Origin of the sequence: Dactylosporangium sp. CS-047395, from assembly GCF_050942185.1 — a bacterium.
GTDB lineage: Bacteria > Actinomycetota > Actinomycetes > Mycobacteriales > Micromonosporaceae > Dactylosporangium.
Genome location: NZ_CP192015.1, coordinates 1,084,965 through 1,198,516, shown reverse-complemented (window position 1 = coordinate 1,198,516; position 113,552 = coordinate 1,084,965). Strand labels below are relative to the sequence as shown.

The window sequence follows — 113,552 nt, the reverse complement described above, 5'->3', positions numbered from 1 at the left end:
CCTTGTCCTCGGTGCCGTCGCGGGCGGTCAGGAAGACGACCGGAAGCCGGACGCCGCCCTCGCGCAGGCGCCGGATCACCTCGAAGCCGTCGAGGTCGGGGAGCATCACGTCGAGCACGACGAGATCGGGCTTGGAGTCGCGGGCCGCCGTGACCGCCTCGCTGCCGGTGGTCACGGCGTCAACCGCAAAGCCGGCGAAACGCAGGCTGGCGGAGAGGAGCTCGCGGATATTCGGGTCGTCCTCGACCACGAGCAGTCTCGCCTCAGCCTGCGCCACGCCTGGCGACGATGCACCCCCGGATTGTGCGACGCCGCCTCGTACCCCCATGCGCATATCTTTCCGCCCTCCGCTGAAGTAGGGCTGGTGGTTGCCTGGGAAGTTCCTGGGCACCGCTCCCACCTACCGCAGCAAGCGTCTCACCTGGTCGATCGCGCCGTCCAACACCACGAGGGTGGCCCGCATGGTCTCCTGGCTGGCCCGCCCGGCCCGGGCCAGCCGGCGCACCTCGGCCAGCAGCAGCGCGGCCTTGTCCTCCAGCTCGGCCACCACGTCGGACGGCGGCGGGGCGGCCGGGCGGGTGCTCGCCGAGCCCGGCCGCGGCGGGTACCCCCACCCGAACGAGGTCGGCCCGCCCGGCGCGTTGCGCACCTGCCGGCTGGCCTCCTTGAGCTCGCGCTTGAGGTCGCGGACCGAGCCGCGCACGCCCTGCTCGACCTCGTCGGCCAGGGTCGAGAGGTCCGCGAGCGAGGCGTTGATGTCGGCCTCCAGCGACTCGATCTCGGCGGCCCGGCGCTCCAGCTCGTCCCGGCCGGCCCCGGTGATCTCGTAGACCTTCCGCCCGCCCTCGGCCGTGTGCGTGATGAGGCCGTCCGCCTCCATCCGCTGCAGGCGGGGGTAGATGGTGCCGGCCGACGGGGCGTAGAGGCCGTGGAAGCGGTTCTCGAGGAGGCGGATCAGCTCGTAGCCGTGCCGCGGGCCCTCGCTGAGCAGCTTCAGCAGGTACAACCGGAGCCTGCCGTGGCTGAACACCGCGCTCATGCCGTCGTCTCTTCCTCGTCGTACTGATCGGTCTCGTCGTCGACCGGCCGCCGCAACAACGAGATGCTGCCAGACGCCGCGCTGGCGGCCAGATGGCCGCCCGTGCCGGTGCCGAGCCGCCCGGTCACGCTGTTGCGGCCGTGCTGGTCGAGCTCGGGGAAGGCGTTGAGGACGTGCCCGGAGGCGGCGTGCAGGCTGACCCGCAGGTCGCTGTCCTCCCGCACCCGGACCGTGATCTCGCCCGACACGGTGTCCAGGCGGACCTCGGTGCCGTCCGGCGGGTTGTCCAGGTCGCAGGTGACGGAGCCGGAGACGGTCTGGGCGCTGACCTTGGCCGCGGTCGAGTCGGCCACCACGATCTCGCCGGACACGGTCTCCAGCGCGACCTCGCCGCCGAGCGTCAGGCCCTCGATGGAGCCGGTGACGATCCGGCCCGTGACCGGCCCGTCGACGCCGAGCAGCGTGATCCGCCCGCTGGTCACGTCGACCTGGGCGCCGTTGCGCAGCGAGGACGCGATGACCGTGCCCGCGGCGACGTTCAGCTTGACGGTGGCCCTGGTCGGCACGACGACGGAGACGTCGACCTTGAACCGGGAGCTGAACAGCCACCACAGGAACCCCGGCCAGCCCTTGGGGAAGTCCTGGGAGACGTCGAGGCGCCCGCCCGCGACCGAGACGTGCACGGCCCGGTCGGCGATCTCGGCCACCTCGACCCGGGCCGGGCCCTCGTCGGACCCGACGACGTTGAGCCGCCCCGCGACGAGCGACACGTTGAGGTTCACGACCTCTTCGTCGAGCGCGAGTCGCTCCGGCTCGCTGATCTTCCACTCGGTCATGGGATTCAGCGTAGCGCCAAACGCGATACATCGCGACTGTGTGACACGACATAAAAAAGCCGGCCCGGTCGCGACCGGGCCGGCCTTCTCAGAAACTCAAGCGGGGCCGACCACCGAGGCGGCCGCCTTGGCCAGCACCCGGCGGGGGTGGGTGTCCCGCTCGCACGGGGCCGGATGGATCTTCGGGTGCGCCCGCAGGGCGATCGTCAGGTCGCGGGCCGCGATCACCCGCTTCAGCGAGGCGGCCAGCGACTCGTCGCCGATGAACGCGGCAACGGTCGAGACCACGCCGTTCTGGGCGAAGGTGAGGCGGACCGGGACCACTGGCACGCCGGCGTCGACCGCGGACTGGAACATGGCCGGGCGGAAGGTGCCGCCCATCCGCCCGCACCAGGTCGTGCCCTCGGGGAAGACCGCCACCACGCCACCCGCGGCGAGGTTGCGGCTCACCTCGGCGACGGTGGCCGGCAGGCTCTTCGGGCGGGACCGGTCCACGAACACGGTGCCGAGCGTGGCGGCGAGCCGGCCGATCAGCGGCCAGTAGCGGACCTCGCGCTTGGCCAGCAGGCGGGCCGGCGCGTGGGCGAGGATCACGATCACGTCGAGCCAGCTCACGTGGTTGGCCACCAGCAGCGCGCTCGACTGCGGGATCTTCCCGGTCGAGGAGTGCCGGATGCCCAGGCCGCCGAGCACGGCCCGAGCCAGCCGGCGCTGGGCCTTGATCAGCTGGCGCTGGGGCAGCAGGGCCAGCACCGGCACGCAGAGCGCGGCGAAGAGCAGCACCGACCCGGTGACCACCGCCCGCTTGGCCATGACCAGGTGGGACACGTGCCGGGACGGGGTGTCGGCGAGGCAGTCCGCGCCGCACGTCGAACGGGGCAGCCAGAGGCTGTCCATGACAGCCATGGTCGTCACTCCTGTCCGAGGAAGTGGCGCATGTACCGCGGGTTGATCCGGTCCAGCGACAGCAGCACGTAGAAGTCGGCGCAGTCGAAGTCCGGGTCGTGGGCCGGCGCTCCGGCGATCCAGGCGCCCAGCCGCAGGTAGCCCTTGAGCAGCGGCGGCACCGCGACCTTGGCCGGCGTCTCGGCGGTCGTGGTCCACGGGTTGCGCGGGCGCACCCGCCAGGCGCTGGGCACCATGTGCTTGCGCTGGGCGAGGTCCCAGACGCCCGCCGCCGTCTCGCCGCCGTCGGCCAGCGGGACCGACGCGCAGCCGCCGAGCCAGCGGTGGCCGTGCAGGTGCATGTACCGCGCGATGCCGGCCCACATCAGGTTGATCACGGCGCCGCTGCGGTGGTCGGGGTGCACGCAGGACCGGCCGGTCTCGACCAGGTCGCCACGCAGCGGGGCGAGGCCGGTCAGGTCGAACTCGGTGTCGGCGTAGAGGCCGCCGGCGGCCGCCGCCTTGTCGGGCGGGAGCATCCGGTAGGTGCCGACGACCTGACCCGTGAGCTCCTCGCGGATGATCAGGTGGTCGCAGTGCTCGTCGAAGGGGTCGACGTCGAGGCCGGACTCGGTGCTGTGCAGGGTGGCGCCCAGCTCACCGGCGAAGACCTCGTGGCGGAGCCGTTGTGCGGCCCGGACCTGGGCGCCGTCCGTGGCCACCAGCAGGGTGTAACGCTGCAAGTCGCCCAGCTCTTGCGGGCCGGTGGCGACGGCGAGAATCGTCATGCGTTCGGTGTAAGCGTCGACCCCTGCGGATGGCTGACCTTCACAGGTTTCCCTGATGGCGGGCGGGTGAACTGTCGTTACCGTGATCAGCCATGGCGGGATATTCAGGCACACCATTGCCCAAGAAGCTGGGCGTCCATGCGGGGCATCGCGTTCTGCTCGATGGCGCCCCGCCCGACTTCACGCTCGATGACCTGCCCGCGGATGTCGTACTCCACCGCCGCCCCGCCCCCGGCCTGTACGACGTGATCGTGGTCTTCTGTCCGGACCTGGCCCGATTACGCCGCCGGTGGCGGGTCCTGCACCGGCTCACCCCGCCCGCCGGTGCGCTCTGGGTGGCCTGGCCGAAGCGCGCCTCGGGCCTGTCGACAAATCTCGACGAGAACGTCGTGCGCGAATATGCGCTGGCCAACGGCCGAGTGGACGTTAAGGTGTGCGCGATCGACCAAACCTGGTCGGGCCTCAAGCATGTCGTCCGCGTGTCAGAGCGGCCCTAAGGCCTGTTTGGTAACTGAGGCAGGGCCGCGGCGGGCCCAGATTCCGCCTGCGCACACATCGCGAAGGCCCGGTTACAACACCGGTAGCCGGGCCTCCGCGCTGCGCACGCAGACGAAATCTGGACTCCGCCGCAGCACCTACCCCAGTTACCAAACAGGCCTTAGCTTGATCTTTAACCTAGGGCCGTCTGGCATCGACCCCGGCTGATCATGGGTGCAGCCCTTGATCGATCATTCCTCTTGTCTAGGGAAGAAGATCGCATCAAAGGCTGCGGAGGATCAGTGTGCCTGATAGCGGGTGTGGTGGGGCGGGCGGGGATCTGGGCTGGTTCCGTGGGGAGTTCTACCGCTGTCTGACGGCTCGCGGGGATGCGTTGTTCGAGTTGGCGGATGCGGTGTTGTGCGCGGATGGGCCGGTGCGGTCGTTGCCGGCCTTGTCGCTGGTCGCGGAGCACCGTCGGGGGCACGGCGCGTTGTATGACGCCCTGGGTGCTGGGCGGGTCGACGTGGATCGGCTGCGGACCGCGGTGGCGTCGGTGCCGTTGCCACGCGCGGCTGACGGCCGGATCGTCCTCGCGGTGGACGTCACCTGCTGGCTGCGGCCGGAGGCGAACACCGTGCCGGAGCGGATCCTGTGTCACACCTACGGACGGGCCAAGGATCAGCACATCGGGGTGCCGGGCTGGCCCTACTCGTTCGTGGTCGCGTTGGAGAGCGGCCGCACCTCGTGGACCGCGCCGTTGGACGCGGTGCGCCTGGCGCCGGGCGCGGACCTGGCCGCGGTCACCGCCGGACAGGTTCGGGACGTCCTCACGCGGCTGATCGCCGCAGGGCACTGGCGGGCCGGTGACCCGCCGATGTGGGTCGTGATGGACGCCGGCTACGACGCTGCCCGCCTGGCCTGGCTGCTGCGGGACCTGCCGGTGCGGGTCCTGGCCCGCCTGCGGTCGGACCGGGTACTGCGCCGGCCCACCCCACCGCGGCAGCCCGGCATGCTGGGCCGGCCCCGCCGGCACGGCGGCGAGTTCATCTTCGGCGACCCGGCCAGCTGGAACGACCCCGACGTCACCACCATGACCGAGACCCGCCGCTACGGCACCGCCACCGCCCGCGCCTGGCATCGGCTGCACCCCAGGTTGACCCGCCGAGCTGCTTGGGCCGACTGCCCGGACCTGCCGATCCTGGAAGGCACCCTGATCCGCCTCGAGGTGGCTCGCTTGCCCTCCGGTGCCACCGCGAAACCGGTCTGGCTGTGGTGCTCCACCAGCATCGGCAACGACCCCACACCCGACGCGGCGATGGTGAACCTGTTATGGCAGGCGTTCCTGCGCCGGTTCGACATCGAGCACACGTTCCGGCTGTTCAAACAGACCCTCGGCTGGACCGTGCCGAAACTGCGCGACCCGGCCGCCGCCGACCGGTGGACCTGGCTGATCATCGCCGCGCACACCCAGCTCCGCCTGGCCCGCCCGATCGCCGCGGACCTACGCCGCCCATGGGAACGGCCAGCACCACCCGAACGACTCACCCCGGCCCGCGTCCGACGCGACTTCCGGCACCTCCGCGCGACGAGCACCTGTCCCGCGAACGCGCCGAAACCCACCCGGGCAGGACCCGGACGGCCCCCCGGCCAACCGAACCGGCATCCCACCCGCCGCCACGACGTCCACACCGTCACCAGCAACGAAGCCAGCAAACCGAGGCCCAGAAAGAAGAAATCGACGAATCCCCGACCACGCCGCACAGGTTAAAGACCAAGTTAGATCGCGCGGACTTGTCCGGACATGCCATATTGACGCCTTCACCTGTTCTCACGGAGGGAGCGGCGCCTTGTCCGACGGGCAGATCGTCGTCTCCGGCCTGACGAAGCAGTACCGCAACGTCAGAGCCGTCGACAATTTGTCGTTCGTGGTCGAGCCGGGGCGCGTGACCGGGTTCCTCGGCCCGAACGGCGCCGGCAAGACCACAACGCTGCGCATGATGCTCAACCTCGTCTCACCGACCGCCGGAACGGCGACGATCAGCGGGCACCGCTACGCCGACGTCGCCGAGCCGCTGCAGCTGGTCGGCGCGATCCTGGAGGCCTCGGCCGCACACAAGGGCCGCACCGCGCGCAACCACCTGCGCTGCGTGGCCGCGGCCGGCGGCTTCCCGGCCGCCCGGGTCGACGAGGTGCTGGAACTGGTCGGGCTCACCACCGCGGCCAAGCGCAAGTTCCGCGGCTACTCGCTGGGCATGAAGCAGCGCCTCGGCATCGCCCAGGCCCTGCTGGGCGACCCGAAGGTGCTGATCCTCGACGAGCCGGCCAACGGCCTGGACCCCGAGGGCATCCGCTGGATGCGCGGGCTGCTGCAGGGCCTGGCCCAGCAGGGGCGCACCGTGCTCGTCTCCAGCCACCTGCTGTCGGAGATGGAGATCCTCGCCGACGACGTGGTCATCATCGCCGCCGGCAAGCTGGTCACCCAGGGCCCGGTCGACAAGATCATCGGCCAGGGTACGACCCAGGGCGCTGTCCGCGTGCGCACGCCCAACATCCAGGAGCTGGTCGCCGCGGTCCGCGAGGCGGGCGGCGCGATCAACCCCAACGGCAACGGCGCGCACCTCGTCACCGGGCTCGACGCCCCGGCGGTCGGCAAGCTCGCCCTGCGGGCCGGCGTCGAGCTGCACGAGCTCATGGCCGAGCGCCCCGACCTGGAGCACGTGTTCCTCGAACTCACGCAGGGAAGGGCGGCCATCCGATGATCCGGCTCATCCGCAGCGAGCTGATCAAGCTGCGTACCACGAACATGTGGTGGATCTTCCTGATCTGCTCGCTGGCCTTCGTCGGGCTCGCGCTGCTGATCAACAGCGCCCAGGCCGACTCGCAGCTCTCGACGCCGGACTACCTCAACCAGGACCCGCCGCCCGGCCTGACGGAGGAGCAGAGGGCCGACTTCCTGGCCCAGAACCAGATCGAGAAGGACAAGATCGCGGCCGCGCACACCGGGGCCGGCCTGGCCCGCATCGCGGCCAACATCTACACGTCGGGCCAGTTCTTCGGCCTGATGATGGTCATGCTGCTGGCGATCCTGCTGATCACGAACGAGTTCTACCACCAGACCGCGACGGCGACGTTCCTGGCGACGCCGAAGCGGACCAAGGTGATCGTGGCCAAGCTGATCACCGGCGCCGCCATGGCGTTCGCCTTCTGGCTGCTGGCCACCGTGATCAACGTGATCGTCGGCTCGATCTTCTTCTCCAGCGAGGGCGTCGGCAACAGCCTCGGGCACTGGGACGCGCAACAGGCGGTGCTGCTCAACCTGCTCGTGTACATGCTGTGGGCGGTCTTCGGCATCGGTATCGGCGTGCTCCTGCGCAGCCAGATCGGCGCGACGATCACCGCAGCGGTCGTCTACACCATCGGCACCTACGCCGCGCTGATCGTGCTGGCCCTGGTCCGCGAGTACCTGATCAAGGAGGACTGGGTCCTGCAGGCGGCGGTGTACATCCCGCCGCTCGCCTCCGAGCACGTGGTGGGCTCGCTGCAGGACCAGATGGGCGACACCCACCTGCCCGGCCGCTGGGTCGGCGTGGTGGTGCTCGTCGGCTGGGCCGTCGTGCTCGGCACCATCGGCACCTTGATCACGCGCAAGCGCGACATCGCGTAACCGGACGGTCACCGGATTCGCTCAAGAGTTCGGCAAGTTCACAACTGCAAGATCTTGGACAACTGTGGCCGCCTCCGGGCGGCCACAGTTGTAAGGGTGAGGAGCCGGACCGGTCGTCTACATGGTCACTCCGGCGGCGTCGGCGACGAACGAGCGTTAGGCAGCGCGTAGCCTAAAGGACCGGACATCCGTAACCACTGGCAACTCGCGTTTGGAAGAGGCGATCAAGAGCCGTGTCGACCCAAGCGACCAACTCGCAGGAGAATCCGCTGGCGGGATTTGGCCCGAACGAGTGGATCGTCGAGGACATGTACCAGCGCTACCTCGCCGACCCGGCCAGCGTGGACTCCGCGTGGCACGACTTCTTCGCGGACTACAAGCCGGCCCCCGACGAGGCCGCCACCCCGGCTGCGACCCCGGCCGCCGCGACCACCCCGGCCGCCGCCGCGCCCGCGAAGGCCGCGCCCGCCAAGCCCGCCGAGAAGCCCGCTGAGAAGCCGGCTGAGAAGCCCGCTGAGAAGCCCGCCGCGAAGCCGGTCGAGAAGGTCGAGAAGAAGGCCGTCCCCGCCAGCAAGCCCGCGCCGACCAAGGACACCCCGGCCCCCGCCGGCGGCGCCAAGCACGTCACGCTGCGTGGTGTCGCCGCCCGCATCGTGCAGAACATGGACGCCTCGCTGGAGGTGCCGACCGCCACGAGCGTGCGCGCCGTGCCGGCCAAGCTGCTCTCCGACAACCGGATCGTGATCAACAACCATCTCGCCCGCGGCCGCGGCGGGAAGGTGTCGTTCACCCACCTGATCGGATACGCGCTGGTCCGGGCGCTGGCCGTGCACCCGGAGATGAACAACAGCTTCGCCGAGGTCGAGAACAAGCCGACCCTGGTCGAGCCCGAGCACGTCAACCTCGGCATCGCGATCGACCTGGCCAAGCCGGACGGGTCCCGCTCGCTGGTGGTGCCCAGCATCAAGGGCGCCGAGGCGATGGACTTCCGGCAGTTCTGGTCCGCCTACGAGGACATCGTCCGCCGCGCCCGGCGCAACGAGCTGACCATGGACGACTACTCCGGCACGACGGTCTCGCTGACCAACCCGGGCGGCATCGGCACCGTGCACTCGATGCCGCGGCTGATGACCGGCCAGGGCGCGATCATCGGCGTCGGCGCGATGGAATACCCGGCGCCGTATGCCGGCATGTCCGACGAGACCCTCGCCGAGCTGGGCATCAGCAAGATCATCACGCTGACCAGCACCTACGACCACCGGATCATCCAGGGCGCCCAGTCCGGCGAGTTCCTCAAGGTCATGCACGAGCTGCTGCTCGGCGAGCACGGCTTCTACGACCAGATCTTCACCGCGCTGCGCATCCCCTACGAGCCGGTGCGCTGGGTCCGCGACGTGGCCCGCACCTCCGAGGGCCAGATCGACAAGGCGGCCCGGGTCGTCGAGCTCATCCACGCGTACCGGGTGCGCGGCCACCTCATGGCCGACACCGACCCGCTGGAGTTCCGCATCCGCCGCCACCCGGACCTCGACGTCCTCGAGCACGGGCTGACCCTGTGGGACCTCGACCGCGTCTTCCCGGTCGGCGGCTTCTCCGGCAAGCAGAAGATGAAGCTGCGGGCCGTGCTCGGCGTGCTGCGCGACTCGTACTGCCGCCGGGTCGGCGTGGAGTACATGCACATCATGGACCCGGAGGAGCGGCGCTGGATCGCCGAGCGGGTCGAGAAGCCGTACGAGAAGCCGGGCACCGAGGAGCAGAAGCACATCCTCAACCGGCTCAACGCGGCCGAGGCGTTCGAGACCTTCCTGCAGACCAAGTACGTCGGCCAGCGCCGGTTCTCGCTGGAGGGCGGCGAGTCGCTGATCCCGCTGCTCGACGAGATCCTGCAGAACTCCGCCGAGGGCGAGCTCGACGAGGTCGTCATCGGCATGGCCCACCGCGGCCGGCTCAACGTGCTGGCCAACATCGTCGGCAAGCCGTACGAGAAGATCTTCTCCGAGTTCGAGGGCCACCTGGACCTCAAGTCGGCGCACGGCTCGGGCGACGTGAAGTACCACCTGGGCATGACCGGCAAGTACACGCACCCGGACGGCGAGCACGCGACCACCGTCTCGGTGGTGGCCAACCCGTCGCACCTGGAGGCCGTGAACCCGGTCCTCGAGGGCATCGTGCGGGCCAAGCAGGACAAGATCGACCTCAAGCTCGAGGGCTACACGGTCCTGCCGCTGCTCATCCACGGCGACGCGGCCTTCGCGGGCCAGGGCGTGGTGGCCGAGACGCTGAACCTCTCGCAGCTGCGCGGCTACCGCACCGGCGGCACGGTCCACGTCGTGGTCAACAACCAGGTCGGCTTCACCACCGCCCCGGAGTACTCGCGCTCCTCGCTCTACTCGACCGACGTGGCGCGCATGATCCAGGCGCCGATCTTCCACGTGAACGGCGACGACCCCGAGGCCGTCGTGCGGGTGGCGCGGCTCGCGTTCGAGTACCGCCAGGCGTTCAACAAGGACGTCGTGATCGACCTGGTCTGCTACCGCCGGCGCGGGCACAACGAGGGCGACGACCCCTCGATGACCAACCCGCTGATGTACGCGATCATCGACCAGAAGCGCTCGGTCCGGAAGATCTACACCGAGGAGCTCATCGGCCGCGGCGACATCCCGATCACCGAGGCCGAGGCGCTGCTCAAGGACTACCACGAGCAGCTCGAGACGGTGTTCAAGGCGACCCGGGACGCCTCCTCCTCCCCCGCCGCACGGCTGACCCGGCTGCGCGAGCCGGAGGCGGAGCCCGTGGTCGAGACCAAGATCGACGAGTCGGTCCTGCACGCGATCGGCGAGGCGCACGTGAAGCTGCCCGACGGCTTCACCCCGCACAAGCGGGTCCAGCAGCTGCTCGACCGGCGGGCCAAGATGGCCGTCGAGGGCGACATCGACTGGGGCTTCAGCGAGATCATCGCGTTCGGCTCGCTGGTCCACGACGGCGTCACGGTCCGCCTCTCCGGCCAGGACTCGCGGCGCGGCACGTTCGTGCAGCGCCACGCGGCGATCGTCGACGCCGAGACCGGCACCGACTACCTGCCGGTGTCCTCGCTGATGAAGGACAACGCGAAGCTCTTCGTCTACGACTCGCTGCTGTCGGAGTTCGCGGCGATGGGCTTCGAATACGGGTACTCCGTGGAGAACCCCGACGCGCTGGTCATGTGGGAGGCGCAGTTCGGCGACTTCGTCAACGGCGCCCAGTCGATCGTCGACGAGTTCATCTCCTCCGGCGAGGTCAAGTGGGGCCAGCTGGCCTCGGTCACGCTGCTCCTGCCGCACTCGCACGAGGGCCAGGGTCCGGACCACACCTCCGGGCGCCTCGAGCGTTACCTGCAGCTGTGCGCCGAGGACAACATGCGCGTGGCGGTGCCGACCACCCCGGCGAACCACTTCCACCTGCTGCGCCGCCAGGCCCTCTCGCCGAAGAAGAAGCCGCTCGTGGTCTTCACGCCCAAGTCGCTGCTGCGGCACCGGCTGTGCGTGTCGGGCGTCGAGGACTTCACCACCGGCACCTTCCAGACCGTCCTGGGCGACCCGGGCGTGAAGGGCACCGCGCTCGACCCGGCCGGCATCAAGCGGGTCCTGCTCTGCTCGGGCAAGGTCTTCTACGACCTGCTGCAGGCGCGCGCCGACCGCGGCATCACCGACACCGCGATCATCCGCGTCGAGCAGCTCTACCCGATGCCGATCGAGGAGCTCACGGCGGCGCTGGAGCAGTACCCGAACGCCGAGGACTTCGCCTGGGTCCAGGAGGAGCCGGCCAACCAGGGCGCCTGGTCGTTCATCGCGCTCAACCTGCTGGAGCAGCTCCAGGGCGTCGGCCTCCGGCGGATCTCCCGCCCGGCCGCCGCGGCACCGGCCGTCGGCTCGACCAAGCTCCACGACGCCGAGCAGCAGGCGCTGATCGAGGCGGCCCTGCCGAAGCGCTGACATCGGTCGTACTTCCGGGGGCACGACGGTTCGCCGCCGTGCCCCCGTTCTTTCTTTCTGGAGGCTTGTCCCATGTACTTCACCGATCGCGGCATCGAGGAGCTGGCCCAGCGCCGCGGCGAGGACGAGGTCACGCTCGAATGGCTGGCCGAGCGCCTGCGCGACTTCGTCGACATGAACCCGGAGTTCGAGACCCCGATCGAGCGACTGGCGGTCTACCTGGCCCGGCTCGATGATGAAGGTGACGACTAGGCGCGGCCGATGGTCTTACGGGCGGCGGGGCTGGACCCTTGGATGTCCTGAAGAACAGTGGGGGAGCTCCGCTCCACCCACGCCCCCTCAAGAGCGCACCGTGTCCGACGGGTAGCAATGCGTGGGCCGGTGCGGATCCCAATTTGGACTATCTGCGCATTTCGCTTCACCTATGCGAGGGGGAGGGTAGCGATGTCGTTCAAATGGGTCATCCAATGACATCCTGGTGTAGTCCGGCAAGCCAATCGAATGTCCCCAGTCGGGCGATATGGGGGTACCACACTTCGCCCTTACATTTCTCACGTGCCCCCGCGTCGCACCCGAACCGCAACCGTGTCGCTCCTGACCGCCGCCCTGCTGATCCTGGGCGGCGCTTTTGCCGCGTCCGGCAGTGACGACAGCGGGACGCCCTTCACCACTCCGGCCGGCGCCGCCGCCGTCGACACCAGCGCCAAGCTGCCGCATGCCGTCGGCGTCCGGCACTTCACGTTCGCCCGCGGCAAGAACCGGCCGCTGCCGACGACGGTGTGGTATCCGGTGCGCGGCTCGGCCCGCCAGACCCGCGGCCGCGTGCAGGTCGACGCGACGCCGCTGCCCGGGGAGTTTCCGCTGATCCTGTGGAGCCACGGCTTCTACAGCAACCCGGAGATGCAGGAGGGCATGACGAAGTTCCTGGCCGAGTCCGGATACATCGTCGCCGCCCCGGCGTACCCGTTCACCAAGAAGGACGGGCCGAAGTTCGACAAGACCGACGTGCCCAACCAGGCCGTCGACGCCTCGTACGTGATCACCGAGCTGATGAAGGCGGGCAACCCGCTGGCCGGCAGCATCGACCCGGACCGGCTCGGCGCGATCGGGCACTCGGGCGGCGGTACCACCACGAACTGGCTCTTCACCGGCAAGCGCGACCCGCGCCTCAAGGTCGGCGTCATCTTCGCGGGCCGCCCGACCGCGGCCTACAAGGGCTCCCCGGTGCCGATGCTGTTCGTGCACGGGGACAAGGACCCGGTGGTCGCCTACAGCCAGGGCCGCGAGTCGTACGGCAAGGACCCGTGGCCCAAGGCCTTCCTGACCATCGAGGGCGGCGAGCACGGCGCCGGCACCAACGACCCCGAGCGCGGCCACGTGCAGGTGCTGGCCACGCTGCTGGACTTCCTGGACTTCGCCCTCAACGGCGACGACGTGTCCCGGACGCGCCTGACGAGCGACGCCACGCTGGCCGGCTTCACGCACTTCGAGTCCTCGGGGATCTACCCCGAGGCTCAGCCGAGCGCGACGAACAGCACCACGACGACGACCACGGCGACCGCCACGCCGACCCCGACCCAGAGCGGGGTCCTGGACCTGGCGGGCTCGGGCGCGCGCTGATTGTTGTTGTCCACCCAGGCCTGGAACGCCTGCGTGTTCTGACTGGGGTCGATGCGCTCATCGGGCATGGCGGACACATTACCGACGCGGCCCTGACCAGCAGCCCCCGTCCAGTGTCGGATCGTGGGCACTCTCCCCCGGTCGGGCTAAGCCGTCCCGTCAATCGCTACAGGTGCGAGTCGAGCTCCGTAGTAGGTGCCAGCGAGGACCGGGCCTTGGCGTCGCCGTACAGCTCCAGGCGCAGGAACTGCACGGTGCTCTTGGCGACCGTCTGGAACGAGGCGCTGGACGGCCGCAGGTAGGGGTCGTTGTGGTTGCCGCCGGGGATGGTCAGCATCGCCTTGGCCCACGGGACCAGGTCGTAGGTGGCCTTGCCGCTCTCGTAGGTGACCAGCGGGTCGGCGTCGCCGTGGACGAAGAACAGGGCGGCCGGGGTGCCCTGGAAGTCGGTACCGACGCCGAGGCCGCTGCCGGCCAGGACCACCCCGGCGCGCAGGCGCGGGTCGCGGGCGGCCGTGAACAGCCCGACCGTGGTGATGGCGCCGGCCGAGTGGCCCGCCGCGGCCAGCCGGGTCGAGTCGATGCGCTTGCCCAGCGGGCCGGCCAGCACCTGGCCGAGCACGTACTTGGCGTCGAGGGGCTGGTTCAGCACGTCGTACACGTCGAAGCTGGGCGCGCCCTTGGTGGTGTTCGGGTACGCCGGGGCGATCACCACGAACCCGGCCGCCGCCCAGGTCTGCAGCAGCGGCGCGAAGGACTCCGGGGTGCCGTTGAGGCCGTGGCTGAACACGACCGCGGGGTAGCGACCGGCGCGATCCGGGGACCAGACGACCGTCCGGAGCGTTCGTCCTTCGCGGGTGTACGTCATCTGCTGCGACGACACCGCCAGCCCCGTGGGCGGAAGCGCCAGGGGCGGCGGCAGCTGGACCGCGGCCAGCGCACCCTGCATCGTCGGCGCCGCCGAGGGGGAGGCGGCGACACGGCGGGCCGGGGCCTGGTCCGTCGAGCAGCCGGACACGACGGCACCGGCGAGCACGGCGGCGAGCGTGGCGGCGGCGAGCTTGCGCGGGCGCATGGCACCAACGGTACGAGCGGGGTTGCCGAACGACCGCTTCCACCGGGGGCGAATTCCGGCTACCTTCCGCGCATGACAGTCGTGTTCCGGGCGCTGACCGCCGTGTGCGCCGTGGGCGGGATCGTGGCGCTGCTCATCTGGAACGACGGCGACCCCTCGTCCTTCGTGTACTTCACCGTGCAGAGCGCGGTCATCATCGCCGCGGTCTCGGCGGTGGCGGTGTTCCGGCCGGTCCCGGCGTGGATCCGGGGGGCCGCGACGCTCTACAGCTGCATCACCGGGATCGTGTACCACACGCTGCTGGCCAACCCGTCCAGCCCGTTCTACCAGAAGGACGACGGCGCGCACACGGTGCACAACCTGCTGCTGCACTCGGCCGTGCCGATCCTGGCCGCGGTCACCTGGCTGCTGGTCGAGCGGGAGCGGGTGCGCTGGTGGTACGCGGCCGCGTGGCTCGGGTACCCGCTGGCCTACCTGGTCTTCGCGATGATCCGCGGGGCCTTCGTGCACGAGTACACGTACCCGTTCATCGACGTGAACAAGCTGGGCGCGCTCGGCGTCACCGAGACCTCGCTCGGCTTCACAGTGGCGTTCTTCCTGCTCGGCCTGGTGCTCATCGGCCTCGGGGTGGCGCTGCGCCGGCTGCTGACCCGCCGTGCCACACCCGAGACCACCCCGGCCGTGCCGGACACGGCCGGGGTCTGAGCCGCTCAGGCGGTGTGGTCGAGCACGACCTTGCCGAAGACGTCGCCGGAGTGCAGCAGCTCGAAGGCCTTGCGCGCGTCCGAGAACGGCACCACCGAGTCGATCAGCGGGCGGATGCCGGTGCGGGTGAGCAGCGCCATCAGGTCGGCCAGCTCCTCCGGCGTGCCCATGCTGGTGCCCAGGATCTCCAGCTGCAGCGCGAACACCCGGCGCAGGTTCACCTGCGGAAGGTGGCCGCTGGTGGCGCCGGAGACGACGATCCGGCCGCCCATCTTGGCCGACTTCATCGAGTGGTCGAAGGTCGCCTCGCCGACCGTCTCGATGACCACGTCCACGCGCTCGGGCAGCCGGGCGCCGGGCTCGAACGCCTTCGCACCCAGCGCCTCGATCCGCTCGCGCTTGGCGGCGTCGCGGCTCGTGGCGTACACCCGGGCGCCCAGGGCGTTGCCGAGCAGCACGGCCGCCGTGGCCACGCCGCCGCCCGCGCCCTGGATCAGCACCGCGCCGCCGGGCTCCAGCCGGCCCTTGGTGGTGAGCATGCGGTAGGCGGTCAGCCAGGCCGTGGGCAGGCAGGCCGCCTCGGCGAAGGTGAGCTCGGCGGGCTTCGGGACCAGGTTGTACGCCGGGACCGTGACCCGCTCCGCGACCGTGCCCGGGAAGTACTCGGACAGGATCGTGAAGTCGCCCTTGTCGGTGTAGACCACCGGGTAGACGACGACCTCGGCGCCGTCCGGGCCGATGCCGGCGGCGTCGCAGCCGAGGATCATCGGCAGCTGCTCCTCGCGGAGGCCGACGCCGCGCAGCGACCAGAGGTCGTGGTGGTTGAGGGCGCTCGCGCGCACCTCCACCACGGCCCAGTCGTCCTTGGGCGCCGGCTCCGGAGCATCGCCGATCTCGAGCACGGAGAGCGGGTCGGCATCGTTGAACGCAGTTGCGAATGCGGCACGCATATCCGTGACCTTAATCCTCGTTAACGGATGACGCCGTCGCGGCGGGCGGCGTCGGCGACCGCGGCCGCCACGGCCGGGGCCACGCGCGGGTCGAGGGCGCTCGGCACGATGGTGTCGGGCGCGAGCTCGCCGGGGCTGAGCACGGCCGCGATCGCCTCGGCCGCCGCCACCTTCATGCCGTCGCTGATCCGGGTCGCGCCGGAGTCCAGCGCGCCGCGGAAGATGCCGGGGAAGGCCAGCACGTTGTTGATCTGGTTCGGGAAGTCGCTGCGGCCGGTGGCGACCACGCCGGCGTAGCGCGCGGCGATCTCCGGGTGCACCTCGGGCGTCGGGTTGGCCAGGGCGAAGATGGCGCCGTCGGGAGCCATCCCGGCCAGCGCGGCCTCGCCGATGGTGCCGCCGGAGACGCCGATGAGCACGTCGGCGCCGCGCAGGGCGGAGGCGATGTCGCCCGTCACCCCGCCGGCGTTGGTCTCCGCGGCCAGGGCGGCCTTGGCCGGGTTGAGGTCGCCGCGCCCGCCGTGCAGGCAGCCGCGCGAGTCCAGCACCACGATCTCGCCCGCGTCCGCGCCGCCGCGGATCAGCATGCGGGTCACCGCGACGCCCGCCGCGCCCGCGCCGCTGACCACGATCCGCAGGTCGCCCAGGCCGCGGCCGAGCACCTTGCAGGCGTTGCGCAGGGCGGCCAGCACCACGATCGCGGTGCCGTGCTGGTCGTCGTGGAAGACCGGGATCGGCAGCGTCTCCTCCAGCCGCCGCTCGATGTCGAAGCAGCGCGGCGCCGAGATGTCCTCGAGGTTGATCCCCCCGAAGGACGGCGCCAGCGCGGTCACGATCCGCACGATCTCGTCCGGGTCCTGGGTGTCCAGGCAGATCGGCACCGCGTCCACGCCGCCGAACTGCTTGAACAGCACCGCCTTGCCCTCCATCACCGGCATCGCCGCGCGCGGGCCGATGTTGCCCAGGCCGAGCACCGCGGAGCCGTCGGTCACGACGGCCACGGCCTTGCCGACCCAGGTGAGGGAGTGCACGAGCGACTCGTCCGCGGCGATCGCCTCGCAGACGCGGGCCACGCCGGGGGTGTAGGCCAGGGAGAGGTCCTCGCGAGTGGCCAGCGGGACCGTCGACTGCACCGCGAGCTTGCCGCCGGTATGCAGCTCGAAGACGGGATCTGAGACGGAATTGGACACGGATGTAAGCACGGGGGCTCCTTTGCCACGGCTTTGATACAGGAAGGACGCGCGGCGCGGGTGAAAGCGCGAAAGAATGTGCGGCTGTGCGGCCGGGGGTCGCCCGTATCCGCCTCACCTTAGCGTGGGACGCGCTTCAGGCGCACCGGTTGTGGCCACCAGCGAAATGTCACACGGCCGACGATGTCGGCGCGGCCGTAGCGCGCGGAATCGTCGCTGCCGAACGGGTTGTCGCCGACCACCCACCAGCCGTCGCCGTCGGCCCGTTCGACCCGCTTGACCACGAGCAGGCCGGGCCGGCTGCGAAATGCCGCGACCACCACGTCGCCGGGGCGCGCGGATCCCGTGCGCCGCACCAGAATCCGGTCCCCGGAGCGCAGCGTCGGCACCATCGAGGGGCCGGATACGAGTGCCGCAAACCACGGCAGGCGCATGAAATCCCCGAACGTGGATAGGAGTAGGGTCAGCTACTGAGGATCATCGCAAATCACCCTGGAGGGTTCGATGCGACTGTCGCGGCTTTTCACCCCGCGCACTGTGGTGAGCGCCCACTGCGACCTGCCGTGTGGTGTCTACGACCCGGCGCAGGCCCGAATCGAGGCCGAGTCCGTCAAGGCAATCTCCGAGAAGTACCAGGCCAACGAGGACCCGGAGTTCCGCACCCGGGCCCTCATCATCAAGGAGCAGCGGGCCGAGCTCGTCAAGCACCACCTGTGGGTGCTGTGGACCGACTACTTCAAGCCGAACCACTTCGAGAAGTACCCGCAGCTGCACGGCCTGTTCAACGAGGCCACGAAGCTCGCGGGCGCGTCCGGGGCCAAGGGCAAGACCGACCCGGCCGTCGCCGAGCAGCTGCTCGCGAAGATCGACGAGATCGCGAAGATCTTCTGGGAGACCAAGCAGGCCTGAGCGCAACCATCGGCCCTCCCCCATCCCGCGCCCGCGGGGTGGGGGTCGTGCTTTCAAGGAGACGAATGATCCGCCCCGCCGAACCGGACGACGTCCCGGCGCTCGTGGAGATGGTCTACGAGCTCGCCGACTTCGAGCGTGCGCGCGACCTATGCCACCTCAGCGAGGTACAACTGCGGGCCGCGCTCTTCGGTCCTTCACCCGCGGTGTTCTGTCACGTCGCGGTGGTCGACGGCGCACCGGCGGGGATGGCGCTGTGGTTCCTCACGTACTCCACCTGGGAGGGCGTGCACGGCGTGTATCTCGAGGACCTCTACGTGCGGCCGGCCGCGCGGGGCCGCGGGACGGGCAAGGCCCTGCTGGCCGCCCTGGCCGCGGTCTGCGTCGCGCACGGGTACCGCCGCCTGGAGTGGGGCGTGCTGGACTGGAACCCGGCCCGGCAGTTCTACGAGCACCTCGGGGCCGAGCCGAAGAGCGAATGGGTGCCGTACCGTCTGTCCGGCGCACCGCTGGAAGCACTCGCCGCGTCGGCGGGTGCGCCGACGTCGTAGAGTCGCGGGCGAGGGGGTCACAGCGTGACGCAGGTCGTTCGAAAAAGGTCCGGCGCCGACGGCGACGACGTGGTGCTGCTGGCCGTGCCGGCATCGCCCGCATATCTCGGCGTGCTGCGCACGGCGACGGCCGGTCTGGCCGCGCGCCTGCAGTTCACCCTGGACGAGATCGAGGACCTGCGCATCGCGGTCGACGAGGCCTGCGCGATGCTGCTCGCGGTGGCCGCGGACACCCCCCAACTGGGCGACACGGTCGAGCTGTCCTGCCGCTTCACCGTCACGAGTGACGCGCTCACGGTCTACACGACCGTGCCGCTGGGCTCCCCCGACGAACATCTGCCCGGCGGCGAGTCCTTCGCGTGGCAGGTGCTCAGCGCCCTGGCCGACGAGGTCTCGGCCACGGTCGACGCCCACCAGGCGGGCATCCGCCTGACGAAGCGCCGCCCCACCTAGGCCCTGCCTGCCCTGCCCTGCCGAGGCCTTCTAGAGCGCGATCACCTCGGCCAGCTGTTCGGCCGGGCGGATGTTGTCGATGTGGGCCCGGGCCAGCTCCATCGCGCGGGCGACGTCCTGGGCGCGGATCGCCTCCAGCAGCTCGCGGTGATCGCGGTCGACCGCGCGCCAGAACGGCGGCGGCGACACCCGTTCGACCGCCTCGCGGTTGGCCAGGCTGTACAACGGCCGCACGACCAGGCCGAGCAGCGAGTTTCCGGTGGCCGCGGCGACGGCCAGGTGGAAGGCGGCGTGCGCCTCGATGCGCCGGGCCAGGTCGTCCTGCTCCGGGTCGAACATCGCCCGTTCGAGCTCGGCCAGGTGGTGCGGCTCGCGCCGGGCGGCGGCCAGGCCGGCCGCCGGCACCTCGAGCATCCGGCGTACCTCGAGGAAGTCCTCGCCGGTCACGGCCCCGCTGGCCAGCAGCAGGCCGACCCCGTCGGAGAGGGTCTCGCCCAGGGCGGACGCGTCGGGCTCGGCCACGAAGCTGCCGCCGTTGACCCCGCGCATGGTCACGATCAGGTGCTGGCTGCTCAGCAGGCGCAGGGCCTCGCGCACCGTCGAGCGCGACAGGCCGGACTGCTCGCACAGTTGCGGCTCGGTGGGCAGGCGCTCACCGGGGCGCAGCTGCCCGGACATGATGTCGTCGCGGATGCGCTCGGCAAGGACCTGATAGGCGGGAGCGACCGTCACGACAACCGAGCGTAGAGCACTGAAACCGTTTGCGGATCGGTCACTCTGAGATATCGGACCACCTGTGCGATACAAATTTCTGTCCACCAGACGAATCAGGCGTCCGGAGAACGAGCGTTTGCCCTATCGCAACCGATCTAACGAACACCGAGAGCGATGCGGGTGGCGGGCGCGAACAGCAGCACGGCGCCGGTCAGCCCGAGCACGAACAGGGGCACGCCGAGATACGGCAACCCGCTCTGCGCCATCGTCAGCCCGAGCGGCATCTGCAGCATCGTGACCACGATCCCGGGGCCGCGGGCCCAGCGCCGCCGGCGGTGCAGGGCGTAGCCGAAGCCGAGGAAGCACACGGTCATCAGCGCGAGGTACACGGTCACCGCGACCGCGCCGGGGGCCGAGGCGGCGTCGGCGGTCAGGTCGAGGTACACCAGCCAGAGCGTCACGAGCGCCAGGCCGGCCCCCTCGACGAGCAGGAGCCGCACGGCCCAGCGCAACGTCGCCGGGGTTCGATCGGGAACAGTCTCCGCCCCGCTCACCTGCGTGTCCCTCCTGCTCACGACATCCTCACGGGCCCAACCTTATCGTGCACGGAAGCGGGTACAGTGCGACCCGTGCGAGCCCTCCTGGTGGTCAACCCGAACGCGACGACCACCACCCAGCGCGGCCGGGACATCCTGGTGCGGGCCCTGCGCAGCCAGGTCGACCTCGATGTGGCCTACACGGCCCGGCGCGGGCACGCCGCCGATCTCGCCCGCGACGCGGCCCGGGACGGGATGGACCTCGTCGTCACGCTCGGCGGTGACGGCACCGTCAACGAGGCCGTCAACGGCCTGATGACCTTCGACGGCGGCGCCGCCGCGAACCGCGCCCAGGACCGCCCGGCGCTCGCGGTCGTGCCCGGCGGCTCCACCAACGTCTTCGCCCGCGCGCTCGGGCTGCCCAGTGACTGGGCCGAGGGCACCGGCGCGATCCTGGAGGCGCTGCGCGACCGGCGCGAGCGGCTGATCGGGCTGGGCCGGGCCGACGACCGGTATTTCACGTTCTGCGCCGGGCTCGGCATCGACGCCGAGGTCGTGCGCCGCGTCGACCAGGCCCGGCACAAGGGCTCGACGTCCACGCCGCTGCTGTATTTCCGCGCGTTCATGGCGCAATTCGTGGCCACGAATCGCCGCGTGCCGCTCCTCACGATGCAGTTACCCGGCGAACCGGCCACAAGCGGGCTAACGTGGATGCTGGTGCAGAACACGGCACCGTGGACGTTCATCGGCGAGCGGCGGGTCAGTCCCAATCCGCGCGCCTCGTTCGACACCGGGCTGGACGTGCTGGGCCTGCGGGAGCTGCAGGTCGCCAGCACCGCGCGCACCGTCGCGCAGCTGGTGTCGGAGAACCGGGTGCCGAAAGGCAAGCAGGTGCTCCGGCTGCACGATTTGCCGGGCTTCAGCCTGACCGCCGCCAAACCGATCGCCTATCAGGTGGACGGGGAGTACCTCGGCGAGGTCGACAAGTTGGATTTCGCGTCGGTGCCGGGGGCCTTGCGCGTAGTGTGTTGAGTCACCCCCGGCGATCGACCACCGAAGGGGGAGAAAGTTGCAGAGAGTCGCGACAGAGACACCGCGGCCGCATCTCCGAAAGCCCTCCGGTCGTTGACCGAACCGTACTACATTGGTCACTGACTGTTGCGATCCAGGGTCACCAGTCGCCATAAAATCGGACAAACAGTGCGTGAGCTTGCTCACCGACTTGGATTTTTTTGGTTTGGACCCCTTGACATCGCGGTAGTTCGTGAAAGCATTCACAAGCGAAACGACCACTGAGCGTTGCCCGCACACATGCAACGGATCTTCAGGCTCCGCCTAGCCGAACCGTTACATGAGATGCATAACGGGAATCACCAACAACGATCCGCGAAAAAACAAGGAGTGTTGCCGCCATGTCGGACTGGCGCCACCATGCCCTCTGCCGCGACGAGGACCCGGAGCTGTTCTTCCCCATTGGGACTTCCGGTCCGGCGCTGCTGCAGGTTGAGCAGGCGAAGGCGGTCTGCCAGCGCTGCTCCGTGACCTCCGAGTGCCTCCAGTGGGCCCTCGACTCCGGTCAGGACGCAGGTGTCTGGGGCGGAATGAGCGAAGACGAGCGTCGCCTGATGAAGCGTCGCGGTGGCCTGCGGGTCCGCGCTCACTCTGCCTGAGCCTCAATTCCAATACGCACCTAGACAGCGAACGCCCCGGCCGATTCGGCCGGGGCGTTGTTGTATGCATTCGGCGACCGTCAGTCGAACAACTCTCCGAAGAAACTCTCACGGTGGTGCCGGCGGTGCTTCTTGTGGTGGCCGTAATGCCCGTATCCACCGCCGTATGCGCCATGCGTCTGCGGGTACGGCTGCTGATAGGGCTGCTGCGGATAGCCACCGTGGGACGGCTGCTGTTGCTGGTGGCGGCCCTGCCAGGCCTGCTCCGCATCGACCAGCCGCTCCAGCTCACCGCGGTCCAGGAAGATCCCCCGGCACTCCAGGCATTGGTCGACGGTGACACCACTGCGCTCGAACTGGCGCATCTCGCCACGGCACTTGGGGCATGTCATCATCCGTCAACGGTAACCGCAACGCGCCACTGGACGGTCTAGGCGGCCCGTAGCAGCGCGAAATCCCCGATCCGGGACACCACCAGACGGGCGACGTCGACGTGCGCGCACAGCGGCGGTGCGACCGGCTCCAGCGCGCCGGCCCCGACCGCCGAGGCGATCACGAGGTCGTGCAGCTTGCCGGGGGCGAGGAAGTACGAGGAGACGGCGATCCGCTCGCAGCCCCGGGCGCGCAGGGTCGCCACCGCGGCGGCGCCGGTGATCGGCGAGGCCGAGGCGTAGGCGGGCGTGCACGGCACACCCAGCGCGGCGCCCAGGGCCGCGGCCGCCTGGTCGACGGAGTGGCGGGCCAGGTCGTCGCGGGTGCCGGCGGCGGCGAGCAGGACGCCGTCGAAGGGCACCGGGGGCAGCAGCCGGCGCAGGGCCGAGAGCAGCAGCGCGGGCGTCCCGGCGCCGAGCACGTCGGTCGTGGTCACGTCGAGGTCCAGGCCCGCGGCCCGGGCCCGGTCCAGCACGGCGGGCAGGTCGAAGCGGCCGTGGAAGGCGTTGGTGAGCAGCAGCGGCACGACGACGGCGGCCCGATGGCCCAGCGCCGCGAACGCCGCCAGCTGCTCGCCGGGGCGCGGACCGGCGTGGTCCAGGAACGCGCAGCGCACGTCCAGGCCGGGCCGTTGGGCCGCGACCGCCCGCGCCAGGGCGCGAGTGGCCGCGGCCGCCCGTGGGTCCGCGGACCCGTGGGCCACGAGCAGGACAGCGGTCATCCGGAGGTGTGCAGCCCGCACTCGGTCTTGTCGAACGCGGCCCAGCGCCCGCTGCGCGGGTCGCCGCCCGGAGGCGTGCGGCGCGTGCACGGCCAGCAGCCGACCGAGGCGTACCCCTGCCGCATGAGCGCGTTCACGGGCACGTTGTAGCGGGAGATGTACTGGTCCACGTCGGCCTGCGTCCACAGCGCCAGCGGGGCGACCTTGAACTTGCCGCGGGCCCGCTCGAAGCTCACGATCGGCGTGTTGGCGCGGCTCGGCGACTCGTCCCGGCGCAGGCCCGCGGCCCACGCGTCGTAGTCCTCCAGGGCCCGCTCCAGCGGCTCGACCTTGCGCAGGAAGCAGCACTCGTCGGGGTCGCGGGCGTAGAGCCGCGGCCCGAACTCGGCGTCCTGCTCGGCGACGGTCTGGCGGGGCCGGATCGAGCGCACGGTCACCGGCAGGGTGCGCTGGACGACCTCGCGTACCCGCAGCGTCTCGGCGAAGTGCAGGCCGGTGTCGAGGAAGACGACCGGCACGCCGGGCACCACCTTCGACACCACGTGCGCGAGCACGGCGTCGGCGAACGAGCTGGTCACACAGAACCGCTCGCCGAACTGGCCGGCCGCCCACTCGACGATCTTCTCGGCGGTCTGGCCCTCCAGGCGCGCCGACGCGCCGGTCGCCAGCTCGATGGACTCCTGCGCGGTGCGGGCCACGGTCGTGCTGCTCATCGCTTCGCCTCCAAAGCGTTCGCCGCCAGTCCCAGGAACTTCAGTGAGAAGACGCGCGCGCAGCTGCGGCACTCCCATGCGCCATGCGCGTCCTCGTGTGGACGGAGGTCCTCTTCTCCGCAGTACGGGCAGTACAGCGGGGCCATTCGCTCGCTCATCGCAGCTCCTCTTCCGGAGCGCGCATGACCCAGCGGGCGAAGGACTCGCCGGACTCGCGCCCGGCCAGGTAGTGGTTGGCGACCCGCTCGACGTACTCGGGCAGGGCGGCGGCGGTGGTCTTGAGGCCGCGCAGCTTCCGGCCGAAGCCGGCCGTCTGCCCGGCGGCCATGCCCAGGCCGCCACCGAGGTGGATCTGGAAGCCCTCGACCATGTCGCCGTTGTCGTCGCGGACGAGCATGCCCTTGAGCCCGATGTCGGCGACCTGGGTGCGGGCGCACGCGTTCGGGCAGCCGTTCAGATGGATCGAGATGTCGGCGTCGAGCTCCGCGACCTTGTGCTCGAGGTGCTCGATGAGCTCCGCCGCGCGGGCCTTGGTCTCGACGATCGCCAGCTTGCAGAACTCGATGCCGGTGCAGGCCATCGTGCTGCGCCGCCACGGCGACGGGCGGGCCTCCAGGCCGACCTTGGCCAGGCCCTCGACCAGCGGGTCGGTGTCGTCCTCGGCGATGTCCAGGACCAGGATCTTCTGGTACGGCGTGAGCCGCACCCGATCCGATCCGAACTGTTCGGCCAGGTCGGCCACCTCGCCCAGCTGGGTGCCGGAACTGCGCCCGGCGATCGGGGCGGCACCCACGTAGAACTTGCCGTCCCACTGCTTGTGCACGCCGACGTGGTCGACCGGCTTCTCCGGCAGGTCCGGCGCCGGCCCGTCGATCAGGCGGCGGCCGAGGTACTCGTTCTCCAGGATCTGCCGGAACTGGTCCGCACCCCAGTCCGCGACCAGGAACTTCAGCCGGGCGCGGCTGCGCAGCCGGCGGTAGCCGTAGTCGCGGAAGATCTTGATCACGCCGTGCCAGACGTCGGCCAGCTCGTGCAGCGGCACCCACACGCCGAGCCGCACCGCGAGCATCGGGTTGGTGGACAGCCCGCCGCCGACCCAGAGGTCGAAGCCGGGGCCGTGCTCCGGGTGGATCACGCCCACGAACGAGATGTCGTTGGCCTCGTACGGGGTGTCGGGCAGCCACGAGATCGAGGACTTGAACTTGCGCGGCAGGTTGGACAGCTCCGGGTCGCCGATGAAGCGCCGGTTGATCTCGGTGATCGCCTCGGTCGGGTCGAGCACCTCGGCCTCGGCCACGCCCGCGATGGGGCTGCCCAGGATCACCCGCGGGCTGTCGCCGCAGGCCTCCATGGTGGACAGGCCGACCGCCTCGAGCTCCTGCCAGATGGTCGGCACGTTCTCGATCTCGATCCAGTGCAGCTGGATGTTCTGCCGGTCGGTGACGTCGGCGGTGTCGCGGGCGAAGCGCTGCGAGATCGAGGCGATCGCGCGCAGCTGGGCGAGCGAGAGCTGGCCGCCGTCGCTGCGGATGCGCAGCATGAAGTAGCGGTCGTCGAGCTCCTCGGGCTCCAGCACGGCGGTGCGCCCGCCGTCGATCCCGGGGCGGCGCTGGGTGTAGAGCCCGTACCAGCGGAACCGTCCGCGCAGGTCGGCGGGGTCGATCGAGTCGAAGCCGCGGTGCGCGTAGATGTTCTCGATGCGGGCCCGCACGTTGAGCGGGTTGTCGTCCTTCTTGCTGCGCTCGTTCGGATTGAGCGGCTCGCGGTGCCCCAGGGCCCACTGCCCCTCACCGCGGGGACGGCCTCCGGCCGCACCACGACCGCGGACAGTGTTCACCGACATGTCGGCGTCCTCTCAGGATTGAGAGCACGCGACCAAGCGCCGACCGTTCCCAATCAGACGGGGAACGAATGACGTCGATGTCATTGAGATTCCGGCGCGAAGTCGCGCACCCGGGAAAAATTCTGCGGGCGGCGTTCAGCAAGCCGGACAGATGGCGCTGCGCACGCGACCGTAGTCAACGTGTCGGCGGCTTACGAGCCGCAGAGAAGCAGCGTGCATAGGGTGCAGTCTTCCACGGAGAGCGGTCCTTACGCCACGCCCACGTGAGGGTTCTCTCAACGCGATTTGACAGATGTGTAACCGGAATAAGACTCAGCCGGTAGGAATTGAGGGGCAAGATACTGCGGTCCGGCCGCCCGGCCACCGGGTTCGTCCCACAGTGCGGTTGGATTCACCGCTTGGCCAGCGGTACCACCATGACCGCCTCGGTGCCCCCCTCGGCCCGCCGCCGAAGCTCGATCGTGCCGCGCAGCTCCCCCGTCGCCAGGGTGCGCACGATCTGCAGCCCGAGCCGCTCGCTGGAGTCCAGGTCGAAGCCCTCGGGCAGCCCGCAGCCGTTGTCGGCCACGGTCACGTGCAGCTGCTTGCGGAACCGGTGCACCGAGACCACCACCTCGGGCGCGTCCGGGGCGACCGGCACCTCCGGCGCGTCCGGCGCGACCGGCGCATCCGAGGCGACCGGGGCGACCGGCGCATCCGAGGCGACCGGGGCGACCGGCGCGTCCGGGGCGACCGGGGCGACCGGCTCGAAGGCGTGCTCGACGGCGTTCTGCAGCAGCTCGTTGAGCACCATGACCAGCGGGGTGGCGATCTCGGCCGGGAGCACCCCGAAGTCGCCCTCCCGGCGTACCGCCACGTTGAACCCGGTCGCGCCGACCTCCACCGCGGCCGCCGCCACCCGGTCCACGATCCCGTCGAACTCCACCGCCTCGTCGGAGGACTCCGGCGACATCGACAGCGTCTCGTGCACCAGGGCGATGGAGGCGACCCGGCGTACCGACTCCTCCAACGCGTGCCGCGCGGCCGGGACGCCGACCCGCCGGGCCTGCAGGCGCAGCAGCGCGGCGACGGTCTGCAGGTTGTTCTTGACCCGGTGGTGGATCTCCCGGATCGTCGCGTCCTTGGTCATCAGCTGCCGGTCCCGGCGCCGGACCTCGGTGATGTCCCGGACCAGCACGAGCGCCCCGATCGGCACCCCGGCCGGCATGAGCGGCAGCGCGCGCATGAGCACGGTGGCGCCGCGGGCCTCGAGCTCCTTGCGGGCCGGGGCCTCCCCGTGCAGGGCCTGCTGGATGCGGTCGGTCGCGTCGGCGCCCTCGAGCGGGTCGTCGACCAGCCGGCCGGTCGTCTCGGCCAGGCTCTCGCCCACCAGGTGGGCGGCGAGTCCCAGCCGCCGGTAGGCGGACTGCGCGTTCGGGCTGGCGTAGGTGACCTTGCCGGTGGCATCCAGCCGCACCAGGCCGTCGCCGATGCGCGGCGCGCTGGTGGTCTCCCCCGGGTGCCGGGGCGGCGGCCAGCTGCCGTCGGCGATCATCTGGGCCAGGTCGTCGGCCGTGGTCAGGTAGTTGAGCTCCAGCTGGGCCGGGGTGCGCGCGGTGCTCAGGTTGGTGTCCCGCCCGAGCACGGCGATGACCTTCTGGTGGCCGCGCCGGCGCACCGGGATCGCCTCGTGGCGGGCGGGCATGTCGCCGTACCAGACGGGGTCGCCCTCCCGCCAGATCCGCCCCTGCTGGCGCACGATGGCCAGGTGCGCGACCTCGGGGCCGCCGGCGATCCGGCCCACCTGGTCGTCCTGGTAGGCCGTGCCCGCCGTGGTGGGGCGCACCTGGGCCACGCAGATGAACTCGCCGCGCACCTCGATCGGCACCCACATGAGCAGGTCGGCGAAGCTGAGGTCGGACACGATCTGCCAGTCACCGGCCAGCCGGTGCAGGTGCTCGATGTCGTCGGGCTCGAGGCTCGTGTGCTCCTCGACGAGGTCGCGCAGGGTGGACACGAGAACAAGACTAAGGTTGCCGGGTGCGGCGTTTGCTGGTTCCCCTGCTGTTGGCGCTCTCGCTGGGCTTTTCCCTCGGCGGATGCGGTTGGGCCGGTCGGCACGACGAGAAGTCGAAGCCCGACGGATTCCTGTTGCAGGGGTACGTCAGCGTGGCCGGCGCCGCCGCCGGCATCACGGGCAGCGCGTGCCTGGCGCCCTCGACGGTGCCGGACGTGTACCAGGGCGGCAGCGTGCGGATCGCGGACGGCAGCGGGCACCCGATCGCCGCGGCCGAGCTGAACGCCGGGGTGCTCGCGCCCGACGGGACGAGCTTCGACTGCAACTTCGCGTTCGAGGCGCGCAACGTCTCGGGCAGCCGGGCGGCCTACCAGCTCTCGGTCGGCGACCGCCCGGCGTTGACGTTCCAGACCAAGGACCTGGCCGAGGGCCGGCCCGCGGTGATCCCGGTCGCGACCGCTACAGCGTCGACGTCACCTTCTTGAGCCCGCGCGGCGCGTCCGGGTTCTCGCCGCGCAGCAGGGCCAGCGACAGGGCCAGGCGCTGCAGCGGCAGGATGTCCAGCAGCGGCGCGTAGCGCTCGTCGACGTCCGGGGTGCGCACCCAGCCGGAGGCGCCCTCGACCGCGGCCGGGCCGAACACGACCGTGTCGGCGCGGCGCTCGCCGAGGCGGGTGACCACGTCGCGCATCGACTGCCCGGCCGGGCCGTTGCCCACGACCGCCAGCACCGGCACGTCGGGGTCGGTCATGGCCAGGGGGCCGTGCAGCAGGTCGGCGCCGGAGAACGAGAGGCCGGCCAGGTAGCAGGTCTCCATGAGCTTGAGCGCGGTCTCGCGGGCGGTCGGGTAGGCGTACCCGCGGCCGGTGGTGACCAGGCGCCCGGCGAAGCGGTACCGCGCGGCGAGGTCGACCGCGGTGTCGTCGGCCAGCAGTGCCGCCGCGTGCCCGGGCAGCTCGCGCAGCGCGGCGAGCTCCTCGGCCGGCAGGGCGCCGCCGCCGCGCACGCTCTCCACGAGCATGAGCAGGGCCAGCAGCTCGGCGGTGTAGGTCTTGGTGGCCGCCACCGCGACCTCGTGCCCGGCGGCGACGTCGACGTGCAGCTCGGCCGCCTGGGCCAGCGGCGACTCGGCGTTGTTGGTCACGGCCAGGGTGTGCGCGCCCTGCTCGCGCGCGATGCGCAGGACCTCGCGCAGATCGGGCGAGCCGCCGCTCTGGCTGACCCCGACGACGAGCGTGTCGCGCAGGTCGGGGCGGGCGCCGTACAACGTCATGGCCGACGGGCTGGCCAGCCCGGCCGGGATGCCGAGGCGGATCTCGGTGAGGTAGGCGGCGTAGAGGGCCGCGTGGTCGGACGTGCCGCGCGCGGTGAACACCACGCTGCGCGGCTTCCACTCGGCGATCTTCGTGGCGATCTCGGCGATCTGGCCGGCGCGCTCGTCGATCAGGCGCGCGAACACCTCCGGCTGTTCGGCGATGTCGGCCTTCATCCCGGCGCCGGGCTGCTCGGTCACGGTGCGTCCCTTCTAGCGATTGGTGCGCGATACTGCTCATAGTCTGGCAGTTTCGCGCACCAATCGCTAGTTCACGGGGCATATTCGCGCAGCCCGTGCTCGAAACTACCCTTCCTGCGCAATCAGCGTGCGTTCCGCCTCCTCGGCCGGCCCGCCGCGCAGCGCGACCTCGCGGATGAAGAAGGCGAGCACCGGTACGAGCACCGCGGCCACCGTCGACCACAGGAACACGCTCGACGTGGCGCCGGCGATCGCGTCGATCACCGCCGTGCGGACCGGGGCCGGCAGCTGGGCGAGCGTCTGCGGGTCGATCCGCGCACCCCCGCCGCCGCTGGCCAGCTTGTCCGCGGCCCCGGTGCCGAGCCGCTCGCCGAGGATCGCGTGCAGCCGGTGGTTGAAGATCGCGCCGAAGACGGCCACCCCGAACGCCCCGCCGATGGACCGGGCGAAGGTGGCGGTGCTGCTGGCCACGCCGAGGTCCTTGATCTCGACGCTGTTCTGCGCGATCAGCATCGTGGTCTGCATCAGGAAGCCCAGGGCCAGCCCGAGCGCCGCCATGTACAGGCTCGACGTGACCTTCGAGGTGTGCGGGCCGAGCTGGGCCAGCAGCAGCATCGCACCGATCATGATCGCGCCGCCGGCGATCGGGTAGATCCGGTACCGCCCGGTCTTGGTGATCGCCCGCCCGACCACCAGCGACGTGAGCAGCATGCCGGCCATCATCGGCAGCAGGAGCAGGCCGGAGTTGGTGGCCGAGGCGCCCTGGACGATCTGCTGGTAGAGCGGCAGGAACGTGATGGCCCCGAACATCGCGAAGCCGACCAGGAACCCGAGCAGCGCGACCAGCGTGAAGTTGCGGTTGGCGAACACCGACAGCGGCACGATCGGCTCCCGGTGGCGCCGCTCGACCAGCACGAACGCGACCAGCGTGAGCACCGCGAGGACGCCGAGGCCGCGGATCTCGGCCGAGCCCCAGGCGTACTGCGACCCGCCCCACGTCGTGATCAGCACCAGCGCGGTGACGCCGATGGACAGCAGCAGCGCGCCCAGCCAGTCGATGCGGTGCTCGGTGCGCCGCTTGGGCAGGTGCAGGGTCAGCGCGAGCAGGATCAGGGCCGCGCCGCCCAGCGGCAGGTTCACGAAGAACGCCCAGCGCCAGTTCGCGTGGTCGGTGATGAAGCCGCCGACGAGCGGCCCGCCCACCATGGCGACGGCCATGACCGCGGCGAACTGTCCCTGGTACTTCCCACGCTCCCGGGGCGGCACCAGATCGCCGAGGACGGACATGGCCCCGACCATGAGCCCGCCGGCGCCGAGGCCCTGGAACGCGCGGAAGCCGATCAGCTCGGGCATGCTCTGCGCGAACCCGCACAGCGCCGAGCCGAGCAGGAACAGCGCGATCGAGGTCATGAACACGGTCTTGCGGCCGTAGAGGTCGCCGAGCTTGCCCCAGAGCGGGGTGGAGACCGTCGTGCCGAGCACGTACGCGGTGACCACCCACGAGAGGTGGTCGACGCCGCCGAGGTCGCCGACGATGCGCGGCATCGCGGTTCCCACGATCACGTTGTCGAGCATGGCCAGCATGATGGCCATCAGCAGGCCGGGAAGGACGACCTTCACGCTTTTCTCCGGCATCTGAACTGCACCCCCGAACTTACTTGTCGACCGGCTAGTTGACTGACTAGCCGTACGGTAAGCTGGTTACTAGCCGAGCGTCAAGTAGGATTGGTGGCGATGGGGCCGAACGAGGAGAGCAGCGCCGCGCGGGTCGTCCGCGGCCGCAACCGCATCCGCACCGACGAGACCGACGGCGCCGACGCGCGGGCGCACATCCAGCGCGTGGCCCTCGACATGTTCACCGAGATCGGCTACGACAAGACGTCGCTACGGGAGATCGCCGAGAAGCTCGGGGTCACCAAGGCCGCGCTGTACTACCACTTCCCGACCAAGGACGACATCGTCACCAGCCTGATCGAGCAGCGCATCGCGGCCGTCGACGCCCTGCTGGACTGGGCCGAGGCGCAGCCGCGCGACTCGGACACGCGGCGGGAGTTCCTGGAGCGCTACGCGGTGCTGCACGACGAGTTCGTGCACGAGAACGTGATCCGCTTCTTCGAGCGCAACCAGACGCTGATCAACACGCTGCCGGCCGGCCAGCGGATGCGCGAGCAGATGCTGCGCGTGTTCGCCCTGCTGACCGACCCGTCCGACTCGCTGACCCAGCAGCTGCGCCGGGCCCTCGCGCTGTTCTCCATCCACGCGAGCTGGTTCCTGCTGCGCGAGCGCCCGGGCACGCCGGAGGAGCGCCGGGCGGCGGCGCTGGAAGTGGCTAGTGAACTGCTGAGGTCGGCCGACGGGCCGGCAGGGGAAGGCGCAGACCGAGCAGGTTGACCCGCGGCACCGGCGACCAGTCCAGGGCCGGGTCGCGTTCGAAGCCGAAGCTCTCGTAAAGCGCGAAGGCCGCCGGGTTGTCGTCCCGCACGCAGATGACCACGGCGGCGCAGCCCAGCTCGGCGGCCCGGCCGAGGCACGCCCGCACCAGCGCCCGGGCCACCCCGCGGCGCTGGACCGCCGGATCGACGGCCAGGGTGCGGAACTCGGCCTCGCCGGTCTTGGACACCTCGGCGAACGGGCCGCCGGAGAGGGTGAACGTCACCGCGCCGCACACGGCGCCGTCGAGCTCGGCGACCAGGATGTCGGCGCCCGCGGCGCGGGCGGCCACGTCGGCCAGGACCGTGGCGTACGCCGGAGAGGCCTCCAGCTGCCCGTCGGCCCGATAGGCCTCGACGGTCAGCCGGGACACGGCGTCGTGGTCGGCCGGCGTGCTCATCCGGACCAGGAGGCTCACCCGATCACGGCGATGAGGTCGCCCTCCTGCACAACGTCGCCCTCGTGCACGGCGATCTGGCTCACGGTGCCGTCGGCCTCGGCGACCACCGGGATCTCCATCTTCATCGACTCGAGGATGACCAGGGTGTCGCCCTCGGTCACCTCGGCGCCCACCTCGGTCGTGATCTTCCAGACGTTGGCGACCATCTCGGCACGGATCTCGTCGGACATGCCAGCAGCATATCGGGGCGCCCCGGCGCCGCGCGGGGCCAAGAACGCGAAACGCCCGGCCGCGAGGGCCGGGCGGGAAAACGCGAGGGGAGCTACTCGGGGCGCAGCTCGCGGGAGTCGGCGTTCACCACGAACTCCGACAGCTTCGCCCGCAGGCGGGCCTTGAGCTCGGCCGGGGCCAGCTCGGACCCGCAGCAGCGGGCCACCAACGCCTTGACCTCCTGCTCGATGCCGAACTCCCGCAGGCACGGCGAGCACTCGTCGAGGTGCTCGCGGATCAGCGTGCGCCGGTCGTCGGCACACTCCAGGTCGAGGTAGAGGTAGACCTCGGCGAGGACGTCACCGCAGTCGGTTTCGTGCGGGTCTCCACAGCTCATCGGATCTCAGACCTCGCTCGGCTCAGCGGACGGGTTGCGGGTGAACCCACGGTCGGCAGCATAGTTCTCCAGCTGCCGGCGCAGGTTGCGCCGTCCGCGGTGCAGGCGCGACATCACGGTGCCGATCGGCGTGTTCATGATGTCGGCGATCTCCTTGTACGAGAAGCCCTCGACGTCGGCCAGGTAGACCGCGAGCCGGAACTCCTCCGGCAGCGACTGCAGGGCCTCCTTGACGTCGGAGTCCGGCAGCCGGTCCAGCGCCTCGGTCTCGGCCGAGCGCAGCCCGCTGGACGTGTGCGACTCCGCCTCGGCCAGCTGCCAGTCGGTGATCTCCTCGGTGGGCGCCTGGACGGGCTGACGCTGCCGGCGCCGGTACGAGTTGATGTACGTGTTGGTCAGGATGCGGTACAGCCAGGCCTTGAGGTTGGTGCCCGTCTCGAACTGGTGGAAGGCCGCGTAGGCCTTCAGGAACGTCTCCTGGACCAGGTCCTCGGCGTCCGACGGGTTGCGCGTCATCCGCAGGGCGGCGGCGTAGAGCTGGTCGATGAAGGGCAGCGCGTCGTGCTCGAACCGGACCCGCTGCTGCTCCGCGCTCTCGCTGCTCACCACTCGTGCGACCCCCACCCTCGAGCGCTCCCGCGCACCGCGCGAGACACGTCCGGTCGAGGATACGCCGAGTTCCTGTGCGCGTTCTGTGTTTGTGGCGCCCGTCAATCGCTCACGGGCGATCGGCTGCCACGACGAATCGGGCTCCGCGTCGGTCGCCCCCGGCCACGCCGGGCTGAACAGCAGCTCGCGGATCCGCAGGTCATCACGCTCGAGTGTTGCCACGCTCTGGTTCCCTCCGCTGACGGCGCCGTCGGCAGCGCCGCACGAACCGTGTAACGCCGGGACCCGTCCGGGCATTCCGCGTGACGACCGTTACCTGCCCCGGCGGCCGGTCGCATCGGGACCGGACCGACCGCCGGGAACAGGACGGGCCTGGGAGTTGTGGCAGCGTGACCGGTGCGCACCGGCCACATCGCGTGCAACGAGCCGGCCTAGCTCCCGGTGACGAAGGCCACGGCCGCGTCCGCCACCGCCGCCGGATTGCGCGACAGGGCGTGGGTTTCACCCCGAAGAACCGTCACTTGTACTCCCGGTGCCTCCCCCGGCACGCCGAAGGCGTCCCGGTCGCCGTTGAGGACCAGCGTCGGCACTCCGGTCAGCAGCTCGTCGGCCCGGGACTTGTCCGGCCGGCCCGGCGGGTGCAACGGGAACGCCAGCGCGAGGATGCGCTGGGCCCCGGCCTCCCGGGCGGTGCGGCACGCGACCCGCGCCCCGCTGGAGCGCCCGCCGACCACGAGGGTCGCGAAGTCCACGTTCTTGCGCAGCCGCTCAATGACCGCCAGCCAGGCGGCGTCGAGCTGGGCGGCCGGCGCGGGGGCCCGGCGTCCGGCCACGCGGTACGGCTGGGTCACCAGCGCCACCGCCACGCCGTGCGCGAGCGCCGCGTCGTGCACCGCGACCAGGTCGGCCGCGTCCACGTCGCCGCCCGCACCGTGGCCGAGCACGAGCAGCGTGCCGGCGAAGTCCTCGGGCACGTCGAGGCGGTACCGCGCGGGCCCGAAGGGTGTCGCCACCGACCGCCCGCCGCCCGGCCTGGACCGGGCGGCGGACTTCGTGGGTGTGGAAGGCGTCGTTACTGCGGCGCGCCCGCCCCGACGGGGTCGGGCTTCTCGCTGCACCGGCTCGCCCGCTGCAACGGCAGGATCGGCAGGCACGCCACCGCTCCGAACCGTGGATCGGATTGGCCGGGAAGCCCCGGCCGCTGCCCCTCGCTGCGCCATGCGACGAGCATCGCACGCCGTTCGCGAGGTGTTGTGGCTCCCCAGACGCCGTGGCAGTCCCCGACGTCCAGCGCCCACGCCAGGCACGCTCCCTGCACGTCGCAGGTGCGGCACAGCGCCACCGCGGCGTCGGCCGGCTCCGTCGGAGCCGGGAAGAACGTTTCTGGGTCGACCGCCTGACATGCGCCGCGGATTCGCCAGGCTCCGTCGCCCTGCTGTTCCTTGACGGCTCTGAGCAGTCGCGGGTCTCGCCGCGCGGCTGCGACTTCATGAGGGCGTGGCATCCTCGCCCGGGTCATACACCCACCTCCCCCGTGGGTCAAACGAACGCTAAGTGGATAGACGTCGGGATGCCCCCATCCGACATAGACCCACCGGCGCTGTGTTGTATCGCACTAACGTGTGCAAATACAAGAGTTCATCGGCCGATTCGCAAAAACGGCTGGAATTTTATCTGGACTTACAGCCTAAAAAAGGGTCAGATCGATCGGCTCGACATCGCTCGGCCGCAGCGGCGGAGCCGGAACTTTCGCGACCAGATCGGGCCCGTCGTTGCGGACATCGCCCACCCGCGCGCCTACGGGGCGTAATTCGAGCCGTGCGACGTGCGACGACGGCGTCGGCAACAGGAGGCTCGCATCCGCTTCCGCCGTCAGCCAATCCGACCATCGCTCCGCCGGCAACAGTAACGGCATGCGGTCGTGGATGAGCGCCAAGTCATCGACGGCCGGCGTGGTGATGATGCTGCATGTGAGGAGCCGGTCGTCGCCTTTGCCCCACACGGTCCACAGCCCCGCGAAAACGCACGGTTCGGCGTCGCCGAGGGTCATGAAGTACGGCTGCTTGGCTTTTCCGTCGCCCCGGACCCACTCGTACCAGCCGTCGGCGGGCACCAGGCAGCGGCGCCGCGCGAACGATTGCGCGAAGGCGTTCGACGATTCCACGGTCTCGACCCGGGCGTTGATCATGCGGGCCCCGACCTTCGGGTCCTTGGCCCAGCCGGGGACGAGACCCCAGCGGGCGGTGGACAGCACCCGGCCGCCCGCCGACTGGGAGACCCGCACCACCGGCACCGGGTCGGTGGGCGCCACGTTGAAGTCCGGTTCGAGGCCGTCGGTCTCGTCGGCCGCCTCGAACAGCGCGCTGAGGTCGACGTTGCTGCGCGAGGTCGCGTACCTGCCACACATGCCGCCACGGTAGCCGCGTCCCGTGCCATTCGCGGCCAGCAGTCGCTACATATCGAAACTGACCGCACACTGAGCGCGTGGATACGCACTTACTGTGGCCGGCTCCGACCGCGGCCGGCCCGCTCGACGCCTCGGTGCGGCTGCCGGGCTCGAAGTCGATGACGGCCCGGGCGCTCGTGCTCGGCGCCGTGTCCCAGGGCGCCAGCACCCTGCGGGCCCCGCTGCGGGCCCGGGACACCGAGCTGATGGCGGCCGGGCTGCGGGCGATGGGCTGTCACGTGTCGACCGCCGACGACAACCTGTGGCTGCTGCGCTCCCGGCCGCTGGAGGGCCCGGCCCGGGTCGACGTCGGGCTGGCCGGCACCGTGATGCGCTTCCTGCCGCCGGTCGCGACGATGTCCACCGGCGCGGTCTCCTTCGACGGCCTGCCCGCGGCCCGCCGCCGCCCGATGGCCCCGCTGATCGGCGCGCTGCGGTCGCTGGGCGCCCGGATCGACACCGACAACGGCCTGCCGTTCACCGTGCACGGCCGCGGGCGCATCGCGGGTGGCGCGGTGACCATGGACGCCTCGGCCTCCAGCCAGCTCGTCTCCGGGCTGCTGCTGTCGGCGGCGGGCTACGAGCGCGGGGTGGTCGTACGCCACGTCGGCGCCCCCGTCCCCAAGCCGCACCTGGACCTGACCGTGCAGATGCTGCGCGCGGCCGGCGCGGGCGTCGACGACAGCCGGCCCGACACCTGGTCGGTCGAGCCCGGCCGGCTCAAGGGACGCGCCTGGGACATCGAGCCGGACCTGGCCAGCGCGGTGCCGTTCCTGGCCGCCGCCCTGGTCGCCGGCGGCACCGTGAACGTGCAGGGCTGGCCGGCCGTGAGCAGCCAGCCGACCCGGCGGCTGCTCGACGTGCTGCGCCAGATGGGCGGGGAGGCCGCCCTGACCCCCCGAGGGCTCGTCGTGCGCGGCTCCGGCATGATCCGCGGGATCACCGCCGATCTGTCCAGCCTGGCCGACGTGTGGGCGGTGCTGGCGGCCGTCCTCGCGCTGGCCGACTCCCCCTCGCACCTGCGCGGCCCCGAACCGCCCGACCGCCTCGCCCGGCTGGCTTCGGCCCTCACGGAACTGGGCGCGGATGTCACCCAGGAGCCCGACGGCCTGCGGATCCGCCCGCGCCCGTTGCGCGGCGGCACCCTGCGGACCCACGGCGACCGGCGGCTGGCCCACGCCGGCGCGGTGCTCGGGCTCGCCGTCCCCGGCCTGCGACTCGACGACGTGGCATGCACCGCGAAGACGCTGCCCGACTTCCCCCGGCTATGGTCAACCATGGTGTCGGGACAATAAGGAGAGTCGGCTGGCTCGGAAGCGCGAGTACGACGAGGATGACGTGCGGGTGCGCCCCAGCCGGTCCTCGCGACCGCGCACGCGCACCCGCCCCAAGCACAGCGACGCCGTCGAGGGCCTGGTGATCGCGGTCGACCGGGGCCGGTACACCTGCCACGTCGCCGACACCGGCGCGGCCGTCACCGCCATGCGCGCCCGCGAGTTGGGCCGGCACGGCGTGGTCGTCGGCGACCACGTGCAGATCGTCGGCGACGTCAGCGGCCGGCCGGACACCCTGGCCCGGATCGTGCGCATCGACGAGCGCTCATCGGTGCTCATGCGCACGGCCGACGACGAGGAGGGCGGCACCGAGGGCCGCTTCGAGCGGGTCGTGGTGGCCAACGCCGAGCAGCTGGTCATCGTCAACTCGCTGCAGGACCCGCCGCCGCGGACCGGGTTCATCGACCGCTGCCTGGTCGCGGCCTACGACGCCGAGATCGACCCGCTGCTGTGCCTGACCAAGGGCGACCTGGCCGGCCCGGAGGCGGTGCTGGACTACTACGCCGAGCTCGACCTGCCGTACGTCCTCTGCCGCCCCGACCAGCCCCTCGACGACCTGCTCGCCGAGCTGCGGGGCCGGGTCTCGGTCATGATCGGGCACTCCGGCGTCGGCAAGTCGACGCTGGTCAACCGGCTCGTCCCGGGCACCGACCGGGCGGTGGGCGCGGTCAGCGCGGTCGGCAAGGGCCGGCACACCTCGACCAGCGCGCTCGCCCTGCAGCTGCCCGGCGACCTCGGCTGGATCGTCGACACCCCCGGCATCCGCTCGTTCGGGCTGGCCCACGTCTCGGCCGACAGCCTGCTGCACGGCTTCCCGGACCTGGTGGAGGCCTCGACGCGCTGCCCACCGAACTGCGACCACACGGGCGCGGGCGGCGAATGCGGCCTGGACAAGCTGGTGGCCGAGGGCGGCGCCGACCCGCGCCGGCTGGCCTCGTTCCGCCGGCTGCTGGCCTCCAAGGAGGGCACGCCGTCAGAGGACGACGGGCCCGCCTGAGCGCCAGTACTCGTTGGTGTCCCGGGACAACAGGTCGGCGTCGACGAGGTACCGCCGCAGCGCCGCGTGGTCGTCGTGCCAGGCGCGCAGGATCACGTTCACCTCGCGCTCGGGATAGCGCACGCCCGGCTCGAACGAGGACGCGATGTGCTCCAGCACCACCATCCGCTTGCCGTGCGCGGCCGGGATCTGGGTCAGCCGGCCATCCGTGATGAAGGTGCGCAGGATGAGGTCGCGCTGCCGGTCCGGGTCCAGCTGCGGCTGCGGCTCGGCCTGCGTCGCGGCCGCGCGCACGGCATCCTTGAACAGCTCCGCCGACGTGGCCAGCTCGCCCTCGGCCACCGCGAGCAGCCCGCCCTGCTGCAGGCGGCGGATGGCGGGCTCGACGGCGCGGGCCGGCAGCCCGGTGGCCGACTCGACGGCGCTCGGCGTGCGCGCGCCCAGGACGACCGCGGCGAACACCGCGAGACGGTCGGACTCGGCGAGCAGGCCGCACAGGGCTGTGGGAGTCACAAACGGCGACAGTACTGCCAGAAGGTGGCGATCGTCGGCTAAGTTTCCGCCCATGGCTCGCTACGCGGACGATCTGGCCCTCGCTCATCTTCTCGCCGACACCGCGGACGCGATCGCCGTGCCGCGCTTCCGCGCCCAGGATCTGCACGTGTCCGAGAAGCCGGACCTGACCCCCGTCACCGACGCCGACACCGCGGTGGAGAAGGCGCTGCGGGCCACGCTGGGCCGGGCCCGGCCGCGCGACGGGGTGCTCGGCGAAGAGTTCGGCGCGACCGAGGCCGCCGCGGGCCCGGGCAGCCGCCAGTGGGTCATCGACCCGATCGACGGGACCAAGAACTTTGTGCGCGGTGTACCGATCTGGGCCACGCTGATCGCGCTGATGGAAGGCAACCAGCCGGTCGTCGGCCTCGTGTCGGCCCCGGCGCTCGGGCGGCGCTGGTGGGCCGCGCTCGGCCACGGGGCGTACGCCGGACGCCACACGGCCGCCGCCACGCCGATCCGCGTCTCGTCGGTGTCGCGGCTGGCCGACGCGTCGTTCTGCTACTCGTCGCTCGGCGGCTGGGAGGAGGCCGGGCGGCTGGGTGCGATCCTCGACATCAGTCGGCGCACGTGGCGGCAGCGGGCCTACGGGGACTTCTACGGGTACATGCTGCTGGCCGAGGGCGCCGTGGACATCATGATCGAGCCGGAGCTGTCGCTGTGGGACCTGGCCGCGCTGGTGCCGATCGTGACCGAGGCCGGCGGCACGTTCACCGACCTGCAGGGCAACGCCGGCCCGGGCGGCGGCAGCGCGGTGGCCACCAACGGACCGCTCCACGAGGACGTGCTCACCCGTTTGGGCCATACCCGGTTGTCCGGTTTGTCCGGCTGAACCGAAAGGTCCGTATGCTCAGCACCCGCGCGGGGTCTATCCTGCCCGGGTGGCATCTTGGAGTTGGCTGTTCCTCGGCGCGATGATCGCCGCCTATGGCGTCGCCAATTTGCTGCAGTCCGTAGCCGCCGCGCGCACCGATCTGCACCAGGGCTTCCAGCCGATGCTGCTGCTGCGCCTCGGCCGCCACAAGTCCTACCTCGTCGGCGTGGCCTGCCAGTGCGCCGGGTTCGCGCTGGCCTTCTTCGCCCGCCGTGACCTGCCGCTCTTCCTCGTGCAGTCGGCCATGGCGGCCGGCCTGGGCGTCACGACCCTGCTGGGCGTGCTGATCCTGAAGTGGAAGCTGCCGCGTACCGAAATCGCGCTGTTATTGGCCCTGACCGTGGGCATCGCGGCGCTGGTGCTCGCGGCCAAGCCCGCACCCTCCCGCCAGCTCGGCGTCGGCGGCGTGATCGGCCTGATCGTGGTGCTCGTGCTGCTGGCGGCGCTCGGGTTCTTCGCCAGCCGCCTGCACGGCGCGCCCGGCTCCGTGGTGCTGGGCGCCCTGTCCGGCGTGGCCTTCGGCGCCGCGGCGGTGGCCTCCCGCCCACTGGCCTCGGCCGACTCGCTGGGCCAGTTCGTCACGGATCCGCTCTCGTACCTCCTGATCGCCCACTCCCTGGTAGGCCAGTTGCTCCTGGGCCTGGCGATGCAGCGGGGCTCGACGACCGCTGCGGTGGCCGCCATGGACGCGGCGGGCGCGGTGCCGGCCGCCCTGGTCGGCCTGCTCCTGCTCGGCGACGGCGTCTGGCCGGGCCGCGAATGGCTGGTGGCGGTGGGGTTCGTGGTGACCCTGTCGGCGGTGATCGGCCTGAGCTTCTACGCCGAGCCGCAGCACCACCACAAGACGGCCGAGGAGTGCGAACCCTCCTCCGCCGGCCTGGCGTTCAGCGCGCCGCGCCGCTCCGCGCGCTGACGCTGACCTGACCCGTCCTCCGTTCGGAGGACCCATCCGGCAACTCGGCCGACCCAGGCCGCACCCCGGTTCTCGTTCAGACTCCCTCCGCCTGACCGATCAGGGATTTCGCAAGCGCCCGGTCGGTGAGCAGGTGAGGGAGGCGAAACAACGTGCTGAAGAACAAGCTCAGTGCTTGGTTCGCAGTCTGGATGGCGCTGCTCACCTTGGCGTTCTACCGCTGGCCCGAGCAGCACATGCTCTGGTGGGGCCTGATCGGCCTGTCCAGCGTGGCCGGTGTGGTCGTCGGGGTCCTCGTGCACAAGCCGAGCCGCCGCTGGCCGTGGCTGCTGCTCGCCGCCGCGCTGGCCGTCTTCGGCGCCGGGGACTTCCTCTACAACCTGCTCACCGACGTGTTCGACATCCAGAACCCGTTCCCGTCGGTGAGCGACGTGCTGTACCTGGCGATGTACCCCCTGCTCGCCGGCGGCCTGCTCGGCTTCATCCGCTCCCGCACCGGGCGCAACAACCGTGACAGCCTGATCGACGCGGCCACCTTCACCATCGGCCTGGCCCTGCTGTCCTGGATCTTCCTGATCGACCCGTACGTGCGCAGCACCAAGCTCACGCTGCTGCAGAAGCTGGTGTCGATCGGCTACCCGCTCGGCGACGTGCTGACCCTGGCGGTCTTCGCCCGCCTGCTCACCGGCGGCGTGCGCCCCAACGGCTCGATCAACCTGCTCGGCCTGGGCACCGCCGGCCTGCTGGCCGCCGACGTGGTCTACGGGCTCATCCAGCTCAACGGCTCCTGGCACGTGGGCGGCCCGACCGACCTCGGCTGGGTCCTGTGCTACTCGGCGTGGGCCGCGGCCGCGCTGCACCCCTCGATGAAGCAGATGACCGAGCCGACCCGGTCGAGCACCTCGGACCTCGGCATGCGGCGCATCGCGCTGCTCGGCGCCGCCTCGCTGATCGCGCCGGGCGTGCTGCTGGTGGAGGCGAGCGTCGGCACCGTCCGCGACGCCGCCGTCATCGCGGCCAGCTCCGGCGTCATGTTCGGCCTGGTGCTCGTCCGCCTGGCCGGCGTGATGGGCAACCACCGCCAGTCCCTGGCCCGCGAGCGGGAGCTGCGCGAGGCGACCACCACCCTGGTCGCCGCGGCCGACACCACCGAGGCGCTCGCCGCCGTGCAGACCACGCTCGAGCGGCTGCTGCCCGCCGACGCCGCGCACGTCGTCACGCTCGTCCGCGTCGGCGCCGAGGAGGAGCTGCCGGCCCCGGGCCTGGTGCGCGTCTCCGGGCTCGCCCCGGCCGTGCGGGCCGCGCTGCGCGAGTTCAGCTCGACGCTGCGCCACCCGCTGGGCGCGACCAACGACGTGCTGTACCTGGCCGCCCCGACCGAGGTGCTCCAGCTGCTCCAGCCGACGTTCGAGGTGCTCGCCGCCCAGGCCGCCATGGCCCTGGAGCGGATCACGCTGACCGCCGAGGTCAACCGGCGCAACAGCGAGGCGTACTTCCGCACCCTGATCCACAACACGTCCGACGTGATCCTGATCGTCGACGACAACGACGTCATCCAGTACGCCAGCCCCTCGGCCGGCGCGGTCTTCGGCGACGAGCGCCTGGCCGGGTACGAGCTGTGGGAGTTCGTGGCCGGCGACGAGCGCGCCCGCACGGCCGAGCGCCTCGGGCAGGTCCGCTCCGGCCTGCACGACCACGACGTGCTGGACGTGCGCGCCGAGCGCGTCGACGGCTCGGCCCTGCTGGTCGAGGTCGACTGCCGCGACCTGCGCGACGACACCACCGTCGGCGGCCTGGTGCTGACCGTGCGGGACGTGACCGAGCGCCGCCGCCTGGAGGAGCAGCTGATCCGGCAGGCGTTCCACGACTCGCTGACCGGCCTGGCCAACCGGGTGCTCTTCGGCGACCGCGTCGAGCAGGCCGTCTTCCGCGGCCAGCGGGACGGTTCGCTGGTCGGCGTCCTCTTCATCGACCTCGACGACTTCAAGATCGTCAACGACACGCTCGGCCACGCCGTCGGCGACGAGCTGCTGCAGGCCGTGGGCGAGCGGATCAGCGCCGAGCTGCGCCCGACCGACACCGTGGCCCGCCTCGGCGGCGACGAGTTCGCCGCGCTCATCGAGGCCGACTCCATCGCCGACCTCGAGCTCGCCGCCGAGCGCATCAACATCGCGCTCGCCGAGCCCTTCGCCGTGGCCGGCGAGTCGGTCAACGGCATCAGCAGCATCGGCCTGTCCACCACGATCGACGCGAACTCGGCCGAGGAGCTGCTGCGCCAGGCCGACCTCGCGCTCTACGTGGCCAAGGGCGCCGGCAAGGGGCAGTGGCGGCGGTACCAGTCCGACCTGCACACCGCGGTGCTGGAGCGCCTGGAGCTGCGCGCCGCGCTCGACCAGGCGGTCAAGGAGAGTCAGTTCGTCCTGCAGTACCAGCCGATCGTGGATCTGGAATCCGGCGTGCCGCTGGGCTTCGAGGCCCTCGTCCGCTGGAACCACCCGACCCGCGGCATGATCGCGCCCGGCCATTTCATCGAGGTGGCCGAGGAGAGCGGGCTCATCGTGCCCATGGGGCGGATGGTGCTGCAGCAGGCGCTGAACACCGCCGGCCGCTGGCAGCGCTCCACCGCGCCGGGTGCGCTGCGGTACATCAGCGTCAACGTCTCCGCGCGCCAGTTCCGCACGCCCGGCTTCGTCGAGGAGGTGCGCCAGATGCTGCGCGCCTCGGGGGTCGCGCCCGGCACGCTGCTGCTGGAGATCACCGAGAGCCTGCTGCTGCGCAACGACGACACCGTCCGGGCCGACCTCGACGCGCTGCGGGCGATGGGCATCCGGCTCGCCATCGACGACTTCGGCACCGGCTACTCGTCGCTGTCCTACCTGCAGCACATGCCGATCGACGTACTGAAGATCGACAAGTCGTTCATCGACGACATGTTGTCCTCCACCCAGCAGCGCGCGGTCGTCACCGCGATCGTGCAGCTGGCCCAGACCTTCAACCTCTCGGTCGTCGCCGAGGGCGTGGAGGAGGCCGGCCAGCGCGAGGCGCTGCAGCAGATCGGCTGCCCCTACGGCCAGGGCTACCTCTTCGCCCGGCCCCTCTCCGAGCCGGAGGCATTCGCGCTCATCCCGAAGACCGCGCCATTCGCCGCGATGGCGTGAACGGAATGTTGTTCTCAACCATGGAAGGTAGTTCGCACATGACTGTCCACCCGCTGCACAGCACCCAGGCCACCCAGGGCACCCAGGGCACCTACGTCCGCCGCGACGGGCGCTGGGACGACCTCGAGCGTCTGCGCAACACCAGCCCGATGTACGACGCCGTGATCGAGGAGATCGACGGTCGCCGCATCCGCGTGGGCAACCACTGGCTGACCGACTGGGCCTCGTGCAACTACCTCGGCTTCGACCTCGAGCCGGAGATCATGGACGCCATCGACCCGTACGTGCGCACCTGGGGCACCCACCCCAGCTGGTCGCGGCTGCTGGGCAACTCCAAGCCGTACATCGAGATCGAGGAGCGCCTCACCGAGCTGCTCGGCGCCCCCGACACCCTGCTGCTGCCGACCATCACCCACATCCACATGTCGGTGATCCCGATCCTGGCCGGCGACGGCACGATCTTCCTCGACTCGCAGTCGCACAAGACCATCTACGACGGCTGCATGTACGCCAAGGGCCTCGGCGCCACCGTCCAGCGCTTCCGCGCGGGCGACCCCGAGCACCTGGCCGAGCTGCTCGCCCAGGCCCCGGCCGGCAAGGCCAAGCTCATCGCGATGGACGGCGTCAACAGCATGACCGGCCTCGCGCCCGACCTGGCCCGCTTCGCCGAGGTGGCCCGGCAGTACGACGCGCTGCTCTACGTCGACGAGGCGCACGGCTTCGGCGTCATCGGCGAGCGGCGGCCGGACGAGACCTCGCCGTACGGCTCGCGGGGCAACGCGATCGTGAAGTACGCGGGCGAGACCTACGACAACATCGTGCTCGTCGGCGGCTTCTCGAAGTCGTACTCCTCGCTCATGGCCTTCCTGGCCCTGCCGACCTGGCTCAAGAACCACCTCAAGGTCGCCGCCCCGCCGTACCTGTACTCCGGCCCGTCCCCGACCGCCTCGCTCGCGACGGTCATGGCCGGCCTGGAGGTCAACGAGAAGCGCGGCGACGAGATCCGTGCCGACCTGTACCGCAAGACGATGCGCGTCCTCGACCACGTGCGCGCGCTCGGCGTGTGGACCCCCAACACGGGCGCCACGCCGATCATCGAGCTGCCGCTGGCCCCGGGCGAGGACATCGCGAAGGTCGGGCAGTACCTGTGGGACCAGGAGACCTACGTGACGCTGGCCGCCTACCCGCTGGTCCCGCGCGACCAGGTGGGCTTCCGGATCCAGGTCACCGCGGCCAACACCGACGCCGAGATCGACCAGCTCAACGGCGTGCTGACGACCCTGGCCCAGGCCGGCAAGCTGCGGCGGGAGGCATTCGGTCTCGGGACCGCGGCTTGAATCACGCATTCGTTCCCAAGCACCGGGCCCGGCGACAGCTGCCGGGCCTGCTGATCCCCCTGCGCAACCGGGACTTCCGGCTGCTGTGGACGGGGATGAGCGGCTCGCTGATCGGCGACGGGATCCTGCTCGTCGCCATGGCCTGGCAGGTGTACTCCCTGTCGGACGCGCCCGCGGCGATGTCCGTGGTCGGGTTCGCCCTGACCCTGCCCCAGGTCGCCACGCTGCTCTTCGGCGGCGTGATCAGCGACCGGTTCGACCGGCGCAAGATCATGCTCGCCACCGACGTCGTGCGCGGCGTGGTGCTGACGGTCCTCGCGGCCCTCAGCCTCACCGGCGCGATCCAGGTGTGGCACATCGTGGCGCTGGTGGCGGTGTACGGCGCGGCGTCGGGCTTCTTCGGCCCGGCGTTCGACGGGCTGGTGCCGACCCTGGTGGACGAGGAGGAACTGGTGCAGGCCAACGCCCTGGACCAGTTCGTCCGCCCGGCGGCCCTGCAGATGGCCGGCCCCTCCCTCGGCGGCGTCCTCATCGCCGTCGCCGGGAGCGGGCTGGCCTTCGCCATCGACGCCGTGACGTTCGTGATCTCGGCCACGTGCCTGCTGCTCATGCGCACCCGGCCTTCCAGCGCAGTCGCTGAAGCGCCGGAGGCCTCGGTCTGGGAGGAGTTCAAGGCCGGCATGAACTACGTCCGCGGCAACGTCTGGCTGTGGGGCACCTTCGTCGCCGCCACGTTCGCGTACCTGCTGTTCATCGGCCCCACCGAGGTCCTCCTGCCGCTCGTGATCAAACACGAGCTGCACGGCACCGCCGGCGACCTGGGCCTGGTCCTGGCCAGCGGCGGCGTCGGCGCCATCGCGGCGGCCCTGATCGTGGGGCAGCGGGGAGTACCGCAGCAGTACATGCGCTTCATCTACATCACCTGGACCCTGGCCACCCTGGCCGTGGCGGGCTACGGGATGGCCACCGCGTCGTGGCACCTGGCCATCGCCTGCGCCCTGGTCAACGGCCTGGAGGCGGCCGGCACCATCGCCTGGGCGACGGCCAAGCAGCGCCTGGTCCCGGCGGAGCTGATGGGTCGCGTCTCGTCCGTCGACTGGTTCATTTCCATCGCTCTGGTACCGCTCAGCTACGCCATGGCCGCGCCCGTGGCCAACGCCATCGGCGTCCAGAACACCCTCATCGGCGCGGGTGTCCTGGGAGCCGCGGTGACCCTGGCCTTCCTCTACCTCCCGGGCATGCGCTCACCCAAGCAACTGGAGCTGGCCGCATGAACGACGTGGTGGAAGTGGTCGACCGGCTGGGCCGGGCCTTCCTGTCCCGCGACGTGGCGGACGCACTCGCCTGTTTCGTGCCCGACGACGACATCACGTACGTCGGCTCCGAGGCCGGCGAGTGCGCCACCGGCCGCGACGCCGTGCGGGAGCTCCTGGCGGGGCTCTTCGCACGGCCCGCGGCGTACACCTGGCAGGCGACCTCGGTCACGGTCCACAACGTCCCGGGCGGCGCCTTCGTCATCGCCGAGGCCGACGGCCGCGAACACACCGACGACGGCAAGGTGGAGCCCTTCCCGTACCGCATCACGGGCCTGCTCTCCCGCCGCGGCTCGGGTGCCTGGCTCTGGCGCGCCGTGCAGGGCTCGGAACCTACCTGAGGACCAGGTCGCCGCAGGTCTCCTCGTCCGGCAGCAGCGGCCGGAAGCCGACCTCCCAGCGCGCATCCCCGGAAGTCCAGGGGGTGCGCGCGTTGGCGTTCGCGGCCGCCGCCAGCACCGGCCCCGCGTCCGTGACCAGGCAGTGCACGCCCGACAGGGTGCGCATCGGCTCGCCCGGGAGCGGCGCCCGGCCCGGCCACGCGACCGGCGGCGGCGCCGCGGGCAGGCCGTCCGGCCGTTCCTCCCACGGATGCGCCACCGCGGCCATCGTCGCCGGCCGGTAGGACGCGGGTTCATCCAGATTCAGGTCCCGCAGCGACTGCACGAAGTCCGCGAGCCGCCCGCGGGCCCGCTGCTGGGACTGGGTCAGGCTGTCGTCCTCGATGCCGAGGGCCGGTGCGTCCGAGGCGACCAGGCCCGCCGCGGTGCGGACCGTGATGCGGGTGGAGCCGGCGTCCATCACCTGGGGTACGCCGAGGTCCGCGCCGTTGCCCACGCCGGCCTCCAGGGCGTCCTCCAGCAGGTCGCGCAGGCGGTCCGGCGAGATATGGCGGACCTGGGCGTTCGGGAGGGCCGGGCCGGGGTAGATCTCGCGGACGGGGCCGGCGGTGATGACGCGGCCGTCGCCGTACATGCTGAACTCCGGAAGTGCGGTGGCCGCCGTTTCCGCCGGGATCATCCCGCCCGAGGTGCGGACCTGCAGCATCAGGTCGTCCGGGGCGAACGCGGCCGGGGGCTGGCCGGCCACCTCGGCGCCGCAGCCGGTCAGCAGAAGGGCGGTCGCCAGGATCAGGCGGGGCAGCTTCATGGCGGTTGGACGCGGCCCGCCGCCGCGCGGTTCCCGCGACTGACTAACAGTGTTAGTTTTAGGGCTATGCGAACCGTGTACTTTGCCGCAGCTCGGCGAACGCCGATCGGGAAGCTGCGGGGGGCGATCTCCCACGTCCGGCCCGATGATCTCGCGGCGGCCGTGGTCAGGGAGCTGGTGTCGGGGATCGACCCGGCGCGTGTGGACGAGGTCTACTGGGGCGCGGCCAACCAGGCCGGCGAGGACAACCGGAACGTGGCGCGGATGGCGGTACTGCTGGCGGGCCTTCCCGAGAGCGTGCCCGGCGCGACCGTGAACCGGCTGTGCGCCTCGGGCATGGAGGCCGTCACCGTCGGGGCGCGGGCGATCGCGTCGGGCGAGGCGGACATCGTCGTGGCCGGCGGGTCGGAGTCGATGAGCCGTGCGCCGTTCGTGCTGCCGCGGCCCGACGACGCGCTGCCGCAGACCATGGCCGTGGCCGACACGCGGCTCGGCTGGCGGCTGATCAACCCGCGCATGCGCGAGCTGCACGGGCTGCTGAGCATGGGCGAGACGGCCGAGGAGGTCGCCGCGCGGTTCGGCATCGGGCGGGAGCGGCAGGACGCGTTCGCGCTGCGCAGCCACCAGCGGGCCGGGGAGGCGACCAGGAACGGGCACTTCGCCGGCGAGCTGCTGCCGATCGACGGGGTGGGCGCCGACGAGGGCATCCGGGCCGACACCAGCCTCGAGAAGCTGGCCAAGCTCAAGCCGGTGTTCCGCCCGGACGGCACGGTGACCGCGGGCAACTCCTCGCCGCTCAACGACGGCGCGGCCGGGCTGCTGCTGGTGAGCGAGGACGCGCTGCGCGAGTTCGGGCTGGAGCCGCTGGGCCGCTACGTGGCCGGGGCCTCGGCGGGCGTGCACCCCGACGTCATGGGCATCGGTCCGGTGCCGGCCACCCGCAAGGCGCTCGCCCGGGCCGGCTGGACGATCGGCGACGTGCGGCAGGCCGAGCTCAACGAGGCGTTCGCCGCCCAGGTGCTCGCGTGCGCCGACCAGCTGGGGCTCGACCCGGAAATGATCAACCCGGACGGCGGCGCGATCGCGATCGGGCACCCGCTCGGCTGCTCAGGCGCGCGCATCCTCACGACGTTGCTGCATCGCATGCGGCGCACGGGCGACTCCCGCGGCCTCGCGACCATGTGCGTGGGTGTCGGTCAAGGCTCGGCGGTACTGGTGGAAAGGGACTGAGCATGCGCTTCGAAGGCAAGACGGCGGTCGTCACGGGCGGCGCGCAGGGCATCGGAGCGGCCACCGCCGCGCTGCTGCGCGACCAGGGCGCCCACGTGGTGGTGCTGGACCTGAAGGCGGCCGACGGCGTCGTGGCCTGCGACGTCACCGACAAGGCGGCGGTCGACGAGGTGTTCGCGGGCATCGGCCGGATCGACATCCTGGTCAACAACGCCGGCATCACCCGGGACAACCTGCTGTTCAAGATGCCGTACGACGAGTGGTCGGCGGTGCTCAACACCAACCTGACGAGCATGTTCCTGTGCTGCCAGGCGGCCCAGAAGGTGATGGTCCCGGCGAAGTACGGCCGGATCGTCAACCTCAGCAGCCGCTCCGCCCTGGGCAACCGCGGCCAGGCCAACTACGCCGCGGCCAAGGCCGGCGTGCAAGGGCTCACGGCGACGCTGGCGATCGAGCTGGGCCCGTACAACATCACCGTGAACGCGGTCGCGCCCGGCTACATCGCCACCCCGATGACCGCGGCCACCGCCGAACGCGTCGGCAGCACGGCCGAGGAGCACCAGGCCGCCGTGGCCGACCGCACGCCGCTGCGCCGGGTGGGCCAGCCGGAGGAGGTCGCCGCCGTCATCGCGTTCCTGGCCAGCGACGAGGCTTCCTACGTCTCCGGCCAGACCCTCTACGTCAACGGCGGCGCCCGCTAGTTACGACAGCACCAGATCCACTTCGGCGACGTCGCCGGCCTGGCGTTCCTTGTGGTTGCCTAGGTCGACCACGCGGAGCTTGAACGTGCCCGTGGCGTCCTTCTTGACCTGGAAGGCGAGTTCGGTCCCGACGGCCTTCTGGCCGCTGCTGAGCGCCTCGTTCGGCGCGGTGTCGGGGCCGAGCTCGGAGCCGTCGGGCTGGCCGAGGCGGAAGTGCTCCTGGCCCACGTACTCGCTCGAGTTGCCCTTGTACTGGATGTCGACCTTGCAGTACACGACGCGGTAGCCCTTCTTGGCCTGGCCGTGGTAGTCGAAGAAGCCGCCGCGCAGGTCGCAGGTCGTGAACGTGGCGGTGATGTCGTGGACGGTGACCGCCTTGTCCTTGATCAGGTTCACCGGCTCGAACGACGTGACCGCGCCGCCGCCCAGCGGGATCGTGGGCTGCTCACGGTCGGCGTCGCCGAAGATCAGCTCGCCGGTGTTGAGCGCGGTCTTCAGCGGGTCGTACAGGCTGAAGTCGATGTTGTAGTTGCTCTTCTGGCCGCCGGCGACCGTGGTGCTCTCCCGCACCTGGCCCGTGTACTGCTGGCCGCCGATGTTGAGCACCGCGGTCAGGTACGGGCGGTCGTTGTCGGTGCCCAGGTTCTCGATCACGACGTCGGTCCAGAGCTTGAGCTTGTCCTCGTCGCTCGCGTCGTACGAGACCTTGCCGACGGTGATCTTGAACTGGCCGAGCCAGACCGACTTGTTCACGTCGACGGCCTGGGTGGCCGGGCCCGGCTTGGCGTTGCCGGTGCTCTTCGCGCCGCCGTTGCCGCCGCCCCCGTTGCCGGTGACGCCGCTGCCGCCGCGGCTGCCACTGCCGGCCGTGTTGGTGTCGTCGGGCTTGTCGTTGCCGACCGCGTTCCAGGCGACCACGCCGCCCACGCCGAGCAGCAGCACGGCGGCGACGATGATGCCCACCAGCACGCCGACGTTGAGCCCACCGGACCGCGGCGGCGGCTGGACCGGGCGGAACGGCGGCGCGACCGGGCCCTGCGGCGCGATCGGGGGCGCCGCCCCGAACACCGCGGTCTGGTTGGGCGGCGCGCTGGTCGGCGGCGACTGGGGCGTGGCCGCCGACTGGAAGGACATGGCCGAGACCGGGGCCGGCGGGGCGGACGAGGGCACCCCGGGCACGCCCGAGACCGGCATCGTCGTGGCCGGGCCGGAGACCGGCGCGTTCGGCGGCGGGACCGGGATCGGGACCGGCGCCATCGGGCCCCGGTTGCCGATCGACGGCGGGCGCGGGCCGGGAGGCGGCGGCGGGCCCTGCGGGAACGGCGCCGGGCGGGCGGGCATCGCGGCCAGCACGCTCCCGAGCGCCACCACCAGCTCGGGCTGCTCGATCAGCGTGGGCGCGACGCCGAGCCGCTGATGCAGCAGGGTGCTGACCATCGGGATCCGGCTGGAGCCGCCGACCAGGAACAAGCCACCGATCTGATCGGTACGCACACCCGCCCGCTGCAGTGTGCCGGCGGTGAGGTCGACGGTGCGCTGGAGGTACGAGCGCGACAACTGCTCGAACTCGGTGCGCGTCAGGTGGATGTCGGTCTCGAACAGCGGCAGGTGGATGCTCGCCGTGGAGGCCCGGGAGAGCTGCTCCTTGGCCGAGCGCACGTCCTCGCGCAGCAGGTGGGTGCGGCGGCGCCCCGCGTCGTCGGACGGCTCGACCAGCTGCCGCCAGCGGTCCGGGTCGGTCGCCGTGATCGTCTGACCCAGGTGGCCGATGATCGCCGCGTCCAGGTCGACGCCGCCCACGTCCGGCAGGCCGTCGCTGGCCAGCACGTCCCAGCCGCCGTCGGGGCGGCGGCGCAGGATCGTCGTGTCGAACGTACCGCCGCCGAAGTCGTAGACCACCAGCACGCCGCCGGGCGGGATGTTGCGGCCCAGCACGGTGGTGAAGTACGCGGCGGCCGCGATCGGCTCCGGCACCAGGATCGGCGACGGCATGCCGGCCCGGGCCGCCGCGTCGGCCAGCACCGAGCGGCGGTGGGTGGCCCAGTTCGCCGGGTAGGTCAGCACGGTGCGCACCGGCATGATCCCCAGCACCCGGGACGCCTCGTCGGCGGTGCGCCGCAGCAGGGCCGCGAGCAGGTCCGACACGTTGAACTCGCGCTGGCCCAGCAGCACCGTACCGTCGTCAATCCGACGCTTCGGATTGGGCTCGAAACGGGACGGATCGAGCCGGGCACTGCGCTCGGCATCCCTGCCGACGAGCAGGTGCCCGTCGACCTCGGCGTACACCGACGACGGCAGCAGGAAGCTGGCGTCGAACAGCAGCGGCTGGCTACGACCGTCGGCGGCGGTCAGCGCGGCGACCGTGTGGGTGGTGCCCAGGTCGACGCCCAGCTGCGACTCGATATGCCTCGTCACGCCGACACGGTAGCGCCTCCGCTCAACGCCGTCCGTTCGCGGCTGCCCTCGACTCCTCCTCGGTGCGCACCAGCGGGGTGTCGACCAGGTGCTCGGCCAGGAACCAGGCCTGCAGCTCGTTGGTCCGGATGATGTCGGAGACCAGCAGGTCGTTGGTGCCGTCGTCGCCCATCTCCATGACCTTGGCCGCCGCGTCGTGAGCCTCGGTGAGGATCATCTCGTGCGCCTCGAGCATCCGCGACAGCATCGCCGGCACCTCCTCGGCCCCGTCCGGCGGCCTCGGCACCCTGGTCAGCTCGGCCACGTGCCGCGGGTCCCCCACCGCGATGCCGCCCAGGGTCTGCACCCGCTCGGCGACGGTGTCGATGAGCTCGATCTGCTCGCCGGCGTGCTTGTCGAGCAGCAGGTGGAGCTGATAGAACGTCGGCCCGCGCATGAGCCAGTGATGCTTCTTGTACAGCGCGAAGAGAATCTGACTGTCCGCGAGCACCTGGTTGAGCCGCTCGCAGGAGTACCGGCGCGCATCGAACGACAGCGCGACCGGGAACTGGCGCATCTGACCGAAGCGCTGGATCTCGGTGCCCTGCTGATGGAGCCAGGGCTGGCTGGAGGTATGGCTGGCTTTCTTCTTGGTGGCTGGCATGACGCGCCCTGTGCCCGAACCACGCGATTCAACCCTCACCCGGCACGGTGACTCGGCGGCTCTTTGATACCGCCGCTTCCTCTGCTTCCTCGCGGCCGCGTGGTTTCATCGTCTGCCCGGCGCGGTCCCGCCGTCGCTTCCGTCGCTTCCTCGCGGCCGCGTGGTTTCATTGCCCGCCCGGCGCGGTGCCTCCGTCGCTTCCGCGCGGACGCGGGGTTTTCATCGCCCGTCCTGCGCGGTGACTCCATCGCGAAGCAGGCGGGTCAGGCGGCGCGCCCGCGCGGCATCGCCGGCCGTGATGGCGGCGCCTGAGACCAGCGTGAGCAGGTCCAATGCGGTCACGCCGGGCCGCAGCCGGTCCGCCGCGCGTTCGACCAGCGCGGACGCGGTCGCGTTGATCGCCGCGTGCCACTCGTCGAAGCGGGCGGTCCGCCGTCCGGTCGGCCCCTCGGTCGCGGCCAGGGCGAGCGGCCGCTTCGTCGCGACATGCTCCACGAACGCATCGAGCCAGTCGAACAGCGCCACGAGCGGGTCCGCGGCCGCCAGCAGCTCGTCGCCGTGCCGGCACAGCGCCGCGACCTCGTCGGCATAGACGGCCACGAGCAGGTCCCCGCGCGTCGGAAAGTGCCGGTACAACGTCGCATTACCGACACCGGCCCTTCGCGCGACCTCATCGAGCGCGACGTCGTTGCCGCCCTCCGCGATGAGCGCACGGGCGGCTTCCAGGAGGCGCGCGGCGTTGCGAGACGCATCCGCGCGCGGGCGAACCGGGGACATCCCCGGTTATGCTAGTCGAGCCAAAACGGGGACATCCCCACTTACGCCCAGGCATCGCTGTTGGAGCGAAGCCGAGACCCTGGAGCCAAGGAGGACGCATGAGTCTCAGTCCCGAGGACCGGTTCGCCATCACGGACCTCATCAACCTGCACGGACACCTGGTCGACGCCGGCGACCACGAGGGCTTGCGGGCGGTGTTCGTGGAGGACGTACCGTACGACGTGACAGCGCTCGGCGGCGGCGTCCTCCACGGCCTGGCGGAGGGCCTCGCCGCCGCCGCAGCGATGGGCGACGCCGCGCCGGTCGCCCACCACGTCACCAACATCGTCCTCACCGAGCTCGCCGACGGCCAGGTGCGCGCCTTGTCCAAGGGCCTCGGCGTCCAGCGCGACGGCACGGTGGGCAGCGTGACGTACGACGACAGCATCGAACGCCTTGAGATCGGCTGGCGCATCGTCCACCGCATCGTCCGCCGGTGACCAGACCAGCCGCGAGCGGGTGATGACGTGGCGACGGGATCAGTCGTGATGGCACCGTCGGCAGGATCGAACGCCTAAAGATCGGCTGGCGCATCGTCCACGGCGTCGTCCGCTGGTGATCGGATCGGCCGCGCGCGGGTGATGATGTGGTGACGGGATCGGTAAGCTGCGATGCCGGTACGTGCCGGGACCGAGAGGGGACGGGGGCCGATGACAGAGGCGGCGGACCGTCCACAACCGCGGCGCCGAGCCGGGTACGTCGGCGGCGTGCACCTCGGGCGCCTCGTGCTGGCCGAGGCGGTCGTGCTCGCGATCGCCGCGCTGGTGCCGCACGGCCCGATCGCGACCGGGATCGCCGCCGTCGCCGGGGTCGCCGTCCTGCTCGTGGCCGTGCTGCGCCGCCGCGGGCGCTGGTGGCTGGAGCAACGGGCGCTGACCCGCGAGCACCACCGCCGCCGGGCCGCGACTTCGGTCGATGCGCTGCATGCCCTCGCGCCCGGGCTGGTGGTCCGCGAGGTGCCCGGGGCCACGGCTGACGGCCCGCGCGTCGGCATCGGGTGCGACGCCGGCGGGTGGTACGCCGCGGCCGTTCTCGGCGATGGGGCGTCCTTGCGGGGCGATGCGGATCCGGGTGTACCGCTGGATCTTCTCGCCCGTGTCCTGGACGACGAGGAGCATCCCGGCGCCGTAGTCCAGGTCACGACGGTGAGCGTCCCCGCGCCGCTGGTCGAGGCAGGTCAGGTCGCCGCCCGCTCGCACCGGGAGTTGCAGCACCTGGGTCCCGGCCCCGCACCGCTGGTCGAGGCGGGTCAGGTCGCCGCCCGCTCGTACCGGGAGTTGCAGCACCTGGGTCCCGGCCCGGCGCTGCCCGCCGAGCGCACCACCTGGGTCGCGGTCCGTCTCGACGCACGCGTCCGCGCGGAGGCGGGGCTGGCCGCGGAGTACGACGCCGAGCATGCCCCCGCACTCGTCGCCTCGCTGATCCGTAAGGCCGGGCGTCTGCTCCGGGACGCCGGGCTGGAACACCGCGTGCTGACGGGCGACGGGCTGACCGCCGCCCTGACTCGCGCCTGCGAGCTGGACGGCCCGGCGCCGCAGGAGGACTGGACGGCGTGGCGGTCGGGCGGGCTCGCACACGCCGTACTGTGGATGCGGACCTGGCCCCGGCTGGAGCACACCTCGGCGCTGCTGGAACACCTGCTCTCCCTGCCGTCCGCGGCTTCGGCGTCGTCGCTCATCCTGACCCTGGACGGCGGCGGCCTCGCACTGCGCGGCCTGATCCGCGTGTCGGCCCCCGCCCCGCTGCTGGAGGCGACCGCGCGCACCATCACCGAGGCAGCCGCGGCCGCGCACGCCGACCTGGTGCCCCTCGACGGCGAGCACGGCCCGGGCATGTACGCCTGCGCCCCAACCGGCGGCGGCGCGACATGAACCGACCGACACCACACATGCACCGGCGCAACGCGAGCCGGCCGACGCCACACCCGGGCGGCGCGACATGAACCGGCCGACGCCGCACATGAGTCGGCACAACGCGAGCCGGCCGACGCCGCACGTAGGCCGGCACGACGTCAGCGCCGAAGCTTCCCGCGGCGGGCAGACATGAACCGGCCGACGTTGCGCGTGGCCTGGCATGGCGTGAACGCTGAAGCTCTTCGGCAGATCCGCGGCGGCACCGGTCCGGCCGGGATGCTGCTCGGCGTGGACTACCAGCGTGAGCCGGTGCCGATCCGGCTGTTCCGGACCGAGCCGACCTACGTCACCCTGGTCGGCGGGGTCTGGGCGCTGCGCATCCTGGTGTTCCGCGCCCTGGCCCTGGGCGCCCGCGTGCTCGTGACGACCGCCGACCCGCGCCCGTGGCAGGGGCTCGGCGAGTGGGCCACCGGCCGCCCCGACCGACTGCTGCTCGGCCCCGCCCACCACCCGCCAGCAACGTCCAGCCCTCGAACGCCACTACTCGTCGTCACCGACGGAACGCAACACGACCACCAGCCACCCGCAACATCCACCCTCCGAACGCCACCGCGAACCGTCAACGACGAAACGCAACCGCGAGCCGTCACCGACGAGACGCAACCGCGAGCCGTCACCGAGGAAACGCAAGCGGAACTCGGCCCGTGGCAGACCCGGATCACGGTCGTACATGAGCTGACGCAAGAGCGCGCCAACACGCTTCTCGGCGCCGATCTGGTGATGCTGCAGCGGCTCACCGCGGCGGAGGCGGCGGTCGCGCGGGCGGCGGCCGGCACCGCGCTCAAGCTCAGTGCGCGCGACGCGAGCCGGCTGCAGGAGATGACCCCGGAAATGCTGGCGCTGCTCGGAGGCGGCGCCAACCGGTACGTCTGGCTCGCCCCGACCTCCATCGAGCAGCAGTTCCACGGCCCGCCCCAACGCTAGGACGCGGGGTGGTGGCGCTCGGGTGCGGCGGCGAGGATCAGACGGTACAACTGGGAAAGCATTTCGGGAGGCACCTCGATCCCGTTGCCGCTGCCCGGATTGATCCGCAGCCCCGCCCCGTCGCGCGGGCACGCGACGGCGATGTCGACGAACGGCACCGCGATCCAGTCGTGGTCGCCCAGTTCGGCCTGCAGGTGGGGCGGCGACGTGAAGGCGAGCACGATCGGCTGCCCGTCCGCGCGCTCGGTGCGCCACCACGCGAACTCGGGGTCGGTGACGTCGCGGGACACGTCCGTTCGCACCGCGGTCCAGTACTCGCCGGCCGCCGGCTCCCCCGGCAGCGGCAGGAGCAGTTGCGCATCGAGCAGGGCCGCAGTGTACCGCTCGCGGTCCTCCGCCGCTACCGCGCGCCGCAGCGCGTCGTCGAGCGGCCACCACTCCGCCTCCCACGGCGGCAGGGTGCGGACCGCGTCGGGCGTGAGGTACGCCTGCGCCGGCAGCCCCGGATCGACGGCGATGCCCCATCCTAACCCCGCGATGGCGTGCACCAACTCGAACAGCGGCCACCGCCGCACCGCCTCGACCTCCGGCGGCAGGTCAGAGGCCGAAGTCCAAGCCGGCACATAGGTCACCCCAGCCAGCGGCGACGTCGCCAGGCTGACCGGCTCCCGCCCCGCGGCCGCGCGCGCCGTGACCGGCAGATACAACGCCTCCGCGGACAGCGCCTCGAGATAAGCGACCTGGTCCCCGGCCGCCACCGCCGCCGCCACCGCCGCCATCGCCGGCCGCCAGGTGCCCATGCCGCCCAGCCTAGCCGCCACCGGCCCCCTCGCGGGCCCATCGAGGGACATCGCATCGACGCACTGCCTGCGATAATGCCAACCGCCGCGTTGGTACTGCGAGCAGCCCGCGGCCCGCAATCGTCCGACGTGCACACGGGGGAAGGGGCATCGTGAACGAGCCCGAGGAGTTCCGCGCGAGCTGGGGCCAGACCTGGCACACGTACGCCAAACCGTTCCTCGCCGCCAACATCCTGCTGGCGCTGCTGCTGTTCGTGATCGGCTGGATCATCGGCGGCTACGCCGGCATGGTCCTCGCGCCCGTCATCGGCGTGGGCGCCATCACGCTGTTCCAACGGATGGCGAGCCGGAGCCACGGCCTGCGGCTGTCCGACACCGGCGTGGAGTTCCTCCGCCGCGACGGCGTGATCGTGCGCATGCGCTGGCCCGACATCCAGGGCGTGGTCGTCATCAACCGCCGCTCCGGTACGGTCATCGCCCCCTACGGCGTTGGCCGCGCCGCCGCCCAGTCCGGCGTCGACATGTTCGCCGACGCCAACAGCGGCCCCGGCATCACCGGCATCGGCGAGGTGCTCGACCACCGCCAGGTCGAGGCCCAACGCCGGCACGGCCCGACCTGGGTGCCGCTGGCCGAGCCGCAGAAGGTGAACATGAGCCTGGCCATGATCGACCGGAGCTGGCCGCGGGACCGCATCGGCGACTGGTTCCGCCGGTACCGCCCGGATCTACTCCCGCGGTGACGACAGGTCGGCGTGCTCTTCCTGCCAGTCGCGGTACCACTCCTCGAACCACCCACGCCCGGCCGCGAGCGGCACAATGGTGGCGACGGTCTCGCGATAGTACGAGGCGCGCTTCTCGGGCCGCGGGTGCGTGCGCAACCGCTGCACATTGCTGAGCCGGTCGGCAAGCTTCACGGCCAGTGCGGCGTCGGGTGCGTTGCGGAGGCTCTGGAGGTACAACTGCCGGTCTTCGCTTTTTGTGACCCACCCGACGAGTTCCGCGACGCGTTCCCCGAAGCGCGCCCGAACCTCGTCGATCGTGGTGTCGGTGTCCTCGACGACATCGTGCAACACCGCCGCCCGCAACGTATCGGCATCGCGCACACCGATGGCGTCGACGAGCACTTCGAGCGCTTCCAGCAAATGCTCCACATAGGGCTCGCCGGCGGGCCGCCGCTGTTCCCCGTGCCGCTCAACAGCGAACGCGACGGCCACGTCGAGCTTGTCGAGCGTGCTTTCTTCGAGCCGTTCACCGAACCGCGCACGCAACACCGGCCAACCCACGGATCCGTCAAATGTGCGTAGCATCGCCGCCGCCTCCCCGCGCTTTCTTCCATCTTGGCGTCACCGCAGGCGCGCCTCCAAGTGTTCGAGCGCGGCGGCCTCGTTGAGCGCGGCCTGCGCCGCTTGCGCCTCGTTCTCGGTCGCTTTGTTCAATGCCGCGTGCGCGGAACGCGTGTTGAGTGCCGCGTGCGCGGAACGCGTGTTGAGTGCCGCGTGCGCGGAACGCGCGTTGAGTGCCGCATGGGCGGGCCGCGCGTTGAGCTCCGCGCCTATTGCCTGCATATCGGAAGCTTCGTCGGCTGCCGCACGCACCGCCTGCGCATCGGCGGCGGCGAGGCCGGCCTGATAGTCGAGCGCAACTGCCGCCCGAAGGGTGGAGAGGCGCAGCTCGAACACATATCGTTGGCCGCCGACCTCGATCCCGACCCGGAGCGGAACCTCAGGAATCAGCGCGTTCCCGGAGGCGTACATGTTGTCCACCCCCACGATCCGCCCACCGTCGCCGATCCCGAACGCCCGGACACAAGCGTGCAGAGCGCGCAACAGACTCCCGGTGTCGGCCACAACAACGCGAGCCTCAACAGCGTCGACGATATCGCCCACCCGCCGCGGCCCGTCCGCCCGCGCCACCTCTTCGAGCAATACGTCAGCGCTTTTGACCCGGCTGCTGTACCCGACCGGCTCGACGACTTCCCGCACCGCCCGATCGACTTCGACCCGGACCTCGCCGGCGAGCCGATCCGCGTACTCCCGCACCAGACGCACCTCATCCACGCTCGGATGCGCCCCCACACCCCGAGCGGGATCGTCGGCCTCGTCGACATAGCGCATCAGCCGGCTGTACTCGCTCCCGTCCACGACGACGGTGTTGACCCAGTCGGGAATCGCCTCGTACAGCGGCCCCTGCCCGGGATGCTCCGCCCGGAACCGCTGCAGATCCCCGTCGTACGCGGCCAGCGTCTCCCCCCGAGCCATCTCATCGAGATGCCGCTGCACTTGTTCCCGCAGTACAGGCTCACGCAGTGGACCGGTATCGCGAATGGGCAATCCCGGCTCGGCCGATTCGGTGTGATGCTGAACCGGCGCCGGATTGAGCGGCTCCCCGCGTGGATCGAGCGCGATCGACCAGACTCCGGTGACGTTCTCGCGGTACATCGGCCCGTGGTCCGAAACGATCCCCCGCTGCAGATCCGCCCACACAATGTCCCCACGGATATTCAGCGCATTGAACGCGTGCCCCTCACCGGTCTCGCCCCACCGAAGCACCACGATCGCCCCCGACCCGGCCCCGGCCGCGCGCAACTGCCGCTCAACCGTCGCGAAGCCGGTGTGGTCGTACCCGTGCATCTCCCACTGCCCACCGGTCCACTCAGCAATACGCTCGGCCCCTCGATGCTCACCCCCGACGAGCGGATCGCGCATGGCCCCGGCGACGGTGGGCTCACCGTAATGATTGGCGATGACGGCCATGGCAACATCGGGACAGTTGTTGTTCCGCCCCGGCTCCCGATACCCGCCGTCGTTGACTTTCTGCGCCCATTCCCCGTCACGTACGTCCGGCTGCACGACGGGCCGGCCGGCATCGTCTCGCGGAAAGCGCTCCTCCAACGCCAGTACGTCCTGCGCACTGGGCTGACGCATGTCCTCCCCCGACCGGGTCTCCCCGACGCTCTGCTCCCCAACCCGCCCCACCAACTCCGGCGGCCGCTGCCCTGCGGCTCCGTCCCCTGACGAAGACGCCTCGTGCGGTGGCCGCTGCCCCGCGGCTCCGTCCCTTTGTGAAAAAGCCTCGTGCGGCGGCCGCTGTCCCGCGGCTCCGTCCGGCGGTTGGTGGAGCGGCGCGGAGGTTTCATGGGTCGCGGAGGTCGGATCGCTCGACCGAATGCCGAACTCCCGCACGAACGCCTCACACGACGAACAGGCCGGCGCAAACTCCCCGTGCTGCTGCCGAGCCCCATCCCCGATCCAATGCGTGGACACAACCCCATCGCGAAGCTGCGCGCGCGCGTAGCTCGAAAACTCCCCGGGCCGCCCATCCACATGCCACTGCCGCTCAAGCGCGTACAGCTTGTCGGACACCAACACCACCTCGGCACACTGCCCGTGATGCAGCCCGATCCGCCGACCGGGATCCCGCTCAGCCGCCGCCCGAATCTCGTCAAGAACCCGCTGCGCCTCCGGATGCACACGGCGCTCCCCCGCCGCCGGCACACTCGTATGACTGCGAACGGCGTGTTCGTCAGGCGTCACCAACGCACCGGCAACCCGCGCTCGCCCCTTGCTCCCAACCCCTTCACCGTCCATCCGCGCCCGAGCAGCATCGGCGAGATCGCGAGCAGACCGATCGGCAGCAGACCGACCCTCGGGACTCCCAGCCTCCCCGTCGAACCGCCGCGACGCCCCCTCGAAGCCCCGGCCCCGCTCCCCACCCGCCGGCGCCGCCCCGTCGCCCCCACCGACCCGAACCGGCACATCATCAAGCCGACCAAGCGAAACACCGACGGCCGCCACATCCTCAACCGTCCGATGCCGCCCACCTTCGCCGTGCTGCGACGAACCTTCATGCACAGTCGCGTGCCCGACCGCCCGCGCATGCTCGCCGCCCTGACTGCCCCACGACCCATCGGCGACCCAAGCCCTGCCGTCGTCAACGTGACCGCCACGCACGCCACCGTCACCGCCACGCAGGCCACCGTCACCGCCACGCAGGCCACCGTCACCGCCACGCAGGCCACCGTCACCGCCACGCAGGCCAGCCACGGCTCCGCGGTCGCCGGTGTCCATGCCGTGCGAGCCGCCGTCCATCGTGCGGGCGCCGTCCGTTGTGCGGGCGCCATCCATCGTGCGGGCGCCATCCATCGTGCGGGCGCCATCCATCGTGCGGGCGCCGTCCGTAATGCGCGGACCATTCTCGGTGGCCCGGCCGCCGGTATCCGCCACGTGGTTGCCCGAGCTGTAGCCGCCGGTGTCCACCAGCTCGTGTCGACCGATGGCCGTACCGTTGACGTCCACCATCGCGTGTCGGCCGACGCTCGTCTCGCGGTCCGTAGCGTGCGGACCGCTGCCACTCTCGACAGCCGCGTTGCCAGCCCGGGACGTGACCAGGTCACCACTGCCACGTGGACCCGCGCCGGGATTCGAGTCCGCGAGGCCGGTGATCGAGCCGCCAGCCCGGTTGTCCGAAGCACTCCGAACGATCGGTTGACCGTCCCCCGCAGTGTAATCCGCCCGTACGACACTTTCTTCGGCTCGATTGTGGGTCGGCTCGGCGGCGTGGGTGGACGGGGCCTTCGGGCTGCGAAGCGCGCCGATGCCGCCCATCCCCCCGCCCATCGCGGCCCCGGACAGGAAGGTCTCCCACGTGATGCCGCGCGTGGTGTTCTTCCAGCTCCAGTCGCCCGTCGTGAAGCCGGTCGTCAGCATCATCGAGGCGGGCATGATCAGAGCGTTCGAGGCCCCGTGCACGCCCGCGTTGGCCGCGATGCGGGGCAGGCGGCCGGTGATGGGCAGGCGGACGAAGTTCAGCGGAAAGGTCAGCGCCCCGGTGACCGCGCCCGAGACCAGGCTGTTCAGCAGTGAGCCGGTGTCGAGCTCCGTGCGACGCCCGTCGGCGATCTGGAATTCTTGGGCCAGCCAGTCAGTTCCAACCGAAAACGCTATCTGTTGTACCTCATGTGCGACGAACCGCACGACCAGCTTACGAACGATTTCCTTACCCAGCGAGGCAATCAGCCGCTGCAGTACGCGCCCGGCGATGGTCCGGGCAGTGGCCACCGCCGCGCCCGCTGCCGCTTCCGAGCCGCCGAGGGTGAACGGCGCGAGGAGCTGGCAGATCAGCACCGTGATGACGGTGAGAATGAGCGTGATAACGAGGACGAGCTTCGCGTACTCGATCTCCAGGGCGGCATTCTCGGCCGCCGTCGCATAGTTGAGCGCGATGTCGGCGATCTGCGGAAGGCCGTGCTGAGGGCCGACCGCCAGCGCCGACCAGTACGCGTTGAAGGCCGCCCCCGCGTCGCCGCCCCAAGCCTGAGCGACCTGCATGGCCACGGTATCGGCGTTGTTCAGCAGGGCGTTGAGATCCTCCCCGAGGTCCTGCCAGGCCCGGGCCAGCTCACGCAGCTCGTCCTCGTTGCCGTCCGGCCAGGCCGAACCGCCCCCGATGACGCAAACGGCGTCCCACAGCCAGTCGAGGGGATGCAGGTCCGGCTTCTCAATGGCCAACGCGCCACCACGCCAAGTCGCCGCGAACGCCACGGTCAACACACCACCGCGCCGAGTCGTCGTGAGTGACGCGGCCAACGCACCACCGCGCCGAATCGTCGCAAGTGACGCGGCCAACGCACCACCGCGCCAAGTCGTCGTGCGCGACACGGCCAACGCGCCGCCGCGCCAAGTTATCCGGAACGATGCGGCCAACGCGTCGGCGCGCCAAGTCCCGAGCCACGTGTCCGATGCGACGCCGCGTCACGTCCTGACCCGCATGACCGACGCGGCGCGGCGGCAGGTTCAGGGCCACGTGGCCGACGGGACGCCGCGTCACGTCGTGATCCGCGTGATCGACGCGGCGCCGCGGCAGGTTCAGGACCACGTGGCCGACGCGACACCGGGTCATGCGCCGGGTCATGGCTTGAACCAGGCGGCGGTTAGGTCATCCAAGTCGACAACTCCTTGGACGCCCTCGCGGACCTGTTCGCCCAGTCGGGCCAGGGCGAGGACCATGCTTTGGCCGGCATCCAGGACGCTGGTGCAGGGTGGGTGCTCGCCCTCCGCATAGTTCCTGTTGAAGGTGCGTCCCGGCTCGTCATCGCCCCACGGGCGGGCGGCGTTGAGTTGCTCGATCCGGGCTCGTACGGTGCGCCACTGTTCGAGCATCGTCTCGCCCAAGTCGGTCAGTTGCGAGGCGGCGGTGAGGGCTTGGGCGGGGCTGACCGCGGTACCGTGGAGGCTCATCGCTTCTCCTTGTCCTCGGCGAGCAGCCCGAGCTCGGCGTCCAGCCGGTGGGTCATGCCCTGCAGGTCGAAGGCCAGGTGGGCCTGCACGTCCGACTCGGCCAGGAACGGGCGGCAAGCAGCGCTGACCTGCGCCATGGCCTCGGCGGCGGCCGCCTGGATGGTGCTGGTGATCGACTGCGCGAGCTGCCGCGAGTCCGGGCGGCGGTAGACCCGCGGGTCGATGTCGAGCCTGACGAGCTGGCCGCGCGGGCCGACGACGGCGGTGATGAGGCCGTCGTCCGACGTGGCGGTCGCGGTGATGGCCTGGAGCCGCTGCTGCAACGCGCCCATGCCGCCGCGCATCCGCTCGAGCTCGCCGAGCAGCTCGTCGGCGCGTGCCCGGAGCGCACGGTTATCCAAAGTGCCCTCCCCGTCACAGCCTGTCCATCCGTACGATAATCGACACGGATGACACGCCACCAGTGTTCATCGATGTCGTGAGGGGACGCCGACGTGCCGCGCTTGGGTGCCCTCGCCGCCATCGTGGCCCGCGCTGTCGTCGCCGCCGCCGTCGTGGCCGCCCGCGCCATCCGCACGGCAGTCGCGGGCCGCACCGCCGTCGCCGCTCGCGCGACCGTGGTCAGTCACGCCGCCGTGGCCGCAGCCGCCCGCGCCGTGGTGGCCGTAACCGCCCGCGCCGTCGTGGCCGCAGCCGCCGTGGCCATCGGGGCCCTGCTCGTCGCGCCCCACCCCGCCGTCGCAGGCCCACCCCCACCCGGCGTCTGCGATCGTCCAGCCGAGCCAGGCGAGGTGGTCAAGGAGACGCCCTGGCCACAAAGGACATTCGGCACCGACCGGATCGCGCCCGCCGCCGACGGCAAGAACATCACAGTCGCGGTAATCGACTCCGGCGTAGACGCGGCCCACCCGCAACTCGCAGGCCAGGTCCTGACCGGGTTCGACTTCCTACGCGATGCACCAGGCGCGGATTTCGACTGCACCTCCCACGGTACAGCCGTAGCCAGCCTCATAGCCGCAAGCCCAACCCCCGGCGTCGGCTTCGCGGGGTTGGCGCCCGGCGCGAAGATCCTTCCCATCCGCGTGTCCGACCGGGAAGAGGGCACGACCGGCGAAGCGGCCACGCCGGAAGTGTTTGCCAAGGCTATCCGGTACGCCGCGGATCAAGGCGCCCGCATCATCAACATATCGCTGAGCCTCGATCGCGATTATCCCACTGTCGCCGCGGCCGTCGACTACGCCATCCACGGTAAGGGTGCGCTCGTCGTCGCGGCGGTCGGCAATCACCATGTGGCCGCGACACCCCCGCCGATCGGCGCGGCGCAGGCGGCGATGGCGAACGATCCGGCGTCGTACCCCGCCAATTATCCCGATGTCCTCGGCGTCGCCGGCATCAACCAGGACGGCACCCGGCTCGACGAGTCACAGATCGGCACTTACGTCGACATAGCCGCCCCCGGCAATCTTGTGCTCGGGGCGACACGCGAACGCGGCCACCAGTACTGGAAAGGCACAAGCTTCGCCGCCCCGCTCGTCAGTGCCACCGCGGCCCTCGTGTGGTCGGCCGAGCCCGGCCTGTCGAACGCCGACGTGGCCTGGCGACTCGAGGCGACCGCGGACCGGATGGCCGGATCGGCACGCAGCCCCGAGTTCGGGTACGGCCTGATCGACCCCACCCGCGCCCTCTCCGAACACCCGCCGCGCCCCGAAACGGCCGCCACCCCGCCGCCGATCCCACCCGCCCACCAGGACCCGGCAACCGCGGCGAGGAACGACCGCTGGCGGACCACAGGCCACATCGCCGCCCTGACCGGCCTCGGCCTCCTACTGGCGGCGGGTCTCGCCCTCACCATGCGCACAGCGGTACGACACGGCCGGAACCGCGACAAGGCCAGGCCTAAAAGACATCGAGATCCGGACACCGAGCCGGAAGACGACTTCTACGCCCTACCCACCCCTTCAGATACCGCCAAACCACGCACATCCCCCGTCAGGCGATAAGTCCGAAATGTCGCGTCGGCTCGGCCACGAGCCGACCGACATTTCGCCCCCCACACAGCGACCCTCTCACCCCTCCGCCAATCCAGGCCTATCAATAACCCCGCGAGGCCGCTCCACCGCCCAAAGCCCCTCATCCGAAGCCGAATCCCCCCGCGGCAAAGGCGAAACCCCACCACCCCGCCGCCCAGCAAGCCGTTCCCCCGCACCCCGTCCACCCATCCGCTCGCCCTCAGGACCGACGTGACCGGAAGGACCAGCAGAACCAGAACGACCAGCCTGCCCCCGCTGGCCGCCCAGCCGCGGCGGCACCGGAGGTCGAGGCGCCGGCGGCGTCCGCTGCACCCCCGGCCGCGGCATCTCCTCCGCCACGTTCGGACCGTGCACCGCCCCCGGTCGCCGGCCCTTCGAGCCGCGCAGATTGGGGTTCCCGCCCATCGGCGGCATCGGTGGCCGCGGCGCGCCCGCGTCGGGCGGGGCGGGACGCAGGCCGGAGAGGTTCGGGCGCATCCCGCCAGGGCCGAGCCGCTGCGTGCCGGCCGCCGGATCGAGACCGGTCGGCCCACCCGGCATTCCAGGAACAGCACCGACGCCCGGCAGGAACGGCATGCCAAGGACAGGCGGCAAGGTCGGGACAACCGGGGGTACGACCGGAGGAACAACCGACGGCACCGGGGGAGCCACCACACCCCCGGCCAGAATCAGGTGATCATCCGGGAGGCCCGGCATCCCAGTAACAGACCCCGGCGGCAAAGCCGGAGACGGCGGCACCAGAGCCGGCGGACGCAACAGCGGCGGCGGCGGGATGTGCCCGGCCGGGCCGCCCCCGCCCGAGAAAGTCGGCGGCACCGCGACCGCCGCGTTCGTCGGGCCCTTGTACCGCGACCCGTGCGTCAGGAAATTGAAGTACACGTTGAGGTACGTGTCAGCGAGGTCCTTCACGTACGGCTTGATCTGTTCCGTGTAGTGCTTGACCAGCCGTTGCTTGCGCGCGTCCTCGCTCTCCACGATCGAGTAGCCGCCCGCCTTGCCCGTCGTGACGTTGGACTGGCTCTGTTCCGAGCCGGGCACGCTTCCGGGGTTCTTGATCGCCGCCACGTACTCGTTCCACACGGCGAGCGCGCGGCGCTGGTTGTACTTGATGGTGCTCGCCAGCACGTCCAGGCCCGTCGCGTTGGTGTGGGCGACCTCTTTCCACTCGTCGATCGAGGACAGTGAGGCGCCGATCTCCCGCAGGAACACCTGGGACGCGTCGGAGCTCCAGGTCGCGGCGAGCTCGTCGGTGTACCGGCGCAGATTGCGGCCCGTGTTGTCCAGCAGGGTGTGCACCCGGCGCCACATGTCGGCCAACGCCGTCGCCCGGGCGTCCGAGTCGATCTGGATCCACGGCCACATCAGCTCGATGGTCGTCGTCTCGGCGTCCCACGGGGTCGGGGTGTAGTCGACGATCTGCTTCGAGGGGTCGTAGTTGTCGTAGTGCGACACGCTCGGGGGCAGCGTGTACTTCACGTACCCGTAGTACTGGTCGGCCATCGGACTCCCCCGTCTCAGCGCTGCCGCAGCGGGTCTTCGGGGGCGCCCATCATGTCGTTCTCGTTGCTGTGCACGGCGTAGGCGTTGCCGCCCTCGCCCACCGTGAAGCCCTCGTCCCATGAGTTGAAGTACGAGCCGGCGATCGGCGAGGAGGCAGGAGCGGCAGCAGCACCAGCAGCACCGGAGGTCGCGGACTGCACCGTCGAGCGGCCGTCACCGGGCCAGAACACGTCATAGACATCGTCGACGTTGGCCCGCCCGACGTCGTCCCCGCCGAGGTACTCGTAGTAGATCCCCAACGCCGCCTGCGCGATCGCCTGCAGGCTGTACGAGACGTCCTGCAGCATCTCACCCGTCGCCGCGAGCGCGTTGGCGTGCACCCCGCGGTACAACTTGGCTTCACCGAACCCGGCGAACGTCGACTGGACCTTCATCATCGGCAGCACGCCGTCGCGCAGGTTGGTGTTGAAGTCGTCGATCTCCTTGCCGACCAGCTGCACGTAGTCGCCGAGGCTGGTCACGTTGACCTTGATCGGCGAATGGTCGACCGGCGCCCAGGAGTCGTGTCCCGGTTTCGGCCCGTACTCGTCAGTGGCCATCTCGCCCCTCCCCGCCAGCCGATCGACCTCACTCAATCATACCGGTCCACGCACGATCGGTGACCATCGTTCATCAGGCCGGCGGCGGGCGCCACGCCAGCTGGACCAGCCGGCCGCCCTCGCGGCGGGTCACGTAGTACCCGCGGCCGGGCGGCTGGTGGGCCGAGCGCACGTTGCCGAGCAGGGCGCCCTCGTCCCGCTCGCCGGACAGCAGCACCCCGGGCGAGCCGAGTTCGCGCAGGCGCATGAGCACCGGCTCGTACAGCGCGCGGCTGGCCCCGCCGGTCCGCCGGGTCAGGATGAGGTGCAGCCCCACGTCGCGGGCCTGGCTGAGGAAGTCCAGCAGGGGCGTGATCGGGTTCGTGGTGCCGCCGGCCACCAGGTCGTAGTCGTCGACCAGGACGTACAGCTCGGGCCCCTTCCACCAGCCGCGGGTGCGCAGCTGCTCGAGCGTCACGTCCGGCCCGGGCAGCCGCGCCTTGAGCACCGACACCACCTCGGCCATGATCGTCTGGGCGGTCGGCGCGGAGGTGCCGGTGCCGATGAGGTGCGGGCTGTCGAACGCGCCCAGCAGGCTCCGGCGGTAGTCGACCACGATCATCCGGGCCTCGGTCAGCTCGTACCGGTCGATGATCGACTGCCCGAACGCCCGCAGGAACGCGCTCTTGCCCGCCGCCGAGTCGCCGAACAGCAGGAAGTGCGGGTCCTGGGCGAAGTCGACCCAGACCGGGTTCAGGTCGGCCTCGGCGATCCCGATCGGGATGCCGGGGCGCTCGCGATCCGTGACGGGCAGGCTCTCGTACGGCAGCATCGCCGGCAACAGCCGCACGGGCGGCGCCCCCGCGGCGGGCCAGGCCTGACGGATCTCGCCGACCAGCTTCTCCACGCCCTCGGCCAGGTCCTCGGCGCCCGCCTGCCCGTCCACGCGCGGGAGCGCACCGAGGAACTGCAGGCCGCCGGGGACGACGCCACGGCCGGGCGCGCGGTCGGGCACGTTCGTCGCCGCGCGCCGGTCGAGCTGGGAGTCGCCGGGGTCGCCGAGGCGCAGTTCGAGCCGGCTGCCGAAGAGGTCGCGGATCGCCGGTCGGACGTCGTTCCAGCGGGTCGCGGCGGCGATGACGTGCACGCCGTACGTGAGGCCGCGGTTGGTCAGGTCGTTGATCGTCCCCTCGAGATCCTCGAAGTCCGAACGGATCGTCGACCACCCGTCGACCACCAGGAACACGTCGCCGAACGGATCGTCGGCGTGCTGCCCGGCGCGGCGGGCCCGGCGGTAGGCGGCCATCGAGTCCACCGCCGCCGTGGCGAAGCGCCGCTCCCGCTCGGCCAGCAGCACGTTGAGCTCGGCGATCGTGCGGCGCACCGCGCCCGGGTCGAGCCGGGTGGCGACCCCGCCGACGTGCGGCAGCTCGCGCAGCGCGCCGAGCGCCCCGCCGCCGAAGTCGAGGCAGTAGAACTGCGCCTCGCGCGGGGTGTGCGCGAGGGCCAGGCTGAGGATCAGGCTGCGCAGGACCGTGCTCTTGCCGCTGCCCGGGCCGCCGACCACGACCGCGTGCCCGGCCGACCCCGCGAGCTCCCACCACAGCGGGTCGCGGCGCTGGTCCAGCGGCCGATCGACGATCCCGAGCACCGCCCGCAAACCACCCCGAAGAGCCTGCTCTTGTACCGTCAAGCCGCGCTCGTCATCCACGACGCGCGCCGGCAGCAGGGCGTCGAGGGTGGGCGATTCGTCGAGCGGCGGCAGCCACACCTGGTGCGCGGGCGTGCCCTTGCCCCGCATCCGCTCGACCAGGATGTCGAGCAGGCTCTCGCCGACGGCGCCCTCCTCCTCGACGACGTCGGCCGGCTCCTCGGTGACGGGCGGCGCGACGTACCCGCCGACGTAGTCCCGCACGACCGGCCCGTGCCCCGCCGCGGCCAGGGCGACGGCGCCGTCGCGGCGGTACACGCCGGAGACGTACGCCGCGCGGAAGCGCCGCAGCGGCTCGGTGCCGAAGCGCAGGTACCCGTGGCCCGGCGAGCGGGGCAGCTCGAACGCGGCCACGTCGCCCAGCACGATGCGGCTCTCCACCGCCGAGAACGTGCGCAGGCCCATGCGGTACGAGAGATGCGTGTCAAGGCCCCTGAGGCGCCCCTCCTCCAACCGCTGCGAGGCGAGCAGCAGGTGCACGCCCAGGGATCGCCCGACCCGCCCGATCTGCACGAACATGTCGATGAAGTCCGGCTTGGCGGTGAGCAGCTCGCTGAACTCGTCGCAGATGATGAGCAGGCTGGGCAGCGGGGCGAGCGGGACGCCGGCCGTGCGGGCCTTCTCGTAGTCGCGCTGCGAGGCGTAGTTGCCCGCCTTGCGCAGCAGCTCCTGGCGGCGCAGCAGCTCGCCGTTGATGGCGTCGGTCATCCGGTCGACGAGGGGCAGCTCGTCCGCGAGGTTGGTGATCACCGCGCTGGTGTGCGGGAGCACGTCGAGCTTGGTGAAGGTGGCGCCGCCCTTGAAGTCGACCAGCACGAAGTTGAGCACCTCGGAGCTGTGCGTGACGGCGAGCGCGAGCACCAGTGTGCGCAGCAGTTCCGACTTGCCGGAGCCGGTCGCCCCGATCAGCAGGCCGTGCGGGCCCATGCCGTCCTGGGCCGACTCCTTGAGGTCCAGCTCGACCATGGTGCCGTCGGGCGACCAGCCGATCGGCACGCGCAGGCGGTCCCGCTGCGGCCGCGGCACCCAGTGCCGGGCCGGGTCGTAGTCGCCGGGCGGGCCGAGCTCCAGCAGCTCGGCGAGGTCGACGGTGCCGCCGGTGCGCGGCTCGGTGCGCGCGGCCGCGGCCAGCCGCAGCGGCGCGAGCTGCAGGGCCAGGCCCTCCATCTCGGCCGCGCTGAGCCCGTCGGCCCGGCCGACCTCGGCCCGGCCCTCGAAGGTACTGCTCGCCAGCGCCCCGTCCGCCGCGATCTCCAGCACCAGGGCGGTCTGGTCGAGCAGCCGCGGCGGCGCGGTGGACAGATCGAGCACCGTGACGCCCTCGACCCCGCCCTCGGTCATGAGATGGTCGGAGCCGAGCACGTCACCGCCGTCCAGCACGACGATCACGTGCGGCCCGCCGACCCGCTCGGCCCCGCTGACCGGGTTGAACCGCGGCCGCGCGCCGAGCACGTCGTCGAGCATCGCCTCCAGGCCAGGCACGTTGGCCGAGATCAGCCGCAGCCGGCCCAGCGCGTCGTTGCGGCTGGGATGCAGCGCGTGCGGCAGCCACTTGGCCCACTCCCAGTGGCCCGCGTTGGCCGGGGCGGTGCACACCGCCACGAGCAGGTCGTCCGGGGCGTGGAAGGCGACCGCCTGGGCCAGGATCGCGCGGGCCAGGGCGCGGGCGCGGTCCGGCTCGCCCCGCAGGTGCACCCGGGCGAACCCGTCGAGGGCCATCACGATCGGCAGGTCGTCGACGGTCGCGTACGTGGTCATGAACCGGCGCAGCGCGACCGCGCACATCGGGTCGAGGTCCTCCAGCGGCCGGCTGGCCGGCGGCACCAGCGGCGTGGCGAGCTCCTGCGGCCCCCGCGCGATCCGCACCATGCCGAAGTCGGCGTCCGCGGGCCGGCGCTCCCACAGTCGCTGGCCGGCCGGGATCGACCAGAGCGCTTCGGGGTCCGGGTAGCGGTACAACAGCGTCGCTCTTTGCTTCTGCCCGGCCCGGCGCACCTGGCGCCGCCGCTGCGCGAGGTGGCGCAGGTAGTCGCGCCGGGCGATGAGCATCTGCTGCCGGCCCGGCCCGGCGCTCTGGCCGAACTGCGAGGCCAGCATCCCGATCGCCGACAGCCCGAACATCGCCCCGGTCAGGTAGGCCAGCGGCCCGCCGCGCTGCCCGGCGAACATCAGCGCCATCGCGCCCGAGCCGGCCAGCATCGGGATCACCATGAGCATCTGCGCCCAGCCGCGCCCGGTCGGCGCCGGCACCTCGGGCGGCGGCTCCAGGAGCACCTCGCCCGACGGGTACTCGGGCCCGGCCCGCCGCGCGGGTCGCCGGCGCACGACAGTGCTCACGCGAGCCATGCTAAACGGCGGGCTGCTACGTTGGGCACCTTCGATCGAGCGGCGACGGCAGGGAGCACGGGGATCGATGGCCGAGAACGTTGGTGCCGGGCTGGCTCGCGTCGTCCTCGCCGCGCCGAAGCGCCGCCTCGACCTCGCCCTGCCGGTGCAGATCCCGCTGGCCATGCTCATGCCCGGAGTCCTGCCGCGGGCCGGCGAGTCGCTGGCCGACGACGGCCTCGACCACGGCGGCTGGGTCCTGCGCCGCACCGACGGCAGCACCCTGGACATGGGCCGGACGCTGGCCGCCCAGCACGTCCACGACGGCGAGCTCCTGCACCTCGCGCCCCGCTACGAGGAGTGGCCCGAGCTCGAGTACGACGACGTGGTCGACGCCATCGCGGCCGGCGCCCGCCGCTACGGCACGCCCTGGACCCCCGCCGCGACCCGCGTCACCGGCCTGGCGACGGCCGTGCTGCTGCTCCTGGGCACCCTCGCGCTGCTCCTGCGGGAGGGCCTCGGCGTGGCCGCCCTGGTCATCGCCGCCTTCCTGCTGGCCGCCGGTTTCACGGTCCTCCGCACGCTGCCCGACGCGACCGCGGGCGCCACGCTGGGCGCGGTGGCCCTGCCCTACGCCTTCACCGGCGGCCTGCTCCTGCTGGCCGGCGACGAACCGCTGCTCCGCCTCGGCGCCCCGCATCTGCTCACGGGCGCAGGCGCGCTGCTGATCGCGGCGGTGCTGGGCTTCCTCGCGATCGGCGCCGCCGTCCGCCTCTTCGTGGCCGGCATCGCCATCGGCGCGCTGGGCGTCCTCGCGGGCCTGCTGGGCCTGAGTTCCCTGGGCGCCCCGGAGTGCGCGGCGGCCGTGGTCGGTTTGCTGGTACTGCTCGCGCCCGCCCTGCCCCTCGCCTCCGTCCGGCTGGGCCGGGTGCCCGTGCCGCAGCTCCCCCGCACGACCGACGACCTGGTGCACCAGGACCCGCCCCCGCCGGCCGCCGCGACGTACGCGACGGTGGCCCGCGCGGACGAGATCTTCACCGGCCTGCTGCTGGCCTTCGCGGTGCTCAACCTCGTGTCGTTCTGGCTGATCGGCCGCGCCCCCGGCGTCGTGACGGCCCTGCTGGTCGGCGTGGTGGCCGCGGCGAACCTGCTGCGGGCCCGCCTCTTCACCACGGTGCGGCACCGGCTTCCCCTGCTGCTGACCGGCCTGGGCGGGGTGGCCGTGCTGCTGGCCCGGCTGCTGGACGCCGGCGTGGCGGTGCAGATCGGCGCGGTGGTGGCGCTGCTGCTGGTGGCGGCGCTGACGGTGGCCGCGGGGATCCGGTACAGCGGGCGGCCGCCCTCGGTCTACCTGGGCCGCGCGGCGGACCTCCTCGACGTGCTGCTGGTGCTGGCCACGATCCCGATCGTCGGCCAGGTGCTGGGCGCCTACGCGTGGGTCCGCGGCCTCGCCGGCTGACGCGGGCCCGGACCGTCGCGGCGCCGCACACGTACCATGGGCGCGTGAATCCCGAGTCCCACCTGGACCTGGAGCTCGTCGCGGCGCGGTTGCGGCAGGGCGCCGACGATCTGTCGCTGTTCGGCGGGATGCTCATCGCCGTGCTGTCCGCCGCGCTCCCCGCGCACCTGGTCGAGGTGCGGCGGGAGGGGCGGCTCAAGGCGCGGCTCGGCGGCCGTGAGCCCGCGGTGCTCGCGGTGCACGTGGACCTGGACGGCCGGCGGTTCGAGATCGAGCGGGACGGCGTGGGCGCGCGGCCCGTCACCGTGATCCGGCACGTGTCGCGCGGGGTGGTGCTGTCCACCGAGACGTGCAACGCCGACGCCTGGTGCCGGGCGCTCACCGGGGAGCTGGTGCGCGTCGCCGGCGCCGACTCCGCCGCGGTCGAGGCCCTGCAGCGGCTCACGTCAACGGCATGACCATGGTCGGGTGCTCGGGCTGGGCGTCCGGGTGCAGGCGGGCGACCGCGGTGCCCATGGCGAAGAACTCGATCGCGTGCTGGCCCCACTCCCAGGCGGACTCCTCGACGCTCACCCCCACGATGCCGTCGGCCTGCAGCAGCTGACCCTCGTACTGCATCCGGTCCATCGCGATCTCGCGGGCGTCGTAGGCGGCCTGGGAGAAGTTGGTCAGCTCGACGTTCTGGCCCACGTTGGACAGCATCTGGCGGAAGGTCATGTGCGCGATGTGGTACACGCACGTGCCCAGCACCAGCCCGCGCGGCAGCCAGCCGTGCCGGTGCAGGGTCCAGAAGTCCTGGCCGCTCAGGTGCGAGGTGAACGGGCGGCCCGCCGGCGTGCGGTAGGACTGGCCGTTGCTGGACTTGATCGCGGTGCCGACCGCGACGAACTCCAGGACGTCCGAGGCGAACGCGTAGTTGAGCGAGCGGATGCGCACGCCGATCACACCGTCGGCCCCGAGCGCGTCGGCCTCGCTCTCCATGCGGGCCATGGCCAGCTCGCGGCACTGGTACATCGCCTGGCTGAGCACCTGCAGCTCCTGGCTCACGCTCCAGCGCGAGGCCTGCACCCCGACGTGGTAGATGCAGGTGCCCATCACCAGGCCCAGCGGCTCGAACCCGGTCTGCGTGGTCAGCACGAACTCGTTGACCGACAGGTCCGAGGTGAAGAACGGCTTGCTGCCCTGCTGGGTCCGCCCCAGGCGCGCGCGGGCGCTCTCGGGAAGCTGCTGGGGGCGCTGGGAGACCGGTTCGCTCATGTCTTCGCACGATAGGGCCGGTCGGGGCCGCACTACTGTGTCGTTTGTCAGGGGTACCCCTTGCTACGGTGTCGCCCGTGAGTGGCCGCCTGCGGGAGATCGCCCGGCAGACCGTGGCGATCGCCGAGCGGGGCGACTACGTGAACACCCGCGGCGCGCGCGTCGATCTGGCCGCGTCCGTGCGCGCGGCGATGGCCGGCACCCGGCTGATCGCACCGGACGAGCCGGTCGCGGCGGGCACCCCGGCTGCCGCCGTCGGCGTCGAGGTGACGCATGAGTCGACGCTGGCGGCCGCGCGCCGGGTGGGTGCCGGTGCGGCGACCCTGGTCTTCGCCTCGGCCAAGAACCCGGGCGGCGGCTTCCTCGGCGGCGCGGTCGCGCAGGAGGAGAGCCTGGCCCGCGCCTCGGCCCTCTACGCCTGCCAGCGCACCGCCCCGGCGTTCTACGGGTTTCACCGCCAACAGCGCGATCTCCGGTACAGCGACCACGTCATCTACTCGCCGCAAGTCCCGTGCTTCCGCGACGACAAGGGCAACCTGCTGGACGAGCCGTTCGCGACGAGCTTCCTCACGGCGGCCGCCCCGAACCTCGGCGCCCTGCTGCGCAACCAGCCCGCGGACGCCGGCGACGTGCCGGAAATCCTGCGCCGGCGGGCCACGCGGGTGTTGTCGGTGGCGGCGGCGTACGGCCACCGGACCCTCGTCCTCGGCGCCTGGGGCTGCGGCGTCTTCCGCAACGCGCCGGCCGACGTGGCGCGGGCCTTCGCGGTGGCGCTGGAGCGGGTGCCGTGCTTCGACCGCGTCGTCTTCGCGATCTACGACCGCCTGCCGCGCACGCCGGTGCATCGGGCCTTCGCCGACGCCTTCCCCGGCTAAAAGGGGCTTTTGCCAAATTTCACCTTGATCAATGTGGCCTATTTCACGCAATGATTTCTGGGAACTGCCGCGCGCTGGAGAGTGGACGCGGTACCGGCTATCGTGCTTGAACGAACGCATCGACGTGAATCCGTGGATGACGAGTTGTCATGCATCGCACGCGGATTGTGATGGCGCGATAGGCGAGACAATCGGGGGCGACGTCGGCAATGTCCACCTATACGAGATCGGATGCACCGCGCGACAACTTCGGCGATGAGACGGCGGAGGTCGACGCACCGGTCAAGGCGCCGAAAAAGCGCAAGGGCTTCCGCGGGCTGGCCCGGTGGAAGCGGGCCCTCATCATCATCGGCATCGTGCTGTTCACGTTCGTCGGCGGCGGCACGGCGGCGGCGTTCGGGCTGCTGTCGCGGTACGAGGGCGCCGTACACCACGACGATCTCATGGGCGACGCCGCCGCCCCGCCCGCCGTCACCGAGGAGCACTGGGAGGGCGGCCCGCTGAACTTCCTGCTGCTGGGCTCCGACTCCCGGGCCGGCGAGACCGACAAGGGCGTGGTCGCGGGCGAGCGCTCGGACACGATCATGCTGGTGCACATCTCGGCCAAGCGGGACAGCGCGACCATCATCTCCATCCCGCGCGACAGCTACGTCATGATCCCGGAGAGCAAGGGCCGCAAGGCCGGGATGAACAAGCTCAACGCGGCCTTCGCCTTCGGCGGGGCGCCGCTGGCGGTGAAGACGGTCAGCCAGCTCACCGGAATCACGCTGGACGGCGCGATGATCGCCAGCTTCGCCGGCATCCGCACGATGGTGGACGCGGTCGGCGGTGTGGAGGTGTGCCTCGACTTCGACGTCAAATCGACCTTCTCCAACACGACGTGGAAGAAGGGCTGCCAGCAGATGGACGGCAAGACCGCCGAGGAGTTCATGCGCAACCGCAAGAGCGTCCCCGGCGGCGATTTCGGCCGCATGCACGACCAGCAATTGGTGGTGCGGGGCATCATCAACAAGGTCTCGAAGGGCGGGCTGCTGGAAAACCCGCTCGCCTTCGACAAGCTGCTCATCACCGCGGCGCAGTCGCTGACCATCGACAAGACCATCGACCTGCGCGCGCTGGCCGCCTCGGTGAAGAACATCCGGCCGGACAACGTGAAGTTCGGCACCGTGCCGTACTCCAACGACGACCTCAAAACCAGCGCCGGCTCGGCCGTGCAGCTCGACGAGGCACAGTCGAAGGAGCTCTTCGACGCGATGCGCAACGACGCCATGGACGCCTTCTTCGCCGCCCACCCGGCGCCGTCAGACAAGCCGGTCGCCTGATCACCGCCACGCGAACCGATCGGCTGCGCACCCCGGCGCGGGCCGGTCGGCTGGCCACCACCGCACGGGCCGGTCGGCTGGTCGCCGGATCGCGAGGCGCGGTGCCGGCCAGGCGGGCGTCAGCGCCAGCCGGGGCCCCAGAAGTGCTTGTTCGCGAGCCGGGCGAAGGACTGCACGGCGGCCAGCCGCTGCCGGACCCAGTCGCGCATCGTGTCGCCGCGGCGGCGCAGCAGGGCCCGCTGCATGGCCAGGCCGGTGCCGATGGCGAGGCCGGCGAGGGCGCCGCCGGCCAGGTACGGGCGCCACGGGACGGGCTCCGGTTCGACCGGCACGATGGCCGCCTGCCGGGCCGCGAGCTCCAGCCGCAGCGGCGCGGGGTCGTTCGGCGGCAGCGGCTCGGCCTTGGCCGCCTCGACGAGGGCCTCGCCGATCGCGTCGGCGATGCGGGCCGCCCGGCCCCGGTCGGCGTCGCGCACCTCGATGTCGATGAGCGTCGTGTTGAGCGGCGACCAGGCGGCGATGTGCGCGCCGAGCTCGTCCGGCGACCAGCCCAGTGCCAAGGCGCGGCTGACCTGGCCGGTGATCGCGGTGCTGGTGGCCTTCTGCGCGTACCCGCGGACCCGCGACTCGATCAGCCGCTCGTCGGCGCCGAACGCGTGGCCGATCGCGACCGCCGAGGTGGCGTCGACGGTCGGCCCGGCCTCGGCGGCGATGGCCGGCGCCAGCATCGCCTGGGCGCTCGGCCGGACCGGCGTGAACGTCACGATCAGTTGCAGGTGCGCGTGGAACTCCGGGGTGCGCGCGGCCGCCAGCAGCCCGGTCGCCGCGGTGCCGAGCACGGCGAACGCCGCCACGCTTCGCCAATGCGTCAGCGCCGAGCGGACGAACAGGGTGCCGGACATCGGACTCCATCAGCGGGCTGGACGCGGGACGGTCACAGGCTACAGGCGCGTCTCACCGGTTGCGGCGACGTTCTTTGCTCCGGTACAAAGGTTCGGCGCGCGACAGGGGGAGATCGCGCATCGACGGCGGCAGGTATTCGGCTGTGTTGAAGTACGCCCGGCTCGCCCTGCGGCCCGCACCGCTCTTCATGGCCTCGCTCGCCCTGACCGGCCTCGCCTCGGTGGGCACCGTCGTGCTGCCCGCCACCGAGCGCGGCGACCTGGCCGCGACGATCGTCGGCGCAACGCTCGGCGCGGCGATCGGCGGCTTCTCGATCGACACCTTCCTGCTGTCCCGCCCGGCCGGCTGGGTGCTCGACCGCGGCCGCCGCTGGATCATCCTGCTGCTCATCGGCTGCGTGGTGGCGTCGGCCGGGGTGGCCGCCGCGCTGATCGCCGTCGAGGGCATCGGCGACTACCGCAACGCGATGGCCGGCGCGGCTGCACTGACCGTTTTCAATGCCGGATCTTCTCTGGTACTGCGACTGAAGCGCTTCGTCTTCGTATACGGCACGCGCGCCGTCGCCGGTGCCGCCCTCATCGCCGGATATGCGGTCCTCTATCTGCGGGGCGACCGCTCCGGCGAGCATTGGAGCGCCGTGTGGCTGGGATCACAGCTGCTCGCGGCGCTCGGCCTGGCCATCGCGGTGCTGCGCCAGGCCCGCGGCTTCGGGCTGGACCCGTCCGGCTCCGGTCCGGTGCCCCCGCGGTTGCTGCCGGGCGATCGGACCCGGGACGTGGCCACCATCGGCAAGCTGCACCTGGGCATCTGCGCGCAGATGCTCACCTTCCGGCTCGACCAGATCATCCTGGCCCGGTTCGCCGGCTCGGGCGCGCTCGGCGTCTACGCGCTGGCCGTCGCGGCGATGGAGTTCGCCCAGGCCGGCGCGGTCATCACCGCGCAGCGCATCCTGGCCGACCGCGGCGCCGGCGAGGACCGGACCCCCTCGGCGGGCCCGATCGTGAAGGCGGCGCTACCGGTGGGCGTCCTGTGCACCGTCGCGCTGGCCGGGCTGGGCTGGCTCGCCCCCGGGTACCGGGAGGCCTGGCTGCTCGGCCTGATCCTGCTGCCCGGCACCATCGCCACCACGCTGGGCAAGGCGTGGTCGGCGGCGCTGCTCAAGCAGCGGGGCGAGCAGGCGACCACGGTCGTCGCGCTGATCGCCCTCGCCGCCGCGGTCCCGACCTACCTGGTGCTCATCCCGCTGATCGGAGCCGTCGGCGCGGCCGCCGCCTCCTCGGTCGTCTACGGCATCCACGCGGCCGGCTCGCTGGTGAGCCTGCGCCGCCGCAAGTCCCTGGTCCCGGCCACGAGCGAAACGGGGCCGTCGGTACGGCCGCCGCCTCCTCGGTCGTCCACGGCATCCACGCGATCGGCTCGCTCGTGAGCCCGCGCCGCCGCAAGCCCCTGGTCCTGGCGGCCGCCGCCTCCTCGGTCGTCCACGGCATCCACGCGGCCGGCTCGCTGGTGAGCCCGCGCCGCCGCAAGTCCCTGGTCCCGGCCACGAGCGGAACGGTGTAGCGGATGGATACCTCGATCATCGTGTTGACCTGGGAGGACCACGTCAAGACCGGTGCCTGCGTGCGCTCGCTGCCGGCGGCCGCCGAGATCGTCGTGGTCGACAACGGCAGCGGGGCGGAGGTCAGTGCCGCGCTGCGGGCGATGTGCGCGCAGACCGGCGCCCGGTACGTGCGCTCCGAGGAGAACCTCGGCTACTCGCGCGGCATGAACCTCGGCGTGCGCCACTCGACCCGGCGCGACATCATCCTGGCCAACAACGACGTGATCGCCGGCGACGAGGTCGTCACGCGGCTCGTGGCCGCGCTGCGGGACCCGACGGTCGGCGCGGCGTTCCCGAGCGTGCGCAACCACGACGGCTCCGAGGCCACCGAGGGCGGGCGGTTCCTGTCGGTGCGGGTCGGCCTCGGCCACGCGACCGGGCTGAGCGCGATCATCCCGGCCCTGCGCATCACCACCGCACCGGACCGGGCGGACTGGCTGACCGGGCCGTTCGTGGCGATCCGCCGGGAGACCCTCGACGCCATCGGCGGGGTCGACGAGTCGGCGTTCTTCTACTCCGAGGACCTGCGGCTGTGCTGGGCGGTCCGCCGGCTGGGCCTGCGGATCGCGTTCGTGCGCGACGCGGTGATCGAGCACGAGAACGACTCCACCGCCAAGAAGGTGTGGAGCCGCGAGGAGATCTCCCGCCGGCAGACCCGCGAGTTCATCCGGGCCAGCAAGTCGCAGGGCGGCCGCCGGGGCCGGGTCGCCACCACCGCTTACGCGGCGGGCACCGTCATGCGCGCCGTCGTCGCCCGGTCGACCGTGCGCCGGGCGATCGCCCGCGGCGCCATCGAGGGCCTGCGCACCCCATGAGAGTCCTCGTCGTGTGTACCACCGGAGGCTCGGGCCGCCGCCAGTTCGGCGGGGCCGAGCACTTCCTCGTCGACATGCTGCCGGCGCTCGTCGCGTCCGGCGTCGACATCGTGGCCTGCACCCCGGACGACGCGACCGGGGCGGCGTTGCGCGAGGCGGGCGTACCGTGGCGCGAGCTCGGCGCCCGCAGCCGGATCGACCTGCAGTACGTGCGGGACCTCCGGCAGGTCATCGGCGAGCTGCGCCCCGACGTCGTGTGCGCGCACCTGCTCTCCGCCGCGATGCACTGCCGGGCCGCGCTCCGGTCCGGCGGCGACCCGACCCCGCTGGTCGTCACGCTGCACAGCAGCCTGTGGCAGACCCGCGGCGCGGCGCCCACGCTGAAGGCCAAGGCACGCGTCCAGGCCAACATCACGCTCGACCTGATCATGCGCCGGGTGCGGCCGCACACCACCGTCGCCGTCTCCGAGTACGAGGCCGGCGAGCTGCGCGACCGCGGCAAGGTGAAGGACATCCGGGTCATCCCCAACCCGCTCCCGCCGGCCTGGCCCGCCCCGCAGCCCGCACCCGAGCGCGCCCCCGGCGAGCCGCCGGTGCTCGGCTACCTGGGCCGCCTGGAGCCGGAGAAGGGCGCCGGCCTGCTCGGCGACGTGGCCCGCGCCCTGCCCGACGCGCGGCTGCTGGTCGGCGGCTCCGGCTCGGTCGCGGTGCCCCCGCTGCCGAACGTGGAACTCCTCGGCCAGGTCGACGCGGCCAAGTTCCTGCCGACGCTCGACTGCCTGCTGGTCCCCTCCAGCGTCGAGGCGTTCGGCAAGAGCGCCCAGGAGGCCCTGTCGCTGGGCGTCCCGGTGGTCCACTCGGGCGTGGGCGGCCTGGCCGAGGTGACCCACCGCGCCGCCGGCGTCCTCGCGTTCGTCGCCGAGCCTCGCCCGGACGCGATCGCAGCGGCCGTGCGCACCGCCCTGGCCGCCACCCCGCCGAGCGCCGAGCGACTCGCCATCGCCCACTGGTACCAGCACGAGCACGCCTTCACCCGCGCCGTCCACCGCTGGACGGACCTCTACCGGTCGGTGTCCCATGTCAACGCCTGACCCCACCCAGCCGCGCGAGCCGCTAACCCCCGACACCCCGCCACCACACGGACCACTCACGCCCGACGCCACACGACCACACGAGCCACTGACGCCCGACGCCATGACACCGCGCGGACCACTGACGCCCGACGCCACGCGGCCGTCGCGCGAGCCGTTGACGCCGGCTGCGGTTGCCGTCACGGCCGGCGTGGTGATGCTCGTGCTCGTGTTCGACGCGCGGGTCGGCTCGGTGCTCGGCATGGCCGCGGCGGCGTTCTTCGCGGCCCGCGCCGGGATGTGGTGGCTGGGCGCGACCGCCGCCGCCTGGGCCGCCGCGTTCACCGCGGTGCTGGTCTTCCCCGGCCCCTACGACTCGTTCGCCGGCCCGGCCGCGATGCCCGTCCTCGCCGCGTTCGTAGGCTGCTTCCTCGGCGGCTGGGCAATCGGCCGCAAGCTCGAGTCAACCCGCCAAACCCGCCGTGTGCACGTCGCGTCGGTCGGGGGCGCCGGAAGCGTGGGGCTCGCGGGATCGGAGAAGCCCGCCGCGGTCAAGCGGCCGTTGTTGGTCTGGCCGAGCGAGCGCAGGCTCAGGCTGTACCTCGGCGGCGTCTTGTTCGTGGCTTTTGTCTCGGCGGTGTTGCGCTTCCGCGGCACGCTGCCCCCGGTGCTCGCGAGCAACCCCGACGTCGCCCGCGAGGCGTTGAGTCATCGGGACAACATCTACACCGGCGTGCTCGGCCAGGCGTGGACCCTCGGCCTGGCCGTGGCGCTGCTGCGGACCGTCGCCGGTGAGGCTCGGCATCGCTGGCTCTATGCCGCGCTCGCCGTCGTGTTCGCCGGTGGGGCCGCGCTCGGGGCGAGCAAGAACGCGGTTCTGGTCGGCATCGTGCCGGCCCTGATCGCCGCGCTGTCGACGCGCCGGCCGCCGGGCCGCAAGGCGCCGAAGGTCAGGCCGGCCCTCGCGGTCACGCTGATCGGCGGGTTCGCGGTGCTGCTCGTGGTGATCCTGGGCGGGCAGCGCACCCTGGCCGGCGAGGGCATCTTCGAGGACGAGTTCCGGGCGCGGTACGGCAGCAATCCCGCCCTCGCGAGCGTGGCCTCGCTGGACCTGTCGCTGAGCTCGTCGACCGAGACGTTCGGCCGGCTGTGGCAGCAGCGCGACGCGGTGCCGCACGGGCACGGCGCCTACTCGCTGAAGTTTGCCGGGCGGCCGGGCGAGCGGCTGGTCGGGCACACCGACATGTACCTCATCACCTCGCAGCTGAGCATGCCGTACTTCATGAACACCGCCACCTTCGCCGCCATCCCGCTGCTGGACTTCGGCCCGGCCGGGGCCGCGGTCTACCTGCTCGTCGTCGGGCTCGTGGTGGGGCTGGTGGACCGGCGGCTGCAGGGCTCGACCGGACCGGCCCAGCACCTGGCCCGCGCGTTCGTCGTGTACTACGCCGCCTTCGGCATCTACGAGTTCTACGTCGCGTTGCAGCCGTTCTGGCTCGGCCTCGCGCCGGGGCTGCTCGCGCTGTTCCTGATGGGGAGGCCGCGCCGTGCCGGCTGAGCAACCGCCGCGCCTCGCCGTGGTCACCGTGCTGTTCCGCTCGGCCGACGTGCTGGTCAAGACGCTGCCGACCTGGGTGCGCAGCGCCGAGGGGCTGCCGGTCGAGTTCGTCTTCGTCGACAACGCGCCCGACGGCTCGTGCCCGCCGGTCATCGAGCAGAACCTGCCGCCGGGGAGCGGCCGGTACCTGCCGGACGACACGAACCCGGGCTTCGCCGCCGGCTGCAACCGCGCCCTGGCCCACGTCACCGCGGACCACGTGCTGCTGCTGAACCCCGACGTGTGGCTGCACGAGGACTCGCTCGGGCGCGTGCTCGCGGCGGTGCGCGCCGAGCCGGACGTGCCGATCGCGCTGGGGCTGCTGATGCACGGCAGCGAGTACACCGGCATCGATCTGCACCCGATCGCGCTCTTCATCGACCGCCCGGCGAACGGCCGGCGCCGCCCGATCGGGCCGTCCGGGGGCGCCGGGGTGTTCCCGGCCGAGCTGTTCCGGCGCTTCGGCGGCCTGTACGAGCCGATGTTCGCCTGGGGCGAGGACGCCGACCTGGCCTTCCGCCTGCATGCCGCCGGGGTGCGCACGGCGGCGCTGGACCTCGCGCTCCCACACGCCTGGGGGCACAGCGTGGAGGGCGACGCCGGGCTCACCGAGTTCCGCTCGTTCCTGCTGGCCCGCAACCGGGTGCTGGTGGCCGCGCGCGGGCTCACCTGGCCGCTGCTGCTGGCCGCGGCGCCGATCCTGCTGGTCGCGCACCTGGGACTCGCCGCCCGGCGGGCCCGGCAGGGGCTGCTGCGCTCGTTCCTGCGCGGCGTCGGGCGCGGCCTGGCGATGGCCGCCGGCGCCCGCCGGGACTGGCGCGGTCGCCGCCTCGGCATCGCCGCCCTGGCCGGCCACCTTCGAGGACGGGAGGCCCGATGAGCCAGCCGCACATCCCCGCCCAGCGCGACCGCCCGACGCCGCGCTGGAGCGTGGTGACCGTCTCGTACAACTCCGCCGAGACCCTCCGGCGCTGCTGGGACACCCCGTTCAAGCCGTACGACTGGATCGTCGTCGACAACGCCTCGTCCGACGACTCCGTGGAGGTGGCCCGCGCGCTCGGGGCAAGGGTGATCGAGCTGCCGGAGAACTTCGGGTTCGCCAAGGCCAACAACATCGGGGTCCGCGCGTCGGCGAGCGAGCTGCTGCTGTTCGCCAACCCGGACCTCGAGGTCGAGGGGCAGGGGCTCGACCGGCTGGCGGCCCACCTGGACGTGCACGGCGGGCTCGTCGCGCCCCAGCTGCTCGGCTCGGACGGGGTCCCCCAGCCCAACGGGCGCGGCTTCCCGTACGTCACCGCGAAGCTCGGCAACCGGCGGATGTGGCCGTTCGAGCGGATGCACGCGCGGTACCGCATCCTGAGCGAGCCCGGCGAGTCGCGCTGGGTGACGTGGGTCATCGGGGCGGCCGTGGCGATGCGGCGCAGCGATTTCGATCACATCGGCGGCTGGAACGAGCGCTTCTTTTTGTACTACGAGGACGCCGAGATCTGCCTGCGCGCCTGGGAGCACGGGCTCGGCGTCTCGGTGCTGGGCGACGTGCGCTGGACCCACCACTGGGGGCGCGCGACCAACACGTTCAAGTGGTCCCGCGCGCACAACCTGGAGCTGCGGGCGGCGTGGACGTTCTACGGGATGTACCCGGAGTTCGTGCTCGGCGTGAGCCGCCCGCGCCTGCGCCGCCGGCACGTCGTGGCCGCCCGCCTGGCCGGTCGCCGGGTCGTGCGGGCCGACGTCACCGCACCCAACCCGTAACAGAAGTCGAGTACCACGGGGTTGCCAGGCCAATTAACATAAATACGTCGATCGGTGCGTTCGATCGCGCGGCGCGTCGTGTAACGATCCGGCAGCACGCCGTAACGGGGAGCGAGATGAGCGAATCGATGCACGAGCCGCGCCATGCCCGCGCGGCGATCGAGGTGGAGTGGCGACCACCGAGACAGCGGACGAGCGAGCACGACGACGCGGCACCGGCCCACCTGGCCGCGCTGGACACGACCGCGGTGCTGCCCTATCCGGCCGCCCGCAACTCCAAGCGGACCCGCGCGCTGCGGGCCTGGATGCTGACCCTGCCGGTCGACCTGATCGCGCTGCTCGCGCCGCTGCTGTGGAGCCTGGGCTACTGGAAAGGCATGATCGTCTGCGCGCTGCTCACGGTGTGCATCTTCGCCATCGGCGGGCTCTACCACGCGCGGCGGCACCTGAGCATCCTCGACGAACTGCCCAGCCTCGCCGGGCGGATGCTCGCCGCGGCGGCGGTGGTCGCGATCATCGCGGCGCAGCGGCACGACTCGGTCGGGGCGATCACCGAGTTCCTGCAGAACATCGCGATCTCCGCGGTCCTGGTCGTGGTCGGCCGGATGCTCACCCGCTCGGCCACGGTCATCGCCCGGCGCAAGCGCTGGGTCGAGCACAACACGATCATCATCGGCGGCGGGCCGATCGCGGCCGAGCTGGCCCGGCTGCTGCGCCGCTACCCCAGCTACGGGCTGCGGTTCGTGGGGTTCGTGGACGTCCAGTCGACCTCCCACGAGCAGCGGGAACTGCAGCCGCTGCTCGGCTCCCTCGACGACCTCGAGGACATGGTCGCCCTCACCGACTGCGACGTCGTCATCGTCGCCGACGTGAACTGCCCCGATGCGCGGCTCGTCAAGCTCGCCCGGCGGCCGGTGATGATGAAGCGGGACCTGTGGGTGGTGCCGCGGCTGCGCGAGTTCTTCTCCCACAACGGCGTGCCCGACCACATCGGCGCGATCCCGGTGGCCCGCACCCGCCGGGCCACGCTGTCCGGCCCGCGCTGGGCCGTGAAGCGCACCTCGGACATCATCGTTTCGGCGATCGCCCTGGTGGTGCTCAGCCCGATCATGTTGCTGTGCGCGATCGCCACCCGGATCGAGGGCGGCCCCGGCATCCTGTTCCGCCAGCAGCGCATCGGGCGCTACGGCAAGCCCTTCGACGTCATCAAGTTCCGCTCGATGCGCCCGGCCGACGACGCCGAGGCCGAGACGCACTGGACCATCGACGGCGACCCGCGCATCGGTCCGGTGGGCCGCTTCATGCGCCGCACCTCGCTGGACGAACTGCCGCAGCTGTGGAACATCCTGCGCGGCGACATGACCGTCGTGGGCCCGCGGCCGGAGCGGCCGTTCTTCGTCGACCAGTTCTCGGCCGAGCACCCCGAATACGCGCTGCGCCACCGGGTGCCCGCCGGCCTGACCGGCCTCGCGCAGGTCAGCGGCCTGCGCGGGGACACCCCGATCTCCGACCGGGCCCGGTTCGACAACTACTACATCGAGAACTGGTCGCTCTGGCTGGACGTGAAGGTCATTCTGCGCACCGTGGGCGAGGTGTTCACCGGCCGCGGGCGCTGAGTCCCGCCGCCGGTGTCACCCGATTCAGCTGTACCGCTGCCAGATCTCCCGCAGCGGCTCCCACTTGCCGTCGAGCTCCGAGCTGCACACGGCCTCCAGCGTCACGCCGGACGTGTCGTCGTCCCGGTCCCACGACAGGCCGCAGATCGTCACGCCGGAGTTGAGGCGGTAGGCGTACTCGATGTACATCCCGGCCGCCTTGCTGACCGTGCCGTTCTTCTTGACCGGCGTGTCCAGGCCGGGCGCCAGGTTCGCGGCCTGGCCGTTGAGCTTGACGTGGTAGTCGCGGGACGCGTCGCGCGCGATCGCCGACTCGTACGTCGCGAAGTGCACCGAGATGCCGCCGTACGTGCACGCGACGTGGGTCTTCTCGCCCTCGTTCAGGGCCGGCCCGTTCGGCTCGCCGTTGGCCAGGCAGCCGCCGAGGTACGGCAGCCACGGCTCGGCGAGACCGGCCAGGTCGCCGCCCAGCTTGGGCTTGTTCACGTCCCGGCGCACCGTCTCGTACGAGGACAGCGTGGGTGCGGTGGACGCGACGGCCGACGGCGAGGGCGCGGCCGCGGTCTCGCCCGGCGAGTGCAGGAAGTATCCGGCCGGCCCGGCCAGCACGATGCCGGCGACCGCGCCGATCAGCAGCCCGAGCAGCAGCTTGCCGCGCGGCTCCGGCGGCGAGGGCACGATCCGCGGCCCCGCGTTGGGCGGGTCCTGCGGCAGCCCCGTGTCGCCCCACGGCGGCAGCTCGGAGACCGGCGTGCCGCCGCGCCAGTGCCCGATGGGCGGCCCGGACGTGGGCTCGGCCGGCGGCCACGACTGCGGCGGCCCGGACGTGGGCGGAGCCGAGGTGGGCGGGCCGGACATCGGCTGCATCGGCGGCCCCGAGGTCGGGTAGGTGACCGGCCACTGCTGCTGCACCGGCGGGCCGGACGCCGGGTACGGCATCTGCTGCGGCACCGGCGGCTGGCCCGGCCAGTCCTGCGGCGGCTGACCGGCGTCCGGCACGGCCATCGGCGGCTGGGCCCACTGGTGCCCCGGCTGGGAGACGGGCGCGCCGGCGTACCCGCCCGGGCCGGGCGGCCACGGCCCCGCGGGCGCCTGCGGGGGCGGGACCGGCGAGCCGGGCGGCGTGACCGGGATCGGCATGGTGGGCGCGTCGCCGTCCGATGTCGTCGGCGGGCGCATCGCTCCGTCGTTCCACTGCGAGGGCGGCTGGGCACTGGTCACGATGCGAAGGTTAGCAGCGATGTTCGATATCGTCGGGGGCGCTCAGACATCGGAGGGGGACGTTGTGCTGCAGGGCGGTAACCGGTCCACGGCACTGCGCGACGCCGCCAGCCGGCTGGTCGCGCCCGGCGGGCCGCTCGAGCCCCTGCTGCGCCGGGTGGAGGCCCTGCCGTGGCCCGGGCGCACCCTGCGGGTGGTCGTGCTCGCCCTGCTGCCCGTGTTCGTGGCCGGCTTCATCGTCGGGCATCTGACCGCCGACGGGACCCTGTCCGCGGCGGCCGGGGGCCGCAACACCAAGAAGCCCGCCTCCGCCCAGACCTTCCAGTTCTCGTCCGGGTTCTCCGGCACGCAGGGCGGCAACCAGTGGTACTACCTGCAGTGGGACGGCGCCGCCTACTCCCCCATGACCTGGGACGCCGGCGCGGGCCAGTGGCGCGGCGCCTACGAGGACTGCCAGATCGGCCCGGGCTGGGCGCACCCCTCCACCAACCAGGCGGTCATCGGGTGGAAGGCGCCCCGCTCCGGCACGGTGACCGTGCAGGGCTTCATGGACCACCGCATCTACACGCCGGCCAGCGACGGCGTGCGCACGGTCGTCAAGCAGCAGCACGGCACCGGCACCACGAAGGTCTGGCCGTCGGCGGACTACCAGGTCATCCAGCCGAACTTCATGGCCCAGCACGTGTTCAAGGCCGACGTCGCGGAAGGCGACATGCTGTACTTCCAGGTCGATCAGTACGGCACCCAGGCGTACGACACCCTCTTCTGGGATCCGGAGATCTCCTACGACGTCGAGCCGCAGTTCGTCCTCGACCAGGCCGAGGTCGTCATGAAGCCCGAGGACTTCCAGCGGGTCGGGGTGTCGCTCGCGTACGACTCGATGCTGTCGGTCGTGCCGCAGGGCAACGGCCAGTTCGACTTCTACCACTCGGGCGGCGGCCCGCAGGGCACCGTGCTGTCCAAGTTCCGCGGCACGCTCGACGCGCCGGGCCAGACGCCGGTCTACACCCGCAACGCGCTCAACGGCCGCACCGGCGACCAGTGGTGGATCGCCAACGTGTTCCAGACCGACGACCACGCCCTGCTCGCGTTCTGCCACATCGAGTGGGCCGACCCGGCGAAGTACGGCTGGTGGGGCCTCGGCCTGGCCTGGTCCACCGACAACGGGGCGACCTTCCACCGGCTCGGCTGGATCATCGGCCAGCACGTCAAGGACGCCAAGGGGGCCACCAACATCGGCGGCGTGCCGTACGTGGCCAAGGACGGCTACTTCTACATCTACTACAGCGACGTGACCAACCCGGGCGAGCCGGAGAAGGCTTCGGTGGCCCGGGCCCCGATCACCGAGGTGCTCGACGCGGCCCGGCGCGGCACGGTCAGCCCGTGGCAGAAGTACCACGACGGGAACTGGTCGGAGCCCGGCCTCAACGGCGTCGCGACCCCGATCATGCGCAACGGCGAGATGTTCTCCACGCACGGCGACGCCGCGTTCAGCACGTACCTCAACCGCTATCTGACCACCGGCTACACCCACGGCCCGGGGCGCGGCGTGTACGTCGCGTTCTCCGCCGACGCCGTCACCTACGACGATCCACTGTGGATCCAGCGCAGCCTCATGCCGGACAAGGACTCGCTGTCGCCGTACGAGACGATCGTCAACGAGGACGGCACGGACAACGGCATCGTCGGGCAGTCGTTCTACATCTACTACGGCTACCGCTTCCGCCAGGCGGGCGTGACGACGAGCGAATACCCGCCGCTGTACCGCTGGCTCTTCCGCCAGAAGGTCACGCTCAACGCCGCCGGGTTCCTGCCCAAGGCGGTCCGCCAGCCGGGCGGCTGACGGACCGGGCCGGACCGTCAGCGGGTGAACTTGGCCACGTTCGCCTGCTCGCGGGCCTGCATGATCTCCGCCGACTTGAGCATCGCGCCCTTGATCCCGTTGAGCAGCAGGTGCAGGTCCTGCGCGGCGGTGTCCCACTCGGCCTTGCGCTGCGCGAACGCCTGCTGGGCCTCGCTCTGCCAGCTCGCGGTCATCGGCGCCACCTGCTGGTCGACGGCGTCCAGCTCCGCCTGCATCGACGCCAGCGCCGCGCTGATGTCGGCCGCGGCCTGGTTCAGTGCCGCGAATTCGACGACGATCTCGTCCCCGGCCATGGTGATCCTCCCCGTTCCGGTGTCAGTTGATCATCAGGGCGCGGGTGATCTCGCCGGCGCTCGCCCCGGCCTGCGTCATCTCCGCGCGCATCTCGTCGTCGCTCAGGGTGTAGTCGCGCCCGGCGGTCGACACCGCCTGCGCGATGCTGCGCAGCGCGACGTTGAGGCCGGCCACGTCCGCGTCGAAGCGGTCCTTGACCCCCTGGAACGACGAGCCGGCCGCGCCGACCCAGGCCGACTGCAGCGGGGTGAGCTCGTGCATCAGCTTGCTGAACATGCTGGTGAGCCGGTCCGCGGCCCCGTCGATCTCCTGAGCCGTCCGCGCCATGACCGCGGCGTTGGTGGTCACGCCCTTGCCAGCCATCGTCACAGACCCCCCTCCATTCGGTACTGGTCAATCTCACGGTATCGAAGTTTGCCCACATAGCGTAGTGGCAAGGTGTCAGCCAGTCAGTGGCCGCTGGGCCGCGCGCGGGTCGAGACCCGGTCCGGCGGGGACGCGGGCGACCACGAACGACGGCAGTTCGACCGGCTTGACCCCGCCGTATCCGAACCAGGCGAGCTGGGCCGGGCTCATCAGGGCGTACCGGCGGCCCTGGTCGGTGACGAGGAAGATCTGGCCCGCGTCGGCCCCGGTGGACTGGGCCGAGCGCACCACCGCACCGCCGCCCGAGGGCACCACGACCCGCGTGGCGACCTGGTCGGCGGCGGTGCCGGCGGACGCGATGCCCGCACCCTCCGGCCGCCGGTCGGCGTCGACCACGAACCTGGGGCCGCCCTGGCCGTCGGCCCACGTGGTGCACAGCGTCGACGCCGGGTCGACGGCCGCCATCGACGGCACCTGGCCGGGCGGGTCGAGGTCGGAGCGCGGCCGGCTCGCCTTGGTCACGTTGGCCACGTCGGACGCCTGGATCTGCCGTGCCTGAGGATTTCCGCCGGGGTACGCCACCGCGGTGCCCGGATCCGCCAGGATCAGCGCCTGCTCGACCTGGGTCACCGGCAGGATGTCCCGGTCGCGCACCAGGTAGCCGGTGGTGGCGCCGCCGACCGTCACCGTGAGGACCTGCCCGATGAGGTTGTTCCGCATCGCGCTGGACGCCTTGCCCCGGTTGTCCACCTGCGGCTGCGTGATCGGCAGGCCCTGCGGCACGGTGCCGAGCCACGCCTCGTCGACGAGGACCCGCGGCTGCGCGTCGATGCCCATGGCGGCGAGGGTGCGCTGGGCCTCCAGGCGGTACCGGTGCGCGTTCCAGATCAGGAAGGACGGCCCCCCGGCCGCCCGGACCAGGATCGCCGCGTCGCCGAGGTCGCGCCCGCCGGTCGGGGCGGTGCCGACCAGGATCTGGCTGGAGACCGTCGGGCCGCCGCCGGCGTCGCGCCCGGCCACCGCGCACATGGACCACGGGGCGCCGCTCATCCGGCTCGCCGGCGGCAGTGCGTCGGGCGCACCCGCGATGCCGATCAGCGGCCCGCGGGTCGCGCCGGTCAGCGACTCCCGCGACACCGAGACGGTCGTGGCCGGCTGCCCGATCGCGAGCACCGCCGACGAGTAGTTGGCGACCGGGTAGAGCACGCCGTCGCGGTACACGTAGCGCGTCCCGGTCTCCTGCTCGATCACCACCGCGTCGCCGTCCCGCCAGCTGGTGTTGCCGCCGTGCCGGATCAGCCCGATCACACCGACCACGGCGAGCACCAGCAGGGCGATCATGACGCTGGCGTACCCGGCCCCGGCCAGCCGCCGCGTCGGCGACTGCGCGGGATCGGCCTCGCCGGCCACGAACGCATTCACGACACGGCGCATCAGGTACTGGTACGACTGGATCTGTTCGCGTCGCGACGGCATGTCCGCTTGATCCCTCCCCGCTTCGCGCGGTGCCCGGCTGCATACGATAGGCCAGCAACCACGGAGGTGCGCATTGGTGACGCCTGATGAAGCCGCCCGGATCGCCCGACCTTGGGCCCTGGCCAGCCTCCCGGTCAGCGGCGGCGACGTGGGCCTCTACGAATTCGAGCTCGGCTATGTCGCCTGGGCCAAGGTCCCGCCCTCCGATCCGGACCGGCCCCCGGCCGTCATCGGCGCCCCGTTGGCCGTGATCGACAAGCAGTCGGGCGAGCTGACCACCTGGCCCTCCCTCTCGCCGCGGGGCGTCGCGGAGCTCTACGAGCTGGAGATGGCTGCCCGGCAGCGTTTTCCCGATGATGTACGGCACGTGCTCACCGCCGCCGGCTGGCGCCCCGACCGCGACGTCGCCGCGTGGGTCTCGACCTGGCTGGCGGGCCTGGACGACCGCCTCCCGATCTTCCCGGTCGCCCGCCGCCTGCTCGACGAGTTCGGCGGCCTGACCTTCCGCCAGCTGAAACAACCGGGCGTGGCCACCGGCGGCTTCGACGTGGAGTTCTGGCCGTCCGAGGGCCGCGTGATGGTCGACCTGTTCGTCGAGTTCGCGGCCGACCTGGGCCAGGCGGTCTTCCCGCTGGCCTGGTACGAGGACGGCCCGAGCGACCTCGTGGCCGCGGCCGACGGCCGGATCTTCCTGCTCCACGAGGCCGGCGAGTTCCTGGTCGGCCCCACCCCGGACGAGGCGCTGACCCGCCTGGTCCGCGGCGAGCCGTTCACCCCGCTGGAGCCCTGACATCACCGCCGGGCGCGACGAACGACGGCTGAGCCGCCCCGCCCGCTGGTTCGTGGCCGGCTACGGCGTCCCGGCCGCCGGCACCGGGCGGCTGCTGCTCCTCGACCGCCGCCAGCACCGCGGGCGCGTCACCGCCCCGGCCGTGGAATAGCCGGCGGTCGAGAAAAGCAGGAGCGAAAAGCAGAGATACAGCCGGAGATCAGGAAGTGCGGCTCGCCGAGCGGCGGCGGGCGGCCAGCCGGACCGCGGCGCCGAGGGCGAGCAGGCCCACGCCCACGCCGGCGATCAGCAGGATGTTCAGGCCGGTCCGCGGCAGGTCGCCGCCGTTTCCGCCATTGCCGCCGTCATTGCCACCATTGCCGCCATTGCCACCGCCGGGAGTCGGGGTGGGGGTTTCCTCCGGGGTTCCGCTCACCACGACCACGATCGGCATTCCGCCGTCGCCGTCACTGCGGGCCGGCGCTTCCGCGCGGGCCGGGGCGCCTATCGCGAGAATGGCGAGCACCGCCGCGAAAAGCAGGGCCAGGCGGAGGCGCGGATGAAAAACGGCTGATTTCATGAATGGTCCGTTCCGGCGTCAGGTGCGAATCGGGGACAGCATTTCCCGGGCGCGGCGGGAAACCTCATGCGGTCTTGATGCGCCAGGCTGCGTCCCCGCGGTCCCCGCGGTCGCGGCGGGCCGGCGCCGGCGTCTCGGCGGTGCCGCGCGCGAGGCGGTCGACCGCGCGCGGGGCCTCGCGCAGCAGCCGCCGGCCGTCGGTCAGCAGGGCGGCGGGCAGGGCGGCCAGGAACCGCCCGACGTTGTACTGGCACTCGCGGGCCCGCAGGTAGGAGCGGTGCGATACGGCCACCGGCACGCCGTCCAGCTCGACCCGCCAGACCCAGTGGCCGCTGGTGCCCAGGGCGGTGGAGACGGCGTTGAGCCGGTCGGCCGCGTTCACCACGCCGAGGACGGCCTCGCGGCACTCCGCGTCGGTGTCGAAGGGGCGTTCCCCGCGGCCGAGTATGCGATTGTTGGGCGAGCACAGCATCCATGCGGTCCGTTGTTGCCGGTCGACAACTGATTCGTCATCGTCGGGTGTGATGATCGCCAGGAAAATGAACCTCGGCGGCAGCATGTGGACATTCCTCCCCGAATGTTCGTTACCGGCGCGCCGGAAACGCTCGTAGCGTTGACGGCGCGCAGGCCACCGTGCTGACCCTCGATATCGGCGATGACGCGCTCCGCGTTCCTGCCCACACGCCGGACATGCACGAGATGAACATCAAGAAACGAGGAAAAAACCATTCAGCAGTAACCCCTGACCGATCAGGTGATAGCCACGGCCGCCTTTAGCGTGCCTTAGGGGAAGCTGTGCGCCGGATTTGCCGGTGAATGCCCGCTGTGCGCGCACCGAAAGCGATCGTTCGCACCCTGACGGTGCGAACGATCGCTCATGGACGATACGGCTCAGGAGCCGGATTGCGACCGTTTCCGCGCGCCGTAGCGCAGCCCGACCCCGATCGCGATCATCGCGATCGCGCCGCCCGCCAGAGCGACGACGTCGGTGCCGGTGACCGGAAGGTTGCCCCCGTTGGCCGCGGGCGTCGGGGAGATCGTGTCGGTCGCGTCCGGCGTCGGCGTGCCGGTCTCGGTCGCGGTCGGGGTCGGCGTGGCCGTGGCCGTCGGGGTCGCGGTGGCCGTGGGCGTCACCGTGGCCGTGGGCGTGACCGTGTTCGTGGGCGTGACCGTGTTCGTGGGCGTGGGGGTGCCCGGCGTGGTGCCGTGCACCACCCAGCTGCCGTCGGCCGCGAAGTCCACCTGCACGGCGTCGACGTAGGTGCCGGTCCCGGCGCCGGTGCGGCAGTCGACCATGAACAGGAACGACTCCGCGCCGCCGTTGCCGGCGATCACCTGGACCGTGGCCATGTCCTGGATGAAGTGGCCGCCGAAGCCCGCCGTCTGGATGAGCGGCGCCGTCACGTTGTCGGAGATGGTCTGCTCGACGTGCAGCAGGTCGATCGTGTTGACGTTGGCCAGGTTGGTGCCGGCCGCGCAGGCCGTCGTCGTCGACCAGTCCGGCGTGGTCGTGCCGGTGCCGAAGGTCGGGTTCAGGTGGAGGCCACCCATGTTGATGCCCTGGGGCAGCGGGTCCGGCACGGCCGGCGAGGCGATGGCCGGGATGAGCATGCTCACCCCGATCGCTCCGAGGGCCGCCGCGAGGGCGAGACCCAGCCGCTTGGAGCGCGTGCTCTTCATGAGGAGGGGACCTTTCTGCAGCATCGGGAGCGCTGGCGAGAACTCAGCCGAATCGGCCGTTCACGTAGTCGGAGGTGCGCGGGTCCTGCGGGGTCTGGAACATCGCCGCGGTCGGGCCGTGCTCGACGATGTACCCCGGCTGGCCCTGCTCGGCCAGGAAGAACGCGCAGTGGTCGCTGACCCGCTGGGCCTGTTGCATGTTGTGCGTGACGATCACGATCGTCACCTCGGCGACCAGTTCCTTGATGGTCTCCTCGATGACCCGGGTCGAGGTCGGGTCCAGCGCCGAGCAGGGCTCGTCCATGAGCAGCACGCGGGGCCGCACCGCCAGCGACCGCGCGATGCACAGCCGCTGCTGCTGCCCGCCGGACAGCGCCCCGCCGGGCTGACGCAGCCGGTCGGCCACCTCGCGCCACAGGCCGGCCTTGGTCAGGCACTCCTCGACCAGCCCGTCCTTCTCGCTGCGGGCCAGCCGCCGGCCGGTGAGCTTCAGCCCGGCCACGACGTTGTCGTAGATGGACATCGCCGGGAACGGGTTGGGCTTCTGGAACACCATCCCGACCTGCCGGCGCGCGTCGGTCAGGCGCCGGGACGCGTCGTAGATGTCCAGGCCGTCCAGCATCACCTCGCCGGCCAGCGTGGCCCCGGGCACCAGCTCGTGCATCCGGTTGAGGATTCGCAGGAAGGTCGACTTGCCGCAGCCCGAGGGGCCGATCAGCGCGGTCACCTTGCCGGCCTTCATCGACAGCGTGACCCGGTCGAGCACCTGGCGGTCGCCGAACCACGCGCTGATCTCCCGCGCGTCGAGGCCGGCGAGCGAGGGCATGTCCCGGTGCACGCCGAGGTAGTCGTCGTAGGCGACGAGCGCCTCCCGCGAGCTGACCCAGGCCGCGTCGGTGAGCGTCGGCATGGCCGCGGTGCTGTCGTTCGCTGGGGTCACCGTGAACTTCCCTAGGTCCGTGATGTCAGATCAGGTTCGGCAGGAGCTTCGCGACCTGGTCGGCGGTGGCCATGCCGAGGAACGCGATCACCGGCACCCCCACCAGCCAGGTCTGCCAGACGCCCCAGTAGACGCGCGCGGCGGAGAGCAGGACGACCGCGACGAGCAGCGCCTCGCCGATGAAGACCAGCGGGAACCACACCGTGGTGTCGATGGCCATCACCTGCTCGGCCGGTTGCAGCTGCGAGCTGCGCAGCACCAGCTGCGGGGTCTCCTGCACCTTGGAGGTCAGGTCGGCGTCCACGCGCAGCGCGTCCGTCGGCACGAACATCCCGCCGTACGCCGTGGTCAGCGTGACCCGCCCGGCGCCCGTGGCCACCCGCGGCGGCTGCGGCATCCCGCCGTGGCGCACGTCGAGCACCGTGAACTCGTTGCGGCCCTGGCCGGTGGTGATGGTGAAGGCGTCGCCGGGCACCAGCGTCGCGAGGCTGCCGAACGGCCCGCCGTACGTGGTCGCCTTGCCCATGATCACGCTGACCCCGGCCTGGCCCGGCAGCGGCGTGTCCCGCCGGTGGCCCGGGCCCTTCTGCAGCACGCCGCCGGTCGTCCCCTCGAAGACGACCTCCTTGAGGTGCAGCTTGGGGATCTCCAGCACGGCGACCGGCCGGCCCAGCTGCAGCAGCTTCGAGTCCTCCTCCGGCCGCCACTGGCTGGTCGGCGCGGTGGCGAAGGCGAGCTCGGTGCGGAAGTTGGCGAACTCGGTCAGCTGGGCGCGGTCGTGGTGCAGCTTCGAGATGAAGCCGGCGTAGAGCCCGAAGCCGAGCAGCGTCAGGGACAGGATCGTGACCGCGGTCGTGAGCACCTGCACGACCGGCGGCGCCACCCGCTTGGGGCGCGGCGGCGGCGGCGGGCCGGGCGGGGGCGGCGGGACGGCCGTCCCCGGGACCGGCCGGACGTCGATCGCCGTCATCCGGACGCCCCGCTGCCGGCCGTCTCCTTGGCCTCCGCCGACTTCGCCGCCAGCGCCTTCTTGCGCAGCTCCTCAACCGTCTCCTGGCGGGCCTTGGCCACCGCGTCGGCGAGCACGCGATCCTGGCGGCCGCGGCGCATCCGGCGGATCTGGCGGACCGCGAAGAAGCCGCCGACGAGCAGGATCAGGATCGCGATCACCGCCCAGGGCGTGGCCCACATGAACGCCTCGGCCTCGACCGCCTGCGGCTCGTTCGGCGCCTTGGGCAGCCCGAGCGCGGTGATCTGGCTCGGCACCGCGCGCACCTGCACGGTCATCGGGCCGAGCGGGAAGACGCCGTCGAGGTGGACGGTGAACTGCACCTTGGCCCCGGGCAGCAGGTTGGGCAGCGTGGCCGCGGTGACGCCGGCGACCTTCAGCCAGAACAGGCCCTTCACGGCGACCTCGGGGCTCAGGTTGAGCCGCACGTTGCCGGTGTTGCGCACGGTCAGGGTCACGTCCGTGCTGCCGCCGCCGACCGGGTTGGCGGTGGGGTGGTAGGCGGCGCTGACCGACTCGACGGTGATGCCGGGGTTGAGCGGACCGGCGATCCGCATGTACAGCGGAACCCCGAGCCGCCGGTCGACCTTCACGGGACCGTTGGTGCTGTTCTCCTCGACACCGATCGAGGCGAGCACGCCGCCGGTGTGGTCGCCCGGCGTGGCGGTGGCCGGGACGGTGATGGTGAACGGCTCGATGGCGCGCTCGTTGGGCTTGAGGGTGACGCTGGTCTTCTGCAGCGTGACCCACGAGCCGAGGTCGGTGGGCTTCTCGGCGGCCGGCTGCAGCTGCAGCACGCCGCCGTTGCCGTTTTGCGCGTCGGTCGCGTAGATCTGGAACGTCACCGGGGCGGCGCTGAAGTTCGTCACGGCCACGTAGTCGTGGATGACCGTGCCGGGCTTGATGTCGGCGTACGAGAACTCCTTGCGGCTGTCCGGCCCGTTCGCGCTGGACGGCTGGACCGACCAGGTGATCGAGCCCGACGGCGTGGGCTCCGCGCCGGCCGGGTGGCCCGGCAGCAGGATGGCGGCAACGGCGAACAGCAGGCCGAGCAGGGCGCTGATCGCACGCGAGGGGCGCGGAGAGGTCATCGCAGCACGTCCATTTCGGGTCGGGGGAAGTTCCGGGAGGAGCGTGCGGACGGCGCCGCGCGCTCCCCCCGTCGTGCTATGAGGCCTTAGGCGAGCGGGGTGCCGCCGAGGCCGGTGATCGTGATCGTCGCGGCGTACGTGCCCGGCTGGGTGCCCCGCGGGAAGTCCAGGAACAGGGCCGCACCGAGCTTGCTGTCGCCGAGACCCTTGCCGGACTGCGCGCCACCGAGGCTGCTGGCGCTGGTCAGGCCCGGGTTGACGCCCGTGCCGACGCCGGCACCGGCGGTGACGTCGGCGGTCGCGTTCTGCGCGACCACCGACGGCTGCCAGCCGAGACTGGTGCCGGAGAACTTCTTGGTGGCGTCGTCGGTCTTGGTGAAGTCGCCGACCTGGCCGGTCACCGACCAACCGGGAACGGTCTGGTCACGACCGTCGGAGATGTTCACGTTCTTGAGGCTGCCCTCGGCGTGGAAGTGCCGGGTGTCGCCCGTGCCCTGCAGGTGCGCGATGCCCATGTCCACGATGCCCGGGTCCACCGTCATCGCGAACACGCCCTGCTCCTGCGGGACCCCGACCTGGATGGTCTCGGTGGCCGACTGGGTGTCGCTGGCGACGAGGACCGAAGCCGCGGAGGACGTCGAGTCGCCGTACGCCGCCGAGTCGGTCGCGTGGAACGTCGCGGTGATGCTGTGGTTGCCGAGGCCGAGCGCGGCCGAGGAGAAGGTGAACGTACCGCTGCCCGCCGGGGTGGTGAACACGCTGGCGCCGTTGTCCTTGAACTCGACCGTGCCCGCGGCGGCGGCCGGGGAGACCGACGCCGTCACGGTCACGTTGGTGCCCGGGGCCACCGTCTGCGAAGCCGGCGACACCGTGGTGGTGGTCTGCGCCTGCACCGGGCCCGACCCGTGGATCTGCCAGCTGCCGTCGGCGGCGAAGTCCACCTGGACCGCGTCGGTGTAGGTGCCGTGACCGGCACCCGTGCGGCAGTCGATCAGGAACAGGAACGACTCCGCGCCGCCGTTGCCGGCCAGCAGCTGCACCGTGGCCATGTCCTGGATGAACTGGCCGCCGAAGTTCGGCGCCAGCACCAGCGGGCCGGTCACGTTGCTCGAGATGGTCTGCTCGACGTCGAGGAGGTCGATCGTGTTCACGTTGGCCAGGTTGGTGCCGGCCGGGCAGGCGGTGTCAGCGGTGAAGCTCGGGGTGACATCGGCGGCACCGGACGTCGGCGTCAGGTGCAGGCCACCCATGTTGATGCCCGAGGGCAGCGGGTTCGGCACCTGGGCCTGGGCGATCGAGGGAGCGAGCAGGGTCGCGCCCATCGCCCCGAGCACCGCACCGGCCACAAGGGCCCGGCGCTTCAGGGAAGTGGTCTTCATCAGGGGCTACACTGACCTTTCTGATAGAGGGCAATGCCCGCTGCACAGCCTTGGACGACCCTGGGGATTGGCCCCCCAGGGAGACTGAGTGGTTTGGTTCGGTCCAGGTCGCTGTGCGAAGGTCCGGTGCCCGGCCGGCGATCGGCCGGCCAGGCACCGGCCCGGTTTCACGGTTGTCAGTCGGTGCCGTAGGCCCGCAGGCTGTCGACGATCGCGCCGCAGGTGTGACCCAGCGGAGCGGCGTTGAGCAGGCCGAAGCCGTAGCTGAGGATCACCGAGGACTTGCCGCAGAGGCCCTGGCCCGGACCGAAGACCGAGTAGAGCTTCGCGTCGAACGCGGCGTTGCCCACGTTGACCTTCTTCCACTCGACGACGTTGAAGACCTCGCGGCGGATGATGAAGGTGGCGTTTAGGCCACCCGTCTCGACCGTCGGGAAGTTGCCGGCGAGCGGGTTGCTCGTCACGTTCGGCGTGACGCCGACATTCACGAGGCTGTGCAGGTGGGCGCCGTGGCGACGGTCGCTGTGACCGTTGCGCTGCGAGACCCACTGCGCGATCGAGAACGGGGCGATGCCGTTCGGGTCGTTCTGCAGGACCGTGCCGTCGTGCTCCTCGACGAGCGCGCCATTGTAGTCGGTGCCGGTCCACGCGTGGTCGTGCAGCCACGCCGGAACGGTGCCGATGCCCAGCTTGGAGAGCCAGAACGAGCGGGTGCCCGAGCCGTTCTGCGGGATGTACAGGTGGATCGGGGTGGCGCCACCGGTGCACGGCGTCGCGTTGCACTGCGGGTCGTAGGTGGTGCCGTTGATCGTGACCGCCTGGCCGTCACGGTAGAGGCGCTGCAGGGTGCCCGTGCCGGTCGCGGCGTTGGTCGGGTCGTAGCTGAGCGCGTTGTAGTTGGCCGCGGTGGCGTCGCCGAAGTGCGAGCTCGCCACGCCGACCGCGTCCAGCGCGAACGGGATGTAGACCCAGCGGCCGGTGTTCGACTGGTTGCTGCCCGGGTCGCTCGAGGAGCGGGCGAAGTCGATGCAGCCGAGCTCCGGCAGGTCGACCTCGTCGGCGAACGGGGCGGCGATCGCGGCCGCCACGTTGCCCGACTGGCGCAGCGCGGTGACGCCCTGGCCGGAGCCGTTCGGGCGGTTGAAGGAGCAGCCGCGCTTCGGCGTGATCACCGCGTGCTGGGCCTTGGTGTTGGGGTCGATGGCGTCCCAGGAGCCGACGACGCCGAGGCCGATGGCGTCACCGGCACCGTTGACGACGTCCTGCGTGGTGTCGGAGCCGACGCCCACCAGGTCCGAGACCGGGTCGGCCGAGGCGGGCCCGGCCACGCCGAGGACGAGGCCCGTGGCGACGGTCGCCGCGGCGATACCGCTGACCATCAGTCGCCGCACGAGGCGCTTGGTGTTGATCATGTGCGTCCTTTCCTGCGATGGGGGGAGCGACAACATCTTGTGGAACCGAGCCTCGGAGCCGATACCGGATGTGTGTAGAAGATGGCGATACGTGCTGGTACGCCCACATGAAGCACGGGTTACGGGGATGTTGAGACTCATCCACCGAAGTCGGTCGGCCGTCGGCTGAAGGCGAACCGGATCAGCGGCCCGCCGAGCGCCCCGCCGAGGCCGGCGATCATCACGATGGCCAGGGCCCAGCGGATCGCGCCGATCGACATCGCCGGCGTGGCCAGCGCCGCCGGGGCCGGGCTGGCCGAGGTGGTGACGAAGGCCGGGGCGGACGAGGTCGAGCCGGACGCCGACGGCCGCGCCCCGGTGTCGGGCACGCTGCCGTTGCCCCCGCCGCCGTTGGTGTTGTTGCCGGCCGCGGCCGTCGTCTCCGGCGCGGTCGTCGCCGGGGCCGGGTTGGTCAGCGCGTTGGCGACCGACGTGGCGGTGGCGCGCAGGGCCTCGGGCAGCGGCAGGAACCCGTACGGCAGCTCGCCGGGGGCGACGCCGGGCGTCTGCCCCTCGTTGACCGCGTACTTGATCAGCTGCGCGTAGTCCGCCAGCGCGTCCGCCTCCTGGTCCTTGGGCACGGCCGCGTAGGTGACCGCGGTCAGCGGGTACCCGCCGGTGCCGGGGCTGGCCGGGTTCACGTGCAGCAGCCCGGCGCTGTCGGCCTTGGCGCTGCCGACCGCGGTGGTGATCGTCGACGTGTTGGGCGACACGCACCCGGTGCCGTCGCCCTTGCACAGCTGGGCCGGGACCACGCCGTAGTTCGCCATGCTCGCGGAGTCCATGACGCCCCACATGAAGATCTGGCCCGGGAACTCGATCGGCTGGGCCACCTCCCACCAGCCCGCGTCGCCGGTCGGCGAGCGCAGGGTGGGGTTCCAGTCGGCGCCCTCGGGGTTGTTGGCGGCCCGGATGCGGAACGCCACCTCGTCGTAGTTCTCCATGTACGGCAGCAGATCCAGCGTGCACCGGTCCGGGATCTTTTCCTCCGGGCGGCCGGTGTTGTAGCACGTGTTGGCCCGCGGGAACGAGTCGAGCGGCTCCGTCTGCAGGTTCAGCTTCTTGTACTCGGCATTGATGATCATGCCGTACTCGTCCCGCTCGCCCCCGAGCCACGCGCGCGCCGCGGCGTCGGTCAGCACCCACGCCCAGACCTGCTGGATGACGCCCGAGTGGTCGCCGGTCAGCAGCGGTGCCATGAGCGAGGCGCCGGGCCGGGAGGGCAGGTCGGGATTGAGCTTCTTGAACTCCGGGTCGTCCGTCATGAAGGCCGGGTTCTGCCTGGCCCAGTCGGGGCCGGAGCCGGAGTTGGCGGTCTGGTCGGACAGGTCGGACCGGTAGGACTGGGTCAGCCCCTTGGCGACCAGGCGCGGCGTCAGCTTGATCGGCGTGCTGCGGTAGCCCGCGTTGCCGAGGTTGACGTGGAAGCCCAGCGTGATGGCCGAGACGGCGACCGGGGCGTAGGCGATCGGCGGCAGGTCGGGCAGCTCGCCGCCGCCGCGCGGGGCCTCGCTGCCGATCGGCACGGTGGTGAAGGCGAGCCCGGTCCCGGACGTCGGGTTGGCCAGCTTGGAGGTGTTCGAGGCCTCGGGCGTGGCGGCGAACCCGTAGAGCTTGTTGCAGTTCGCCGCGGTGTTCATCGCGAGCTGCCACGAGTAGACGGCGTGCTGGATGAGCTCGGTGCCCTGGGTCTTGCGCTCCTTGGCCGAGCCGATCGCGCAGTTGTTCTGCAGCGGGCTGTAGCCGAGGTGGACCTGGATGCGCTGGGCCCAGGTGGCCGCGCCGAGCGGCGATTCCTGCATGATCGACGGGGCGTCGGTGTCCTGGAGCTTCCACCCGTTGGGCTCGTACTCCCCGCGCGGCACGATGACCAGCCAGCAGTCGCGCGGCTTGCCGTCGGCCTTGACCTCGCCACAGCCCAGGCCCGGCGCCTCGACCTTGGTGAGCGCGTTGAAATACACGTCGCCGGTACCGTCGGCCCGCGTGCCGGCCTGCTGGATCTCGTTGGTGTTGTACTTGTTGAACGGCCAGTCCGCCGGCTGGTACTTCTTGTCCGTGGTGCCGACCGGCACGAACGGCACCGTGTAGGTGTCGAGGCTACTGGCCGGGTCGTGGTGGCTGTAGCCCGGCTTGCCCGGGTCCTCGGCCGGGTCGCAGCCCAGGCCGGCCGACAGCCCCGGGGCGGCCGGCGGCTCGGTCACGCTGGGCACGTGGGTCGCGCAGACGTTGCCCTTGCGGCTGGCGATGCTGACCCCGCCGGTCGAGGCCTGCTTGAGCCCCTCGCTGCCGTACTGGCAGTTCTCCGGCTCCGGCCCCGCGTCCGCCTCGCCCCAGCACTCCATGATCTGCAGGTAGTTGCCGTTGAAGAAGCCCTTCATCGGCTTGCCCTTCCAGGTCACCTTGATGGCCTGGTGCACGAGGTTCTCGGTCTGGCCGACCGTCACCTCGAGGTCCTTGAAGTCCTCGTGCATGAACGCGTACGGGTCGTTGGCGTCGCGCGCCTTGACGACCGTGGTGTTGTCCTTGCCGAGCAGGCCCTTGTCCCAGCGGACGGTGACCGCGTTGGCGGTGATCCCGTTGCCGGTGATCTGGTCGGCGCCGCCCTCGGCCCGGGCCGGGTCGACCGGGCCGAGCGTGATCAGCCCGAGCGCGGCCACCGCGGCGGCGAGCCCGCTGGCCAGCCGGCGGCGGGCGGCCGGGCTGCCCATGACGCGGCCCGGCCAACGAACGGCGAGGCGGCGCATCACCGGTCACCGAACCCGTCGCGGCCCGACCGGCGGCTGGAGCCCAGCTGCGCGGCCAGCGGCGGGATGAGCGCCAGGCCCAGCAGCAGCAGCGCCGCGACCAGCATGAGCGCGTTCTGCATGAAGTCGGTGAGCTGGGGCGAGGTCTCCACGGCGGCTGCCTCGGCCGTCCGCGGTGCGCCCGCTCCGCCGCCGCCACCGCCTCCACCTCCGCCGTCGGCGCAGATGCCCGTGTCGGCGTCGCAGTCCGGTTCCGCCCCGGCGCCGGAGCCGGAGCCGCTCGTGCCGCCGCCGTCACCGCCGGTCGCACCGTCGCCGCCGTTCGAGCCGGACCCGCCCGCGCCGCCGTTGCCGCCCGTGCCTCCGGTCCCGCCGGAACCGCCCCCGCCGCTGCCCGAGCCGGCGCTGTTGCCGCCGGCGCCGCCCGTACCGGTGGAGCATTGGGTCGTGCCCTGCTTGTCACACGCCGGCGGGTTCGGGTCGTTCCTGGCCAGCGTGTTGGTGCCGTCGGTGGAGAACGTCGGGTTGTTGCACTTCTTCATGTCCGTCGCGGCCGGCACCACCGCCCCGGGCACCAGCGCCAGCTGACCGAAGCCCGCCTGGACCAAGTTGATCGGTAATGGCGAATACCCGAGGGCATCGACGGCCGACTGCCCCTCGCACAGCAGATACACGCCGAAGTCGCCGAGCGTCTTGCCCTTGCCGGTGGTGAACCCGTATTCGACCTTGGTCGGCATGATCATGTACGAGTACGACGAGAGCACGTAGGTCCGCGGGTCGCGGTTCGTGTAGACGTCCCGCAGGTCCTGGGTCAGGTACTTGGCCTTGTCGTTCTTGTCGTTGTTGATCTTCGCCGCGAGCAGCGACACGGCCACGTGGCCGGCGGTGGGCTCGGTGTAGTAGCCGGCCGGGTTGAGCACCTTGGCCACCGGGAAGCCGGCCGCGATCGCGTAGGAGTACTCGACGTAGCCGATCGAGCCGACCGCGCCGGCCTGGCTCACGTAGCCGGAGACGCCGAGGTCACCGGGCTGGCCGATCATCGCCGAGCCGTTGAGCACCGGGTACGCCGACGTCTGGGTGCACGGGTCGCGCTTGACCTTCGCGCAGTACGCCTGCCAGTGGCTGTTCTGGGTGGCCACCATCCACTGGGTGAACTGGGCGCTGGAGCCGGAGCCGTCCGAGCGGACCACCGGGACGATCGTGATGCCCGGCAGGGCCAGCTGAGGGTTGTCGGCCTTGATCAGCGGGTCGTTCCACTTGGTGATCACGCCGGTGAAGATCTTGGCGATGTTCTCGCCCGACAGCCGCAGGTTGGTCACCCGCTTGTTGCCGATCTTCAGGTTGTACATGAAGGTCGTGCCGCCCGCGGTGTCCGGCATGTAGACGTAGCCGCGCGGCGGCGGCGGGTCCTCGCTCCGGCCGTCCTTGACGCCGTAGGGGATGTCCGACGCGGCCCAGTCCAGGGTGCCCTCGCGGAACTTCTGCCGGCCGACGGTCGAGCCGCTGCGGTCGTAGTCCACCCGCATGCCGTACTGCCCCATGTTGCCGATCCAGGCGTGGAACGCGTTGTACGACCAGGTCGAGCCACCACCCGTGATCGGCACGTATTCGGCCGCCGACGCCGGCTCCGCGGGCGCGACGATGCTCACCATCGCGCCGACGAGCGCGACGACGAGCCCCGCCGTGCGGCGGCGCCATCGGGAACGCCGTGGATTCATGGTGCCGCCTCTTCCTGGCCGAATACGGGTGATGGGGTGGGCCGGGACATGCGTCGCACGTCACGGGCCGAGGCGGCGGCACGGCGCCGGTACCCGCCTGCGGTGAGCTCGCCGGGGCCGCGGCCGCCGATGATGCGGGTGATGATGAACAGGATCAGCACGAGGATCAGCAGCGCCGAGGCGGTGCCGAAGCCGCGCGCGATCTCGTTCGGCTCCGGCGACTGCACCTGGGTGTAGGCCAGCAGCGGCAGCGACATCATGGCGCCGTGGAACGGGTCGAGGTTCAGGTAGCCGGTCGAGCCCGCGGTCAGCAGCACCGGGGCGGTCTCGCCGATGGCCCGGGCGGCGCCGAGGATCACCGCGGTGGCCAGGCCCGAGCGGGCGGTCGGCAGCAGCACGTGCCAGGTGGTGCGCCAGCGGCTCGCCCCGAGCGCCAGCGAGGCCTCCTTGAGCGAGCCCGGCACCAGCCGGAGCACCACGTCCGCGGCCCGGATGATGATCGGCAGGATGGTCACGGCGAGCGCGCAGGCGGCCGCGAAGCCCGACGGCCCCAGGTGGAAGATCAGGATCAGGGTCGCGTAGATGAACAGGCCGGCGATGATGTCCGGCAGCGCGGTCATCGCCTCGACCACGGTCCGGATGAAGCGGGTGAACCGGCCGGGCACCTCGTAGAGGTAGACCGCGGCGATCAGGCCGAGCGGCACCGCGATGCCCAGCGCGATGCCGAGCTCGATGAGCGTGCCGACGATCGCGTGCAGGATGCCGCCCTTGGTGAGCGGGTCCGTGGCCAGCGTCGTGCGCAGATCCTCGGTGTAGAAGTTCAGGTGGACCATCGCGCGCCAGCCGCGGCTGAACGTGTACAGGATGACGAACACGAGCGCCGCCAGCAGGACCAGCGCCAGCGAGTGCACGACGAACGAGCTGATCCGGTCGCGCATCACCGCGCGGTTCTCGTCGAGCGAGACCAGCCCGGCGTAGCAGAGGACGACCACGATCCAGGTGGCGACGACCCAGCCGACGATGCCGGTGAACGGCCCGAGCTGGGTCCACAGCACCCCGGTGGTCGCGCCGCCGGCGGCGAACGCGCCGATGATCGCCCACGTGTCGGTGCGCCGTAGCCCGCTGGTGCGCCGCCGGCCCTGGCGGTTGGCCTGCGCCGGGCGGGCCGGCACGGTGGTCGTGGCGGGGCCGGCGTCCCGCGGGGCGGCCGTCTCGACCTGCTGCACCGTCGTCACACCTCGCTCATGGCGCCGGACCGGGACCGGGAGACCACCCAGGCGGCGACGAAGTTGACGATCAGGGTCATCACGAACAGGGCCACGCCGGCCGCCATGAGCGCGGAGATGCCGAACGGGCTGGCCTCGCCGTACCGCAGCGCGATGAGGGACGAGACCGAGCTGGTGCCGTGCTCCATGATGTGCGGCTGGATCTCGAAGCGGGGCGAGATGATCATGACCACGGCGATCGTCTCGCCCAGCGCCCGGCCCAGGCCGAGCATCGTCCCGCCGACGACGGCGCCGCGGCCGAAGGGCAGCACGACGCTGCGGATCATGCCCCACCGGGTGGCCCCGAGCGCGTACGCGCCCTCGCGCTCGCCCATCGGGGCCAGGCCGAACGCCTCCCGCATCACCGAGCAGGCGATCGGCGCGACCATGAGGGCCACCACCACGCCGGCGATGAACGTCGAGGAGGTGTAGGTGGTCACGGTGGCCAGCGGGTCGTGCCGGGCGACGCCGGTGACGTCGAGGAACGGCAGCCAGCCGAACCAGTCGGCGATCCACCGCGAGAGGTAGATGATCTTCCACTGGAGGAAGAACACGCCCCAGAGGCCGAAGACCACGCTGGGCACGGCCGCCATCAGGTCGACCATCGCGACCAGGGTCCGCTTGAGCCAGCGCGGGGCGTACTCGGAGATGTAGAGCGCGGTGCCCATGGCCAGCGGCACCGCGACCGCGATGGCGACGACGGCGATGAGCACGGTGCCGACGATGACCGCGGCGATGCCGAAGCCGCCGCCGTCGGGGTTCCACTCCTCGGTGGTGATGAACCCGAACTTGGCGACGCTCAGCGCCTCCCAGGCCCGGTACACCAGGAACGTGCCGACCAGGACCATGAGCACCAGCACGAGGCTGCCGCCGGCCCGGCCCACGCCCCGGTAGACCTTGTCGGCCGTGCCGGCGTTGTCGACGATCCTGCGCCGCAGCTGCCGCGCCGCGCTGTCGGCGGTGTCGCTGCTCATCGCGCGCCCCGGTCGAGCAGGGCGACGACGCCCTCGGCCGGCTCCGCCCCGGCGCACAGGGCCACGAACTTGGCCGCGCCGAGCAGGCTGAGCTTGTCGCGCTGGTACCACCGGCCGCTGACCGCGACGGGCGCGCCGTCGAGCTCGAGGCGCCAGCCCCAGCGGCCGGTGGGCCGCTCGGCGACGGGCAGCTGCACGGCCCGGTCGAGGCCGTCGCGCAGCTCGTCGAAGGCGGCCAGCGCCGACTCGTAGCTTCCGGAGCTGACCGCGCTGCGGCCCAGCTCGTGGTTGTTGGTGCCGATGAGCCGCCAGGCGTACCACGCGCCGTGCGAGATCGACCCGGCCGGCCAGCCCATCCGGCGCGGATGCACCGAGGCCGGTCCACACAGGACCTGGACACGCACGTGCGGCATCAACCCGTCTCCCAGACTCGCGCTGCGAACTCCCGTACGAAACCGCCGGGATGCAGTGCTGAACCTGACAAGGCCGAGCCACGCCACGATGGGGAAAGTGTGAACGCCGAACGAAGCGTGGATCGCCTGGGAGGTGGGCTGACCGATCGGTCGATGCCCGGGTCGGCCTAACCGCGTGGAGAAACGCGGATAAGGACCTTGCCGATCGCCCCCGACTCGACCGCGGCGTGGGCCGCCGCCGTGTCGGACAGCGGGAACTCGTGGAACGGCACGCCCGCCTCCTCGCCGAAGCGCAGCGCCCCGTCGACCAGCGCGGCGTTGACCGCGTCCGCGCCGTGCCGCAGCGCCTCCCGCGCAACGGTGTAGAGCAGGACGAACTGGTACCGCACGTTCAGCACCATGTGCCGCCGCACGTCCACGTCGAGCGGGCCGCCGGAGCTGTCGTTGGCGTACACCGCGATGGTCCCGCCCGAGCGGAGCACGGCCAGGTTGAGCTCGGCGTTGTGGGCCGCGGCGACCTCGACGACCACGTCCACGCCCTCCGGCAGCGCGGCCTTGACCTGTTCGGCGGCGTCCGCGTCGCGGTAGTTGACCACGTGGTGCGCGCCCGCGCGCCGAGCCAGCTCGGCCTTCTCCGGGCTGCTGACGGTGGCCACGACCCGCGCTCCCGCCCAGACGGCGAGCTGGATGGCCGCGTTGCCCACCGCCCCGGCCCCGCCCGCGACCAGCACGTTGCGGCCGGCCAGGGCGCCCGGGGCCAGCCGCGCGGGCGCGCCCTCGTGCACGGTGAGCGCCCGGTGCGCGGTCATCGCCGGCACCCCGAGGCTCGCCCCGGCCTCGAACGTCGCCGCGTCCGGCAGCGGCACCGCGCGCTCGGCCGGCACCACCGTGAACTCCTGCGCCGTACCGCTGCCCGGCCGCTGGTAGGCGGCCATGACCAGCCACACCCTGTCCCCCACGGCCAGCCCGGTGACGCCCGCCCCGACGGCGTCGACGATCCCCGCGCCGTCCTGGTTGGGCACCTGACCCTCGCCGGAGACGGGCGCCATGGCGGTGGCCCCGGTGCGCGTCTTCCAGTCGGTCGGATTCACCCCGGACACCACCACGCGGACCCGGACCTCGCCCGGCCCCGGCTCGCCGATCTCCCGCTCGGTCTGGCGCAGCACGGAGGCCGCGCCGAACTCGGTGTACACGATCGCCCTGTTCGTCGTCATACCGACCAACCTAGGGGTTCAGCTGGGCCGCCACTGCGCGAAGGAAAAGGGTGGCACCACGGCCGTTGAGGACGCGGTGGTCGTAGGCGAGGCCGAGCTGGACGTGGCCGTCGACCCGGCCGGTGAGCGAGACCGCGCACGTCGTCCCGGGCAGCACCAGCGGCACGGCCGCGGTCACGTCGAGGTCGGTGTGCAGGGCCAGCAGGATCGCCGGCGCGGCCAGGTCGGCCGGGCGGAACGTGCCGCGCAGCGCCGTCGTGCGCAGCTCCATCAGCCGCGCGGCGAGGTCGGCCATCGAGCGCGCGGGCACGTCGCGGATGACCGGCACGTGCAGGCCCTGCCCCACGTCGACGGTCACCCCCACGTCGATCGCGGCCGCGCGGCGCACCCGGTCGGGCGGCACGAACGCGGCGAAGCAGTCGGGATGCCCGGCCGCGACCGCGCCGATGGCCGCGATGGTCAGCTCCGGCAGGCCGATCATCCGCTTGTGCTGCCGGGTCAGCTCGCGTCCGCGCGCGCTCGCGGCCGCGGCGGGCACCCGGATCGCCACGAACGCCTGCGGGATCGCCGCCGACTCGGTGACCACGGCGGCCACGGCCCGCTGCACCGCCGGCAGCCGCTCCTCCACGACACCGCGACCGTCGAGCGCGTCGAGGTCGGCGACCCGGATCACCTTGCGCCCCAGCGCTTCCACCGTCGCCCGCTCGATCCCCCGCGCGGCCATGGCCCGCAGCGCCGGCTCGGTGATCACGAGGTCCGGAACGTCCGCGACCACCGGAGCCGGAACCGCGGTCGCGACCGCTTCGAGCCGGCCGATCACCGCGCCGGCGGCACAGGAGGCGCCGGCCGGCAGCAACTGGCGCAGATAGCCGGAGCCGATGCTCGGCAGCTCCTCCACCGCCTTCGAGGTCTCCACCGAAGCCACGGGGTCGCCCGGATGCACCAGCGAGCCGGCCGGCGCGAGCCATTCCAGCAGCGTGTACGTGTCGTCGTTGGTGTTGAGCTTGGGCACCAGGATCTCGGTCATGCCAGCGCCGCCACGATCGAATCCGCCTGCACGAGCACCTCCCGCTCCAGGTGGGCCGCGGACGGCACCACCGTGTCGGCCGCGTGCAGCACCCGCACCGGCCGCCCGCCGTCGCGCAGCTGGAACGCGACCTCGGTGGCCCATGAGGCGCCGGGCGGCCCGTCCTCGACGACGAGCACCTGCCGGGCCGGGTGGCGCCGGACGGGCTCCGGATCCCACGGGTAGAGCCGGGCCGGCACGTGCAGGGCGCCGCACAGCTCGTACCGCACCAGCAGCGCCTCCATCGCCGCCAGCGCCCGGTGCGCGAGGCCGCCGGGCGCCACGATCAGGTAGTCGTCCGACGGCACACCGTCCACCACGACGACGTCCCCGGCGGTCGTGAACGGGCGCGGGACGCCGAGGTGCCGGCCGTACAACACCTTGTCCTCGAACAGCACCGCCGGCCGGCCGCTCGCGAGCATCCCGCGCAGCATCGGCAGCGGGTCGGTGAACGGGCTCAGCTCGAAGACGTCCAGCCCCGGCACGCCGAGGAAGTGCTTCTGCGGGCTCTGGCTGTGGGTCGGCCCGTAGCCGCGGTTGCCCCCGGTCGGGCAGCGCACCACGACCGGCATCGGCACCGGCCGGCCGAACATCGCCGTCGACTTGGCCGCCACGTTGACGATCTGGTCGAAGGCGAGCAGCGCGAAGTCGGCGAACATGATCTCGACGATCGCCTTGTCCCCGGCCAGGGCCAGCCCGTTCGCGACGCCGACGATCGCCGACTCACTGATCGGGGTGCCCAGCACCCGGTCCGGGAACCGCGTGGAGAGACCCCGGGTCACCTTGAACGCGCCGCCGTACGGGTCGGTGATGTCCTCCCCCAGCAGGTACAACCGCGGGTCCTCGGCCAGCAGCGCCTGGAGGGCGAGGTTCAGGCCCTCGGCGACCCGGCTCATCGAACGTCCCAGGTGGACGGTGGGCGGGCGGTCACGTCGGCGACCACGGCCGCGACCCGGTCGCGCTGCTCGCGGTCCAGGGACGAACCGGCGTGCGGGGCGTACCAGTCGGGCAGCGCGGCCACCTCGGCGGCGGGCCGGGTGTCGTCGCCCTTGCTGTGCGGACCGAGGCGGTGCGTGGCGAACTCGACGACCAGCGGACCGGCCCCGTCGCGCAGGTGCTTGAGCGGCTCCTCCAGCGCCGCCCGCAGGTCCGCGATGTCCGCGGAGTCGAGTTGCAAAAATGCAATCCCGAACCCGGCCGCCCGGGCGGCGATCGTGCCGGCCATCGCGGCCGCCGACGGGGTGCTCTGCGCGATCCCGTTGTGCTCGACCGCGACCAGCAGCGGCAGGCGCCAGAGGGCGGCGAGGTTGAGCGCCTCGTACACCGCGCCCTCCCCCCACGTCCCGTCGCCGATGAACGCGCAGGCGAGCCGCCCCGGCTCGGTCCGGGCCAGGTGCAGCGCGGCCCCGGCGGCCAGCGGCAGGCTCTCCCCCTGCACGCCCGTGGACAGGTAGCGGCCCCGGCGCAGGTGCTGGCTGCCGCCGACCCCGTTGCAGACCGCGCCCGCGCGCCCCATGATCTCGGCCAGCAGGCCCGCCGGGTCGTCGAAGCGGGCCAGGTAGTGCCCGTGCCCGCGGTGGTTGCTGAACACGAAGTCGTCCGGGTCCAGCAGCGGCATCAGCGCGACCGGCACCGGCTCCTGGCCGAGGCAGGTGTGCGTGGTGCCGGGCAGGAGGCCCTGGGCGTACAGGTCCAGCAGGGCGGTCTCGAAGTGCCGGATGAGCAGCAGCATCCGCAGGTCGGCCGGGTTCACAGGTTCACCAGATACTTCTCGAGCGCCCCCGGGTCGAGCGAGGCGACGAACGCGGCGGCCGCCACGCGCCCCCGCGCCGGCAGCTCGGGTGGGACGTCATCCAGCGCGGCGAGCCACGGTCCGAGGTCTTGCGGCGGGAGGACGGGGCGGGGATGGGCGTCGCCCGGCTCGTACCGCGTGATCGGGTCGACCGGCAGCAGGTGCGGCACCCCGAGCTTGGCCTCGCGCAGCCCGCCCACGTCGGCCGCCAGCACCGGAAGGCCGTGCAGCATCGCCTCGACCGCGGTGTACCCGAACGTCTCGTCCCACAGCGACGGCATCAGCACCGCCCGGCTCCCGCGCAGCACGTCGGTGATGTTCTCGGCGGCCGGCACCACGTCGACGTTCGGCCGGGCGGCCAGCTCGGCGAGGTCGGCGTCGGTGCTGCCCCAGGTGCGCACCGCGCGGAAGCGGAGGTCCGGCCGGGCGTCGGCCAGCCCGAGCAGGATCGGCAGGCCCTTGAAGCCGCACGGGTTCACCATCGTGACCGGACCGTCCACGTCGAACACGTCCGGGCTCGGGCCGTACACATGCGGATGCAGCACCGTCGAATCGAGGCCGCCGTGCGAGCGGACGTAGTCCTGGGCGGCGCGGCTGACCGCCAGGATGCCCCGCGCCCGCGCGACCAGCCGGCGGCCGGACTCGCTGGGGTAGAAGGTGCGCGGGCCGAACGGGAGCTGCTGGAGGGTGTGCACGAGGTAGACGACGCGGTCCGGGGTGGCCCGCAGCGCCGAGCCGAGCATCATCAGGCCCGGATCGTCGGACGGCACCAGCGTCCAGTCCGGCACCTCGGCCGCCGCGACGTCGCGCAGCAGGCGCGGCAGCCGGGGCCCGTCGGCCGCGAACACCTCGACGCCCGCGATCGTCCTGACTCCGGGTGTACCGCGAGTGACCGCGACGCACCGGTGCCCGCGCGCCGCCAGCTCCTCCAGCAGCAGCCGGTTGGACTTGGTGGCGCCGCCGTGCCCCGGCAGCCAGGGCATGTTCTGCGCCAGCAGCACCCGCACGGCTACTCGGCCCGGCTCAGCAGCGCGGCCACCTCGGCCGCGGACAGCCCGTCGAGCACGGCCAGGCCGGTCTCCAGCCGCACCTTGTCGAGCAGGCGGGCCGCGGCGGCGACGGTCAGGTCCTCCTCGAACAGCTCGTCGACGGGCAGTTCGAGGCCGAGCTCGTGCTGTACCCGGGCGAGGAACCCGACCAGCACCAGCGACTCGCCGCCGAGGTCGAAGAAGTCGTCCTCGGCCGCCGTCGGTTTGAGCCCCAGCTCGGTCCAGATCCGCGCGACGGTGGTCTCGTCCGGTGTCATCCCTGCCCCCGTAGAGTCGCCGGTCGCATGTCGGTCCAGACCGCGTCGATGTGGTCCAGGCACTCCTGCTTCAGCCCCGTCGTGCCCTCGGGCCGCCACCCGGCCGGCAAGGGGTCGCCGGCGGGCCAGATCGAGTATTGCTCCTCGTCGTTCAGCACGACGGCGTAGTCATCCACGGCTGTCTTCCTTCCGTTGGCGGCGGACCTGGGCCCCGATCAGGTCGTCGGGCGCGGCGTCGGGCACCCGCTCGTCGAAGCGGGCCAGGCTCGGCAGCCGCAGCGAGACCAGCACCTGGACCACCATGACCGCGGCGAGCAGCAGGAACAGCAGCGCGGTGCCGCGGCCCGGGCCGGTGCCGATCAGCGCGCCGACGCTGCCCGCAAGCGCCCCGCCGGGCGCCATCAGCGGGTCGAGCAGGCGGCTGCCGAGCGGGGCGACGACGGCGTAGCCGATCGGGATGGTGGAGAAGGCGATGACCGTGTTCACCGCGAACACCCGGCCGTGGAACCGCTGCGGCACCTTGACCTGGACGATCGTGGTGTACACGCCGTTGGCCAGGGTCAGCCCCAGCGACATGCCGAGCGCCCCGGCCGCCACCAGCAGCTCGCTCGGGCGCAGGCCGGGCAGGGCGCTGCAGAGCGCGAGCCCGAGCACGACCAGGAGCATGCCGCGCACCCGGTGCCGGCGCGGGCCGCCCCAGAAGCTCATGAGCAGGCCGCCGGCGATCGCCCCGAGGCCGCCGGCCATGCTCACCCGGGCCACCGCGTTCAGGTCGGAGAACGAGAGCACGAGCGGCGAGAGCAGCAGGAACAGCGGGGTCATGAACAGGTTGAGCACGGCGAAGAAGACGAGGACGGGGCGCAGGCCGCCGGCCCCGAGCGCGTACCGCCAGCCGCCCACCACCTCCTGCCAGAACGTCTCCCGGCGGACCCAGGCCAAGGTCTTGGGGAACCGGACGGCGAGGGTGACCCCGATCGCCACGGCGTAGCTGACGACGTCGAGCACGAGCACCCCGCGCAGGCCCACGGCGGCCATCAGCCCGGCCGCGACCAGCGGGACCAGGAACTGCCCGGCGCCGAAGCTGAGCTGGACCATGCCGTTGGCGTGGCCGAGGTACCGCTTGGGCACGAGCTGCGGCACCGCGGAGGAGAACGCCAGCCGCTGGAACGTGAGCGCGATCGACAGGAGCACCAGCAGGCCGTACAAGAGCGGGATCTTCAGCGTGTCGGTGAGCGCGAGGGCGAGCAGGACCGCCTGGCTGGCCCCGGCGGCGAGATCGCCGGCCAGCATGACCTTGCGCCGGTCGAAGCGGTCGACGACGGCCCCGGCGAGCGGCGCCACGAGCATGCCGGGGACCAGGCCCAGCACCGCGAAGACGGCGAAGCGCACCAGGGAGCCGGTCTGCAGATAGATCCAGAGCGGGATGGCGAACTCGGTGAGCGCCGAGCCGACGATCGACACCAGCTGCCCGGCCGCGACC

The 113,552-nt window shown here is 71.8% G+C and carries 109 protein-coding genes (2 of these 109 cut by a window edge); 44 read left to right on the top strand and 65 right to left on the bottom strand.

The window, feature by feature from the left end; genetic code table 11:
• From ACQP00_RS05545 to ACQP00_RS05525, 5 genes are all read right to left on the bottom strand, one after another.
• On the bottom strand, positions 1-277 hold the start of the coding sequence (locus ACQP00_RS05545) for a response regulator transcription factor (protein WP_433056799.1). 413 nt of this gene lie to the left of the window's left edge; 277 of the gene's 690 nt are visible here — the first part of the coding sequence; its start codon is at positions 275-277; its stop codon lies off the left edge, out of view.
• Positions 278-400: 123 nt separating this feature from the next.
• Positions 401-1,039, bottom strand: a complete 639-nt coding sequence (locus ACQP00_RS05540) for a PadR family transcriptional regulator (protein ID WP_433215257.1) — start codon at positions 1,037-1,039, stop codon at positions 401-403.
• On the bottom strand, positions 1,036-1,875 hold the full coding sequence (locus ACQP00_RS05535; protein WP_433215254.1) for a DUF4097 family beta strand repeat-containing protein: 840 nt from the start codon (positions 1,873-1,875) through the stop codon (positions 1,036-1,038). Before ACQP00_RS05535 ends, ACQP00_RS05540 begins: the two co-directional genes overlap by 4 nt.
• A gap of 96 nt (positions 1,876-1,971) precedes the next feature.
• The gene (locus ACQP00_RS05530; RefSeq protein ID WP_433215251.1) at positions 1,972-2,772 is read right to left on the bottom strand and encodes a lysophospholipid acyltransferase family protein; all 801 of its coding nucleotides are present in this window, start codon (positions 2,770-2,772) and stop codon (positions 1,972-1,974) included.
• A 14-nt stretch (positions 2,773-2,786) separates the two neighbouring features.
• Entirely contained in the window at positions 2,787-3,548 is a 762-nt protein-coding gene (locus ACQP00_RS05525) for a GNAT family N-acetyltransferase (RefSeq protein ID WP_433215248.1), read from the bottom strand.
• 92 nt (positions 3,549-3,640) lie between these two features.
• Between ACQP00_RS05525 and ACQP00_RS05520 the strand changes: the two genes are divergently transcribed.
• The 7 genes from ACQP00_RS05520 to ACQP00_RS05490 all read left to right on the top strand — a co-directional run bounded on the left by ACQP00_RS05520 (position 3,641) and on the right by ACQP00_RS05490 (position 13,283).
• Positions 3,641-4,045 (top strand): DUF3052 domain-containing protein, encoded by a 405-nt coding sequence (locus tag ACQP00_RS05520; protein ID WP_433215245.1) that lies wholly within the window; start codon positions 3,641-3,643, stop codon positions 4,043-4,045.
• Between the two features lie 278 nt (positions 4,046-4,323).
• A complete protein-coding gene (locus tag ACQP00_RS05515) occupies positions 4,324-5,796 on the top strand; it encodes an NF041680 family putative transposase (RefSeq protein ID WP_433223634.1) in 1,473 nt (490 codons plus the stop codon).
• Positions 5,797-5,836: 40 nt separating this feature from the next.
• Positions 5,837-6,787, top strand: a complete 951-nt coding sequence (locus ACQP00_RS05510) for an ABC transporter ATP-binding protein (RefSeq protein ID WP_433223717.1) — start codon at positions 5,837-5,839, stop codon at positions 6,785-6,787.
• Positions 6,784-7,692, top strand: coding sequence for an ABC transporter permease (locus tag ACQP00_RS05505; RefSeq protein WP_433215242.1), 909 nt, complete (start codon positions 6,784-6,786; stop codon positions 7,690-7,692). Before ACQP00_RS05510 ends, ACQP00_RS05505 begins: the two co-directional genes overlap by 4 nt.
• A 233-nt stretch (positions 7,693-7,925) precedes the next feature.
• Positions 7,926-11,663 (top strand): multifunctional oxoglutarate decarboxylase/oxoglutarate dehydrogenase thiamine pyrophosphate-binding subunit/dihydrolipoyllysine-residue succinyltransferase subunit, encoded by a 3,738-nt coding sequence (locus tag ACQP00_RS05500; protein WP_433215239.1) that lies wholly within the window; start codon positions 7,926-7,928, stop codon positions 11,661-11,663.
• A gap of 72 nt (positions 11,664-11,735) precedes the next feature.
• Entirely contained in the window at positions 11,736-11,915 is a 180-nt protein-coding gene (locus ACQP00_RS05495; protein WP_433215236.1) for a DUF6104 family protein, read from the top strand.
• A 303-nt stretch (positions 11,916-12,218) separates the two neighbouring features.
• Positions 12,219-13,283 (top strand): alpha/beta hydrolase family protein, encoded by a 1,065-nt coding sequence (locus ACQP00_RS05490; protein WP_433215233.1) that lies wholly within the window; start codon positions 12,219-12,221, stop codon positions 13,281-13,283.
• 166 nt (positions 13,284-13,449) lie between these two features.
• Here ACQP00_RS05490 and ACQP00_RS05485 read toward each other — a convergent pair whose 3' ends face one another.
• On the bottom strand, positions 13,450-14,358 hold the full coding sequence (locus ACQP00_RS05485; RefSeq protein ID WP_433215230.1) for an alpha/beta hydrolase family protein: 909 nt from the start codon (positions 14,356-14,358) through the stop codon (positions 13,450-13,452).
• Positions 14,359-14,430: 72 nt separating this feature from the next.
• Here ACQP00_RS05485 and ACQP00_RS05480 point away from each other — a divergent pair, with 72 nt between their 5' ends.
• Entirely contained in the window at positions 14,431-15,063 is a 633-nt protein-coding gene (locus tag ACQP00_RS05480; RefSeq protein WP_433215227.1) for a Pr6Pr family membrane protein, read from the top strand.
• Positions 15,064-15,068: 5 nt separating this feature from the next.
• On the opposite strand, the gene ACQP00_RS05475 is transcribed toward ACQP00_RS05480, so the two are convergent.
• The 3 genes from ACQP00_RS05475 to ACQP00_RS05465 all read right to left on the bottom strand — a co-directional run bounded on the left by ACQP00_RS05475 (position 15,069) and on the right by ACQP00_RS05465 (position 17,637).
• A complete protein-coding gene (locus tag ACQP00_RS05475) occupies positions 15,069-16,013 on the bottom strand; it encodes a zinc-binding dehydrogenase (RefSeq protein WP_433215224.1) in 945 nt (314 codons plus the stop codon).
• A gap of 20 nt (positions 16,014-16,033) precedes the next feature.
• The gene (locus ACQP00_RS05470) at positions 16,034-17,215 is read right to left on the bottom strand and encodes an NAD(P)-dependent malic enzyme (RefSeq protein WP_433215221.1); all 1,182 of its coding nucleotides are present in this window, start codon (positions 17,213-17,215) and stop codon (positions 16,034-16,036) included.
• 107 nt (positions 17,216-17,322) lie between these two features.
• Positions 17,323-17,637 (bottom strand): S24/S26 family peptidase, encoded by a 315-nt coding sequence (locus ACQP00_RS05465; protein ID WP_433215218.1) that lies wholly within the window; start codon positions 17,635-17,637, stop codon positions 17,323-17,325.
• Between the two features lie 70 nt (positions 17,638-17,707).
• Here ACQP00_RS05465 and sodN point away from each other — a divergent pair, with 70 nt between their 5' ends.
• The 3 genes from sodN (at position 17,708) to ACQP00_RS05450 (ending at position 19,116) form a co-directional block, all read left to right on the top strand.
• Entirely contained in the window at positions 17,708-18,112 is a 405-nt protein-coding gene (sodN, locus tag ACQP00_RS05460; RefSeq protein WP_433215215.1) for a superoxide dismutase, Ni, read from the top strand.
• Between the two features lie 65 nt (positions 18,113-18,177).
• The gene (locus ACQP00_RS05455) at positions 18,178-18,663 is read left to right on the top strand and encodes an N-acetyltransferase family protein (RefSeq protein WP_433215212.1); all 486 of its coding nucleotides are present in this window, start codon (positions 18,178-18,180) and stop codon (positions 18,661-18,663) included.
• A 24-nt stretch (positions 18,664-18,687) separates the two neighbouring features.
• A complete protein-coding gene (locus tag ACQP00_RS05450) occupies positions 18,688-19,116 on the top strand; it encodes an ATP-binding protein (RefSeq protein ID WP_433056765.1) in 429 nt (142 codons plus the stop codon).
• A gap of 30 nt (positions 19,117-19,146) precedes the next feature.
• Here ACQP00_RS05450 and ACQP00_RS05445 read toward each other — a convergent pair whose 3' ends face one another.
• Positions 19,147-19,848, bottom strand: coding sequence for a FadR/GntR family transcriptional regulator (locus ACQP00_RS05445; RefSeq protein WP_433215209.1), 702 nt, complete (start codon positions 19,846-19,848; stop codon positions 19,147-19,149).
• Between the two features lie 137 nt (positions 19,849-19,985).
• Complete coding sequence (locus tag ACQP00_RS05440; protein WP_433215206.1) at positions 19,986-20,384, bottom strand: hypothetical protein; 399 nt, start codon at positions 20,382-20,384, stop codon at positions 19,986-19,988.
• Positions 20,385-20,459: 75 nt separating this feature from the next.
• Here ACQP00_RS05440 and ACQP00_RS05435 point away from each other — a divergent pair, with 75 nt between their 5' ends.
• Both ACQP00_RS05435 and ACQP00_RS05430 read left to right on the top strand, forming a co-directional pair.
• On the top strand, positions 20,460-21,398 hold the full coding sequence (locus tag ACQP00_RS05435; RefSeq protein WP_433215203.1) for a diacylglycerol/lipid kinase family protein: 939 nt from the start codon (positions 20,460-20,462) through the stop codon (positions 21,396-21,398).
• Positions 21,399-21,778: 380 nt separating this feature from the next.
• Positions 21,779-22,036 (top strand): WhiB family transcriptional regulator, encoded by a 258-nt coding sequence (locus ACQP00_RS05430; RefSeq protein WP_190257048.1) that lies wholly within the window; start codon positions 21,779-21,781, stop codon positions 22,034-22,036.
• A gap of 80 nt (positions 22,037-22,116) precedes the next feature.
• Here the strand turns inward: ACQP00_RS05430 and ACQP00_RS05425 are convergent, their stop codons facing one another.
• The 5 genes from ACQP00_RS05425 to ACQP00_RS05405 all read right to left on the bottom strand — a co-directional run bounded on the left by ACQP00_RS05425 (position 22,117) and on the right by ACQP00_RS05405 (position 27,741).
• Complete coding sequence (locus ACQP00_RS05425) at positions 22,117-22,401, bottom strand: zf-TFIIB domain-containing protein (RefSeq protein WP_433215200.1); 285 nt, start codon at positions 22,399-22,401, stop codon at positions 22,117-22,119.
• Positions 22,402-22,466: 65 nt separating this feature from the next.
• Complete coding sequence (locus ACQP00_RS05420) at positions 22,467-23,189, bottom strand: sirohydrochlorin chelatase (RefSeq protein WP_433215197.1); 723 nt, start codon at positions 23,187-23,189, stop codon at positions 22,467-22,469.
• Complete coding sequence (locus ACQP00_RS05415) at positions 23,186-23,902, bottom strand: phosphoadenylyl-sulfate reductase (protein ID WP_433215194.1); 717 nt, start codon at positions 23,900-23,902, stop codon at positions 23,186-23,188. The genes ACQP00_RS05420 and ACQP00_RS05415 overlap by 4 nt, the downstream gene beginning before the upstream one ends.
• 154 nt (positions 23,903-24,056) lie before the next feature.
• Positions 24,057-25,745 (bottom strand): nitrite/sulfite reductase, encoded by a 1,689-nt coding sequence (locus tag ACQP00_RS05410; protein WP_433215191.1) that lies wholly within the window; start codon positions 25,743-25,745, stop codon positions 24,057-24,059.
• A 391-nt stretch (positions 25,746-26,136) separates the two neighbouring features.
• Positions 26,137-27,741, bottom strand: a complete 1,605-nt coding sequence (locus ACQP00_RS05405) for a sensor histidine kinase (RefSeq protein WP_433215188.1) — start codon at positions 27,739-27,741, stop codon at positions 26,137-26,139.
• A 23-nt stretch (positions 27,742-27,764) separates the two neighbouring features.
• Between ACQP00_RS05405 and ACQP00_RS05400 the strand changes: the two genes are divergently transcribed.
• Positions 27,765-28,226: a hypothetical protein gene (locus ACQP00_RS05400; RefSeq protein ID WP_433215185.1), complete on the top strand. Its 462-nt coding sequence runs from the start codon at positions 27,765-27,767 to the stop codon at positions 28,224-28,226.
• Here ACQP00_RS05400 and ACQP00_RS05395 read toward each other — a convergent pair.
• Together ACQP00_RS05395 and ACQP00_RS05390 are read right to left on the bottom strand one after the other, a co-directional pair.
• A complete protein-coding gene (locus tag ACQP00_RS05395) occupies positions 28,201-29,229 on the bottom strand; it encodes an SIS domain-containing protein (protein WP_433223715.1) in 1,029 nt (342 codons plus the stop codon). The two genes, ACQP00_RS05400 and ACQP00_RS05395, sit on opposite strands and share 26 nt — an antisense overlap.
• Positions 29,230-29,358: 129 nt before the next feature.
• Complete coding sequence (locus ACQP00_RS05390) at positions 29,359-30,888, bottom strand: MDR family MFS transporter (RefSeq protein WP_433215182.1); 1,530 nt, start codon at positions 30,886-30,888, stop codon at positions 29,359-29,361.
• 99 nt (positions 30,889-30,987) lie between these two features.
• Between ACQP00_RS05390 and ACQP00_RS05385 the strand changes: the two genes are divergently transcribed.
• Positions 30,988-31,644: a TetR/AcrR family transcriptional regulator gene (locus ACQP00_RS05385; RefSeq protein WP_433215179.1), complete on the top strand. Its 657-nt coding sequence runs from the start codon at positions 30,988-30,990 to the stop codon at positions 31,642-31,644.
• Here ACQP00_RS05385 and ACQP00_RS05380 read toward each other — a convergent pair.
• The 7 genes from ACQP00_RS05380 to ACQP00_RS05350 form a co-directional block, all read right to left on the bottom strand.
• Positions 31,583-32,101, bottom strand: coding sequence for a GNAT family N-acetyltransferase (locus ACQP00_RS05380; protein ID WP_433215176.1), 519 nt, complete (start codon positions 32,099-32,101; stop codon positions 31,583-31,585). The genes ACQP00_RS05385 and ACQP00_RS05380 overlap by 62 nt on opposite strands.
• Complete coding sequence (locus tag ACQP00_RS05375) at positions 32,098-32,313, bottom strand: biotin/lipoyl-binding carrier protein (protein WP_433215173.1); 216 nt, start codon at positions 32,311-32,313, stop codon at positions 32,098-32,100. The genes ACQP00_RS05380 and ACQP00_RS05375 overlap by 4 nt, the downstream gene beginning before the upstream one ends.
• 92 nt (positions 32,314-32,405) lie before the next feature.
• Complete coding sequence (gene rsrA / locus ACQP00_RS05370) at positions 32,406-32,690, bottom strand: mycothiol system anti-sigma-R factor (RefSeq protein ID WP_433215170.1); 285 nt, start codon at positions 32,688-32,690, stop codon at positions 32,406-32,408.
• 6 nt (positions 32,691-32,696) lie between these two features.
• Complete coding sequence (locus ACQP00_RS05365) at positions 32,697-33,596, bottom strand: sigma-70 family RNA polymerase sigma factor (protein WP_433215167.1); 900 nt, start codon at positions 33,594-33,596, stop codon at positions 32,697-32,699.
• A gap of 134 nt (positions 33,597-33,730) precedes the next feature.
• A complete protein-coding gene (locus tag ACQP00_RS05360) occupies positions 33,731-34,312 on the bottom strand; it encodes an alpha/beta hydrolase family protein (protein ID WP_433215164.1) in 582 nt (193 codons plus the stop codon).
• Between the two features lie 59 nt (positions 34,313-34,371).
• A complete protein-coding gene (locus ACQP00_RS05355; protein WP_433215161.1) occupies positions 34,372-34,818 on the bottom strand; it encodes a WhiB family transcriptional regulator in 447 nt (148 codons plus the stop codon).
• Between the two features lie 168 nt (positions 34,819-34,986).
• Positions 34,987-35,706, bottom strand: a complete 720-nt coding sequence (locus tag ACQP00_RS05350) for an SOS response-associated peptidase (RefSeq protein WP_433215158.1) — start codon at positions 35,704-35,706, stop codon at positions 34,987-34,989.
• A 77-nt stretch (positions 35,707-35,783) separates the two neighbouring features.
• Here ACQP00_RS05350 and aroA point away from each other — a divergent pair, with 77 nt between their 5' ends.
• Positions 35,784-37,040, top strand: a complete 1,257-nt coding sequence (gene aroA, locus ACQP00_RS05345; protein WP_433215155.1) for a 3-phosphoshikimate 1-carboxyvinyltransferase — start codon at positions 35,784-35,786, stop codon at positions 37,038-37,040.
• 49 nt (positions 37,041-37,089) lie between these two features.
• The gene (gene rsgA, locus ACQP00_RS05340) at positions 37,090-38,076 is read left to right on the top strand and encodes a ribosome small subunit-dependent GTPase A (RefSeq protein ID WP_433223713.1); all 987 of its coding nucleotides are present in this window, start codon (positions 37,090-37,092) and stop codon (positions 38,074-38,076) included.
• Here rsgA and ACQP00_RS05335 read toward each other — a convergent pair.
• Positions 38,053-38,589, bottom strand: a complete 537-nt coding sequence (locus ACQP00_RS05335) for a DUF2087 domain-containing protein (RefSeq protein ID WP_433215152.1) — start codon at positions 38,587-38,589, stop codon at positions 38,053-38,055. The two genes, rsgA and ACQP00_RS05335, sit on opposite strands and share 24 nt — an antisense overlap.
• A 52-nt stretch (positions 38,590-38,641) precedes the next feature.
• On the opposite strand from ACQP00_RS05335, the gene hisN reads away from it, so the two are divergent.
• From hisN to ACQP00_RS05305, 6 genes are all read left to right on the top strand, one after another.
• Positions 38,642-39,460 carry a histidinol-phosphatase gene (gene hisN / locus ACQP00_RS05330; RefSeq protein WP_433215149.1) on the top strand — a complete coding sequence of 273 codons (819 nt, stop codon included), beginning with the start codon at positions 38,642-38,644 and terminating at the stop codon, positions 39,458-39,460.
• Between the two features lie 82 nt (positions 39,461-39,542).
• Positions 39,543-40,415, top strand: coding sequence for a hypothetical protein (locus tag ACQP00_RS05325; protein WP_433223711.1), 873 nt, complete (start codon positions 39,543-39,545; stop codon positions 40,413-40,415).
• 152 nt (positions 40,416-40,567) lie between these two features.
• A complete protein-coding gene (locus ACQP00_RS05320) occupies positions 40,568-43,573 on the top strand; it encodes a putative bifunctional diguanylate cyclase/phosphodiesterase (protein ID WP_433215146.1) in 3,006 nt (1,001 codons plus the stop codon).
• Positions 43,574-43,611: 38 nt separating this feature from the next.
• A complete protein-coding gene (locus ACQP00_RS05315) occupies positions 43,612-44,910 on the top strand; it encodes an aminotransferase class I/II-fold pyridoxal phosphate-dependent enzyme (RefSeq protein WP_433215143.1) in 1,299 nt (432 codons plus the stop codon).
• Complete coding sequence (locus ACQP00_RS05310; protein ID WP_433215141.1) at positions 44,907-46,184, top strand: MFS transporter; 1,278 nt, start codon at positions 44,907-44,909, stop codon at positions 46,182-46,184. Before ACQP00_RS05315 ends, ACQP00_RS05310 begins: the two co-directional genes overlap by 4 nt.
• Positions 46,181-46,564, top strand: a complete 384-nt coding sequence (locus tag ACQP00_RS05305) for a YybH family protein (protein WP_433215138.1) — start codon at positions 46,181-46,183, stop codon at positions 46,562-46,564. The genes ACQP00_RS05310 and ACQP00_RS05305 overlap by 4 nt, the downstream gene beginning before the upstream one ends.
• On the opposite strand, the gene ACQP00_RS05300 is transcribed toward ACQP00_RS05305, so the two are convergent.
• On the bottom strand, positions 46,557-47,372 hold the full coding sequence (locus ACQP00_RS05300) for a hypothetical protein (protein ID WP_433215135.1): 816 nt from the start codon (positions 47,370-47,372) through the stop codon (positions 46,557-46,559). The two genes, ACQP00_RS05305 and ACQP00_RS05300, sit on opposite strands and share 8 nt — an antisense overlap.
• 66 nt (positions 47,373-47,438) lie before the next feature.
• Between ACQP00_RS05300 and ACQP00_RS05295 the strand changes: the two genes are divergently transcribed.
• Both ACQP00_RS05295 and ACQP00_RS05290 read left to right on the top strand, forming a co-directional pair.
• Positions 47,439-48,602 (top strand): thiolase family protein, encoded by a 1,164-nt coding sequence (locus ACQP00_RS05295; RefSeq protein WP_433215132.1) that lies wholly within the window; start codon positions 47,439-47,441, stop codon positions 48,600-48,602.
• 2 nt (positions 48,603-48,604) lie between these two features.
• Positions 48,605-49,303, top strand: coding sequence for an SDR family oxidoreductase (locus ACQP00_RS05290; RefSeq protein WP_433215129.1), 699 nt, complete (start codon positions 48,605-48,607; stop codon positions 49,301-49,303).
• Here the strand turns inward: ACQP00_RS05290 and ACQP00_RS05285 are convergent, their stop codons facing one another.
• The 3 genes from ACQP00_RS05285 to ACQP00_RS05275 form a co-directional block, all read right to left on the bottom strand.
• Positions 49,304-51,718 carry an Hsp70 family protein gene (locus tag ACQP00_RS05285; protein WP_433215126.1) on the bottom strand — a complete coding sequence of 805 codons (2,415 nt, stop codon included), beginning with the start codon at positions 51,716-51,718 and terminating at the stop codon, positions 49,304-49,306.
• A gap of 22 nt (positions 51,719-51,740) precedes the next feature.
• Positions 51,741-52,361, bottom strand: a complete 621-nt coding sequence (locus ACQP00_RS05280; protein ID WP_433215123.1) for a Dps family protein — start codon at positions 52,359-52,361, stop codon at positions 51,741-51,743.
• Positions 52,362-52,580: 219 nt separating this feature from the next.
• On the bottom strand, positions 52,581-53,138 hold the full coding sequence (locus ACQP00_RS05275; RefSeq protein ID WP_433215120.1) for a TetR/AcrR family transcriptional regulator: 558 nt from the start codon (positions 53,136-53,138) through the stop codon (positions 52,581-52,583).
• Positions 53,139-53,236: 98 nt separating this feature from the next.
• On the opposite strand from ACQP00_RS05275, the gene ACQP00_RS05270 reads away from it, so the two are divergent.
• From ACQP00_RS05270 to ACQP00_RS05260, 3 genes are all read left to right on the top strand, one after another.
• A complete protein-coding gene (locus ACQP00_RS05270; RefSeq protein WP_433215117.1) occupies positions 53,237-53,617 on the top strand; it encodes a nuclear transport factor 2 family protein in 381 nt (126 codons plus the stop codon).
• 210 nt (positions 53,618-53,827) lie between these two features.
• Positions 53,828-55,048, top strand: a complete 1,221-nt coding sequence (locus tag ACQP00_RS05265) for a type VII secretion protein EccE (RefSeq protein WP_433215114.1) — start codon at positions 53,828-53,830, stop codon at positions 55,046-55,048.
• A 207-nt stretch (positions 55,049-55,255) separates the two neighbouring features.
• Positions 55,256-56,014 carry a hypothetical protein gene (locus tag ACQP00_RS05260; protein ID WP_433215111.1) on the top strand — a complete coding sequence of 253 codons (759 nt, stop codon included), beginning with the start codon at positions 55,256-55,258 and terminating at the stop codon, positions 56,012-56,014.
• Here ACQP00_RS05260 and ACQP00_RS05255 read toward each other — a convergent pair.
• Positions 56,011-56,814 (bottom strand): SseB family protein, encoded by an 804-nt coding sequence (locus tag ACQP00_RS05255; protein WP_433215108.1) that lies wholly within the window; start codon positions 56,812-56,814, stop codon positions 56,011-56,013. The two genes, ACQP00_RS05260 and ACQP00_RS05255, sit on opposite strands and share 4 nt — an antisense overlap.
• Positions 56,815-56,966: 152 nt before the next feature.
• Here ACQP00_RS05255 and ACQP00_RS05250 point away from each other — a divergent pair, with 152 nt between their 5' ends.
• A complete protein-coding gene (locus ACQP00_RS05250) occupies positions 56,967-57,554 on the top strand; it encodes a hypothetical protein (protein ID WP_433215105.1) in 588 nt (195 codons plus the stop codon).
• Here ACQP00_RS05250 and ACQP00_RS05245 read toward each other — a convergent pair.
• From ACQP00_RS05245 to ACQP00_RS05230, 4 genes are all read right to left on the bottom strand, one after another.
• Positions 57,540-58,097, bottom strand: a complete 558-nt coding sequence (locus ACQP00_RS05245) for an HD domain-containing protein (protein ID WP_433215102.1) — start codon at positions 58,095-58,097, stop codon at positions 57,540-57,542. The two genes, ACQP00_RS05250 and ACQP00_RS05245, sit on opposite strands and share 15 nt — an antisense overlap.
• A gap of 60 nt (positions 58,098-58,157) precedes the next feature.
• Positions 58,158-62,354, bottom strand: coding sequence for a toxin glutamine deamidase domain-containing protein (locus ACQP00_RS05240; RefSeq protein WP_433223709.1), 4,197 nt, complete (start codon positions 62,352-62,354; stop codon positions 58,158-58,160).
• Between the two features lie 366 nt (positions 62,355-62,720).
• Positions 62,721-63,050, bottom strand: a complete 330-nt coding sequence (locus ACQP00_RS05235) for a hypothetical protein (protein WP_433215099.1) — start codon at positions 63,048-63,050, stop codon at positions 62,721-62,723.
• A complete protein-coding gene (locus ACQP00_RS05230) occupies positions 63,047-63,451 on the bottom strand; it encodes a YbaB/EbfC family nucleoid-associated protein (protein ID WP_433215096.1) in 405 nt (134 codons plus the stop codon). The genes ACQP00_RS05235 and ACQP00_RS05230 overlap by 4 nt, the downstream gene beginning before the upstream one ends.
• Before the next feature lie 102 nt (positions 63,452-63,553).
• On the opposite strand from ACQP00_RS05230, the gene mycP reads away from it, so the two are divergent.
• The gene (gene mycP / locus ACQP00_RS05225) at positions 63,554-65,050 is read left to right on the top strand and encodes a type VII secretion-associated serine protease mycosin (protein WP_433215093.1); all 1,497 of its coding nucleotides are present in this window, start codon (positions 63,554-63,556) and stop codon (positions 65,048-65,050) included.
• A 66-nt stretch (positions 65,051-65,116) separates the two neighbouring features.
• Here mycP and ACQP00_RS05220 read toward each other — a convergent pair whose 3' ends face one another.
• The 3 genes from ACQP00_RS05220 to eccCa all read right to left on the bottom strand — a co-directional run bounded on the left by ACQP00_RS05220 (position 65,117) and on the right by eccCa (position 71,206).
• On the bottom strand, positions 65,117-66,580 hold the full coding sequence (locus ACQP00_RS05220; protein ID WP_433215090.1) for a WXG100 family type VII secretion target: 1,464 nt from the start codon (positions 66,578-66,580) through the stop codon (positions 65,117-65,119).
• 14 nt (positions 66,581-66,594) lie between these two features.
• Positions 66,595-67,179 (bottom strand): hypothetical protein, encoded by a 585-nt coding sequence (locus tag ACQP00_RS05215; protein ID WP_433215087.1) that lies wholly within the window; start codon positions 67,177-67,179, stop codon positions 66,595-66,597.
• Positions 67,180-67,252: 73 nt separating this feature from the next.
• Positions 67,253-71,206, bottom strand: a complete 3,954-nt coding sequence (gene eccCa / locus ACQP00_RS05210; RefSeq protein ID WP_433215084.1) for a type VII secretion protein EccCa — start codon at positions 71,204-71,206, stop codon at positions 67,253-67,255.
• Positions 71,207-71,282: 76 nt separating this feature from the next.
• Between eccCa and eccD the strand changes: the two genes are divergently transcribed.
• Both eccD and ACQP00_RS05200 read left to right on the top strand, forming a co-directional pair.
• Positions 71,283-72,653, top strand: a complete 1,371-nt coding sequence (gene eccD, locus ACQP00_RS05205) for a type VII secretion integral membrane protein EccD (RefSeq protein WP_433215082.1) — start codon at positions 71,283-71,285, stop codon at positions 72,651-72,653.
• Positions 72,654-72,697: 44 nt separating this feature from the next.
• Complete coding sequence (locus ACQP00_RS05200) at positions 72,698-73,111, top strand: hypothetical protein (protein ID WP_433215079.1); 414 nt, start codon at positions 72,698-72,700, stop codon at positions 73,109-73,111.
• Here the strand turns inward: ACQP00_RS05200 and ACQP00_RS05195 are convergent.
• The gene (locus tag ACQP00_RS05195; protein WP_433215076.1) at positions 73,095-73,910 is read right to left on the bottom strand and encodes a heavy metal-binding domain-containing protein; all 816 of its coding nucleotides are present in this window, start codon (positions 73,908-73,910) and stop codon (positions 73,095-73,097) included. The genes ACQP00_RS05200 and ACQP00_RS05195 overlap by 17 nt on opposite strands.
• Before the next feature lie 77 nt (positions 73,911-73,987).
• Between ACQP00_RS05195 and ACQP00_RS05190 the strand changes: the two genes are divergently transcribed.
• Positions 73,988-74,785: a TIGR02452 family protein gene (locus tag ACQP00_RS05190; protein WP_433215073.1), complete on the top strand. Its 798-nt coding sequence runs from the start codon at positions 73,988-73,990 to the stop codon at positions 74,783-74,785.
• A gap of 209 nt (positions 74,786-74,994) precedes the next feature.
• Positions 74,995-76,107, top strand: coding sequence for an LCP family protein (locus tag ACQP00_RS05185; protein ID WP_433215070.1), 1,113 nt, complete (start codon positions 74,995-74,997; stop codon positions 76,105-76,107).
• Between the two features lie 119 nt (positions 76,108-76,226).
• On the opposite strand, the gene ACQP00_RS05180 is transcribed toward ACQP00_RS05185, so the two are convergent.
• The gene (locus tag ACQP00_RS05180) at positions 76,227-77,009 is read right to left on the bottom strand and encodes a hypothetical protein (RefSeq protein ID WP_433215067.1); all 783 of its coding nucleotides are present in this window, start codon (positions 77,007-77,009) and stop codon (positions 76,227-76,229) included.
• Between the two features lie 143 nt (positions 77,010-77,152).
• Between ACQP00_RS05180 and ACQP00_RS05175 the strand changes: the two genes are divergently transcribed.
• From ACQP00_RS05175 to ACQP00_RS05140, 8 genes are all read left to right on the top strand, one after another.
• Positions 77,153-78,436, top strand: coding sequence for a lipopolysaccharide biosynthesis protein (locus tag ACQP00_RS05175; protein WP_433215064.1), 1,284 nt, complete (start codon positions 77,153-77,155; stop codon positions 78,434-78,436).
• The gene (locus ACQP00_RS05170; RefSeq protein WP_433215061.1) at positions 78,433-78,570 is read left to right on the top strand and encodes a hypothetical protein; all 138 of its coding nucleotides are present in this window, start codon (positions 78,433-78,435) and stop codon (positions 78,568-78,570) included. Before ACQP00_RS05175 ends, ACQP00_RS05170 begins: the two co-directional genes overlap by 4 nt.
• Positions 78,571-78,573: 3 nt before the next feature.
• Positions 78,574-79,425 (top strand): glycosyltransferase, encoded by an 852-nt coding sequence (locus tag ACQP00_RS05165; RefSeq protein WP_433215058.1) that lies wholly within the window; start codon positions 78,574-78,576, stop codon positions 79,423-79,425.
• Positions 79,426-79,436: 11 nt separating this feature from the next.
• A complete protein-coding gene (locus ACQP00_RS05160) occupies positions 79,437-80,516 on the top strand; it encodes a glycosyltransferase family 4 protein (RefSeq protein WP_433215055.1) in 1,080 nt (359 codons plus the stop codon).
• Between the two features lie 103 nt (positions 80,517-80,619).
• Entirely contained in the window at positions 80,620-82,053 is a 1,434-nt protein-coding gene (locus ACQP00_RS05155; protein ID WP_433215052.1) for a hypothetical protein, read from the top strand.
• A complete protein-coding gene (locus ACQP00_RS05150) occupies positions 82,043-82,972 on the top strand; it encodes a glycosyltransferase family 2 protein (protein WP_433215049.1) in 930 nt (309 codons plus the stop codon). The genes ACQP00_RS05155 and ACQP00_RS05150 overlap by 11 nt, the downstream gene beginning before the upstream one ends.
• Positions 82,969-83,844: a glycosyltransferase family 2 protein gene (locus ACQP00_RS05145; RefSeq protein ID WP_433215046.1), complete on the top strand. Its 876-nt coding sequence runs from the start codon at positions 82,969-82,971 to the stop codon at positions 83,842-83,844. Before ACQP00_RS05150 ends, ACQP00_RS05145 begins: the two co-directional genes overlap by 4 nt.
• Before the next feature lie 305 nt (positions 83,845-84,149).
• Entirely contained in the window at positions 84,150-85,460 is a 1,311-nt protein-coding gene (locus ACQP00_RS05140; protein WP_433223708.1) for a sugar transferase, read from the top strand.
• A gap of 24 nt (positions 85,461-85,484) precedes the next feature.
• Here ACQP00_RS05140 and ACQP00_RS05135 read toward each other — a convergent pair whose 3' ends face one another.
• Positions 85,485-86,681 carry a hypothetical protein gene (locus ACQP00_RS05135; protein ID WP_433215043.1) on the bottom strand — a complete coding sequence of 399 codons (1,197 nt, stop codon included), beginning with the start codon at positions 86,679-86,681 and terminating at the stop codon, positions 85,485-85,487.
• A 64-nt stretch (positions 86,682-86,745) separates the two neighbouring features.
• Between ACQP00_RS05135 and ACQP00_RS05130 the strand changes: the two genes are divergently transcribed.
• Positions 86,746-88,524: a hypothetical protein gene (locus tag ACQP00_RS05130; RefSeq protein WP_433215041.1), complete on the top strand. Its 1,779-nt coding sequence runs from the start codon at positions 86,746-86,748 to the stop codon at positions 88,522-88,524.
• A gap of 17 nt (positions 88,525-88,541) precedes the next feature.
• Here the strand turns inward: ACQP00_RS05130 and ACQP00_RS05125 are convergent, their stop codons facing one another.
• The 3 genes from ACQP00_RS05125 to eccB all read right to left on the bottom strand — a co-directional run bounded on the left by ACQP00_RS05125 (position 88,542) and on the right by eccB (position 90,681).
• Entirely contained in the window at positions 88,542-88,838 is a 297-nt protein-coding gene (locus tag ACQP00_RS05125) for a WXG100 family type VII secretion target (protein ID WP_433215038.1), read from the bottom strand.
• A 22-nt stretch (positions 88,839-88,860) separates the two neighbouring features.
• On the bottom strand, positions 88,861-89,202 hold the full coding sequence (locus ACQP00_RS05120) for a WXG100 family type VII secretion target (protein WP_433223706.1): 342 nt from the start codon (positions 89,200-89,202) through the stop codon (positions 88,861-88,863).
• Positions 89,203-89,280: 78 nt separating this feature from the next.
• A complete protein-coding gene (eccB, locus tag ACQP00_RS05115; RefSeq protein ID WP_433215035.1) occupies positions 89,281-90,681 on the bottom strand; it encodes a type VII secretion protein EccB in 1,401 nt (466 codons plus the stop codon).
• Positions 90,682-90,757: 76 nt separating this feature from the next.
• Between eccB and ACQP00_RS05110 the strand changes: the two genes are divergently transcribed.
• On the top strand, positions 90,758-91,471 hold the full coding sequence (locus ACQP00_RS05110) for an SUKH-3 domain-containing protein (protein ID WP_433215032.1): 714 nt from the start codon (positions 90,758-90,760) through the stop codon (positions 91,469-91,471).
• Positions 91,472-91,670: 199 nt separating this feature from the next.
• On the opposite strand, the gene ACQP00_RS05105 is transcribed toward ACQP00_RS05110, so the two are convergent.
• The 21 genes from ACQP00_RS05105 to ACQP00_RS05005 form a co-directional block, all read right to left on the bottom strand.
• Positions 91,671-92,030, bottom strand: coding sequence for a hypothetical protein (locus tag ACQP00_RS05105; protein ID WP_433215029.1), 360 nt, complete (start codon positions 92,028-92,030; stop codon positions 91,671-91,673).
• A 64-nt stretch (positions 92,031-92,094) separates the two neighbouring features.
• Entirely contained in the window at positions 92,095-92,589 is a 495-nt protein-coding gene (locus tag ACQP00_RS05100) for a hypothetical protein (protein ID WP_433215026.1), read from the bottom strand.
• A gap of 332 nt (positions 92,590-92,921) precedes the next feature.
• Positions 92,922-93,710 carry a hypothetical protein gene (locus ACQP00_RS05095; protein WP_433215023.1) on the bottom strand — a complete coding sequence of 263 codons (789 nt, stop codon included), beginning with the start codon at positions 93,708-93,710 and terminating at the stop codon, positions 92,922-92,924.
• Positions 93,711-93,753: 43 nt separating this feature from the next.
• A complete protein-coding gene (locus ACQP00_RS05090) occupies positions 93,754-94,650 on the bottom strand; it encodes a phosphate ABC transporter ATP-binding protein (RefSeq protein ID WP_433215020.1) in 897 nt (298 codons plus the stop codon).
• Positions 94,651-94,675: 25 nt separating this feature from the next.
• Complete coding sequence (locus tag ACQP00_RS05085; protein ID WP_433215017.1) at positions 94,676-95,620, bottom strand: sortase; 945 nt, start codon at positions 95,618-95,620, stop codon at positions 94,676-94,678.
• On the bottom strand, positions 95,617-96,750 hold the full coding sequence (locus ACQP00_RS05080; RefSeq protein ID WP_433215014.1) for a WxL protein peptidoglycan domain-containing protein: 1,134 nt from the start codon (positions 96,748-96,750) through the stop codon (positions 95,617-95,619). The genes ACQP00_RS05085 and ACQP00_RS05080 overlap by 4 nt, the downstream gene beginning before the upstream one ends.
• Before the next feature lie 86 nt (positions 96,751-96,836).
• Positions 96,837-98,129, bottom strand: a complete 1,293-nt coding sequence (locus ACQP00_RS05075; protein WP_433215011.1) for an Ig-like domain-containing protein — start codon at positions 98,127-98,129, stop codon at positions 96,837-96,839.
• A 176-nt stretch (positions 98,130-98,305) separates the two neighbouring features.
• Positions 98,306-99,541, bottom strand: a complete 1,236-nt coding sequence (locus ACQP00_RS05070; protein ID WP_433215008.1) for a hypothetical protein — start codon at positions 99,539-99,541, stop codon at positions 98,306-98,308.
• A 137-nt stretch (positions 99,542-99,678) separates the two neighbouring features.
• Positions 99,679-102,324: a hypothetical protein gene (locus ACQP00_RS05065; protein WP_433215005.1), complete on the bottom strand. Its 2,646-nt coding sequence runs from the start codon at positions 102,322-102,324 to the stop codon at positions 99,679-99,681.
• The gene (locus ACQP00_RS05060; RefSeq protein ID WP_433215002.1) at positions 102,324-104,042 is read right to left on the bottom strand and encodes a phosphate ABC transporter substrate-binding protein PstS; all 1,719 of its coding nucleotides are present in this window, start codon (positions 104,040-104,042) and stop codon (positions 102,324-102,326) included. The genes ACQP00_RS05065 and ACQP00_RS05060 overlap by 1 nt, the downstream gene beginning before the upstream one ends.
• Positions 104,039-105,268 carry a phosphate ABC transporter permease PstA gene (gene pstA / locus ACQP00_RS05055; RefSeq protein WP_433214999.1) on the bottom strand — a complete coding sequence of 410 codons (1,230 nt, stop codon included), beginning with the start codon at positions 105,266-105,268 and terminating at the stop codon, positions 104,039-104,041. Before pstA ends, ACQP00_RS05060 begins: the two co-directional genes overlap by 4 nt.
• A 5-nt stretch (positions 105,269-105,273) precedes the next feature.
• A complete protein-coding gene (gene pstC / locus ACQP00_RS05050; protein WP_433214996.1) occupies positions 105,274-106,281 on the bottom strand; it encodes a phosphate ABC transporter permease subunit PstC in 1,008 nt (335 codons plus the stop codon).
• Positions 106,278-106,694 (bottom strand): hypothetical protein, encoded by a 417-nt coding sequence (locus ACQP00_RS05045; RefSeq protein WP_433214993.1) that lies wholly within the window; start codon positions 106,692-106,694, stop codon positions 106,278-106,280. The genes pstC and ACQP00_RS05045 overlap by 4 nt, the downstream gene beginning before the upstream one ends.
• A gap of 167 nt (positions 106,695-106,861) precedes the next feature.
• Entirely contained in the window at positions 106,862-107,908 is a 1,047-nt protein-coding gene (locus ACQP00_RS05040) for an NADPH:quinone reductase (RefSeq protein WP_433214990.1), read from the bottom strand.
• 10 nt (positions 107,909-107,918) lie between these two features.
• The gene (locus ACQP00_RS05035; protein WP_433214987.1) at positions 107,919-108,935 is read right to left on the bottom strand and encodes a 2-oxo acid dehydrogenase subunit E2; all 1,017 of its coding nucleotides are present in this window, start codon (positions 108,933-108,935) and stop codon (positions 107,919-107,921) included.
• Positions 108,932-109,870 carry an alpha-ketoacid dehydrogenase subunit beta gene (locus tag ACQP00_RS05030; RefSeq protein WP_433214984.1) on the bottom strand — a complete coding sequence of 313 codons (939 nt, stop codon included), beginning with the start codon at positions 109,868-109,870 and terminating at the stop codon, positions 108,932-108,934. Before ACQP00_RS05030 ends, ACQP00_RS05035 begins: the two co-directional genes overlap by 4 nt.
• Entirely contained in the window at positions 109,867-110,727 is an 861-nt protein-coding gene (locus tag ACQP00_RS05025) for a thiamine pyrophosphate-dependent dehydrogenase E1 component subunit alpha (RefSeq protein ID WP_433214981.1), read from the bottom strand. The genes ACQP00_RS05030 and ACQP00_RS05025 overlap by 4 nt, the downstream gene beginning before the upstream one ends.
• Entirely contained in the window at positions 110,724-111,773 is a 1,050-nt protein-coding gene (locus ACQP00_RS05020) for a glycosyltransferase family 4 protein (RefSeq protein ID WP_433214978.1), read from the bottom strand. The genes ACQP00_RS05025 and ACQP00_RS05020 overlap by 4 nt, the downstream gene beginning before the upstream one ends.
• A gap of 2 nt (positions 111,774-111,775) precedes the next feature.
• On the bottom strand, positions 111,776-112,072 hold the full coding sequence (locus ACQP00_RS05015) for a phosphopantetheine-binding protein (RefSeq protein ID WP_433214975.1): 297 nt from the start codon (positions 112,070-112,072) through the stop codon (positions 111,776-111,778).
• Complete coding sequence (locus ACQP00_RS05010; RefSeq protein ID WP_433214972.1) at positions 112,069-112,248, bottom strand: MbtH family protein; 180 nt, start codon at positions 112,246-112,248, stop codon at positions 112,069-112,071. Before ACQP00_RS05010 ends, ACQP00_RS05015 begins: the two co-directional genes overlap by 4 nt.
• Positions 112,241-113,552: the 3' portion of an amino acid adenylation domain-containing protein gene (locus ACQP00_RS05005; RefSeq protein ID WP_433214969.1), read on the bottom strand. The gene runs 3,890 nt beyond the window's last position; 1,312 of the gene's 5,202 nt are visible here — the last part of the coding sequence; the start codon falls outside the window, past its right edge; the stop codon is at positions 112,241-112,243. The genes ACQP00_RS05010 and ACQP00_RS05005 overlap by 8 nt, the downstream gene beginning before the upstream one ends.

Coding starts and splice junctions, on each gene's coding strand:
- ACQP00_RS05540 (WP_433215257.1), bottom strand. CDS start 1,039: ATGAGCGCGGTGTTCAGCCACGGCAGGCTCCGGTTGTACCTGCTGAAG.
- ACQP00_RS05535 (WP_433215254.1), bottom strand. CDS start 1,875: ATGACCGAGTGGAAGATCAGCGAGCCGGAGCGACTCGCGCTCGACGAA.
- ACQP00_RS05530 (WP_433215251.1), bottom strand. CDS start 2,772: ATGGACAGCCTCTGGCTGCCCCGTTCGACGTGCGGCGCGGACTGCCTC.
- ACQP00_RS05525 (WP_433215248.1), bottom strand. CDS start 3,548: ATGACGATTCTCGCCGTCGCCACCGGCCCGCAAGAGCTGGGCGACTTG.
- ACQP00_RS05520 (WP_433215245.1), top strand. CDS start 3,641: ATGGCGGGATATTCAGGCACACCATTGCCCAAGAAGCTGGGCGTCCAT.
- ACQP00_RS05505 (WP_433215242.1), top strand. CDS start 6,784: ATGATCCGGCTCATCCGCAGCGAGCTGATCAAGCTGCGTACCACGAAC.
- ACQP00_RS05495 (WP_433215236.1), top strand. CDS start 11,736: ATGTACTTCACCGATCGCGGCATCGAGGAGCTGGCCCAGCGCCGCGGC.
- ACQP00_RS05485 (WP_433215230.1), bottom strand. CDS start 14,358: ATGCGCCCGCGCAAGCTCGCCGCCGCCACGCTCGCCGCCGTGCTCGCC.
- ACQP00_RS05480 (WP_433215227.1), top strand. CDS start 14,431: ATGACAGTCGTGTTCCGGGCGCTGACCGCCGTGTGCGCCGTGGGCGGG.
- ACQP00_RS05475 (WP_433215224.1), bottom strand. CDS start 16,013: ATGCGTGCCGCATTCGCAACTGCGTTCAACGATGCCGACCCGCTCTCC.
- ACQP00_RS05465 (WP_433215218.1), bottom strand. CDS start 17,637: ATGCGCCTGCCGTGGTTTGCGGCACTCGTATCCGGCCCCTCGATGGTG.
- sodN (WP_433215215.1), top strand. CDS start 17,708: ATGCGACTGTCGCGGCTTTTCACCCCGCGCACTGTGGTGAGCGCCCAC.
- ACQP00_RS05455 (WP_433215212.1), top strand. CDS start 18,178: ATGATCCGCCCCGCCGAACCGGACGACGTCCCGGCGCTCGTGGAGATG.
- ACQP00_RS05430 (WP_190257048.1), top strand. CDS start 21,779: ATGTCGGACTGGCGCCACCATGCCCTCTGCCGCGACGAGGACCCGGAG.
- ACQP00_RS05425 (WP_433215200.1), bottom strand. CDS start 22,401: ATGCGCCAGTTCGAGCGCAGTGGTGTCACCGTCGACCAATGCCTGGAG.
- ACQP00_RS05420 (WP_433215197.1), bottom strand. CDS start 23,189: ATGACCGCTGTCCTGCTCGTGGCCCACGGGTCCGCGGACCCACGGGCG.
- ACQP00_RS05415 (WP_433215194.1), bottom strand. CDS start 23,902: ATGAGCAGCACGACCGTGGCCCGCACCGCGCAGGAGTCCATCGAGCTG.
- ACQP00_RS05410 (WP_433215191.1), bottom strand. CDS start 25,745: ATGTCGGTGAACACTGTCCGCGGTCGTGGTGCGGCCGGAGGCCGTCCC.
- ACQP00_RS05395 (WP_433223715.1), bottom strand. CDS start 29,229: ATGAAGGCCGACATCGCCGAACAGCCGGAGGTGTTCGCGCGCCTGATC.
- ACQP00_RS05390 (WP_433215182.1), bottom strand. CDS start 30,888: ATGCCGGAGAAAAGCGTGAAGGTCGTCCTTCCCGGCCTGCTGATGGCC.
- ACQP00_RS05385 (WP_433215179.1), top strand. CDS start 30,988: ATGGGGCCGAACGAGGAGAGCAGCGCCGCGCGGGTCGTCCGCGGCCGC.
- ACQP00_RS05375 (WP_433215173.1), bottom strand. CDS start 32,313: ATGTCCGACGAGATCCGTGCCGAGATGGTCGCCAACGTCTGGAAGATC.
- rsrA (WP_433215170.1), bottom strand. CDS start 32,690: ATGAGCTGTGGAGACCCGCACGAAACCGACTGCGGTGACGTCCTCGCC.
- ACQP00_RS05365 (WP_433215167.1), bottom strand. CDS start 33,596: ATGCCCGGACGGGTCCCGGCGTTACACGGTTCGTGCGGCGCTGCCGAC.
- ACQP00_RS05355 (WP_433215161.1), bottom strand. CDS start 34,818: ATGACCCGGGCGAGGATGCCACGCCCTCATGAAGTCGCAGCCGCGCGG.
- ACQP00_RS05350 (WP_433215158.1), bottom strand. CDS start 35,706: ATGTGTGGCAGGTACGCGACCTCGCGCAGCAACGTCGACCTCAGCGCG.
- hisN (WP_433215149.1), top strand. CDS start 38,642: ATGGCTCGCTACGCGGACGATCTGGCCCTCGCTCATCTTCTCGCCGAC.
- ACQP00_RS05325 (WP_433223711.1), top strand. CDS start 39,543: ATGATCGCCGCCTATGGCGTCGCCAATTTGCTGCAGTCCGTAGCCGCC.
- ACQP00_RS05315 (WP_433215143.1), top strand. CDS start 43,612: ATGACTGTCCACCCGCTGCACAGCACCCAGGCCACCCAGGGCACCCAG.
- ACQP00_RS05305 (WP_433215138.1), top strand. CDS start 46,181: ATGAACGACGTGGTGGAAGTGGTCGACCGGCTGGGCCGGGCCTTCCTG.
- ACQP00_RS05300 (WP_433215135.1), bottom strand. CDS start 47,372: ATGAAGCTGCCCCGCCTGATCCTGGCGACCGCCCTTCTGCTGACCGGC.
- ACQP00_RS05295 (WP_433215132.1), top strand. CDS start 47,439: ATGCGAACCGTGTACTTTGCCGCAGCTCGGCGAACGCCGATCGGGAAG.
- ACQP00_RS05290 (WP_433215129.1), top strand. CDS start 48,605: ATGCGCTTCGAAGGCAAGACGGCGGTCGTCACGGGCGGCGCGCAGGGC.
- ACQP00_RS05280 (WP_433215123.1), bottom strand. CDS start 52,361: ATGCCAGCCACCAAGAAGAAAGCCAGCCATACCTCCAGCCAGCCCTGG.
- ACQP00_RS05275 (WP_433215120.1), bottom strand. CDS start 53,138: ATGTCCCCGGTTCGCCCGCGCGCGGATGCGTCTCGCAACGCCGCGCGC.
- ACQP00_RS05270 (WP_433215117.1), top strand. CDS start 53,237: ATGAGTCTCAGTCCCGAGGACCGGTTCGCCATCACGGACCTCATCAAC.
- ACQP00_RS05265 (WP_433215114.1), top strand. CDS start 53,828: ATGACAGAGGCGGCGGACCGTCCACAACCGCGGCGCCGAGCCGGGTAC.
- ACQP00_RS05255 (WP_433215108.1), bottom strand. CDS start 56,814: ATGGGCACCTGGCGGCCGGCGATGGCGGCGGTGGCGGCGGCGGTGGCG.
- ACQP00_RS05235 (WP_433215099.1), bottom strand. CDS start 63,050: ATGAGCCTCCACGGTACCGCGGTCAGCCCCGCCCAAGCCCTCACCGCC.
- ACQP00_RS05220 (WP_433215090.1), bottom strand. CDS start 66,580: ATGGCCGACCAGTACTACGGGTACGTGAAGTACACGCTGCCCCCGAGC.
- ACQP00_RS05215 (WP_433215087.1), bottom strand. CDS start 67,179: ATGGCCACTGACGAGTACGGGCCGAAACCGGGACACGACTCCTGGGCG.
- eccD (WP_433215082.1), top strand. CDS start 71,283: ATGGCCGAGAACGTTGGTGCCGGGCTGGCTCGCGTCGTCCTCGCCGCG.
- ACQP00_RS05195 (WP_433215076.1), bottom strand. CDS start 73,910: ATGAGCGAACCGGTCTCCCAGCGCCCCCAGCAGCTTCCCGAGAGCGCC.
- ACQP00_RS05185 (WP_433215070.1), top strand. CDS start 74,995: ATGTCCACCTATACGAGATCGGATGCACCGCGCGACAACTTCGGCGAT.
- ACQP00_RS05180 (WP_433215067.1), bottom strand. CDS start 77,009: ATGTCCGGCACCCTGTTCGTCCGCTCGGCGCTGACGCATTGGCGAAGC.
- ACQP00_RS05165 (WP_433215058.1), top strand. CDS start 78,574: ATGGATACCTCGATCATCGTGTTGACCTGGGAGGACCACGTCAAGACC.
- ACQP00_RS05155 (WP_433215052.1), top strand. CDS start 80,620: ATGACACCGCGCGGACCACTGACGCCCGACGCCACGCGGCCGTCGCGC.
- ACQP00_RS05145 (WP_433215046.1), top strand. CDS start 82,969: ATGAGCCAGCCGCACATCCCCGCCCAGCGCGACCGCCCGACGCCGCGC.
- ACQP00_RS05140 (WP_433223708.1), top strand. CDS start 84,150: ATGCTGACCCTGCCGGTCGACCTGATCGCGCTGCTCGCGCCGCTGCTG.
- ACQP00_RS05125 (WP_433215038.1), bottom strand. CDS start 88,838: ATGGCCGGGGACGAGATCGTCGTCGAATTCGCGGCACTGAACCAGGCC.
- ACQP00_RS05120 (WP_433223706.1), bottom strand. CDS start 89,202: ATGGCTGGCAAGGGCGTGACCACCAACGCCGCGGTCATGGCGCGGACG.
- eccB (WP_433215035.1), bottom strand. CDS start 90,681: ATGCCGTCGCGACGCGAACAGATCCAGTCGTACCAGTACCTGATGCGC.
- ACQP00_RS05105 (WP_433215029.1), bottom strand. CDS start 92,030: ATGAAATCAGCCGTTTTTCATCCGCGCCTCCGCCTGGCCCTGCTTTTC.
- ACQP00_RS05100 (WP_433215026.1), bottom strand. CDS start 92,589: ATGCTGCCGCCGAGGTTCATTTTCCTGGCGATCATCACACCCGACGAT.
- ACQP00_RS05095 (WP_433215023.1), bottom strand. CDS start 93,710: ATGAAGAGCACGCGCTCCAAGCGGCTGGGTCTCGCCCTCGCGGCGGCC.
- ACQP00_RS05085 (WP_433215017.1), bottom strand. CDS start 95,620: ATGACGGCGATCGACGTCCGGCCGGTCCCGGGGACGGCCGTCCCGCCG.
- ACQP00_RS05080 (WP_433215014.1), bottom strand. CDS start 96,750: ATGACCTCTCCGCGCCCCTCGCGTGCGATCAGCGCCCTGCTCGGCCTG.
- ACQP00_RS05075 (WP_433215011.1), bottom strand. CDS start 98,129: ATGAAGACCACTTCCCTGAAGCGCCGGGCCCTTGTGGCCGGTGCGGTG.
- ACQP00_RS05070 (WP_433215008.1), bottom strand. CDS start 99,541: ATGATCAACACCAAGCGCCTCGTGCGGCGACTGATGGTCAGCGGTATC.
- ACQP00_RS05065 (WP_433215005.1), bottom strand. CDS start 102,324: ATGCGCCGCCTCGCCGTTCGTTGGCCGGGCCGCGTCATGGGCAGCCCG.
- ACQP00_RS05060 (WP_433215002.1), bottom strand. CDS start 104,042: ATGAATCCACGGCGTTCCCGATGGCGCCGCCGCACGGCGGGGCTCGTC.
- pstC (WP_433214996.1), bottom strand. CDS start 106,281: ATGAGCAGCGACACCGCCGACAGCGCGGCGCGGCAGCTGCGGCGCAGG.
- ACQP00_RS05045 (WP_433214993.1), bottom strand. CDS start 106,694: ATGCCGCACGTGCGTGTCCAGGTCCTGTGTGGACCGGCCTCGGTGCAT.
- ACQP00_RS05040 (WP_433214990.1), bottom strand. CDS start 107,908: ATGACGACGAACAGGGCGATCGTGTACACCGAGTTCGGCGCGGCCTCC.
- ACQP00_RS05035 (WP_433214987.1), bottom strand. CDS start 108,935: ATGACCGAGATCCTGGTGCCCAAGCTCAACACCAACGACGACACGTAC.
- ACQP00_RS05030 (WP_433214984.1), bottom strand. CDS start 109,870: ATGAGCCGGGTCGCCGAGGGCCTGAACCTCGCCCTCCAGGCGCTGCTG.
- ACQP00_RS05015 (WP_433214975.1), bottom strand. CDS start 112,072: ATGACACCGGACGAGACCACCGTCGCGCGGATCTGGACCGAGCTGGGG.